Below are 86960 nucleotides of genomic sequence, written 5' to 3' on the forward strand. Positions count from 1 at the left end.
CGATCTTCGACCTCGTCGACTACGGCGTCGTCGGCGACCTCTTCCAGGTCGTCCCCCAGCTCACCGACGAGGTCAACAGCCGCAAGGGCTGACCCTCGGCGGAACCGCAAGACCAGTCCGACGGTCCGGGGCCGTGCGGTGCACACGCACCACACGGCCCCGCACCCTTTCCGACCACCATTGACGCAGGTCCGACGGCCTTATAACTTCACTATACGGATTGTTGATTCCGGGAAGCGGAAACGACGTGACTGTGGAGGGTGTGGAGATGGGTCAGCAGGAGAAGGTGGCAACGAGCCTCGCCGGTGCGGTCAGCGAGGAGATCAGCGCTTCCCTCACCGCGGTCGACGCCGAGCTCGCGCGCCGCTATCCGGGAGACCCGGGTACGCGCCAGCCGGTCCACACGGTCTACGTCCCCGGCGACACGTTCACCGCGGACACCATCCGCTCCTGGGGCGACCGGGCCATCGAGGCCCTCGACGAGCACGCCCCCGACGCGGCCTCGTTCGCCGCCGTCCTCGGCATCCCGGACGAACTCGCCGCGCCCGTCCACGACCGGGTGCGCGCCAAGCTGGAGCGCGAGCCGGTCGAGGACCTCCGTATCGACTTCGAGGACGGCTACGGCCCCCGCCCCGACGCCGAGGAGGACGAGGCTGCCGCCCGCGCCGCCCGGCTGGTCTCGGAGGCGTACGGGAACGGCACGGCGGCCCCGTACATGGGCATCCGGATGAAGTGCATGGAGGCCGCCGTACGCGACCGCGGCATCCGCACCACGGACATCTTCCTCACCGGTCTGATGCAGGCCGGCGGCCTGCCCGACGGACTGGTCCTCACGCTCCCCAAGGTGACGTACCCCGAGCAGGTCACCGCCTTCGTCCGGCTGCTCGAAGCGTTCGAGCAGGCCCACGGGCTGCCCGCCGGGCGGCTCGGCTTCGAGATCCAGATCGAGACCAGCCAGTCCATCCTCGCCGCCGACGGCACCGCCGCCGTCGCCCGGATGATCGACGCGGCGCGGGGCCGTGCCACCGGACTGCACTACGGCACCTTCGACTACAGCGCCTGCGTCGGTGTCAGCGCCGCCTACCAGGCCGGCGACCACCCGGCCGCCGACCACGCCAAGGCCGTCATGCAGGTCGCCGCCGCGGGCACCGGCGTACGGGTCTCGGACGGCTCCACGAACGTCCTCCCGGTCGGTCCCACGCCTCAGGTGCACGAGGCCTGGCGGCTCCACTACGGCCTCACCCGCCGTGCCCTGGCCCGCGCCTACTACCAGGGCTGGGACATGCACCCGGGCCATCTCCCGACCCGGTACGCGGCCGTGTACACCTTCTACCGCGAGGGCCTGGAACAGGCCGCCGCACGGCTCGCCGCGTACGTGGCCAAGGCCGGTGGCGACGTCATGGACGAACCCGCCACCGCCAAGGCGCTCAGCGGCTACCTCCTGCGCGGCATCGACTGCGGCGCCCTGGACACCGACGAGGTCGTCCGCCTGACCGGGCTGACGCGCGCGGAGCTGGACGGGTTCGCGTCGCCGCGACGGGCCGATCTCACGGTGACCGCGCCGTAGCCGACGACGACGTGCGAGCCGCCCGATCAGAGGTCACCCGACAGGCTCTCAGGCGGGCGGCAACTCGCCCGAGCCGCGCGGGATGAGCGTCGTGGGGAGCTCCACCCGGGCCGGGGCGTGGTCGGCGCCGTCCAGGCGGCGGAAGAGGTGCTCGGCGGCGGTGCGGCCGACGGCGGCGGCGTCCTGGGAGATGACGGTGATGCCGAGCAGGTCGGCCAGTTCGATGTCGTCGAAGCCGACCAGGGCGATGCGGCGTTCCTGCTCGGCGAGGACACGCACCACCGTCACCGTCACCCGGTTGTTGCCCGTGAAGATCGCGGTGACGGGCTCGGGGCCGGCGAGCATCCGCTCGGTGGCGGCCCGCACCCGGTCGGGTTCGGTCGAACCGAGGGACACCCAGGAGTCCGCGACCTCCGTCCCCGCGTCCGCCATCGCCGCGTGGTACCCGCGCAGCCGCTCGGTGGCGGTGTGGATGCGCGGCTGGTCGCCGATGAAGCCGATCCGGCGGTGGCCGTGCGCGATCAGGTGGGCGACGCCTTCGCGGGCGCCGCCGAAGCTGTCGGAGAGGACCATGTCGGCGTCGATGCGGCCCGCCGGCCGGTCCACGAAGACGGTGGCGACGCCCGCCTTGATCTCCGGTTCCAGATAGCGGTGGTCGTCACCGGCCGGAATCACGATGAGCCCGTCCACCCGGCGCGCACACAGCGCGAGCACGAGCTCCTGCTCGCGCTCCGGGTCCTCGGCGCTCGACCCGTTGATGAGCAGGGCGCCGTGTGCCCGCGCGACCTCCTCCACCGCACGGCTCAGCGGTCCGTAGAACGGGTCGGCGAGGTCCTCCAGGACCAGTCCGATCGAGGCGGTGCGGCCCTTGCGCAGGACGCGCGCGCTGTCGTTGCGCCGGAAGCCGAGCGCCTCGATGGCCTCCTGGACCCGGCGCTCGGTGTCGGGCGTGACCCCCGGCTCACTGTTGACCACGCGGGAGACCGTCTTGAGGCCCACTCCGGCGCGGGCCGCCACATCCTTCATGGTCGGCCGGTTGCCGTAACGGGTCTCGGAGTGACGGGCGGTCTCGGCCACGGTGCGCTGTCCTGTCCTCGGGTGCGGGCGGTCCGGCGGGTCCGCGGGCGGTGCCGCGGAGCCGGCCGGAGGCTGTGCCGTCGAGCATAGGCCCTGGACAACGTTGTCAGCTGAATGGAGACTGGGCAGACTGTTTCCTGAAGCCGCAGGTCCCCGCCCCCTACTCACGGAGCCACACCGATGCATACCGACCTCGTCGCCGCGCTGGACATCGGCGGTACCAAGATCGCCGCCGCGTTGGTGGACGGCGGCGGCGCCCTTCTCGTACGGGCGCAGCGGCCGACGCCCGCCCGCGAGAGCGCCGAGACGGTGATGGGCGCCGTGACGGAGGTCCTCGCCGAGCTGTCCGGCTCGCCGCTGTGGGAGCGGGCGGCGGCGGTCGGTATCGGCAGCGCGGGCCCGGTCGACGCCTCGGCCGGCACGGTCAGCCCGGTCAACGTCCCCGGCTGGCGCGACTTCCCACTGGTGGAACGGGTCGGCAAGGCGGTCGGCGGACTGCCCGTCGAACTGGTCGGCGACGGGGTCGCGATGACGGCCGCCGAGCACTGGCTGGGCGCCGCCCGCGGCTACGACAACGCGCTCTGCATGGTCGTGTCGACCGGTGTCGGCGGCGGGCTGGTCCTCGGCGGCAAGCTCCACCCCGGCCCCACGGGCAACGCCGGGCACATCGGTCATGTGAGCGTGGATCTGGACGGCGACCCGTGTCCGTGCGGTTCGCGCGGCTGTGTCGAGCGCATCGCCAGCGGTCCGAACATCGCCCGCCGGGCGCTGGAGGCCGGCTGGCGGCCCGGACCGGACGGCGATGCCTCGGCGGCTGCCGTGGCAGCCGCCGCGCGCGCGGGGGACCCGATCGCCCTCGCCTCGTTCGAGCGCGCCGCTCAGGCGCTGGCCGCCGGGATCGCCGCCACCGCCGCGCTCGTCGAGATCGACATCGCGGTGATCGGCGGGGGAGTGGCAGGTGCGGGCGACATCCTCTTCGAACCCTTGCGCCGGGCCCTGCGCCGGTACGCCACGCTCTCCTTCATCCGGCGGATCGAGGTGGCCCCGGCGGTGATGGGCACCGACGCGGGCCTGGTGGGCGCCGCCGCCGCGGCGGCGCGGGTGGGTCCGGGCGGTGTGGCGGCCGTCCAGGGCTGACCGGGGCCGGGCGGACCGGACGATGCCGTCGAGTGCGGGGCACGGAGAGCGCCGGGCGGGTTCCGGGGGGCGATGCCCCGAAACCCGCCTGGCGGCCGAACGCCTGGCGTCGCCGCCACCGCGGTCCCTGTCAGCAGGTGATCCGCAGGTCCGCCCAGTCCGCGTGGTCGGAATCGACGCCGTCCCGGCCGTCGGTGACCACCAGTCGTACCACCTGCGCACCGCTCACATCCGCGGTGACCGGTTGGGCGGGCATCGCGTTGGTCAGTACGCCGGTCGACGCGGCCTTCGTACCATCGGCCCAGACCTCGAAGGCGACCGTCCCCTTGGCGCCCTTCTCGTCGTCGACCCCCACCTGCGCCGTCACGGTGTTGCACGCCCCGCCGGTGTAGAACTCGACGGCGCTGTCGGCGTGCACGCCGAGGCCCTTGGTGAAGACCGTGCCGCCGATCGTCAGCGGATTCCCGTCGCCCGCACCGCTCTCTCCATTGCTGGTGTCCCTCTCGACCGGGCCCCAGCCGTTGGCCGCGGAGAGCTGCGGCAGTTCGCTCAGGTAGCCGCCGCCCGCCGGTGGCGCGACCACCACATGGGCCCGGACCGGGACCGTGGACCGCACCCGTGTCCCGGTCGGTGAGCGGTACTGGGCGTCGAGTGTCAGATCGTACGCACCGGTGGGGGTGCCCGCGGGAGCCGTCACCTGCCAGCGGGTGGTCAGCGAGCGGCCGGTCGGCAGGGCCGGTGAACCGGTCGGCGACACCGCCTTCACCCGCCAGCCCGAGGGACCGGTGAGCAGGGCCGAAACCTTCTTGGCGGGGGTGCGGCCCAGACCGGTGACCGTCGTGGTCAGCGTGACGGTACGTCCGGCCTCGATCAACGGGCTGGATTCCAGGCCGAGTTCCACCGCGGGCGGATGTGCGGCCCACTTGCCGTCGGCGGCGACCCGAAGCAGCACCGTGCCGTGCGCCGGGACGGTCGCCGCCACGGTGCCCGCCGTGTTGTACGTGCTGTGGTCCCACAGGTCGCGCATCGTGTACCCGTCGGCCTTCGGCAGTCCCACCTCGGCTGCCGTCGTCGCGATGCGCTGTGCGCTGCCGGTCTCGTTGAAGAGGGCGACGGCGCGGCTGCCGTCCCGCATCTCCTTGGTGACCACCCAGCGCCCGCCCGCGGAGGAGAGCACGGTGCCCTGCTTGCCGAGCGGGTCCTGGTCGACGGCGATGACCTCGTGGTTGGAGAGGATCTCGAAGGTCTCCGCGCTCGCCCTGCGCAGATCGGAGCCGATGAGCAGCGGCGCCGCCATCATGGACCACATGGAGAAGTGCGTGCGGTACTCGGTGTCCGTCATGCCGCCGTTGCCGACCTCCAGCATGTCGGGGTCGTTCCAGTGTCCGGGCCCGGCAGCGGCGGCGAGAGGCAGGTTCTGCTTCATGATCGACAGCATGCTGCCCCAGCTGTCGTTGATGTCGCCGGTCGTGCGCCAGAGGTTGCCGAGCTCACCGGCCCATTCCCAGGGCTTGTTCTCGCCCCATTCGCAGATGCTGTAGACGATGGGGCGGCCGGTCGCCGCCAGTGCATCCCGCATCGTCGTATAGCGCTTCTTCGCGTCGACGCCCTGGTTGTTGCAGTTGTCGTACTTCAGGTAGTCGATGCCCCAGTCCGCGAACTGCTGTGCATCGCTGTACTCGTGGCCCAGTGCGCCCGGGAGTCCCACGCTGTCACAGGTCTTGGTGCCGGCGCTGGTGTAGATGCCGATTTTGAGGCCCTTGGAGTGGACATAGTCCGCGACGGCCTTGATCCCGTTCGGGAAGCGCTGCGGATCGGCCTCCAGTTTGCCGTCCGCATTGCGTTGCGGCTTCGCCCAGCAGTCGTCGAGATTGACGTACTGATAGCCCGCGTCCTTGAGGCCCTTCTCGACAAAGATGTCGGCGATGCCCTTGACCATCGACTCGTCGAACTCGGCCCGGCAGTGCGTCGAGTTCCAATTGTTGAACCCCATCGGCGGGGTGAGCGCAAGGCCGTTTCCGGACTGTGGAGTCACGGCGTGAGCGGGAGCGGGCGAGTCCGCGGCGGCGGGAACGGTCGCGACCGCGGCGCACAGCAGCCCGGCCATCAGCGCTCCGATGACTCCACGATGGCTGGTTCGGGTTGTACGGGTTGGAAGATGACGCATCGTTACGTTCCTCCACACTCGTGCGTGATCGGATGACGGCATGTGCACGCCAAGGCGTGCGATTACGTTAGGGCGTGTTGGAGTCTGTTGGAAGAGGGTCGGCAGCGGTTGCCCGGCATCTCGTCAAAACCCTTGACGACACCATCACTTGGAGGTGAGATCCAATCGCACGTTCGGTTGTGTTGGGTTGCATCTCCGGAGGAGCTGGGCATGACGCAGTCTGATGACGACAGGTCAGGTGTGCCGGGCAGTGTCGCAGGACATCGGATGTCCCGGCGAAGTCTGCTGCGTGGTGCGGCTGTTGGCGCCGGAGCCGTGACGCTGCCCGCGCTGCTCACCGCCTGCGGGAGCGGCCCCGGTGGTGACGGAAGGACCATCACCTTGGGGTCGAATTCCTCCGACCCGGTCCCGAAGAAGGCGTTCGCCGACGCCTTCGCCGCGTACGAGGCGCAGTCGGGCGGTCGGAAGGTGAAGGTCAACACCGTCGACCACAACACCTTTCAGGAGAACATCAGCCGGTATCTCCAGGGCAAGCCGGACGATGTCTTCATGTGGTTCGCCGGCAACCGGATGCAATTCTTCGCCGAGAAAGGACTGCTGCACGACGTCAGCGACAACTGGCAGGACTACAAAGGCTTCTCGGCCGCGCTGAAAGCCCAGTCCACCGGAGCGGACGGCAAGCAGTACCTCACGCCGTACTACTACTATCCGTGGGCCGTCTTCCACCGTAAGAGTCTCTTCGCCGACCGCGGCTATCAGGCGCCGAAGACGCTCGACGAGTACGTGGCGCTCGCCAGGCAGATGAAGAAGGACAAGCTGGACCCGATCGCCTTCTGCGACAAGGACGGCTGGCCCGCCATGGGCACCTTCGACTACATCGACATGCGGACCAACGGCTACGAATTCCACAAGAGCCTGATGGCGGGCGAAGTCGCCTGGACCGACAAGCGGGTCAGGGAGGTCTTCGACACCTGGCGCCGGCTCCTGCCGTACTGCCAGCAGGGTGCCAACGGCCGTACCTGGCAGGAGGCCGCCAACAGCCTCCAGAAGAAGGAGGCCGGCATGGCCGTCTTCGGACTGCCGCACCCCGGCGCCCAGTTCCCCAAGGGCGAACAGGGCGACATCGACTTCTTCCCCTTCCCCGTCATCGACCCGGAGCACGGGCAGGACGCGGTCGAGGCGCCCATCGACGGATTCCTGCTGGCGAAGAAGTCGAAGAACCTCAAGAACAAGAAGGCGCTGGAAAGCGCCAAGGACCTGCTGAAGTGGCTGGCCACCGGGAAGGCCGAGGACATCTACCTGAAGAGCGACCCGAACAACATCGCGGTCAGCGACCAGGCGGACATCTCCGCGTACTCACCGCTCCAGAAGAAGGCCGTGGAGCTGGTCTCCGGAGCCAAGCAGATCTCCCAGTTCCTGGACCGGGACACCAGGCCGGACTTCTCCTCCACGGTCATGATCCCGGCGATCCAGAAGTTCATCAGCGACCCCGACGACGTGGACGGCCTGGTCAACGACATCGAACGGCAGAAGAAGACCATCTTCGCCGCCGACTGACCCCGGACGACCTCGATGGAATCCGACCGAACCTGGAGTACCGACCGTGTCGTTCATCCCGGCCAGGCGCACCGGACGGCGGGTCGCGCGGCGGTTCACCGGCCGCGACCTCGCCGTACTCGGTGTGCTGCTCGGCATACCCGTCCTGCTCGACGTCGCCATCGTCTGGGGACCGACCCTCGCCTCCGTGGTGCTCTCCTTCACCGGCTGGGACGGCATCGGTGACATCAAGTGGGTCGGCACGCAGAACTACCGGAACCTCTTCACCAACTACCCGCAGTTCTGGCCCGCGGCCCGGCACAATCTGCTCTGGCTCGCCTTCCTCGGCCTGGTCGCAGCCCCGTTCGGACTGCTGCTGGCCGTGCTCATCGACCGGGGGGTGCGCTTCAGCCGCTTCTACCAGTCGACGCTGTACATGCCCGTCGTACTGTCGCTCGCCGTGGTGGGATTCATCGCCCAGCTGGTCTTCTCCCGCGACCAGGGCGCCCTCAACGCGGTCATCGGGGACACGGGTTCGCCGACGGACTGGCTCGGCGACCCGGACCTCAACATCTGGATGGTCCTGCTCGCCGCCGCCTGGCGGCACACCGGCTATGTGATGATCCTCTATCTCGCCGGGCTGAAGGCCGTCGACCCCTCGCTGAAGGAGGCCGCGGCGATCGACGGGGCGGGCGAGGCCCAGACCTTCTTCCGCATCGTCCTCCCCACCCTGCGGCCGGTCAATGTGATCGTCGGCGTTATCACCGTCATCGAGTCCCTGCGCGCGTTCGACATCGTGTACGCCGTCAACCACGGCCGCAACGGACTCGAACTGCTCTCGGTGCTCGTCACCGACAACATCATCGGCGAGGCCAGCCGGATCGGCTTCGGCTCCGCCATCGCCGTGGTCCTGCTGGCCGTCTCCCTGGGATTCGTCGCGACGTATCTGGTCCAGGAGCTCCGAGGGGAGAAGAACCGTTGACCGTCCAAGCCGCCCCCGCCCGCCCTGCCGCACCACCGGCACCGCCGGTTCCCGCCGCCCGGCGTCGGATCCGCCCCGGCCGGATCGGCGTCCACGCCTTCCTGATGGCGGTCTCCCTCGCCTTCCTCGCCCCGCTCCTGCTCGCGGTGTACGCATCGCTGCGGCCGTACGACGAGACCTCGGAGCACGGCTACTTCTCGCTGCCGCGCCATCTCTCCCTGGACTACTACCGGCAGGCGTTCTCCGACTCCGGCATGACGAAGTACTTCGTCAACACCATGATCATCGCGGTGCCGGGGGTGCTCGTCACCCTCTTCCTCGCCTCGTTCGTGGCCTTCGCGCTGGCGCGCCTGAAGATGCGCGGCGGGATCGTCCTGCTCATGCTCTTCACCGCCGGCAACCTGCTGCCGCAGCAGGTGATCGTGACGCCCCTGTACGTGGTGTTCAACCGCATCCCGCTGCCCTACTGGATGTCCGACTCGATGACGATGTACGACTCGTACTGGGCCGTCGTCGTCGTCCAGATCGGTTTCCAGCTCGGCTTCTGCGTCTTCGTCCTGGCCAACTTCATGCGCACCCTGCCGCAGGAGATCCTGGAGGCCGCCATCGTCGACGGCGCGGGCGTGTGGACCCAGTACTGGCGGATCACCCTGCCCCTGTGCCGCCCGGCCCTGGCCGCGCTCGGCACGCTCCAGTTCACCTGGATGTACAACGACTTCCTGTGGGCGCTGGTCTTCATCTCCGACGGCGACAAACTCCCCATCACCTCGGCGCTGAACAACCTCAGGGGCCAGTTCTTCACCGACTACAACCTGCTCGCCGCCGGCTCGGTGATCGTCGCCCTGCCCACGCTCGTCGTCTTCCTCCTGCTCCAGCGCCACTTCATCGCGGGCCTCACCCTGGGCTCCAGCAAGGGGTAGGCCGCGACGGCCGCCGGTGGGCGGCTACTCGCAGGCGACCCCGTCCCCGTCCCGGTCGAGATGCCGCCCGTAGCCGGGCTCTCCCGCGTGGATGGGCGCGGCGTCGGCCGCGCGCACGGCGGAGCAGTTGGCGTAGTACGTACTGCTGCCGCCCCCGCCCGAGACGGATCCACCGGACGTGCCGCCGTCCTCGGTCGCGGGCGCGACCGTCACCCTGACGGTCTTGGTCCTCGTGACGGTCGGTACCGGCTCCGGGCTCGCCGTCACCGTCCTGGTGGCCGACGGTGCCGGAGTGGCCGTCACCGTGGCTGTCGCCGTCACCGTCGCGGACGGTGCGGCCTTCGCGTCGGCCGTCTTCTCGGTCCTGGCGGGATCGTCCGCGCCACCGATGCCCACGCCGAGGAAGAACAGGACGGCGGCGGCCGGGATCAGGATCCGTTTCCGTGTCCACTTCGGACGACGCTCCGGCGGCGCGGGCGTGCCGTACGGGTTGTTGCCGGGCGGCTGGGGGGCTGCCCCCATGGCGGCTGCCTCCATGGCGGCTGCTGATTCTGAGACATACGTCCCCCCTGGTGCGGTTCATGGAGGGATGACCGTAACGGCCCCGGATCAGCACCCGGGAGCCACATGCTCCGCTGGTGATGGAATTGTGATGACAGGGAGGAGAACGCGTGGCTCTTCCGGAGCTCTCCCCGGCCCGTCCGGTCGAGCGGGGCCCGGCCCCGGCCCCGGTCCCGGACTCAGTGCCCCCGGTCCGGTGACTGCTGCGGAACGACCACCAGGAACGCGTCCTGCTCCAGATCCATCACCACCTCGGCCGCCACGCCCTCGCAGCGGCGGGCGGCCGCGAACTCCTCCGCAGGCCAACTGCCTCGTGGCCCTCCCGCGGGAAATCGCTCAAGCACTGTGCGACGCACGCTGCCCCCCCCTGGTCGTCGGTCCGGCCTGTCCGCTCCAACGACCTTCCGGCGGCCCCGTTACGGCCGGACGCACGCGATCGGACGCCGTCCACGGGCATCGGACGGTTCTGTTCGGGAAACATGCATCGCCACAGCCGGGTTTTCGCGGCAGGGTGTTGCGGGCAAGCCACAGGGGGCTACGGAAGAGGGGGAACCGTGATCGTCTGGATCAACGGTGCGTTCGGCGCGGGCAAGACGAGCGCCGCGCGTGAACTGATCGATCTGATCCCGAACAGCACCTTCTACGACCCCGAACTCATCGGCGGGGAGCTGCGGCATCTGCTGCCCCAGAAGAGGCTCGCCGAGGTGACGGACTTCCAGGACCTGCCGATCTGGCGGCGACTGGTCGTGGACACCGCGGCGGCCCTGCTCGCCGAGGTGTCCGGTGTGCTGGTGGTGCCGATGACTCTGCTGCGACAGGAGTACCGCGACGAGATCTTCGGAGGGCTGGCCTCCCGGCGCATCGAGGTGCGTCATGTCCTGCTCTCACCTGAGGAAACGATCCTGCGTAAACGGATCGCCGACCGCGTCGAGTACCCCGGGGACCCGGAGCACAGCGAACGGGTACGGCAATGGGCCTACCAGCACATCGAGCCCTACCGGGCGGCGCTCGGCTGGCTCGCCCGCGACGCCCACATCATCGACTCCGGCGCGCTCACCCCGTACAGGACGGCCGAGCGCATCGCCGAGGCGGTCCGCAGCGGCGCCGCCACCCCGTGCGAGATCGTGCAGACACCCGAGCCGACCGCGGAGACCGTGGCGGCCGGCGTACTGCTCTTCGACGAGCGTGACCGGGTGCTGCTCGTCGACCCGACGTACAAGCCCGGCTGGGAATTTCCCGGCGGAGTGGTCGAGTCCGGCGAGGCACCGGCCCAGGCCGGGATCCGTGAAGTGGCCGAGGAGATAGGCATCCATCTCGACCGGGTACCGAAACTCCTCGTCGTCGACTGGGAGGCACCCCGGCCGCCCGGCTACGGGGGCCTGCGGCTGCTCTTCGACGGTGGCCTGCTGACCGGCGCGGACGCCCAGCGGCTGCTGCTGCCCGGATCCGAACTGCGCGGCTGGCGGTTCGTCACCGAGGCGGAAGCGGCCACCCTGCTGCCCCCGACCCGGTACGAACGGCTGCGCTGGGCGCTGCGCGCCCGCGAGCGGTCAGCCGTGCTCAACCTGGAGGCCGGAGTCCCGGTCGGCTGAGGCGCGCAGCGCCGCGGCGGCGTCGGTGGTGAGCGGTTCGCCGTGCCCGAAGCAGACCGTGGCCGGCTCCAGCGCGGCCAGCCGCCGGAAGGAGTCCACGGCCTGCGCCCGGTCGATGTTGAAGACGCCCAGCATCACCCGGTCGACCCTGGCCACGCAGTCCCCGGTGAACAGCACACCGTGGTGCGGCAGATGAATCCCGATGGAACCGGGGGTGTGGCCGGGGGAGTGGACCACCCGGGCACCCTGGCCGAACCCGATTTCGTCGCCGTCGGCCAGCTCGCGGTCGACCCGGGTCGGCGGGGCGGGGGGCACGGTCCGCGCGTGCTCCCACAGCGGGAGTTCCCAGTCGAGCAGGACGGGATCGGCGATCTCCTCCTCGCCCCGGATCACCGCGGCATCCAGCCGATGGGCCAGGATCTCGGCGCCGTGCCGGTCGGCGAGCTCCTGCGCGGCACCGTAGTGGTCGCAATGGCCGTGGGTGACGACGATCCGGGAGATGCGGCCAGGGTCCAGGCCCAGGCTGCGCACCCCGTCCTCGATCGCGGGCGCCGCGTCGATGGCGCCCGCGTCGATCAGAGTCAGATCGGCGCCGTCGCGCCACAGATACGCCTGGCCGATGGGGAAGCGGAACATGTGCAGCCGAGGGAGTACTTCGACGATATCCATGCCACGAACGTACGTGGACGGCCAGCCCGCAGGCGTCGATCTACGCTCTGGGCGAGCTTCGCTCAGCGCGTAGTGCGGCAATGCGGGACTCTGCGGGGCCGGGCGTGAACCGGAGTCAGCGCCAAGGGATGTTCCGTCACGGACTGCCCTCGCTCTCCGCCAAGAGGCGGTGAGCGGTGACGTTCTGCTCGTAGTACGTGCCGTACTGCTCGTCGTCGAAGCGCAGCACCCTGCCCAGCGCGTACGCGGCGGAGAAGCTCTCCCACGATTCGTAGGCCGACTTGCTCAGAGCCCCCGCGTGCACGATCGCCTGCTCTGCCTCGTGCGGGTAGCAGAATCGGGCCGACAATCCCCAGCGGGCCAGGTTCACGGCACGCCCGTAGTCGTAGGCGACCGTCGTGGTGACCACCCCGTCCGGCGGCAGCAGCCCGTCGGCACGGAACCGCGCCTCGTACCGCGCGATGCGCCGAAGCGACTCATCCGCCTCCGCCAGGTCGGTGGCGGACGCGCCGCGTCGGCTCAACGTGCTGGTGACGCTGTCGGACCACTCCTGACAGGAGGGCGTCCGCAGGGCAGGAGATCCGCAGGAACACGGCGGGATCGGTGACGCAGCGTCAGGCGCGCTTGGACTCCGCGTAGTTCCGCAGGAACAGGGCCTCGGCGAGCGACAGCCGCTCCAGCTCCTGGGGCGACACGCTCTCGTTCACCGCGTGGATCTGCGCCTCCGGCTCGCTCAGGCCGATCAGCAGGATCTCCGCCTCCGGATAGAGGGCGGCGAGGGTGTTGCAGAGCGGGATCGAGCCGCCCATGCCGGACGTCTGCATCTTCTCGCCCGGGTACGCGACCTCCATCGCCTGCGCCATCGACGTGTACGCCGGGCTGGAGGTGTCCGCGCGGAACGGCTGGCCCTGGCCGACCTGTTCCACCGTCACCCTCGCCCCCCACGGGGCGTGGGCCTTGAGGTGGGCGGTCAACAGCGCGGTCGCCGCGGCGGCGTCCTGGCCCGGCGGGACCCGCAGGCTGACCTGGGCCCGCGCGCTCGCCTGGAGCGACGGGGTCGCACCGATCACCGGCGGGCAGTCGATGCCGATGACGGTGACGGCGGGCCGGGCCCAGATGCGGTCGGCGACCGTGCCTGTGCCGATCAGCCCGACCCCGTCGAGGACCTTCGCGTCCTTGCGGAAATCGGCCTCCGGGTACTGGAGTCCGTCCCACTCGGTGTCCGTGGCGAGCCCGTCGACGGTCGTTGTGCCGTCCTCGGCGCGCAGCGAGGCCAGCAGCTGGATCATCGCGGCCAGCGCGTCCGGGGCGGCGCCGCCGAACTGCCCGGAGTGCAGGTTCCCTTCGAGGGTGTCGAGCGTGACCCGCAGCATCGTCATGCCGCGCAGGGTCGCGGTGACCGTCGGCAGACCGCCCCGGAAATTGCCGGTGTCGCCGATGACGATGGTGTCGGCGGCCAGCAGTTCGGGGTGCGCCTCCGCGTACCGCTCCAGGCCGCCGGTGCCCTGCTCCTCGGAGCCCTCGGCGATCACCTTGACGGAGACCGGGACGCCGCCGTCGGCCTTGAGGGCGCGCAGGGCGAGGAGGTGCATGATGAAGCCGCCCTTGCAGTCGGCCGAGCCGCGGCCGTACCAGCGGCCGTCGCGCTCCGTCAGCTCGAACGGAGGGGAGAGCCAGGCGGACTCGTCGAGCGGCGGCTGCACGTCGTAGTGCGCGTAGAGCAGTACGGTCGGGGCGCCGGCCGGACCGGGCAGGAAGCCGTAGACCGACCGGGTGCCGTCCGGGGTGTCGAGAAGGGCGACGTCCTGGAAGTCCTCGGCGCGCAGCGCGTCGGCGACCCAGTCGGCGGCCGCCTCGCACTCGCTCTTCGGGAACTGCGCGGGATCCGCCACCGACTGGAAGGCCACCAGCTCGGCCAGCTCCGTCTTGGCGCGGGGCATCAGCGAGGCAATGGTCTCGGAAATCGGACGGGCGGTCATGGGCACGCTCCTCGTGGGTGCGACGTTATGTGTACGAATCCGGCTACATGCGCACCGAGTGTGCGGCGTCGCATGCAGGACGAACGTACGGTCGATCCTCCCACAGCGGGGGCCGGGGGCAACGCGCCGTAGGATGCCGTGAGCAGCATGGGCCACTGGTGGGATCGGGAGCAGAAGCACATCGTGAGCAGCGAGAACGCAGACGCCGTACAGGAGCACGAAGAGTCGTCCGTGTGGGATGTCGTCGTAGTCGGGGGCGGACCGGCCGGAGCCTCCGCGGCATACGCGGCGGCAGTGGCCGGCCGACGGGTGCTGCTCCTCGAGAAGGCGGAGCTTCCCAGGTACAAGACATGTGGCGGCGGCATCATCGGGTTTTCGCGGGATTCGCTGCCGCCCGGGTTCGAACTGCCCTTGCGGGACCGGATCCACGCGGTCACCTTCTCGCTCAACGGCAGGCTGGCGCGGACCCGCCGGTCCAAGCGGATGCTCTTCGGGCTCATCAACCGCCCTGAGTTCGACGCGGGTCTGGTCGAGGAGGCGCAGAAGGCGGGCGCCGAACTCCGCACCGGCGCGACGGTGACGAGGGTCGAGCAGCACGGCGCCTCGGTGCCCGACCGGCGCACGGTCGCCGTGGTGCTGTCCGGCGGCGAGACGGTCCTGGCCCGCGCGGTCGTCGGTGCCGACGGAAGCGCGGGGCGGATAGGAGCCCATGTCGGGGTAAAGCTCGACCAGGTGGACCTCGGACTGGAGGCGGAGATCCCGGTTCCGGCCACGGTCGCGGAGGACTGGGCGGGGCGGGTGCTGATCGACTGGGGCCCCATGCCCGGCAGTTACGGCTGGGTGTTCCCCAAGGGCGATGTCCTGACCGTCGGTGTGATCTCGGCGCGGGGCGACGGGGCGGGGACCAAGCGGTATCTGGAGGACTTCATCGCCCGGCTCGGCCTCGCCGGTTTCGAGCCGAAGATCTCCTCCGGGCATCTGACGCGCTGCCGCAGCGACGACTCGCCGCTGTCACGCGGGCGGGTGCTGGTGTGCGGCGACGCGGCGGGGCTGCTGGAGCCGTGGACCCGCGAAGGGATTTCCTTCGCACTGCGGTCGGGGCGGCTCGCCGGTGAGTGGGCGGTCCGGATCGCGGAGTCGCACGACGCGGTGGACGCCCGGCGCCAGGCGTTGAACTACGCGTTCGCCATCAAGGCGGGCCTCGGTGTCGAGATGGGTGTCGGACGCCGCATGCTGAAACTGTTCGAGCGCCGCCCCGGGGTGCTGCACGCGGTGCTGACGGGATTCCGCCCGGCCTGGAACGCGTTCGCCGGAATCACTCGCGGAACGACCTCGCTCGGTGAACTGGTCCGTACGCATCCACTGGCACAGCGGGCCCTGTCCGCGATGGACCGCTAGGCCCTGTCCGGGTCGCCGGGCGACATTGCCCGGCGCCCGGTGCCGGGGAGTAGGGGGCCGGCCGCACGGTCAGCTCTCCTCGGTGATCCGGAAGACGGGGTGGTCCGGGCAGGCGGCCAGCAGTTCGGCGTCCGAGGACTTCGCGGTGATGCCCTTGAAGTACTCGTTGACCTCCCAGCCCCACCGCTCCAGGTAGGTGCGGATGATCAGTGCCTTCTGCTCGTCGTCCGTGATCTCCACGGCCGCGAAGGTACGGATCTTCCGGCCCACCCGCAGCTCGCCCCCGCCGGCGACGCGCATGTTGCGCACCCACTGGGAGTGGCCTCGGGCGGAGACGAGGTACTGCGCGCCCTCGTGGGTGTGGGGGTTCACGGGCACCCGTTGCATCTGCCCGCTCTTGCGGCCGCGCACCGACATCTCGGCCGAGCCGAAGAGGCTGACGCCATGGCGGGCGAGCCGGCCGACGATGCTGTTCATCCGGACGCTGAAGGCGTTGCCCTGAAGGTAGTACGGCTGAGACATGGTGACTCCCCAAGATTTTGAGAGCAGCGCTCTCGCTTGAGATCAGTGTGCACGGGATTGGTGCTCAAAATCAAGAGCGCTGCTCTCGTTCTTGGTCGGTGCTCTGTGTTCATGGCAGACTGATGACCATGAACACTGTCCGAGGAGCCAGGGAACGGGCCCGCATCGAGGTCACCGCCGCGATCAAGGACGAGGCGAAGAAGCAGCTCGCGGCCGAGGGCGCCGCGAAGCTGTCGCTGCGCGCCGTCGCACGAGAGCTCGGTATGGCGTCCTCCGCCCTCTACCGCTACTTCCCCAGCCGCGACGAGCTGCTCACCGCGCTGATCGTCGATGCGTACGACTCCGTGGGCGAGACCGCGGAGGCCGCCCACCGGACCGCCCGCGCCCAGGCAGCCACCCATCTCGCCCGCTGGATCGCGGTCACCCGCGCCGTGCGCGACTGGGCGCTGGCCCACCCTCATGAGTACGCCCTGATCTACGGCTCTCCCGTGCCCGGCTACACCGCGCCGCAGGCGACGATCGGCCCCGCCTCTCGCGTCGGCCTCGTGCTGATCGCCGTGGTCGCGGACGCCTACCGCACGGACGGCCTGGCGCTGTCACCGCTCGCCGACGATCTGCGCGGCGAGGCCGGACGGATGGTCGCGGAGTTGGCCCCCGGCCTTCCCCCGGAGGCCGCAGCTCCGTTGATCGCCGCCTGGTCACAGCTGTTCGGGCTGGTCTCCTTCGAGCTCTTCGGCCAGTTCAACCGGGTGGTGGAGGCCAGGGAGATCTTCTTCCGGGAAGCCGTCACCGAACTGGCCCGCACGGTCGGCCTGCTCGGTGGCGGGAATGGTGGCGGAAGTGGTGCGGCAGGGCGGGGCGTTGTCGACGCGTGAAGGTGTCCGTATTCGGTGAGCCGTGGCAATCGGACTGACTGTCACGCCTTGATTTCACGGAATGTCGGGACGCCGGCCAACAGGCGGGCGGCTTCCCAGAGGCGGATGGCGTCTGCCCGTGCGGGGACGGCGTCGAGGACGGGGTCGAAGAAGGACCGCTGATCGCCGTCAGGTTTGGTGATGGCCAGGACGGGGGTGCCGATCTCGGAGTCGATGCGGTCGACGCCGGCGTGGTGGGAGGCGCGAAGCTCATCGTCGTAGTCGGTGCAGGTGCCGACCTCGGCGAGCCCGGTGGGCAGGCCGCTGCGTTGCAGTGCTTCGCCGATGTCACCGATCCATTCCCGCTCGGTGCCGTCGAGCTCGGTCCACAGTGCGTCGCAGAACGCGCCGAGCGCGGCGTGCCCGTGCTCGGTCTGGACGGCTGCGGCGACGCGGGCGGGAATCCACAGGTAGCCGTGCGGGTCGCCCTCGGGGGCGTCGTCGCGGCGCTCGTTGAGTACCGACAGGCTCATCACGTGCCAACACACCCGAAGCGGTACCTCTTCGGCGATCTGCGCGACCCATCGCGCGGTGTGGCGGGTGAGTGGGCAGGCGGGGTCGAGCCAGACATCGATGCTCCAGCCCGTCGTCGTGCTCGTCCGGTCGGTCATGGCTGCGGTTCCGATCCTGCCGGTTCACCGGCTTGGGCGGTGATCCCCCGTTCCAGGGTCCGGGTCACGGTCGCGACGAGGTCGAACTTGGCGAGGGCGCCCTGCCTCATGGGGCCGCTCTCCGCCGGCCAGGACCGGCGTCACCGACGTCCGGCCCTCCGGCAGCCCCCTTCGCCCGTGGCCCGGCCCCGTACGACGTACTCCCCACGGAGTACGGGTGATCACCACGTCCGGCTGACGCCTTTGCCGGGGCCCGCGGTCTAGCGTGGCCGATATGGAAGAGCAGCGCTCACACGGAAGCGGCGGCGGTCCTCCCTGGGCACACGGCGAGCCGCCGCGGTGGCTGACCGGGGAGCCGGGACGCTCCGCCTCCCGGCTGCCCTGGCCGTCGACGATCCTGCTCGGCGCCGTCGTCATGATCGGTTCGACCATCGCGGCCCGGGGGCAGATGGACGAGCGGGCCCCGCTGGACCTTTTCGCGCGACTGCTGCTCTTCCTGGCCGTCGCCGTGCTCCTGCTGCGCCACCGCCACCCCGTGGTGGCCGCCTTCGGCAGCTCGGTCGCGGCGATGATCTATCTGGTGGCCGGCTATCCGTACGGGCCGGTCTTCCTGGCCGTCGCCGTCGGCTGCTTCAGCGCGGTCGTCTCCGGACACCGGCGGGCCGCCTGGTCCGCCGTGGGCATGGTGTGGCTGGGACACGTCCTGGTGGCGCACTGGCTCTACCGGTGGCTGCCGCCCTCCGACGACCACGCCGCCCCCTGGGGACAGGAGCTGGGCATCGCCGCCTGGGTGGTGGCCATCGTCGCCGCCGCCGAGTTCGTTCGCGTACGCCGTGAGCAGTGGGCGGACCGACGGGCGGAACGGGAGGCCGCGGAGCAGCGTCGGGCCGACGAGGAACGGCTGCGGATGGCGCGCGAACTCCATGACGTCCTGGCCCACAGCATCTCCGTCATCAACGTCCAGTCGAGCGTGGGTCTCGCGCTGCTGGACTCCGACCCCGAGCAGGCACGTGCGGCGCTCACCGCCATCAAGGCCGCCAGCAAGGAGGCGCTGGGCGAGGTCCGTCAGGTCCTCGACACCCTGCGCACCCCGGGAGACGCCCCCCGGGCCCCGGCCCCCGGACTCGACCGGCTCCCCGAACTCGTCGAGCAGGCGGCCGGCACCGGACTGACCGTCACCGTCGAGACCGACGGCGAACGGCCATCGGTTCCGCCCGGCGCGGATCTCGCCGCCTTCCGCATCGTGCAGGAAGCACTGACGAACGTGGTCCGGCACTCCGGATCGCGTACCGCGCAGGTCCGTATCGTCTACGGGCCCGGCCGCATCCGGCTCCGTATCGACGACGAAGGACCCGCCACCGGCGGCGACGCCGGAGGCAGCGGTAACGGGCTGGCGGGGATGCGGGAGCGGGCCGCCGGGCTGGGTGGCACGATCGAGGCGGGCCCCCGGGCCGACGGCGGCTTCCGGGTGCGGGCCGAACTTCCGCTGCCGTCCGGTTCGTCCGGCACGGCGGCGCACGAGGAGGAGACACCGTGATCCGCGTACTGCTCGCCGACGACCAGTCCCTGGTCCGGGCGGGCTTCCGGGCCCTGTTGGACGCCCAGCCCGACATCGAGGTGGCGGGAGAGGCCGCCGACGGCGCGGAAGCCGTGCGCATGGTGGGCGGACTGCGGCCCGACATCGTGCTGATGGACATCCGGATGCCACATCTCGACGGCCTCGCCGCGACCCGTGCCATCACCGGGGATGCCCGCCTGGACGACGTCAAGGTGGTCATGCTCACCACCTTCGAACTCGACGAGTACGTCTTCGAGGCGATCCGGTCCGGAGCCTCCGGCTTTCTCGTCAAGGACACCGAACCGGAGGAACTGCTGCGCGCCGTGCGCGCCGTGGTGGGCGGCGACGCCCTGCTCTCGCCGGGGGTCACCCGCCGCCTGATCGCCGAGTTCGCGGCCCGCTCCAAGGAACCCGCGACGGCGACGGGGCTGAGCGGACTCACCGAACGGGAAAGGGAGGTGATGGCGCTCGTCGGCATAGGGCTCTCCAACGAGGAGATCGCCCGACGGCTGGTCGTCAGCCCGCTCACCGCCAAGACCCATGTCAGCCGCACCATGGTGAAGCTGGGCGCCCGCGACCGGGCCCAACTCGTCGTGCTCGCCTACGAGTCGGGGCTGGTGCGGCCGGGCTGGCTCGGCTGATCCGGGCGCGGGGGGCAGGTGCGGTGTCCGGCCGAGATGCTTGCCCGCCGGCCCGCCACCGCGCCTCTCCCCTCGCCCGGATGTCAGTCCCGCACCGACACCTTCTGCGCGCCCGCCGTCGCCCTCGCCCCGGTCTCGGCCGCACGGTCCATCTCGGACGACGCGACCAGCACGGTGTGCTGAACCGGGCGGCGGCGCCGCAGGCCGGTGAGCGTGACCAGCAGTCCGGCGAACGCCACCGCGGTCACCACGACCAGGCCGGGCCGGTAGCTGTCCAGGACCGCCTGACGTGATCCGTCGCCGCTGCCGTGCGCCGTGATCACCGCGGTCACCACCGCCAGGAAGATCGCTCCGCCGACCTGGATCGAGGTGTTCAGCAGGCCCGAGACCATGCCCTGCTCGTCGTCGTCGACCCCGTTGGTCGCCTGGATGTTGAGCGAGGGGAAGGTCAGCGCGCAGGCCGCGCCGAGCAGCAGCATGGACGGCAGGATCACCACGGCGTACGACGGGGTGAGGGTGATCCGCAGGAAGAGCGCGTAGCCGATGACGAGGAACGTGAAGCCGGCCGCGATGACACGCGGTGTCCCGAACCGGTCCACCACATCACCGATCTTCGTCGAGGACAGGGCGACCAGCACGCCCGCGGGCAGGAAGGCCAGCGCGGTCTCCAGCGCGGACCAGCCCAGCAGCGACTGCATGTACTGGGTGACGAGGAACTGGAAGCCCACGTAACTGCCGAAGAAGGCCGTGGCGCCCAACTGTGCCCTGACCTGGCTCCCGGAGCGCAGCACCCCCAGGCGGATCAGCGGGTTCGCGGTGCGCCGCTCGATCGTGACGAAGACGGTGAGCAGTACGGCGGCGGCGAGGAACGACAGCAGAGTGCGGGCGGAGGTCCAGCCGGCCTCGGGTGCCTGTACGACCGTGAACACCAGCAGCAGCATGGCGGCCGTGCCGGTGACGGCGCCCGGCAGGTCGTAGCCGCGGTGGGTGTCCTCGCGCTCGCTGTGCGGGATCAGCTTGAGGCCCGCGATCAGGGCGATCAGGGCGATCGGGGCGGGCAGCAGCATCGTCCACCGCCAGGACAGCTGGGTGAGCAGGCCCGAGAGGACCAGGCCCATGGAGAAACCGGTGGCCGCGCAGGTGGTGTAGATGGAGAGGGCGCGATTGCGCTGCGGGCCCTCCTTGAACGTGGTGGTGATGATCGAGAGCCCGGCCGGCGCGGTGAAGGCGGCGCTCAGGCCCTTGATGAAACGACTGGCGATCAGCAGTGGTCCGGAGTCGACGAATCCGCCGAGCAACGAGGCGAGGGCGAAGACACCGAGCGCGACGAGGAAGACCTGGCGCCTGCCCAGCAGATCGGCCGCCCGGCCGCCGAGAAGCAGCAGTCCGCCGTAGCCGAGGATGTAGCCGCTGACGATCCACTGGAGGGTCGACGTGGTCAGTCCGAGATCGTCGGCGATGGACGGCAGCGCGACGCCGACCATGGAGACGTCGAGGGCGTCCAGGAACATCGCGGCGCAGAGCACGAGGAGAGTGCCCCACAGGCGCGGGCTCCAACGCTCGTGGGAATCGGGGACGTTGAGCGGAGTGGTCATGAGGAGCACGGTACATGCACATGCATTGAATGCAAGTGCATTTAATTCCGACGCAACAATCGGCCTCATCTCTGCTAACGTGCGGTTATGGCAGCGGACAAGTCCGAGCGGATGCTCGTCGACGAGTGGCGGGACATCCTCGCGCTGCACGCCAGGACGCTCTGTGAGCTCGACCGCGAGCTGCACCGACACGGCCTCGGCGCCAGCGATTTCGAGGTGCTCGACGTCCTGGCGGAGGGCGCGCCCGAGGACGGCGGCTCCGCCTATCGTGTGCAGGAGCTGGCTTCCCGGGTCCATCTCAGCCAGAGCGCGCTGTCCCGTCTGGTCGCGCGGCTGGAGAAGGACGACCTCGTGCGCCGGGGGATGTGCAGCGAGGACCGGCGGGGCGTCCGGGTGGAGCTGACGGCGAAGGGCCGGGCGCGCCATGCCGAGGTGAAGCCGTTGCAGAGGTCGGTGCTCGCCCGGATGCTGAACGGGCCGGGGGACTGACCGCGGCGTCGGAGCGGGCCGACGGACCGGGCGTCGGGCACCGGATCGCCCCGGCCGGTCGTCAGGACCAGGTGATCCCGGATTTCTCGCACCAGATCCGGGCGGGCTCCGGGTCGCCCGTCACAGTGACCGCCATGAGCGGCAGCCGATTCCAGAGCGTCAGGCAGAGCTTCTCGGCCGACCCGCTCAACTCGCAGTCGACGGACCCCTCTTCGGGCGCCCCGTCAGCCCGTACGGCCTGCGGCGGTTCCGGCGAGACCGTGGTCGCCCAGCGGTGCACCATCCCGGTGTGCCGCAGCAGATCGCGCACCCGCCAGTCCGGACACGTCGGCACCTGCGCCCCGGTCCCCGCCTCCTGCGCGGCGGTCGCCAGCAACTGTCCTTCGGTGGCCAGGGACTTGATGTGGTCCGTGATCTCCATGGCTTCGATTGTGCCAGTGGTACGGGCCTCCCGGCGCGGTGAGTTCGGCCGCTCACGCGTGGGTCGCGTTGCGTGCTCCGTACCCCAGTGCCGCAGCGGCGGTGGCAAGCAGCGCCACCGTGGTGAGGGCCACCGGGAGCGAGGACCAGTCGGTCAGGAAGCCGATCGCGGGCGGCCCGAGCAGCATGCCGCCGTAGCCGAGCGTCGACGCGGCGGCCACTCCGCCGGGTCCGGCCAGCTCACCGGCCCGGCTGACCGCGACCGGAAAGATATTGGCCAGGCCGAGGCCGGTGACCGCGAAGCCGAGGAGGACCGCCCACGTGGTGGGAGCGAGCGAGCCGATCAGCATTCCGGCTGCCGCCGTCGCACCGCCCATGACGAGGGTGCGGGTCTGGCCGAGCCGTTCGAGCAGTGCCGTGCCGCTGAGCCGGCCCGCCGTCATGGCCAGTGCGAACAAGGAGTAGCCGGCGGCGGCGACGCCCGGGTGGGCGTGCAGGTCCTGTTCCAGGTGAAGGGCGCCCCAGTCGGCCAGCGCGCCTTCGCCGTAGGCGGTGCAGAGCGCGATCAGGCCGAACAGGAGCACCAGCCGGCGGGCCCTGCCGCTCAGCCGCCGCGGCACCTCGGAGCCGTTGGCCCCGACCGCGGGCCGGGGTGCCGGGTGGCGCAGCAGCACCGGCCCCACCGCCGCGGTGACCAGGAGTCCGACCCCGGTGAGGACGAAGAGGTGGGTGGCGGGGGAGAGGCTGCCCGCGACCAGCCCGCCGAGTCCGGCGCCGACCATTCCGCCGAGGCTGAACGCGGCGTGGAAGCCGGGCATCACGGGACGCCTCAGGGCGGCGACCAGATCGACCGCGGCGCTGTTCATCGCCACGTTCATCCCGCCGTACGCGGCACCGAAGACCAGCAGCACCAGGCCGAGCGCGAGCGCCGAACGCGTCTGCGCGGGCAGGGCGATGGCGAGGGAGAGCAGGACGCCGCAGACCACGGTCACCAGGTGACTGCCGAAGCGCCGGCATAGCCGGCCGGTGAACATCATGGTCACCACGGCCCCGGCCGAGACTCCGAGCAGGGCCAGGCCCAGGGTGGCGGCCGAGGCACCGGTCTGGTGCTTGATGGCCGGGATACGGACCACCCAGCCGGCGAAGAGGAAACCGTCGAGGGCGAAGAACACGGTCAGGGCGGTACGGAGGCGGGCCGACGGAGGTACGGCGGTGTTTCCGCCAGGTCCCCCCGATAGGGCCGTCCCCAGTTTGTTTAGTTGCGGCACAAACTCAGCATAGGGGCGCCGCGACAGCGGGCGCAAGACGGTTGCCAGGGGCGCGACCGCGCCACCGGGGCGACGGACGCACCTCCGGACCGTGGGAGACTCGCCCCCATGAACGGCAAGGTGTCCACCACCCGGACAAAGTTGGAGAGGGGCCGCAGCGCGCTCGGACCCGCGCTGGAACTGGTCCACACCGGACGCGCGCCCACCCGCGCCGTCCTCACCTCCGAGCTCGGCGTCACCCGTGCGACGGCCGGTGCGGTCGCTGCGGAACTGGAGGCACTCGGCCTGATCCGGGTCGACTCCCGGCCCGGTTCCGCCGCCGGCTCGCAGGGCCGCCCCTCGCACCGGCTCTCCGTCCGGGAGTCCGGACCTGTCGCCATCGCCGCGCAGGTGCACGCCGACGGATTCCGGGCCGCGCTCGTCGGGCTGGGCGGGCGGCTCGTGGCCACCGCTCCCGGCTGTGTCACCGTCACGGCGGATCCGGCGCAGGTCATCGGTGAAGTGGTCGACGACTGCGCCCGGTTGCTGCGGGACAGCGGACTGCGCTGCGTCGGCGCGGGCCTCGCTGTGCCGTCGGCGGTCGCCGAACCGGAGGGCACCGCGCTCAACCCGCTGCACATCGCCTGGCCGGCCGGCGCCCCGGTGAGCGAGATCTTCGCCGACTGCGTACGCGAAGCGGGCATCCCCGGACCCGCGTTCACCGGGAACGACGTCAACCTCGCCGCGCTCGCCGAGCACCGGCACGGCGCGGGCCGCGGCGCCCAGCACCTGCTCTGTGTGGCCACCGGCCACCGGGGAGTGGGCGGCGCCCTGGTCCTCGACGGCCGCCTGCACACCGGGAGTTCGGGACTCGCGCTGGAGGTGGGTCATCTCACCGTGAACCCCGAGGGGCGCCCCTGCCACTGCGGCGGGCGCGGCTGCCTGGACGTCGAGACCGACCCGCTGGCCTTCCTCGTCGCCGCCCGACGCGAACCCGGCCCGGAGGAGTCGCTGCTCAAGCAGGCCGGCGTTCTGCTGCGCACGGAGTACGAGGACGCGGCGGTACGGGGCGCGGCCGAGGAGCTGATCGACCGGCTCGGCCTCGGGCTCGCCGGTCTGGTCAACATCCTCAACCCGGACCGCATCATCCTCGGCGGACTGCACCGCGCCCTGCTCGACGCGGACCCGGAGCGGCTGCGCGCGGTGGTCGCCGACCGCAGCCTGTGGGGGCGGAGCGGCAGTGTGCCGATCCTGCCGTGCACGCTCGACCACAACAGCCTGGTCGGCGCGGCGGAGTTGGCCTGGCAGCCGGTACTGGACGATCCGCTGGCCGCACTGGCCTGACGGGGACTCCGAGCGGTCGTACGTGCCTCGGCACTCGGCGTCGTACGGGTCCCAAGCCGTCCGTGTCGCCGCGCGCTGCACGCCGATGTCCGGGGTGCCGGGTTCCGGATGGACGGCGATCGGCGCACCGGTGCGGTGGTGTGCCGCCGCCGTCATCGTGAACGGGGCATGGGCGTCGATGTCGTGAAAGGCCCCGGCGACCTTGATCGGGCCTGCGATACGCCCGTCGAGCCGATGCCCTCGGTCAGCTCCTCGACGAAGAGGTCGGCGAGGCGGGCGCGGAGACGGCCGGTCAACTCCGCGGGGTAGTGCGCGGCTTGATGCAGCCCGGTCGCGGCTACCGCATACGCCCCCGTCGAGCGGGCCGGCGCCACCGGGGCCCCGAGCGCTACACACTCGACCTCCTGATACTCATCGGCGGCCTGGGCCGACGCACGGCCCGGTACTGGTCGAACGACAGCCTGCAGCGCCTGGCCTACCTGCTGATCGCCTTCGGCTGGGTGCTGACGACCTCTGTCATCGCGGGTGTCACCCGCGCCCTGCAGAAGAACCAGTCGGTGACAACCGAGGTCAGACGTCGTCGGCTGGTGAGTGCGCGCACCCGAGCAGGACGAAGGCTTCGTGGATGTCGTCGCGTACCTCCCAGCGGATCCGCCGACGACGGAACCGGTGCAGGTGGGCGATGCCACGCTCGCGGTCGATGGCTTGTGGACTTTCCGGGGCCCAGGCACAGGGACAGAAGCGTGGTAGGTGTCCGCTGTCTCCTCGCGGCGGGTTTTGCAGTCGCGGCGCCGAAGGATTGCGGTGATCCTGGCAGAGGAGCGTGGCCGGCTTCGCACGGGCAGTGTGCGCCGGTGACCGCGCTGTACAGGAAGGCGGCGGCCATGACAGCGATGCCGGACAGTACACGGCCGGGGCACGGGGGGCCCGACAGCGAAAAGGTCAACGGCGCGTCCCTGTTCGCCGGGGCTGCGCTGATGCTCAGCGGGCCACTCAGCATTCTGATGGGCGCCTCCGGCATCGCAGAGGACACCCTGTTCTCCGCCTCGTCCCATTACGCCTACCGGTTCGGCCTGACCACTTGGGGCGTGATTCACCTCGTGGTCGGAGTGGCGCTCGTCATTGCCGGCCTGGGAGTCTTGACAAACAAGAGCTGGGGTCGCGGGGCCGGCGCAGCAGCCGCAGGGATCAGTCTGATCACCCAGTTCATGTTCGTTCCGTACTACCCGGCGTGGGCCATCCCGATGATGGCACTCGACCTCATGATCGTGTTTGCGCTGACAAGGTTCCATATCGGAACCAGCGGCGGTCAGTGAACCCAGACAGGACCATTGTCGGTAGGAACCGTGTCTGAGTAGCACCGCGAGCCCTCGTCGCATCCGCGGCGGGGCTCTATCGTGTTCTACGCGCCCCTGATGGGCGCTCTGTCGGCGCAACCTTCGTAGAACATCCCGGTTCTCCTCGTGAGGTCGACAGGCGGCCCCTGTCCGTCCGTACACGAGCCCCCGGCCCTTCCTGGAGAGGCAGGTGTCAGGCGTCGGCGGGCGCGAGCAGGGAGAGCAGACCGCGGACTCCCGCGCCGAAGGCGTCCGGTGAACCGGAGGCGCGGGCCGGCACATGGCCGCCCTGCACCGTCGCGACGATCGTCCCCGCCACCTCCTCGGCGACGATCGGGCGGGTGAACTCGCCCTGGTCCGGGCCCTCCTGAACGATCTCGGGGAGCCGGCCGCGCGGCCGGTCGAGCGTCTCGTCGACCGGTGTACGCAGCCCGTCACTGGCGACGACGTCCGGGTCCATCGTGAGCCGGCCGACCGGGCAGCCACGCATCACGTCGCGCTCGTGCAGGAGGTACGCGGAGATCCGCGCGTACGCCGTTCCCGGGCCGCCGAGCAGTCGGTCGGCCGTCTCGCGCATCCGCAAGGCCGTACGGCGGATGGCCGCGAGCGCGAGATCGGGCTTGCCCACGACGTGGTGGTACACCCCGGGCGCCTGCGGGAGCAGCCGGGGGAGCGCCACGTACTCCCGAGGGGGTATGCGCACGGCCGCTGGCCGTACGACGACTCGGACCCCCTCTCCGGGCGAGGCTCGAGAGCGTCAGGAAAACCTGAACGCGAACCCCGAACCGAGGGAGCTGACCGAGATGAACACCCTGGCGTACAGCGGTGGCCCCGGGCCCTGGATCCTCCTCTTCCCGCTCTTCTGGGCTGCCGTCGTCATCGGCGGCGTCACCCTGCTGCGCCGTACCGTGTGGCGCGGCCGGCGAGGCCCCTGGCAGGCGCGTCCCACCCAGGAGGCACCCGCCGAACCCTCACCGATCACGCTGCTCGGCCGACGTTTCGCGGCCGGACAGATCGACGAGGACGAGTACTGGCGCCGGCTCTCCGTCCTGGACGAACAGTTCGGCCGCGGCAGCAAGGGAGGCGTGGCATGACCACCACCGTCCCCATCTCCGGACCCACCCCCACGCCCGCTCCCGCCTGCGCCGCCCGGGTCGTCGACGCCGTGAAGCTCTACGGTGCGGGCGACACCCGGGTCAGCGCCCTGGACGGGGTGAGCGTCGACTTCCCGACCGGACGCTTCACCGCAATCATGGGGCCCTCCGGCTCCGGCAAATCCACCCTGATGCACTGCGCCGCCGGACTCGACACGCTCACCTCGGGCTCCGCCTTCATCGGCGACACCGACATCAGCGGGCTCGACGACCGCAGGCTCACCCTGCTGCGCCGACGGCGGATCGGCTTCGTCTTCCAGGCCTTCAACCTCCTGCCGACGCTCACCGTCGCCGAGAACATCACCCTTCCCCTCGATCTCGCGGGGGAGCGGCCCGACCCGGAATGGCTCGACGCCCTCGTCGACACCGTCGGGCTCCGGGACCGGCTGCACCACCGGCCCGGCGAACTGTCCGGCGGACAGCAGCAGCGGGTGGCGGTGGCGCGGGCCTTCGCGGGCAGCCCCGATGTCGTGTTCGCCGACGAACCGACCGGAAACCTCGACTCCCGCTCCGGCCAGGAGGTGCTCCGGCTGCTCGGCCGCACCGTCCGGCAGACCGCCCGTACCGTCGTCATGGTCACCCATGACCCGGTCGCCGCCGCCCACGCGGACGAGGTCGTCTTCCTCGCCGACGGCCGGCTCGTCGACCGGATGCCCGACCCCACGGCGGAGCGCGTGCTCGACCGCTTCAAGTCCTTCGCCCCCCACCCCTCGCGCAGGCGGTGACGGAATGAACGGCACCCCGGCCTCCGTACGCCTGAGCATCGCCTCGCTCCGCGCCCACAAGCGCCGCTTCGCCGGTACGTTCGTCGCCGTGCTGCTCGGCGTCGCGTTCCTCACCGGGACGCTCGTCATGGGCGACACGCTCCGCGCGAGCTTCGACACCATGTTCGCCGACGCCAACGCCGGAACCGACGCCGTTGTGCGCGGCTCCGACGTGGTCACCGTCGCCGGTGAGACCCAGGACACCCGGCAGCCGGTGAGCACCGAACTCGTGAAGCGGATCGAGCGGACGCCCGGCGTCGCCGCCGCGGCCCCCGACATCCAGGGCGCTGGCCAGCTCATCGGCGCCGACGGCAGACCCATCGGCGGTCAGGGCCCGCCCACCCTCGCCAGCAACTGGATCGCCGACCCGGAACTCAACCCGTACCGGCTCGCCGTCGGCCGCGCCCCGGCCGCACCCGGTGAGGTCGTCGTCAACCGCGGCACCGCCGACCGGGGCGGGCTCAGGATCGGCGACACGACCGTGCTGCGCACCCCCGACCCCGTACACGTCACGATCGTCGGGCTGGCCACCTTCGGCGGCCAGGACGGCATGGGACAGGTCACCTACACGGCCATGACACAGGCCGACGCCGAGAAGTACCTCACGCCGAAGCCCGGCGAGGCATCGGCCATCCAGGTCCGCGCCGGACCCGGCACCAGCCAGCGGGAACTCGTCGACGTACTGCGGCCGGTACTGCCCAAGGGTGTCGAGGCCGTCACCGGACAGGCCGCGGCCGCCGAGAACCGGGACATGATCTCCGGTGCCTTCCTCAGCCTGTTCACCACCTTGCTGCTGGTGTTCTCCGGGATCGTGCTGCTCGTCGCCACCTTCTCCATCCACAACACCTTCGCGATCGTCGTCGCCCAGCGGACCCGCGAGAACGCCCTGCTCCGCGCCCTCGGCGCCGCACGCCGTCAGGTCGTCGCCTCGACCCTCGTCGAGGCGGCCGCGGTCGCCGTGATCGCCTCCGCCGCGGGTCTGGCCGGAGGCATCGGCATCGCTGCCGGACTCCAGGCGCTCTTCCCTGCTGTCGGATTTCCGTTCCCCGACGGCTCGCTGGTGATCGGCGCCGTCTCGCTGCTGCTGCCGCTCGCCGTGGGGGTCCTCGTCTGTCTCGGCTCCGCCGTCCTGCCCGCCGTCCGGGCCGGACGCACCGCTCCGCTCGCCGCCCTGCGCGAGAGCGACGTCGACGACTCGGGGGCGTCCCGGACGCGGGCCCTCGCCGGGCTCGTGCTGCTGGTGGCCTCCGTCGGCGTCATCCTGACCGGCGCCCTGGCCGCCCCGTCCGTCTGGCTCTCCGCCGGCGGCGCGGTACTGGCACTCGCCGCGTTCGTGGTCCTCGGGCCGGTCGCCGCCACGTACGCGGTACGGGCCCTCGGCGCCCCGCTCGACCGGCTGCGCGGTGTCAGCGGCCGACTGGCCGGGCGCAATGCCCTCCGCAGCCCCCGGCGGACCGCGTCCACTGCTACCGCGCTGATGATCGGCGTCGCCGTGGTCTCCCTCTTCACCGTCTTCGGCGCATCGCTGAAGGCGACCATGAACCAGACCGTCGACCGCTCCTTCGCGGGCGATGTCGCCATCAGCGCGCCCGCCTTCGGGGCGGGCGGCAGCGGCCTCAGCCCCCGGCTCGCCCCGGCCGTCGACCGGCTGCCGCAGGTGGCGACGGCCGTCGGCCTCGGCAAGGGGGTCGCGGAGGTCGACGGTGCGGGCCGCGCCCTGACCGTCACCGACCCGGCCGCGCTCGGCAGGGTCTTCGACCTCGGCCGGGTCGACGGCTCGCTGACTGGGCTGAGCACGAACGGGATCGCCGTCTCCGGCACCGAAGCCGCGAAGCGCGGTCTGCACCCCGGCTCCTCCGCCCGGCTCGCCTTCACCGACGGCACACGGCGCGCCTTCACCGTCCGCGCCGTCTACGAGCGGTCGGAACTGGCAGGCGACTACGTCATCACCCGCCAGGCCTGGGCCCCGCACCGCGCCCAGGACTCCGACTCGCTGATCGCCGTCTCCTTCAGGCCCGGCGTGTCCGTCGCCGACGGCAAGGCGGCGGTCGCGAAGACCGCGTCGGCGTACGGCAACCCCGACGTGCAGACCCGCGGCGAGTACGCGCGGTCCTCGGCTGGCGGCATCGACATGATGCTCACCCTGGTCTACGCCCTGCTGGCACTCGCCGTACTGATCGCCCTGCTGGGCATCGCCAACACGCTCACCCTCGCCCTCCACGAACGCACCAGGGAGATGGGCCTGTTGCGAGCGGTGGGACAGACCAGGAGCCAGTTGCGCTCGATGGTCCGCTGGGAATCCCTCCTGGTGGCCGCGTTCGGCACGGCGGGCGGCCTGCTGCTCGGCGGCTTCCTCGGCTGGGTACTGGTCGAGGCGTCCGCGGGCGACACCGCCGTCGCCTTCGACCTGCCGCCGCTGCGGCTCCTGGTGGTCGCCCTCGTGGGGATCGCCGCCGGAGCGCTGGCGGGCCGGCGCCCGGCCCGCCGGGCGGCGCGGCTGAACGTGCTCCGCGCGATCGCCGCCGAGTAGCGGACGGTGGAGGGGCGGGACGCCGTCCGGCGCCTCGCCCCTCCACCGTCCGCCGAGGTCACCGCCGGCACCGGCGCTTCAGCCGACCACCGCCGACCGCGCGACGGAAGGCGCGGCGCTCTCCAGATAGGTGAGGGCGGCCAGTTCGAACGGCCCGTCGGTGGTGGCCCCGTACACCGAATGCGGCGGGAGCGGGGCGCACCAGGGAGGCGCCGAAAGGGTGAACCAGACGACCTTCCCGGCCCCGCCCCTCGGCCGGACACCCCAGCTCTCGCTGACCGCGGCGATCAGTGCGAGCCCGCGTCCCGATGTACTGGACGTGCTGGGCTCGCGCACAGTCGGCAGCCGTGGGTCGTGGTCATGGACGGACACCGTCAGCCGTTCGAGCAGCAACTCGATCTCGACGGTGCATGATTTGTCCGGCTGGGCATGCCGGTGGACATTGGTCAGCAGTTCTGTGACGCCGAGCGCCGCCGGGTCGATCAAAGGATCGAGATGCCAGTAGCGCAACTGCGCCGAGATGATTCTGCGGACCTGTCCGATCCGCGACGGCAGGGCCTGGAGCTCCACCGTGCAGTGCCTGCTTGGCTCGCTGATCACGGCTGCGACTCCCCGAAATAGGTCCGGAAGAAGACGAAGGAACGGATCCAGCAGCTGGCCGGCTGCTGATTGGCACCCAGCGGTCTGGATCACAGTGTCACTGCCGGTGAACCATGAGTGACGTGTCCAATGTCACCCAGGGGTCACGGCTCCGCAACTCGCGGCCCTCCGTCGCCGCCGCCCGTCTCAGGTCATCCGTCCGCCCGCACTGCGCAGCGTCTCCAGGAACCGGCGGGCCGGTCCGGCCCGGTCCGGACCGCGGTTGCGCTGGCCCATCGTCAGCCGGTACCGCGTCCCGTTGAGGCGGGCCACGGCCGCACCGGCCCCGGCGAACCACGGTCTGCCCGCACTCACCGTCACCACCGGGGCGCTGTCGATCTCCCGCCCGTTGCTGGTCAGCAGGGCCAGCCTGCCGTCCTTGACGATCACCTGCCCGGCCCTGGTGAGCGAGCGGGCCCACCGCTCGATCCGTACCCCCGTGGCACTGAACTCCGTTTCCGGCATGACTGCTTCGCCCCCTTCGTGACACTTCTGATGGGAAGTCTGCACAAACCGGGAGCGGCGCGCCAGATCGCGTCCCGGACCGGTGCCGCGGTTGCCGGGCCGGCCGACGCCAAGGAAGAGCTATGGAGCACCAAAGTAAACGTTTGTGCAGGTAGGGGGAATAGGTTGTGGGCGGAGAGTGACGATGACACGAGGAGGAACGCGCTGATGGGCACCGAAAAGCACGGAGACGGCGGCCGGGCCGCGGCGACGATCGACATCGACCGTTCCGACGCCGGGTACCGGGCCTGGTTGAAGGAGGCGGTGCGCAAGGTCCAGGCCGACGCCAACCGCTCCGCCGACACCCATCTGCTGCGCTTCCCGCTGCCCGAGGCGTGGGGCATCGACCTCTACCTCAAGGACGAGTCGACGCACCCCACCGGCAGTCTCAAGCACCGGCTGGCCCGCTCGCTCTTCCTGTACGGGCTCTGCAACGGCTGGATCCGGCCGGACAAGCCGGTGATCGAGGCGTCCAGTGGTTCGACGGCCGTCTCGGAGGCGTACTTCGCCAAGCTGATCGGCGTGCCGTTCATCGCCGTGATGCCCCGTACCACCAGCCCCGAGAAGTGCCGGCTGATCGAATTCCACGGCGGCCGCTGCCACTTCGTCGACGACTCGCGGAAGATGTACGAGGAGTCCGCCACGCTCGCCGCGGAGACCGGCGGTCATTACATGGACCAGTTCACCTACGCCGAGCGGGCCACCGACTGGCGCGGCAACAACAACATCGCCGAGTCGATCTACCAGCAGTTGCGGCTGGAGCGCTATCCGGAACCGACGTGGATCGTCGCCACGGCCGGAACCGGCGGCACCTCGGCGACCATCGCCCGCTATGTGCACTACATGCAGTTCGACACCCGGATCTGCGTGCCCGACCCGGAGAACTCCTGTTTCTTCGACGGCTGGACCAACCACAATCCCCTGGCCACCAGCGACTGCGGCTCCCGGATCGAGGGCATCGGCAGGCCCCGGATGGAGCCGAGCTTCGTGCCCGGGGCCATCGACCGGATGATGAAGGTGCCGGACGCGGCCAGTGTCGCGGCCGTGCGCGCCCTGGAGAAGGCCATCGGCCGCAAGGCCGGCGGCTCCACCGGCACCGGGCTGTGGAGCGCGTTCAAACTGGTCGCCGAGATGGTCGAGCAGGGCAGTACGGGCAGCATCGTCACCCTGATCTGCGACCCGGGCGACCGCTACCTCGACAAGTACTACTCCGACAGCTGGCTCGCCGGACAGGGCCTGGACATCGCCCCGTACACCGCGACCATCGACTCCTTCCTGGCCGACGGCAACTGGCCCTGACCGCCGGGACGGAACCGGGTGCGTGCGGCGCGGCAGCCCTCAGGACGCGGACCCGGTCAGCCGCCGGTCGAGCTTGCGCACCGCGTCCCGGAAGGACCGGCCCATGCCCGACCGGGCCAGCCGCAGGGCGAACCGGAAGGGCGCGGAGCCGTCGGCGGCGAAGGTCCACCGCACCTGTGTCCCGGTCCCGGCCGGGGTGAGCCGCCACTCCTCCAACAGGGCCCGCATGCCCGGGGCGTTGGTCCGGTCGGCCCGGTAGGCGTACCGCTTGCCGGGCTCCGCCGCCATGATCGTCTCGTGGATCACGAAGCCGCCCCTGAGCCGGACCTCGCGGCCCGCGCCGTCCTCGGTGGGCCGGGCGGCCGTCACCGCCGTGAACCAGCCCGGCCAGCCCGGCACATCGTCGGCGAGCGCGCGGTAGACCACCTCGGGAGCCGCAGCCACCTCGGCGGCGAAGACCAGCTTCAGCGGAGCGGTATCGACGAACTCGAGTTCCACGGAACGGAGTCGGCGTGGCATGGAACGCACCTCCCGTGCGGTCGGCGGCGGACGGGTTCGCGCACACCATAGCTGACGCATCATCAGCTGTCGCTGTCGCCGACCGTGCGGACCTCACGGACACGCTCCGGGGCGGGCACCCGCTACGGACGGTGCCGCGCCGGACGGTCCAGCATGCTGTCGAGCACCCGGCCGAAGACCCGGCGGCCCGCTCCGGCGATCAGCGGGTCGCCCCACCGCGGCAGCAGCCGGACGCCCAGCTCCTCCACCCACACCACATGGGATCCGAAGTCCGTCGGATACACGTCGATCGAAGCCCGGCCCAGCACCAGCGAACCGCGCTTCTCCAGCCGGCACAGCCCCGCGCGCCCGGCGGCGGGAGGCGTCCACCGCACCACTTCCATCGGATCGTCGAACGCCAGCGGCCCCACGCCCGTACGCGCCACGAAGACGGTCCCGACCCCGGTCGGCAGACCCGCGGGGACGGTGATCCTGGTCAGCGGTACATGCGCGGCGTGCCGTTCCCAGTCCGTCACCCGGCGCCAGGACTCGGCGGCGGGGAGGGAGGTGAAGCGCTCGATCCGGAAGACGGCCACGCCTCGATCCTAAGGGCTCGCCGCAAGGTCCCGGCCCCGCGCACCGCCCGGCGCGAGCCGAGCGGAACCCGCGCATGGTCCGGCGGCTCAGAGCCTGTCGGGTGACCTCTGATCGGGCGGCCACGCCCTGGCACGCACGCTTCCGGCGTTGCCGAAATGCCCTAGTAGCTCCTTCCCCGAACTCTCAACTTCGTTCGAGCAGGGGAGGCCCCATCCGAGGCCATCCCGGCGCCTTGGAATCGCACGCACCATGCCGCGTCCGCTCTCCGATCGAAGGTCACCCGACAGGCTCTCAGGCGCCGCTGTCCGCGGTCCGGCCCGTCACCACCAGGCCCGGCAGATGCTCCTCGATCTCCTCACGGGCGGCGTCCGACAGCCCCGCGTCCGTCACGAACGTGTCCACCTGCTCCAGCGTCGCGAACGAACTCAGGCCCACCGTGCCCCACTTGGTGTGGTCGGCGACCACCACCACCCGCCGGGCCGACTGGACGAAACGACGGTTGGTCTCGGCCTCCGCCAGATTCGGCGTCGAGAGCCCGGCCTCCACCGAGATCCCGTGCACCCCGAGGAACAGCACATCGAAATGGAGCGAGGCGATCGCCTGATCGGCGACCGGACCGACCAGCGAGTCCGAAGGGGTCCGCACCCCGCCGGTGAGCACCACCGTGGCGGCCCCGGGCCGCGCTCCGGCCGCGCCCCCCGACCGCTGGGCGGAGTGGAAGACATCGGCGACCCGCACCGAGTTGGTCACCACCGTCAGATCCGGTACGTCCAGCAGCTGCTGGGCGAGCGCGTACGTCGTCGTGCCACCGGAGAGCGCGATGGCGCTGCCGGGCACCGCCATGGCCGCCGCCGCTCGCGCGATGTCCTCCTTGGCGGTCAGCTCCAGCGCCGACTTCGCCTCGAATCCGGGCTCGTGCGTACTGGCCTCGACCACCGGAACGGCCCCGCCGTGCACCTTCTCGATGACCCCCTGACGGGCCAACGCGTCCAGGTCCCGGCGCACCGTCATGTCGGAGACATTCAGCTTGCGGGTCAGCTCATTGACCCGGGCCCCGCCGCGCCTGCGCACTTCGTCGAGGATCAGGGCGCGCCGCTGCTCCGCGAGCAGGTTCTGATTCTCGCTCAACGCCGGGTCCGGTCCTTCCTTCTGGCCGTGCAGCAGTCTCTTCGAACGGGGTCATCCTGCCACGCGGTGTCGCCTGCCGCCGCACTGGGGAGATTCCGTGAGAGAGGCGCGGCCGCCGGCCCGCTGCCACGATTCTGATGACCACGCGTCAACACTCCCCCCACAACCGAGAGAGCGAGTCACTCCAGTGCCACCTGCCACCCAGGCCCCGCAGAGTCCGGGGCCCGCGCTGGAATTGCTGGTCCACGGCGTGGGCGGCGCCACCCCCCAGGAGATGCTCGACGATCCGCGTACGGTCCGCCTCACCGGCGACGCCACCGCCGCCATCTACCGGCGGGCCGAGGACACGGACGCCGAACAGCACCCGGAGCGGTACCGCGACCGGCCCATTCCCGAGGCCTACTGCTGGTCCAACCTGACCTCCGGCAACGGCTCCCGCGCCCTGTGGCTGCTGCTGCTCCCGTTCATGGTGGTCAACCTCGCCCACTGGATGCGCCCCACCGCCCGGTCCCGCACCCGCGCGGTGCGCCTGTACGGCGTCCTCGTCCGGCTCGTCGCGCTCAGCCTCACGGTCCTGCTGACCGCGGCGGCCTGCGAGGTCGCGCTCGATCTGACGGCCTGGCAGTGCGCGGGCGTGCCGGACTGCTCGAACCAGCGGTCCTGGCTCGGCTTCCTGTCCACGGCGCAGGGCGGCTGGTGGTCCCAGCCGGGCCGCAGGCTCGCCCTTGCCGCACTGGTGCCCACCGCCCTGGTGGTGCTCCTCTGGTTCCTGTCCAACCGGACCTGGAGCGCGTACGAATCACAGCGCCCGCTCACCGGAACCGAACCGGACGACGACGACCTCGACCCGGCGCCCGCCCCCGCACCGGACACCACCGGCACCGCGCCCGTCGGCCGCCCTGCCCTCGGCCGGCCCGGATTCTGGTACGGCCGCCGCCTGGTCGCCCGGCTGCGCGCCGCCCACACCGCCGCCGGATTCCTGACCGTCGCCGCGTCGGTCGCGGGCGCAGCCGCCCGCCACGACCGCGCCGTCACCGGTCCCGTGCCCGGTATCCTCGGCCGGCTGATCGAGGCGGCACTGGTCCTGGGCGGCATCGTCGTGCTCTGGGTGGTCTGCCGCCGCGGCCGCAGCGAACGACGTCTCGACAACCGCCTCGACCGTGCCCTCATCACCTATCTGCCCGGCGCGGCCCTGGCCCTGCTCGTCCTCGCCGCGGCGTACGCCGCCTGGTCCCGTCCCGACTGGGTCTCCGCCGGTGCCCTGCCCGGAGACCTCGCCTTCAGCGTCATCACGCTCGGCCAGGGGGTACTCGTCGTCGTACTCGCCGTGGTGTCGCTGAGCCTGTACCGCCGGACCCCCGAACCCCGCACCGTCATGTATGGACTCGGCGGGCCCGTGGTCGCGATGCTCGCCTGCGCCCTCGGCGGCGTCATGAGCGGCGGGGTCTCCCAGCGCGTCGCCGACTGGCTCGACGGCCCCGGCACCCCCGGCATGGGCAGGAGCTCCGTCATCGAGGGACCGCCGGTGCTGCTCAGCTGGCAGGCCTCCGTCATCCCCGTGCTCCTGGTGCTGCTGGCCGTCCCCGCCCTCCTGCTGCTCGTACGGACCTGGCTGGCCGCCCGCGCCCTGGAGCCCCGTATCGATCAGGAGTACGAGGAGGAACGGCCGGACCCCGCCCGGACCCGGCAGATCGCCCGGATCCAGGCCACGGCCGCCCTCACCGACTCCGCGCCCTGGATCCTCGGTCCGGTCTGCGGCGCCACCCTGCTGCTCGGCGCGGCGGCGGTCTGCGGGGCCTGGGTGAGCGGAGAGGTGCCCGGTCTCGCGATGAAGGGCAACGGCCCGTTCATCGAGTCCGCCGCCCAGGCCGCCCAGTCGACCGGCTCCTGGATGGTCGGACTCGGCTTCATACTCTTCGTCACCTGGGGCCGCCGCGCCTACCGCGACGCCTCGGCCCGGCGCACCATCGGCATCCTCTGGGACGTCGGTACGTTCTGGCCGCGCGCCGCCCACCCCTTCGCACCGCCCTGCTACGCCGAGCGCGCCGTTCCCGACCTGGCGTCACGGATGTCCGGCTGGACCGGGCTCACCCGCGGCAGGCTCGTCATCTCCGGGCATTCCCAGGGCAGCGTCCTCGCGGCGTCCGCGGTCTGGCAGCTGCCCGCCCACACCCGGAGCCGGGTCGCCCTGCTCACCTACGGCTCGCCGATCGAGCGACTGTACGGGCGCTGGTTCCCGGCCTACTTCGGCCCGGGACCGCTGCACGCGCTGCACCGGTCCGTGCACTGCTGGCGCAATCTGTGGCGGGCCACCGACCCCATCGGCGGCCGGGTCCGGCTCGACGAGGGACCCGGGCCCGAGGTGGACCGCGGCCCGCTGAAGGACCCCCTGGTCTACGGGCGGACCCCCGAACATCCGCTGCCCGAAGCCGTTCTGGGGCACTCGGACTACCAGGCCGACCCGGTCTTCGCCCAGGAACGGGCCGCGCTGCTGGAGCGGCTCGACCCGGTCCTGCCCCGCCAGGCCGGCGGGGAGGACGGCTCCGAGGCCCCGCGGAGTCAGGGCAGTTCCGGCAAGTCCTCGGGGTAGAGCAGGGTGAGGTCGTCCGTGCTCGGCTCGGCGAGCTGGGCGACCCGTCCCGCGTGCCGCTCCACCATCGACTCGAAGGTCTGGCGCGCGGTGCGGCCGTTGCCGAACGCCGGGCCCTTGGGCAGCTCGGTGAAGTACTTCAGCAGCGCCTCCCCGGTCCCGGAGGCCAGGCTGTACTCGTGCTCGTCGGCCTGCTGCCCGACGATCCGCAGCAGTTCGGCGGGCTCGTAGTCGCTGAAGGTGATGGTCCGGGAGAAACGGGACGCCACCCCGGGGTTGACGGTGAGGAACCGCTCCATCTCGTGGGTGTAACCGGCGACGATGACGACCACCGCGTCCCGGTGGTCCTCCATCAGCTTCACCAGCGTGTCGATCGCCTCCCGGCCGAAGTCCCGGCCGGAGTCCTCGGGCGACAGGGCGTACGCCTCGTCGACGAACAGCACCCCGCCGCGCGCCCGGTCGAAGGCCTCCTGCGTGCGGATGGCGGTCGAGCCGATGTGCTCACCGACCAGATCGACGCGGGACACCTCGATCAGATGGCCCCGTTCCAGTACCCCGAGCGAGGCGAGGATCTCGCCGTACAGCCGGGCCACGGTGGTCTTGCCGGTGCCGGGGGAGCCGGTGAAGACGAGGTGGCGCCGGACCGACGCGGCCTTGAGCCCGGCCTCCTGGCGCCGGCGGCCCACCTCGATCATGTCGGTGAGGGCGCGCACCTCCCGCTTGACGCTGTCCAGGCCCACCAGTGCGTCCAACTCCCCGAGCACCGCGTCCGACGCGCGCGCCGGCTCGGTGGCGGGCGCCTCGGCCGGGGCGGGCTCGACGGCACGCTGCCCGGGGACCCCGCCGAGCAGCCCGGGGGCCGACTGGGTCGCCGTCAGCACGGTGGGCGCCGGGGGAGCGGGGGAGCGCAGCGCGCTCTCGTCGCTCGTGCAGTCCTCCACGACGGGGCCGGTTCCCTGGCCGTCACCGTGCGCGGCGGGCGGCTCGGCAAACTCGTATCCACCGCGTGCGCACCGCTCGGTCCGGCAACGGGTCAGCGTCGTACGGCAACCGTCCATCACATGGAAGCCGTAGCCGTCGCTACCGGTGACCCGGCAACTGTCGAACGTGCCGCGGCCCTCGGCGGAGACGTAGAAACCGGCCTCGGCGGGCGAGGTGACCGTGCAGCGCTCGATCGTCGGGTCGGCGCCCTTGGTGACGATCACTCCGGTCTGTGCCGTGTCGATGGTGCAGTTGTTCAGCGTGCCTCCGCTGCCGTGGTCGCGGAACCAGGCGCCGGTGGACGCCTCACGGATGCGGCAGTCGTCCAGCTGTGCGGTCGCCCCGTCGCTCACCGACACCGCGGTGTTGCGGACCTGGGACAGATCGCTGTCGACGACATCGGCGCGCGAGCCCCGGTCGAGGACGAAGATGGCGTCCGGCACGTCGTGGACCCGGCAGGAGTCCAGTATCACGGTCGCCCCGTCGCTCACCCAGACCGCCGGATAGTCGCCCGTACTGTCATGGATCTCGCACTGGTTGGCGTCGACACGGGTGCCGGGATCCCAGACCGAGAGGCCGTTGCGGCCGAAGCGGCGCACCGTGGAGCGGGTCAGGGTGAGGACCGAACGGGAGCGCAGATCCACCGCGTTCTCCGGGATGTCGTGGATGTCGCAGTCGGCGAGCGTCAGCACGGCGTCGGTGTCGAGCGTGACGCCGTCCGCCGAAGTGCGGTGCACCGTGCAGTCGGTGAGGTGGGCGGCCGCGCGGGCGGTCACCTGTATCCCGCTGCCCTTGATCTCGTACACCTCGCAGCCGACGCCCTCCAGGGCACTGCCCTCTCCGGTGACGCTCAGACCCGCGCCCGACGCGTGATGGATCCGGCAGCGCTCCAGCCGCGGATGCGCGCCGTTGCGCACCGAGACGCCGGACTGCCCGGCGGAGACAACCTCGCACTCCTCGAACACGCCGCCCGCGCCGTCGAGTACGGCGATGCCGACCCCGGCGGGGTTGTCGACCGTGCAGCGGCGCACGGTCGGCCGGGCCGTGCCGCGCACCTCGATCCCGGCGGCGGAACGTGTGACGATCCGCAGGTCCGCGATCTCCGCTGCGCCGTCCTCGACCAGCAGCGCGGGGGCCGTCGAGTCCTGGCCCTCCACATGGAGGTCCGAGACGACGGCGGAGGCGCGGATGGTCAGCGGCACGCCGTCGGCCGGCGCGATCCGCACGGAACCGACGGAGCCCTCGGGTCCGCGCAGGGTCACCGCGCGGTGCAGGATCAGATTCTCCCGGTAGGTGCCCGGTGCGATGGTGAGGACATCGCCGTCGGCCGCGGCCTCCAGGGCTGCGGTGAGGGAGGCGTATTCGCCTGTGCGGCGCCGCCACCGCGATGTGCCGGTGTGCGTCACCTGGACCGTGCCCTGTGCCATGGCGCTGTTGTGCCCCCACCTCGTGCGTGCGTGATGCCCGTGTCACCGGCCTTGCGGCAGCGGCGAATCCCGGGACCGCCCACCGGGAAAGCGGGCGGGCCGGTCCACCGTAGCGCGCGCGGCGGGCGGGAGTTGCCCCGATCAGCAGCTGATCAGCTGCCGGTCCCGGTCCTGCCCCAGTCCGGACCGGTCTCGGCCCAGTCCCGGTCGATCCGGGTGTACCGCCCCCGCACCATGTGCCGGACGATCAGTTGTCGGACGCCCTCGATCAGTCCGAGGGTGAGCAGCATCGCCCCGAACCCGGCCAGCACGGCGTGGGCGCGGGCGGTCGGAGCGTCCATGGGGCGCGATACGGGGCGGCCGTCGAGGTCCGTCCAGATCTCCACTTCGGCACCGGGGCCGGTCTTCCGGGAGGAGGTCGTCACGGTGCCGCGCCGGTTCGTGCCGTCCGGGGCCTTCCAGCGCGCCACCACCGAGGTCTGCGAGCCGCGCTCCGAGGAAATCTCGGGATCGGCGACGACGCGCGCCGCTCGCGGTGACCGCCGCACCACGACCGCGGTGGTGGCATGACGTCCGGCCCGCTGGGCCCGTACCGATTTCTGCAGGGCGTCGTCGGTGTGCGCCCCGCACACCCAGCCCAGTGCCGGTGCCGCCAGCACCATGAGGAGCAACGCGACAAGAGCCACCCATGCCTCGCGCCGGTCAGTGGCGCGGCGCAGGGGATTGTGCCGCCAGCGCCACACACCCGTAACCGCTCGCACAGTCCTGCACCCCCTTCCGTATCCGTCTTAGCCTGATACGGCACGCTTCGCGCGCGGAAGGAGCGAAGAGAGAGCAACCTCACCCCGGTCAATGCACGGACCAGCCTCGTGAGTTCCCGTCCACCGGGCCGGACTGACGGCCCGTCCGGTGCGGGAACGCCGAAGTCGCCGTCGAGTCCCCATGGCTCGACGACGACTTCGCGCGACCGTGTGTGATCGTCGGCTCAGTACCCCCGGCCCTGGTAAGGGCGGTTGTACGGGTCCTCGTAGGGCGAGGGCGAGGGCGCCGGGGCCGGGCGCGGTGACGCCGGACGCATCGCCTCGTAACCCGTGCCCGGCGCGGGCCGCTGCTGTTGCTGCGGATGGGGCGCCTGATACCCGCCACGGGCCGCGGTCGGCTGCTGCGGGATGTACGGCGCCGGGGCGTGTTGCAACTGCGCGGGCTGCATCGGCGCGGGCTGCATCGGCGCGTAACCCTGCTGGGCCGGCGGCTGCTGGTAGCCGTACGACGGACCGGGTTGGGAAGGTGCCGCGGGAAGAGCCGGCAGCGCCGCCGGGAGCGCCGGCAGATAGCTGTTGCCGGTGTCATAGGCGGCAGGCACTCGGATCGGAGCGATCTGAGGGGTGCCCCGCTCCGCGACCAGGGAGTCGTAGATCGGAGTGTCGGGGAACGACGGTGCGGCGTAGTAGCCGCCGCCGTAGGTGGAGCGGGGGGAGGTCATGACACCTAAGTTAAGCCCACGATGTGCTGGTTGGGGAGTCCCAATCTTGGGGTCATCCGTTTTACGCTGGTTCTGTCCGCCTGACCTGCTAAGACATCGATAAAGCTTTCGTTGGTTGAGGGGGCTTTTTCGTTGGAGGGCCCTATCAGCACGCCTATGGAGAATTTCTTCGCCCCGCAAGATCTGGAACGGCGGTGGCCCCTTGCCTTACGTCCTCGTTCTGTTCAGCGAGTACACCCGCGCCCGCCACGAGCTACTCGCCGAGTACGGCGAAGCTCGGTGTGATCTCCGAGGAGTGGCCGTACTTCATGGTCCAGGGCTCTACCACGCGATCGACAGCATGCTCACGGGAGTCGACACGGTCGAGACGGCTCCGGTCATCCGTACCCTCAAACGCGCCGGATCCGTGGTGGGCAACCGGGGCGGACCGGGTGCCGGGCCGGCTGCGTGAGGCGGTGCGGACAGCGAGCGGCCACCACTCGTGGACCGTGTCGGCCTGTGTGTTCATCACCGATTCCGGACGACACGTAGCTGCACGCCCAAGTCCCCCCGTGCCGCCCCAGGTACCCGTGCCGCCCACGACAGCGGTGGCGGCAGACGGCTGCAGGCGGCTGCTCCTGTCCACGGCATACTGGGCTGTTGCGGGAACAGAAAGGCTCAGAGGTGACCCGACAGCACACGGAGTACGACGTCCTGGTTGTCGGAGGCGGTGGGGTGCACACCATCGTGCGGGTCGATGCCCTGCCCGTCCCGCTCGCCGACTCGGTCCATGTCGGGCCGATCGAGGAATGGCCGGGCCACACCGGAGGGAACGTGGCCCTCGGCGCCCGGGCGCCCGGGCGCTCGGACTTGAGGTCGCACTCCTGGACTGGATCGGCGACGACTGGATCGGTGCTCAGGTGCGCGAGCGACTGGCCGCGGGGGATGTGGAGTTTGCCCCGCTGATTTCCTCAGCGGGCAACCGCCGGGCAGTGAACCTGGTGGATGCGACCGGACGCCGGATGTCGTTCTACGATGCCCGCGACCCGGCCGATCTGAGTATGCCCCGGGATTTCTATCTGCCGAGGCTGCGGCGTACCCGTCACGTTCATCTGTCCATCATGAATTTCGCCCGTTTCCTCTACGACGACATCGAGGAGCTCGGCGTTCCCGTCTCCACGGACCTGCACGACTGGGACGGACTGGCAGACCATCACCGGGAGTTCGCACTCCGCTCCGATCTCGTCTTCCGCAGCGCGGCGGGCACGGGCGAAGGCACCTTCGCCCTGATGCGGGAGATCCTCCGTGAGGGCCGTGCTGACACCGTGGTCGACACGACGGGCTCGGGCGGCTCCCACGTACTCACCCGGGACGGCGGCTTCACCCCGCACCACATCCCGGCGACCACCCCACCCGCACCGGTGGTGGACTCCAACGGCGCCGGGGAGGCGCATGTCTGCGGCTTCCTGTACGGGAGACTTGCCGGCCGGGATCCACTGGAATGCGCCCGCCTGGGAGCCGTGGCGGGGGCGTATGCCTGCACCGCGCCGGGTTCCACCGCGCTTGTCCCTCAGGAAGTCCTGCTGGCGTCGGACCACGCCCGGAACGGGAGTTCGTAGTCCGTGCCGACCCGGAGCGCAGTCTTTTCGTCCACTACGCATCACGGCACCGCCTTCAGTTCCCCAGACTCCGAGCGGTGAGCCCTGCACGGCCGGCGAGTGCCGTCAACTCCTCGGCCTGCGCCGCGCGCAGACACACCACCGGGTAGCAGTCCGATTCGATGTCGAGGACGGCGAGCGCCGCGCCGACATCGCGATAGTGCCGGCCGCAGGCCGCCAGGAACTCGGCGGTCGGCAGGGACATCTCGTCGGCGTCGAACAGTCCGACGAGACCCGCAGCGGCGCCGTGGAGACCCGCCTGGACGACCTCGGTGAATGGATCCGGCAGATCCGCGCCCCGCCCCCAGGAAAGCCAGGTCACTTCCGGGGACTTCAACACCGACGGCAAGGAGGACGTAGCTGCCTTCTACGACGCGGGAAGTCGGCCGACGGCAAGTTCATCACGTCGCTCTTCACCCTCACCAGCAATGGCACCGACCTCGCCGCCCCTCGTGAAGTCTGGACCAGCACCGGCTCATTCAACTGGAACACGAGCGGACTGACGTCCGGCGACTACAACAAGGACGGCAAGCACGACATCGGCGTCCTCTACCGCACCGGAACCACTGCCGACGGCCGCCAGATCGACTCCCTGTTCACCTTCACCAGTACCGGCACCGACATCAAGGCACCGGTCAAGCACTGGACCGGCAGCGTCGTCTAACCGACAGGTTCTGTCGTCAAATGTCACGCCCACGCCCGTGCCGGCGGACAGCGCGGCGACCTGACACTTCACCTACCGCCCCGGCAGGCTGGCGGCTTGCTCATGCGATCATACGGGCGGCTCTCGATGGACCGGTGCACAGTCAACTGATCAGACGGCCGAGCCATCGAGCCATCGAGCCATCGAGCGGGAACGGGAGTGCGGTGTGAGCGGGGCTGGGGGGCAGGACGGGTCGTCCGTGTCCGAAGAGGAGTGGGAGCGCTTCCTCCGTGAATCGGTGACGGGTGCGGCCGGGGCCCCCGTGGAGCCGTCGGCGCGCGCCCGTGAGGTGGAGCGGCGGCTGCGGGAGCGCTCCGGGCAGCCGGAAGGCTGGCGTACGTACTCACCGGCCCGGCCCCGGCGCAGGACAGGCTGGTACGTGACCGGGCTGGTGGCGGTCGTGGCCCTCCTGGTCGTGGGGCTCTTCCCGCAGCAGGTCGTCGGCTGGTTCGGTGGCAACGACGGTGGGCAGGACGGGGCGCCGCTGGCCGCCGAGTCGGAAAGCCCGCGGGAGGCTACCGGCGCCGAGCGGGATCTGCCCCCTACGCTCGCCGAACCCTTCCGGGGTTCGCCTGCCGCCCGCTGGGCCGACGGAGCGGCAGGGATCACGGTGCCACCGGCCAAGGCGACGGGCTGGATGGACGCCGCCCAGGTCGAGCGGGCACTGTGGCAGAGCCGGGACTTCCTGGTGGCCGCAGGGCTCGACTCCCGCGTGCTGCGCGGCGAGCGGCCCACGAAGGCGATCGCGCTGCTGAACCCGCATCAGAAGGACATCCAGGAGTATCTCCGCACCGCCCTGTCGTCGACGGCGCCCACGGACAACACCGACCCGCTGCTGTTGTTCAGCCGCTTCCAACCGGAGCAGTCCCGGCTGGTCGGTGACGTGGTCAAGACACGCGGTCGGCTCACATACCAGGAGGGGAAACAGGGGCGGTCGAGGTGACGGCGGACGTCACCTTCGTATACCCGGTCACCCCGGCAGGCGACGGCGGGCGGGACGCCGAGGTCGTCCGTACGATCGTGCGGCGCCAGGTGGTGATGAGCTGGGACGACCCGGCCAAAGTCATCACCGAACCGGGCACGATGTCCCTCGTCTCGTACGCACTCGACATGACCAACGGCGGCTGCTCCGCCCCGACCGGCTACTTCGTGCCACCCTTCGGCACGGCCGACGAGCAGCCCGCCGGCGAGGCCCACCAGGTCGATCCGTACGACCGCAGCAAGCCGATCGACACGAGCAACGGCAGGGCGGCCACGGGCAACAGCTGCGCGACCGCCACCCGCTCCTAGACGAATGAATCCGATGTGTTCAGTGATCGAACGCAACCAGCGACCGCGTGATCGGGGCGCCGGTCTCGTGGTTACGCCAGATCGCGGCGGCCAAGGCGAGGATGCGCTGGGCGACCCGGACAGCGACGCCCTCGAAGGTCCGCCCGCCTGACCGTAGGTCGCGAACGCCCGCACTCCACAGGTGTCGAGTCTGCGATCCAGTGGTTGTCGAACCAGAAGTCCGCGTCCACCGCGAGCATCCGTATCGCCTTCTTGACCAGCGGCAGCGCGGCCTTGAGACGCTTGTTGTACCCGGACTGCTGCGTGGTACGGGAACATCACGGCGAGATTCTTGCGCGCGTACCGCAGCCACCGTGCTTCGGAGCGGAAGCTGAGTAGTGCCTGGGCCACGGCGAGCGTGACCAGTTCGGCATCGCTCAACTGCGGCGGGCGGCCCGTCCATCGCTCCGCCTCCAGCTCGTCATCGACCTTCACGTACAGTGCCGTCAGTAGGGTGTCCAGTTCATTCGTCACAGAACGAGTTTGGACACCCTCTTCGCGTGCCCCGAGGCACCGTCAGGCGGCGCCGCTACTCGGGCCCCCCGCTACTCGGGCCCCCCGCTTTTCCGGACCCCCGTGCGGCCAAACCGAAGACGAGACCACCGACCCGGAATCCCTGGCGTACAGGCGAGGGATTCGGTCTCGAAGGGGCGATTGAGGCGACCACGAAGGGCCCCGATACGTACCTTCCGCCGGGTCCTGACGCTGCGTTGGCTGCTCGCGCTCGACGCGTCCGCGCTGAGCGGCAGCTCGGGGTGCTGACCTGGGCGTCGAACGAGGCCGGTGATGACTTCCTGTGGCGGTGCTCAGGCGAGCCGGAGCAGTGGGGGGCGATCTTCCGGCCCGGGAGCCGTCGCCAGGACCACACACGACATGGGAATGGTCGAGTTCCTGCTGCGCCTGGTGCGGGGAGAGATCCGTCCGCCGGCCGGGGCCGAGCTCGACATGCCAGCCACGTTCGAATCATGGCGTGAAGAAGAACAGCGTCTGCTCGACGAGGACGGCGACCTTGAAGGCTTCTGATCGCCCTGCGCTCTCGCCGCTCCTCGGAGCGCATGCGGGCCGGGTGAACCGCACACCACCGTCGGGCCGGGCGTGGCCGGTTCCCGGCCCGTGTCGGAACGCGCTGCCCGGTTGTCACCAGGTGGTGAGGTCGACTGCGTGGAGGCAGTGAGGGTCGGTGTCGGGTGTCCAGCGCTCTTCCTCGCGCACGAGTGCCGGGAGTGCGGCAAGCAGGGCGGTCAGTGCGCCAGTGAGGCGTACGTCGGCGGCGATGAGACCGTCGGCTTCCTCGACCGCGACGTAGAGCCGCATGCTGTCCTGCCCGGTGACGAGGAAGCCGCACAGCGCCGGGCGCGGGGGTGTCTCGACGGCCGGCCAGGCCAGTGTCCGCAGGACGCGCAGTACCTGGTCCGTGCGTGCCGGTGGTGCTGGATCGACGACTGAGGTGTCCACCCGTACCAGTGCCATGCCCATCACGGACGCGTCCGGGGACGGTGGGCCGCCGGATGCGAGCGTGCGTGCCCAGCCCAGTGCCAGCGGAGCGGTGACCGGCTCGTCTTCGTCGTCCACGAGCGGTACCTCGTAGGCGACCAGCGCGTTCGGCGTCACGGCGTCGGTGGCGCCGGTCACGATCCGGACAGCGTCCCGCGTGGGTAGAACACCGCGCAGAAAGGTCCGGCCCGCGAGCGGTACAACGGTGTAGTCGAGGAGGAAGCGCGTGATGTACGCCTGCTGTTCGGCCCTCTCTGCGCACAGTCCGCTCACTCGTTGATCCAGTTCGGGCACTTGGTGACGCCCTTGCAGTAGGCCGTGATGACACCGATCTTCTTGCCCTTGCCCGCGTCGTACTCGCCGTCTGCGGTGCGGCGGGCATACTGCACGATGACCACGACATTGACCAGGTGGGTGTTGTTGCGGGCGACCCCGTAGTACTCCAGGCGCCCCCCGCTCCTCTTGTCCACTTTTCCGGCCAGAGCCGCGTCGACGACCCGGCACTTCCGGATGTTGTGCTTCCCCGAGAAGTGGTTCCAGCCGAGATCGCCGTTCCCGTACCGAGTGGGAATCACCCGCCCGTCGGGATCGGTCTCCTCGCACTTCGCCTTCTTGTTCCAGTACCGCTCCGCCGACGCATCGGACACAGGCCCACCAACGAGTGCGGCACCTGCGACTGTCGCGGCAATGACGCTGATCAGCTTCATGACCGGACCGTGCCACACCCCGGCCGGGCATGTGCCTTCTTCGCTACCAGAGTCCCCGGACGGATGACTCGGATCCGCACACGGAAGCCCGATCCGGCGGGCGGGCAACGTATCGGCGGGGCCGAGCCGAGCGCGGCAAGAAGGCGTCCAGGCGATGGGGTGAAGAAGCGGATCCGGCTGTTGCAGGAGAACGAGGTCCTGCGCCGCGCGGCGGCCTACCTGTCGCAGGCGAACCTGCCGGGAAAAGGCTCTACCCGCTCGTGAGAGAGCTCGCCGCCGACAAGATCCCTGTCGCGGTTGCGTGCCGGGTCCTGGGGCTTGCCCGTCAGCACTACTACCGGTGGATTCGTCGGCCGCCAGGGCCACCACCGCCGCGGTCCGCACCCACCTGGTCCACGTTCCGGCCCGGATCGCCCGCTCTGCCCGCCGCATCACCCTGCACCTGCCGCACAACTGGCCCTGGCAGCACGCCTGGACACACCTGTTCTCCACCGCCCACGGACCGGCCGGCTGAGAGGCTGTCGGGTGACCTCCAATCGGGCAGCCACGGTCTGGCACGCACGCTTCCCGCGTTGCCGAAATGCCCTAGTAGCTCCTTCCCCGAACTCTCAACTTCGTTCGAGCAGGGGAGACCCCATCCGAGGACATCCCGGCGCCTTGGAATCGCACGCACCAGACCGCGTCCGCTTTCCGATCGGAGGTCACCCGACAGCCTCTGATACGAACAGCCCCTGCCCGCCCCGCCCGCAAGGGCCCGACCGGAACCGAACCGTGGAAATGCTGGGCAGACCAACGGACACAACCTGCCCTCACCCGGCCATCCCACCCGAAGCCGATCAAAAGACCACTCTCAAACCACCTCGGTGGATCAAGGCTTAGATCGCGTAAAGGGCAAGTCCGCAGGAGGTTACCGGGGGATCGCGGGACCGGGACCGGACGTCCCCGACCCGTGTGACGGTCCGGGGGATTAGGTTGGCGGAGAAAAGTTTTCGGGCAGCCGGACTCGCGATGGGGGCGAGCATGACCATGCTAAAAGGAGCCAATGTTCCGGTGGCGGCTCAGGCCGTGCGGGTCGAATTGGGGTGGCGCGCCTCCCCGGGGACACCGGATGTCGATGGCTCGGCGCTCCTTCTCGTGTCGGGAAAGGTGCGCAGCGACGCCGACTTCGTCTTTTACAACCAGCCCTCCCACGCATCCGGTGCGGTGCGCCACGAGGGCAAGCGGACCGCCGGTGGCGGGATGACGGACAACCTCGCGGTCGACCTGGCCCGCGTCGAGCCGGCCATCGACCGCGTGGTCCTGGCGGCCTCCGCGGACGGCGGCACCTTCGGCCGGGTGGCCGGGCTGTACGTACGGATCACGGACGCGGCGAGCGGCCGGGAGATCGCGCGCTTCGACAGCGCGGACGCGACGGTCGAGACCGCGTTCATTCTCGGGGAGCTCTACCGGCGCCAGGGCGCCTGGAAATTCCGCGCCGTCGGCCAGGGATACGACACCGGCCTCGAAGGCCTCGCGACCGACTTCGGCATTTCCGTCGATGAACCACAGCAGGCCCAGCGGACTCAGCCGTATCACCAGCCCCAGACGCCCCAACAGCCTGTGAGCGCAACGCGGGTCGACCGCCTGCCACCGGTCCCGCCCGCACCGCCGACGGCACCGCCGGCACCGTCCGGACCCCCTGCCACCGCGCCCGTCCGCCTGTCCAAGGTGACACTCACCAAGGACGCGCCGTCGGTCTCCCTCGCCAAACAGGGCGGCACTTCGGGAGCGCTTCGCGTCAATCTCAACTGGGAAGTGCGCAAACAGTTCAAGGGCTGGGGAAGCAAACTCGGCAGAGCGGTCGCCAACCACTCGGACCTCGATCTCGATCTCTGCGCTCTCTACGAACTGACCGACGGCCGCAAGGGAGTCGTGCAGGCGCTGGGAAACGCGTTCGGCGCACTCCAGCACCCTCCTTATATCCATCTCGACGGGGACGACCGCACCGGCGCCGTCGCCACCGGCGAGAACCTCACCGTCAACCTCGACCACAAGAACAAGCTCCGACGCGTCCTGATCTTCGTCACCATCTATGAAGGCGCCCGGAGTTTCGCCGATCTCCACGCGACCGTCACTCTCCAGCCCCAGCACGGCGCACCGATCGACTTCTCGCTCGACGAATGCACCGTCCCGTCCACCGTCTGCGCACTGGCGCTCCTGACCAACAACGGGGGAGACCTCACGGTGCAGCGCGAGGCCCGCTATCTCGTCCCCGAGCGCGGAGTGAGTCCGCAGCGCACCATCGACTACGCCTACGGGTGGGGCATGGACTGGACGCCCGGCCGTAAATGACCCCCCGGCGGTCCGGCCGGCCCTGCGGCCGCCGGCCCACCGCCGGCTCCGCTCACCGGTCCGGCGCGGCCTCGGGACGGGCGTAGGTACGCCCCTTCCAGGCCGCGCCACGGCCCCGGTGGTGCTGCACCGCCGAATCGACCGTCATCAGCAGATAGAGCACCGCGGTGAACGGCAGCAGCGGCGCCTGCCACAGCGACTGCCGGTAGTAGCCCAGCATCGGCAGATACGTCCCGGTCATCACCGCCCACGCCGCGCCACCCGCCCAGCCGGCCACCGGATCACCGGTCAGCAGCCCGGTGACGAGCGCGACCGGCGGCACGAGATAGACCAGCGCGAGCCCCAGCACCGTCCCCAGCAGCAGCGGCGGACTGTGCCGCAACTGGGCGTACGCGCTCCGCGACACCATCCGCCACAGATCTGCCAGCCGCGGATACGGCCGCACGCTGTCCACCCGCTCGGCGAGCCCCAGCCAGATCCGCCCGCCGCTGCGCTGCACCGCCCGCGCCAGCGACACGTCGTCGATCACTGCCTGCCGGATCGACTCCGGCACCCGCGCCCGCTCCGCCGCCCCGGTCCGCAGCAGCACGCAGCCACCGGCCGCCGCGGCCGTCCGCGCACCCGCCCGGTTCACCCACCGGAACGGATAGAGCTGCGAGAAGAAGTACACGAAGGCCGGTACGACCAGCCGCTCCCAGACACTCGACACCCGCAGCCGGGCCATCTGCGAGACCAGGTCGAAGTCGCCCGACACGGCGGCGGCGACCAGCTCCCGCAGACTGTCCGGCTCGTGCGCGATGTCGGCGTCCGTCAGCAGCAGATAGTCCGGCTTCCGGGTCCGGGCCAGCGCGATCCCGTGCCGCACGGCCCAGAGCTTGCCCGTCCAGCCGGGCTCGGGCTCACCCGGCGACACCACCGTCACCGGCAGCCCTCCATGCCGTACGGACAGTGCACGGGCGACGTCCCCGGTCCCGTCCTTGCTGCAGTCGTCGACGAGGAAGATCTCCGCCCTCCCGGGATAGTCCTGAGCCAGCAGCGACGGCAGACTCACCGGCAGCATGTCGGCCTCGTCACGTGCGGGCACCACGATCGCGACGGACGGCCATCGGTCAGGGGCCTCCCGGCGCGGCAGCCGCTGGCCGGTCCGCCAGAAGAACCCTTGTCCCAGCAGCAGCCACACCCATGCGGCCAGCGAACCCACGGCGATCCAGGCAACGGCGCTCATTCGCCGCAGTCTGCCCCACCCGGACGGAACCGCAAGGGCGGTCGACTATGGTGACCGGGTGAAGATCGCGCTCATGGACTCAGGAATCGGCCTGCTCGCGGCAGCCGCCGCAGTACGCCGGCTGAGGCCCGACGCCGATCTGGTGCTCTCCTCCGACCCCGACGGCATGCCCTGGGGACCGCGTACGCCCGAGTACGTGACCGCCCACGCGCTCGACGTGGCCCGCGCGGCCGCCGCACACCGGCCGGACGCACTGATCGTCGCCTGCAACACGGCCTCCGTGCACGCCCTGCCGGCGCTCCGCGCCGCGCTCGAACCCACGCTGCCGGTCATCGGCACCGTCCCCGCCATCAAGCCGTCCGTCGCCGGTGGCGGCCCCGTCGCGATCTGGGCCACGCCCGCCACCACGGGCAGCCCGTACCAGCGCGGACTCATCGGCGAATTCGCCCGCTCCGTCGACGTCACCGAGGTCCCCTGCCCCGGCCTGGCCGACGCCGTGCAGAACGCCGACGAGAGCGCGATCGACCTGGCCATCGCCGCAGCCGCCGCCCTGACCCCGCGCGATGTCCGGGCCGTGGTCCTGGGCTGCACCCACTACGAACTGGTCGGCGAGCGCATCCGTGCCGCCGTGCGGCAGCCCGGTCTGCCGCCCGTCGCACTGCACGGATCCGCCGGTGCCGTCGCGGCCCAGGCACTACGCCGGATCGGGGCCGAACCCGCTCCGTCGGCCGAACCCTCCGCGGGTCTCGCCGTGCTCCTCAGCGGACGCCCCGCCGACCTGCCGAAAGCCGCTCTGGCCTACGCCGAGGGGGAGCTGCTGGGGGCCGTCAGCCCGGTCCGCTGACCCGTCGAGGGCCGTTGGACCCATCCCCGGCGTGCGGAAACTTAAGTACGCTGCTTGGCATGAGGGACCATCCCCGAGAACCCCGACACACCGGAGCCGAACCCCACTCCGCCGTCTGGATCGGCCGGGCCACCAACCGGGCCCAGTGGGTACTCGCGGCTGCGGGCGCGGCCTGTCTGGCGCTCGGCGTCCAGCTGGCCGTCAGCTCCAACTGGACCTCGGGGATCATCCCGCTGCTGATGTCCGTGATCGGCTGTGGCGCCGCCGGACTGCTCATGCTGTTCGGCACCCTCGCGTTCGTGAACGTGGTTGTCAGGATCGACGGGGACGCCCTGGAGGTGCGCTGCGGCCACATGGGTCTGCCGCGCCGCCGGATTCTGCTCACCCACGTGGTGGGTGCGGAGTTCGCACCCGAGGTCACCCCGCGCCAGTGGGGCGGCTGGGGCTACCGCTGGCGCCCCGAGCAGGGCACGGCCGTGGTGGTCCGCAGGGGCGAGGGCCTGGTGCTGCGGCTCGGCGACGGCAGGACGTTCACCATCACGGTCGACGACGCGGAGGCGGGCGTACGGTTCATCCGCGAGCGCCTGCACCTGCCCGCGACCGGCGCGACGGCCGGAGCCTGACGCCGGGACGACAGCGGGCCGGATCTGTGCGGGAAAGCGACGGAACGATCCGGTACGAAGGGTTCCACCACACGGGCGGGCTGCCGGACCCACAGCCGGCCACCGTAGACTCCGCCGGGTGAGCGCCACCATCACCCCAGTCGAAGCCGCGCAGCCGGCCTCATCCCCCGTGTCCCGGAAGCGACGCCTGGTACGGCCCGTCGCCGCCGTGATCGCGGGTGCACTGCTGTATCTGAGCTTCCCGCCGCGCCCCCTGTGGTGGCTGGTCCTGCCCGGTTTCGCCCTGCTCGGCTGGGTGCTGCACCGGCAACGGCTCCGCGCCGGGTTCGGACTCGGCCTCCTCGCCGGACTGGGCTTCATGCTGCCGCTGCTGCACTGGACCGGCGAGGAGGTCGGCCCGGTGCCGTGGCTGGCCCTCGCCGCCGCCGAGGCCGTGTTCATCGCGGTCGGCTGCATCGGGATCGCCGCCGTCAGCCGCCTCGCCTGGTGGCCGGTGTGGGCGGCCGCGGTCTGGACACTCGACGAGGCGGTCCGGGCCAGGGTCCCGTTCGGTGGCTTCCCCTGGGGGAAGATCGCATTCGGACAGGCGGACAGCGTGTTCCTGCCGCTCGCGGCCGTGGGAGGCACACCGCTGCTCTCCTTCGCGGTGGTGCTGTGCGGCTTCGGTCTCTGCGAAGCGGTACGCCAGTTCCGTGCCCACCGCCGTACGGGCAGGCTGCCGCGGGCGGCCGTCGCCGCCGCGGCGGCGACCGTCCTGGTACCCGTCGCAGGCGCCTTCGCCGCGCTGCCCCTCGTCGACGACTCGGCCGAGGACGGCACCGCGACCGTCGCCGCGATCCAGGGCAACGTGCCGCGGCTCGGACTCGACTTCAACTCCCAGCGCCGTGCCGTCCTGGACAACCATGTGCGTCGCACGGAGCAGCTCGCCCAGGAGGTGAAGGGGGGCAAGGTCCCGCAGCCCGATTTCGTCCTGTGGCCCGAGAACTCCTCCGACCTCGACCCGTACCGGAACGCCGACGCCCGGATCGTGATCGACGACGCGGTGAAGGCGATCGGCGTGCCCACCGTGATCGGGGCGGTGGTCGAGCCCGACACCGGGAATCTGCGCAACACCCTCATCCAGTGGGACCCGAAGAAGGGCCCGGTCGACACGTACGACAAGCGCCACATCCAGCCGTTCGGCGAGTACATGCCGATGCGTTCCATCGCGCGGATCTTCAGCTCGGACGTGGACCGCGTGCAGCGTGACTTCGGCCCGGGGAAGAAGGTCGGCGTCTTCGACCTGGCGGGGACGAACGTGGGGCTCGTGACCTGTTACGAGGCCGCGTTCGACGACGCCGTACGGGACACCGTCATGCACGGCGGCCAGCTGATCGCCGTACCCAGCAACAACGCCACCTTCGGGCGCAGCGAGATGACCTATCAGCAGCTGGCCATGTCCAGGGTGCGGGCGGTCGAGCACAGCAGGTCCGTCGTCGTCCCCGTCACCAGCGGGGTCAGCGCGGTCATCCGCCCGGACGGGACGGTCGTCCGGAAGACGAAGCTGTTCACTCCGGACGCGCTCGTCGACGAGGTGCCGCTGAGGTCCTCGCTGACGCCCGCGACCCGGATGGGCACGCTCCCCGAAGGTGTGCTCGCGCTGATCGCCGTGGCCGGGCTCGGCCTGGTCACCGTCCGTTCGGTACGCAGCCGGCGCAGCCGGTGACCCACCGGCTGCGCAACGTAGGGTCGCTCCATGGCTACTCCTGATTTCATCCGAGAGATCCGCGCCACCGCGGGCCAACAGCTGCTCCTGCTGCCCGGGGTCACCGCCATCGTCTTCGACGACGAGGGCAGAGTGCTGCTCGGCCGCCGTTCCGACACCGGAAAATGGTCGGTCATCGGCGGCATCTGCGAGCCGGGCGAGCAGCCGGCGGCGACGGCGGAGCGCGAGGTGTACGAAGAGACCGCCGTGCGCTGCGTGGCGGAGCGGGTGGTGCTCACACAGGCCCTGGAGCCCGTGCAGTACGCGAACGGCGACCGCTGCCAGTACCTCGACGTCACCTTCCGCTGCCGGGCGACCGGCGGCGAGGCACGCGTCAACGACGACGAGTCGCTGGACGTGGGCTGGTTCCCGGTGGACGCGCTGCCGCCGCTGGACGAGTTCGCGCTCTTCAGGATCAAGCAGTCCATGACCGATGAACCCACCTGGTTCGAACCCTCCGCCGAGCAGTAAGAACCCGTTGTCCGCCGACAGCGCCTCGGACGCGTCCGGGGCGGCCGCGGTTCCGTCGATGTCCGTGAGGTCCCGGTGCCTGGTCTCCCTGGCGCAGCCGACCGCCAGCAGGGTGATGAGCGCCGCGGCGATGACGTACAGCGAGATGGGCGTCGAGCTGTGGAAGTCCGCGAGCAGCGCGGTGGCGATGAGCGGCGCCGGAGCACCGGCCGCGACCGAGGAGAACTGCGCCCCGATCGACGCGCCCGAGTACCGCATCCGGGTCGCGAACATCTCCGAGAAGAAGGCCGCCTGCGGTGCGTACATCGCCCCGTGGAAGATGAGCCCGACGGTGACGGCGAGCAGCACGCTTCCGAAGTTCCGTGTGTCGATCAGCGCGAAGAACGGGAACGTCCACAGCCCGACACCGATCGCGCCGACCAGATAGACCGGCTTGCGCCCGACCCGGTCCGACAGCGCGCCCCACATCGGGATGACAGCGAAGTGGACGGCCGAGGCGATGAGCACCGCGTTGAGCGCCGTCTGCTTGCTCAGATCCGCCGCCGTGGTCGCGTAAACGAGCACGAACGCCGTGATGACGTAGTAGCTGATGTTCTCCGCCATCCTGGCGCCCATGGCGATCAGCACATCGCGCCAGTGATGTCGCAGCACGGCGACGATCGGCATCTTCTCCGTCGTCCCGGCAGCGGACCTGCGCTCCTCGGCCTGCGCCAGCGCGGCCTTGAAGACCGGTGACTCGTCGACGGAGAGACGAATCCACAGACCGATGACCACCAGGACACCGGAGAGCAGGAAGGGGATGCGCCAGCCCCACGCCCCGAAGGCGGACTCCGACATCAGCGCGGTGAGCGCGGACAGCACCCCGGTGGCGAGCAACTGCCCGGCCGGCGCACCCGTTTGAGGCCAGGAGGCCCAGAAACCGCGCCGCTCGGCGTCCCCGTGCTCCGACACCAGCAGCACGGCCCCGCCCCACTCACCCCCGAGCGCGAAGCCCTGCACCAGCCGCAGGACGGTGAGCAGCACGGGGGCGGCGGCCCCGACCGTGGCATGCGTCGGCAGCAGTCCGATGGCGAACGTCGCTCCGCCCATCATCAGCAGACTGAGCACCAGCAGCTTCTTGCGGCCGAGCCGGTCGCCGTAGTGCCCGAACACCAGGGCACCGAGCGGCCGGGCGGCGAAGCCGACCGCGTACGTGAGGAAGGACAGCAGCGTGCCGACGAGCGGGTCGGACTCGGGGAAGAACAGCTTGTTGAAGACCAGCGCGGCGGCCGACCCGTACAGGAAGAAGTCGTACCACTCGATGGTGGTGCCGATGAGGCTTGCGGCGACGATGCGCTTGAGTGAGCGGGTGGTCGGTGGGGCGGATGCCGAGGCAGCCATGAACACCACTTCCGGACGTTGGCGGGGACGGTTTCGTGTCGCCACACCGTAGGAATGGGCAGGTCAGAGGCACATGTGGCGGGACACCATAGTTCTCGGGTCGGGTGTGCGCGGGGCCACCATGACAGGCACGTCGAGACTGCTTCGAGGACCGTATTGAAGGCCGGCAGGCGCCTGTCAGGATTGCGCTATTAGGCATGGTTTATTGCCCTGGTGTTGACTCCCGTGCTGGTTTGGTGCTGACCTGAAACCGCATGTCAGCACCCCTGATCACCTGTCCCGTGCTGACTTGGTGCTGACTACGCAGCGTTGAACTTCGGCATTCGGGGCGGATCGGGCGGGTAGTGTTCTCCCCTTCCGCGCGCCTGCGGTCAGGCCTGGCGGGTTTCCGCGGAGCCGGCCATGGTTGGTGGCACGTGGTCCCGCACCGGCAGGCCCTCGCACCGTGAAACCCATACATGGGCGGCCGGATGAACCCACGCGACCACACGCATGCCTCGCCAACCGCCGCTTCACCACCATCGACCCGGAACCCTCCACGGCCGGAACGCCCAACTCCTCGCCGTACGCCTATGTCAACAACGCCCCCCAACCAGTCCGCCCCCTCCAGCCGCCGCCTCCTGTGCTTCTCCGCAGTAATCGGCGAACCGTCGCCACGCGGTGTGAGACCAACGCGGCTGGTTACCGGAGCCACCAAGCAGCCGGGCAGCGGCAGCGCATCGGACAGGCCATCGACTACGCCGACGTCCCCCGCGACGACATCGCCCCCGTCCTTGCGGAACTCGTGCGCCAGCCCGGCATCCGCCGCCGCATTCTCGAACTCACCGCAGGACCCACCCCCATCTCGGACGCCGTTGCCTGCGCAGTTGCAGTTGCAGTTGCAGTTGCAGTTGCAGTTGCAGTTGCAGTTGCAGCTCCAGGTCGCAGGTTCCGTGGTGGCCGATGCCCGTCATGTCCCCCGTGAAGCCGGGGATGAGGTCGACCTCTTTCGGGGCGGCTTTGAGGTAGACGAGTGTGCGAAGCCGCGGCAGTGGCTGGCGGAGCGCAGGGATGGCTTCCATGTGCTGAGGCACACGTACACCTCGATCGTCCTTGAGGGTGGGGAGTCCGTGGTGACACTGGCCAGGTGGCTGGGGCACTCGTCTGCAACCATCACGCTGGACCACTATGCCCACTTCGTGCCGGAGGCGCGTTGCCCGATCGACAGTCTGCTCGATGGTCAGGCCAATGGAGACATGGTTCCAAACTCCGCAGATTTTCCCCCGGCTCGTCCGTGAGCGCGCTATCTGCGCGTCTGCACGTGTTCAAGTGACAAGGATTCAGGGCATGCTCACTGCTTGTCCCAGTCTTCAGGGCACCTTTGTCATGGAGGCCCCTAGCGCAGGGCGCTGACCTGCTGATTCGTCGCCAAGGGTGGTGCTGACCTGCGGTGATTCATCTTTCGTCGCCTTTCAGTGTCGTATGGGTTTGTGCAGCTCAAACTCCCCACGAGCTCCCCGCCTCGCCCGGGGACTCCCCAGCCGCTCCCCAGGGGGAGCGGCTGGGGAGTCCCCGGGCGAGGCGCTCAAGCTCAGGACCGGTGTTGGACGCATCAATAGCTCGCACATATCCTCCTTGGCAACAATATTATAATGGGCCTGAGTGCAACGACGTTCAGGCTCAGCCGGGTTGGGCGTGGCTGTATACAACGTCGGCCGGGCGCGTTCTCCGAGTACCGGGTGCGAGCCGTCAGCAGGTTACGGCGAGAGCCCGGTACGGTGCGACATCCCGCGAAGTCCGTGGCCTGCCGGCGCCCTCACCGTCGGTGCCGAATTCGGGACTTGCGGTAATTGTTTCGCGGCGATGGAACCTTCAACGGATCGGCACCGTCCGGGCCCACCGCCGGTGCTGCCTGCCACCGCGCCGTATTCCCGCGTCCAGGGCCGCCGCCGGTCCGGCTGCCGCGGTGGCAGGACTTTCGTCATCGCGGCGGCACCGAACTGTTCAAGAATTAGTCAACTACGGGCGGATTGCCCGGCTGCCCGGGGCCGGCGGAAGTGGCGGGGGCATGGTGCGGGCTGCGGGATCACGGGGCGGTCAACGGGGACGCGGCCCGGCCGGCCTTTCGACTTTTACTATTCCTATGTTATTCGCTGACGCGGAGCAAGTAATACGTGATCAGGGGCAGTCTTAGCGGCGGGTTGACGACGACGGTTCCCCAGAAATCCCCCTGTTTTGTTCGACATTTCCTGGCCTTCGTTCATAGGGGGTTGTGTGGATTGGCGCGCAAGTATTTTGCTATGTGCCGCTCTTCCGGCGCGGTTCACTGCGCCGTAGCCGAGCCGGCGCTGCCGGCTCTTTCATCAGGTGGCACGAGGGACCCGCATGACCGAACCGGCAACAAGCGACTTCTCCCGCCCTGTCTTCCTGAGCGAATGGCACATGCCCGCTCAGCCGAGCGACTCCATGATGGTCATTCAGCTCTTCGTCCAGGGCTGGGGTGCGATCGACCCGGATGCGTTGCGCGGCGCCGTGGCCCGAGCGGACGACGCCTGCCCGGGTTCCCGGCAACGGCGGGACGGCCGCCGCTGGGTGGACAGCGGGCTCGCACCCGAAGTCCGGGTCATCGACTCACGCTGACGCCCGACCTTCCGGAGTTCATCACCGAGCACAGCTACCCCCGACTGCTGGACCGCGAGCGCACGGAGGTGTCGGCGGTTCACTGGGCCACTGGGCCTCTGCTTTCTTAGGAAGATCTTGGTCGATCCCCTGGATAGCAGAGGCCTCTCCCATATCTCGCCCCCCTTGACACCGCCGCTGAGCTCCTAACTTCGTGGCATTGGTCCAGCAACTGCCGGTGACAGTAGCCATCGGGCCGCCCGCCCCGGCCCTGAAGCCAGGCCGGCACCGGCAACAACGGCCGGACCTCCGCCCAATCCGCGTCCGTCATGTCCGACGGATACCGGCGAACCCGATCGGGATGATCGGCCGCGTCGCCGTACACGTGCGCGAGGCAATCGCACGACACGGCGGGCGAGTTGAAGGCAACGGGCTCGGGCGCGTACAACAACGACAACAGGGCCCGGGACAACTCAGCCTCCTGCGACAGCATGCCCGTGAGGGTTCCCCGGCCTCGAGTCTCGCCGCGACCTCGGCCAACTCCGCCCGCAGCCGCTCAACTCGCTCGCGGCAGGCCAGCTCCGTGGCCTCCAGACGCTCCACCCGGCCACCCTCGGCAACACCGCGACCGTAGAGGCCAGCCACCCCCACCGCAGGCAGATCCCTCTACGCAACTACGCAGAGTGCTCCCTCAAGACGGACCGCACCGAATGGGGTTCGCCTATCCAGCCAGGGCGAGGACGAGCGGGAGTACCTGGTCGGTCAGCGAGGTGCCGTCGCGACAGCGGTGACGACCAGTCCGTTTCCGACCAGCCAACGGCCGTTCATCAGGTCCGGGGCCGACTGCCGACCGAGACTCCGGACCGGGGGCTTCGTCAGTAGCCGAGCAGTGAAGGTACCGGCCATTGGGTCGAAGCGCAGTTCTGCGTCAGAGAACCCCAGCCGTTGCCCGGTGTATGGGTACCACGCCTTGTATACGGACTCCTTCGCGCTGAACAGCATCCTGTCCCAGTGCCTGCCGGGTGGTGCGGATCGTATCCAAGCCTGCTCGGCAGGGCGGGCGATGGCCTCCAGGACTCCGTCTGGAAGTGGCGCATGCGGTTCGGCATCGATGCCAAGCATCGTCAGCTCCGTTCGGTATGCGATCGCCGCAGCCCGGTATCCGTCGCAATGGGTGAGGCTACCGACAACTGCGGCGGGCCAGCGCGGGGCACCGTGCAGGTCGGGCAGCACCGGCCCCGGCGGCAGCCCCAACCGGCTGAGGGCCCGTCGGGCGCAGTACCGGACCGTCGTGAACTCCTGGCGTCGCTTCTCCACCGAGTTACGAACAAGAGCCGCCTCCTCCGGATAGAGCTTCGCCTCCGGCGGATCACAGAAGGACTCAACGACTTCAACGCCGTCGGGCAGCAGTCGCCTCAGCATCTGGACCTCCCTCACGCCAGCGGGGCAGTCGGTAGGATACGGCGGGGTGGCGCGGTGCGCGGGTGGCCTAGCCTGCGCCACTCACGCGGATAGCCGACCGACACCTCCTCGAAGCGGACCCCGTCGTACACAGTAGTTCGGGGGATGCGCAGATGTCTGTAGGCCATCGCCGCGACCGTGAACCGCCGATGCCAGTCAGCCGTCCTTTCCGTGCCGCACCAGAGAGCGCACTCGGGATGGTGCAACACACGCGTCGGATCACGCACCAACGGATAGTGGTTGACCATCATGATGGGGGTCGCCGGATCCAGTGCAGCCAGCCGCACCTCGGGTTCCTTCACCCTGGCCTCGCACCACGCCTGCCGGCTCTCGTACGGATCGGCGTGCAGCAGGAACTCATCGCTGCACACCACCTCCCTCTCGTAGGTGGCCGCGAGCGCCCCCTCCCGGCTGAGCCCGGGCGCAGTGCGGAACGTGTAGTCGTACAGCAGGAAGAGCGGGGCCACAGTCACCGGCCTCTGCGGGCCCTGCCAGGCCGGATACGGGCCCTCGGGCGTCACGACACCCCCAGACTGCGGCAGAGCTCCGCGATCCCGCTCACCGCTTCGAAAGCTGTCTCGATGACCAGCCGCGCTTCCTCGGCATCGGTCAAGGTCTTCCCGTATCCAGCCAGAAATGCCTGGTAGAGATCGGGGCGATGGGCCCAGGCGTCGGACAGGCGGACCAGGTCCCGGACTGCGGGACCTGGCTCGCTTCTCTCGAGGTCGACCACCGCCAGGGAGCCCTTGCCGTCGTCGGGGCGCAGGATGTTGCGGAGCTGGAAATCGCCGTGGGTCTCCACCTGCTCCAGCACCGGCAGGAACTGGGCCTGGCGGACGAGTTCGCGGACGAACTCCTCATCCCCCGTGCCGTTCGGCCTTCCCGATGGCCGGGCCGCTGTCCTCGGGAGCGGGCCGCGGGGCAGAGGCCCGGTGGATACGAGGGCCAGCTCACCGATCCGGCGGAAGACAACGCGCTCCTGCCCAGGGGCAGTACAGCGCGCGGTCATAGAGCCCCCGGACCGGGGCCGGGGGACGCGTCCCGGAATGGGCTCGGTGTCATGCTGATCGACACGCTGTCCCCGCTGTGGAGCAAGCGCGCGAGCTCTGATCCGTCGGCAGGCACCGACCAGCCCAGCAGATCCCAACGCGGCGGAGTTTCGCCGGTATCAGCTGCTCAGGGACGCGATGTTCTCCCGTACCGCCTCAGTCACGGCCGCCGCATGGGAGTTGAGGTAGAAGTGCCCGCCGGAGAAGGTCCGCAGTTCGAACGGCGCGGTCGTGCGCTCGGCCCAGCCACGGGTCTCGTCGAGCGTCGCCATGGGGTCGTTGTCCCCGAGCAGCGCGAGAACCGGGCACGGCAGGGACGGACCCGGCTGGTAGCGGTACGTCTCCACGGCCTCGTAGTCCGCACGGATCACCGGCAGGAACAGGGCCCGCAGCTCGGGGTCCTGGAACATCCGCACGTCGCTGCCGCCCAGCCGCTCCATCTCGGCCACGATCCCCTGGTCGTCCCGCTTGTGCACGTCTTCGTGCCGCACGCTGGTCGGCGAACGGCGGCCGGAAACGACGACGGAGAGCGGGGCGGCGCCGTCACCCGCGAGCCGCCGCGCCACCTCGAAGGCGACCAGTGCGCCCATGCTGTGGCCGAGCAGCGTCAACGGCCGGTCCGCCCAGGGGCGCAGCGCCGTCGTGGCGTGCCGCGCCAACTCGTCGACGGAGCGCAGCAGAGGCTCGGTCCTGCGGTTCTGCCGGCCCGGGTACTGGACTGCCAGCACGTCGATTCCTGGCGACAGCGCGGCCGAGACAGGGTGAAAATAACTTGCCGCGCCGCCCGCGTACGGAAAGCAGACGAGCCGGTTCTTGGCGTCCGGAGCCGGGTGGAAGCGCTGGATCCAATCGCTCTTTTCCTGCACGCTGCTCGTCAACTCACTTGCCCCTCATACGTGTGTCGTCCACCGGTGAAGGTTCTCACCGGGCACGTGTCCGGCCAACCCCTAACCACCCCCACCTAGGGGTGGGAAGAAGGTGAGGCCCCACCGCCTGCAAGGCGGTGGGGCCCGGCCGGAGAGTCTTACGGGGGATGGACTTCCGGCCCTTCACTTTGGTTTTCAGGGGCTTCCCTACGCGGCGGTCGCCGCTTCCACCGGTCGGATCCTGGTGGCCCGCCAGGTGGGCAGCAGGGTCGCCGTGAAGGTGATCACCACCGCGCCGGTCACGACCGCGAGGTAGATCCACACCGGTACGGACGGGACCACCCGGTCCAGCTTGGCGACGCTGTAGGGGAAGAGCGTGACCGCGGCGGCGACCGTGCCGAGCAGCACACCGACGACGGCGGTCAGCACGCTCTCCACACTCATCATCGTCATGATCTGCCGCCGCGTGAAGCCGGTCAGCTGCTGGAGGCCGAACTCCCGGCGACGCCGGCCGGTGGCCGCGATCAGCGTGTTCACCACCGAGATCGCGGTGTATCCGACGATCATGCCGACCACCAGGTAGTTGATGGTGGCCAGTTGCTGCTGGCCCTCGGTGCGCCCGGCGACCAGCGCGGCGCTGTCGGTCACCTTGACCCCCGGCTGGTCCTTGACCAGCGCGGACAGTGCCGCGGTCACCTCGGTGGAGTCGCTTCCGGCGGCGTGGCGCACCAGGATCTGGCGCGCCGCCCCGTCGGTGGTGTGGGCGGCCAGCAGTTGGGCGGGCAGCAGCAGTGCTGCCGCGTCGCCCTCGGCCCGGTAGGTGGCAGCCACCTTCACCTTGACCGGAGTGCCGTCCCCGAGCCGCAGGGTGAGGGAATCACCGACACCGCGCCCGAGGGAAGCGGCGTGCTCGACGGGCAGCGCGACGCTGTTCCCGCGCAGGCCGCCGAACGAACCGGCCGCGGCTTGCACCGAGAGGTTCTTGGCGTCGCTGACACCCTGGAGCGGCCAGCCGTCGCTGGTCTGCTCGGCGTCCTCGGGGCTCTGCACGAACCCGGTACTGGTCACGTAGTCGGAGGCGGCGCCGACTCCCTGTACCTGCCGCACCCGGTCCAGGGTGCCGGGGGCCAGACCACCGGTCTCGGACGTCAGCACGTCGTCCGCCCGCAGGATCCCGGTGTGCGCGGAGCGGTTGGAGGCGTCCTCGATCTGCTGCATGTACAGCGTGCCCGTGGCGATGCCGGTCAGCAGGATGATCGGCGTGATGGTGGCGGCCATCCGGATCGTATGGGCCCGGGAGTTGAGCACCGCGAGCTGTCCCGGCAGTCCCGTGAGGGCACGCAGCGGGCCCTGGAGCAGCGCCACGATGGCCTTCGTGAAGCCGGGGGCGAGCAGCGCCAGGCCGATCGCCCACATGATGCAGGCCGGTCCCGCGGTACTGGCTGTCAGGTCGCCCTTCATCATGGTCATGGTCATCACGGCCATGCCGGCGCCGCCGACGAGGAAGAGCACGGACAGGACGACCCGGGTACGGGTCAGCCAGCGCCCCTCGATCGAGCTCTCCGCCAGCGCCTCGGTGGCCCGGGTCTTGGCGATCTTCCGGGCGGTGATGTACGCGGCACCGACGCCGGCCAGCAGCGAGGCGCCCACAGCCACCAGGGCCGGCACCACGCCGAGGTGGAACTCGACGGCCCCGGAGACCATTCCGGCGGAGACCAGCTTGTCGAAGATGAGCTCGCTGAGCAGCGCGCCGGGCAGGCAGCCCAGCACCGAGGCGACGGTCGCGACGACCAGCGTCTCGCCCAGGATCATGCGGCGCAGCTGCCGCGGGGTGGTGCCGATCGCCTTCATCAGGGCCATCTCGCGGTGCCGCTGCTGAATGGTCAGCCCCAGCGTGGAGGACGCCCCGAACATGGCGACCAGGATCGCCCAGCCGCCGAAGATCGCGGACAGCGTGACGAGGCTCTTCTGGCTGCTCGCGGCCTGCGGGAACTCGGCGAGCCCCCGGTTCTCGCCGGTCAGCATGACGGCCGCCTTGCCGTTCAGGGCGTGCTCGATCCTGCTGCCGAGCTCGGCGGTGTCGGTGCCCGCCTTGGGCAGCACACCGATCGCGTCCGCCGTGCCGGCCCGGCCGCTCAGCGCGCCGGCCTGCTCGTCGGTGAAGAACACCGCGGGCTGCGAAGCCGTACGGCCGCCTGCCTGCTTGACGATTCCGGCCAGCCGGAACTCCTGCGGCCGTCCGTCGGCCACGATCCGGACCCGGTCGCCGACGGAGGCGCCCGCCTGCCCGGCCAGCCCGGCGTCCAGCACCACATCACCGGCCGCACCGGGCCGGGCTCCCGAAATGAGGGTGTAAGGGGCCAGCTGAGCCGAGTCCCAGCCGTGGCCGAGCGGGCGGTGCTCAGTGCCGGTGGCAGTGTCGGACAGGTCGGTCACCGGGCGGCCGTCACGTACGACCGCCACCGGGAAGGACACGTCGGCGACGGCCTTGCCGACACCGGGCACCGCGGCGACGGCGTGTACCTGCGCCGCGTCGAGCCGGACCCGCTCGGACAGCTGGGCACCGTCGTACTTCTGGTCGCCGGCCACCACGAGGGGAGCCGCGGCCAGCCGCTGGGGCGGCACCGCGTCGCGGACGCCGCTCTCCATGAGGCCGCCGCAGGCCGTGATGAGGGCCGCGCCGAAGAACATGGCGATGAAGGTGGCCACGAATCCGCCCTTGCGGAACCGCAGCGTGCGCAGAGCCAGGGACAACATCAGTACGTGCCTCCGGCCGCGTTCGGCACATGCTGGCCGTAGGCCACGGGCTCTTCTTCGGCCCAGGCGCCCAGGCGAGTCATCCGCTCGGCGACCGCCTCGGCCGTCGGGTTGTAGATGTCGCCCACGAACCGGCCGTCGGCGAGGAACACCACCCGGTCCGCGTACGAGGCGGCCACGGGGTCGTGGGTGACCATCACGATGGTCTGCCCCAGCGACCGTACGGACTCCTGCATCAGCCGCAGCACCTCACGGGCGGTGCGGGTGTCCAGCGCACCGGTCGGCTCGTCGGCGAAGACCACCGCGGGCCCGGTGACCAGCGCGCGGGCGATCGCCACGCGCTGCTGCTGGCCGCCGGACAGTTCGGCGGGACGGCTTCCGGTACGATCGCCGAGCCCCACACGATTGATCACCTTGGTCACTTGGGCCCGGTCGGGGCGCCGGCCGGCGAGTTTCAGCGGAAGCGTGACGTTCTGCAGCACCGAAAGGGCGGGCAGCAGATTGAAGGCCTGGAAAATGAAGCCGATGCGCTCGCGCCGCATCTTGGTCAGCGTCGTCTCGTCGTAGCCACTGAGATCTTCGCCGTCCAGCAGGACGGTGCCGGAAGTCGGCCGGTCCAGCCCCGCCGCGCAGTGCAGGAAGGTGCTCTTGCCCGAACCCGACGGGCCCATCACGGCGGTGAAGCTGCCGCGCTGGAAACTCAGGCTGACGCCGTCGAGCGCGGTCACGGCATTGGCGCCCTCGCCATAGACCTTGCGAACGGCGTCGAGCCGTACTGTGTCGTCGACTGCGGTGGTGTCCATTCAAAGCTCCCAGTGCCTGTCGCGAGGGGGACGCGATCACGACAACCACGCTACGGACGGGAAGAGCGACGACCGATGGGTCTGTGTCCACAAGGGGGGTAGAGGAAAGTCCACCCCTGACCTGGGCCTTTCCCCACTACTCCACCAGGGTTCACGCGCGATCCTTGAAACGCCGTGACACTGGGCACGGTCGAGTGAGACCGCCCGGTCACCGCCCGCACGTGTTGCATCATGGGCCCGTGGGGAACTCGATCGCCCGGACAGGACCTGAACGCTTCCGGGGCACAGGAGGTTGGAGCAGTTGAACAAGATTTGGGCCGCACGATTACCGGCATCGTCCCGCGGCCTGGCGCAACGGCTGCACTGGTGCGCACGGGGCCTGACGGTCGCCGTGCTCTCCCAGATCGGCAGCCTCGTCCTGTTCACCGTCATGGTTGTCACTCTCGCCTCACTGGTCGTCGGAGTGGGCTTCCTCGTCCTCCCGGTCGTCATGATCGCGGTACGCGGTCTGGCCAACTTCCACCGGCGGACGGCCGAAGAATGGTCCGGCGTGCCCATCGAAACGCCCTACCGCCCCACCGACTCGAACGATCCCTACGACACCGCCGGGTCGGTCACGCACTGCCGCCAGTTGCTGTCCGACCCCGCCACCTGGCGGGACTTCCTGTGGACGCTGCTCGACACACCCGTCGGGCTGATCCTGGGACTGCTGCCCGCCTCGTTCGTCGCCTACGGCCTCAACGGCATGTTCGTCACCCCCCTCCTCTGGGAGAGCATGGGACCGCACTGGGGCTTCGGAGCGATCTGGTTCATCACCGACCAGACCGAGGCCAACCTCGCCATCCCGCAGGGCATGCTGTTCGTGGTCCTCGGCCTGCTGATCTCACCATCACTGGCACGGCTGCACATCCGCTTCAACCGACTGCTGCTGTCCCCCACCCGCAACGCCAGGCTCACCCTGCGGGTGGAGCGGTTGACCGAGACGCGCTCGGAGACCATGGAGTCCCAGGCGGCCGAACTCCGCAGGATCGAGAGGGACCTGCACGACGGCGCGCAGGCCCGCCTGGTGTCCCTCGGCATGAGCCTGGGACTCGCCGACACCCTGCTGGAGAGCAACCCCGCCATGGTGCGCAAACTCTTGGCCGACGCCGTGGAATCCAGCAGCCAGGCACTGACCGAACTGCGGGACCTGGTACGCGGCATCCACCCGCCCGTACTGGCCGAGCGCGGACTCGACGGCGCCGTGAGGGCGTTGGCGGTGAGCCTGGCCGTACCCGTCGAAGTGCAGATCGACCTCCCCTCCCGGCCCCAGTTGCCGGTCGAGTCGGCCGTGTACTTCGTGATCGCCGAGGCACTCACCAACATCACCAAGCACAGCGGCGCGGGCCGCGCGAGCGTGCGCCTCTGGTACGCCGGCGGGAAACTCCGGGCCCAGGTCGGCGACGACGGACGCGGCGGAGCGGACGCCGAGGGCGGCAGCGGCCTGCGCGGCCTGCAACGCCGACTCGCGGCCTTCGACGGAGAACTCGCCATCAGCAGCCCGACCGGTGGACCGACCCTAGTGACGATGGAGCTTCCGTGCGCGTTGTGATCGCCGAGGACCTGGCCCTGCTGAGGGAGGGACTGGTACAACTGCTCACAGTCCACGACTTCGAAGTGGTCGAAGCGGTGGACAACGGCCCCGCCGTGCTGCGGGCCCTGCTCCAGCACCGGCCCGACGTGGCCATCGTCGACGTACGACTGCCACCGACCTTCACCGACGAAGGACTGCACGCCGCCGTGCAGGCCCGCACGCAGGTGCCGGGGCTGCCCATCCTGGTGCTCTCCCAGCACGTCGAGCAGATGTACGCGCGCGAGCTGCTGTCCGACCAGAACGGGGGCGTGGGCTATCTGCTCAAGGACCGCGTCTTCGACGTGCGCCGCTTCGTCGACATGGTCCGTCAGGTGGCCGCGGGCGGAACCGTCATGGATCCCAAAGTGGTCTCCGAGCTGTTGATCAAGCACGACACCGAGACCAGCCCGGTGCACGCCCTGACCGAGCGGGAACGCGAAGTGCTCGGGCTGATGGCCGAAGGACGGTCCAACGCGGCGGTCGCCGCCAAGATGTTCGTCTCCGAGAAAGCGGTCAGTAAACACACCAACAGCATCTTCACGAAGCTGGGCCTCACCGCGTCGGGAGACGACAACCGGCGTGTATTGGCAGTACTCGCCTACCTCAACGCGTAGGCGCAGAACCGGGCAGCGAAGCAGGAGCGGAACACGCCATGAGCAACGCAGACACAGCGGCGATACAGCCGACCAGGAGGGCCGGGCGGAAGCAGTGGACAGGACTCGCCGTCCTCATCCTCCCCGTCCTGCTGGTCTCCCTCGACATGCAAGTGCTGTCCTATGCACTGCCGTTCATCAGCGCCGAGCTGGGCCCGAGCAGCGCGGAACTCCTCTGGATCGTCAACATCTACCCGTTCGTCCTCGCCGGGCTGCTCCTGACGATGGGCTCGTTCGGCGACCGGATCGGCCGCAGACGGCTCCTGATGATCGGCGCGGTCGTCTTCGGACTGGCCTCGGTGGTGGCCTGCCTCGCGAGTGGACCGGCCATGCTCATCGCGACCCGCGCCCTGATGGGGCTCGGCGGCGCCACCCTGATGCCGTCCACCCTGTCCCTCATCCGCAACATGTTCAGCGACGACGGGCAGCGTCGCATCGCCATCGCCGTGTGGACCGGCGCGTTCGCCGCCGGTGCCATCCTCGGCCCGCTCCTGGGCGGCGTACTCCTCGAACACTTCTGGTGGGGATCGGTCTTCCTGGTCAACCTGCCCGTCATGGCGCTGCTGCTCATCCTCGCGCCGCCGCTGCTCCCGGAGTCCAAAGCAGAGAAGCCCGGCAGATTCGATCTGTTCAGCGCCGCGCTGTCACTGGCCGCGGTACTGCCCGCCGTCTACGGTATCCAGAAGATGGCCGAGGACGGAGTGAGCGCGGTACCCGTCGTCGTCTTCCTCGTGGGTCTCGGCATCGGCTGGTACTTCCTGAGGCGCCAGCGAGTCCTGGCCGAACCCCTGCTGGATGTACGGCTGTTCCGCGACCGGGCGTTCAGCGCGTCCGTCGCGACCAGCGTGCTCGCGATCTTCTCCCTCGTCGGGTCCGGCCTCTTCACCTCCCAGTACCTGCAAATGGTGCTCGGGTTCGGGCCGTTGCAGGCGGGGCTCTGGGCGCTGCCCGCCGCGGGCGCCGCCCTGGTCAGCTCCGCGACGGCCCCGCTGCTGGTGCGGTTCGTACGACCCGGAGTGGTCGTGACCGGCGGCCTGGTGGTCGCCGCCGCCGGGTACGGCGTGCTCTCCCAGCTCCACGCGAGCTCCGGTGTCGGAGTGCTCGCCCTCGGCACGGTGATCATGGCGGCCGGCATCACGCTGGTCATGACGACCACGTCCGACCTGGTCATCGCCACGGCGCCGGCCGACCGCGCCGGATCGGTCTCCGGACTGTCCCAGACCGCCACCGAGTTCGGTGGCGCCTTCGGCGTCGCCATCCTGGGCAGCATCGGGACCGCCGTGTACCGGCACGACGTGGCCCGGGAGGCTCCGGCCGGTCTGCCGCGCGACGCGGTCGGTTCCGCGAAGGACACCCTGGGCGGCGCGGTGGAGACTGCGCAGCACCTGCCGTCCCGTACCGGTGAGGAGCTGCTCGACGTCGCACGGGAGGCCTTCGCGCACGGGCTGCGCGTCGCCTCCTGGACCGCGGTCGGCCTGCTCCTCGCGATGGCTGTGACCTCACTGATCCTGCTGCGACACACGCGGGCGGGGGCTCCCGAGACGGGGGCGGAGGTCCCCGGGGCGGCGGGGGCTCCCGAGACGGGGGAGGTTCCCGAAGCGAGGGTGGGCGAGGACGGTGCGCGTGAAGGTGGCGCGTCTTCGAGGGTGCCCGGCCGCGGCTGAACAACAGTGAGGGCCGGCCCCCCAGCCGACGACCGGGGGCCGGCCCTCACCATGTGCCTGACGCGTGGTCAGTCGGTTTCCAGCTCACTGTCGAGCATGTCGAACAGCTCATCGGCGGAGACCGACTCCAACGCCGCCCGGTCATCGGCCGGCGTCTGCCGGCTTTCCGGCTCGGAGACCTCGCCCCACTGCGCCGTCAGCGCCCGCAGCCGCGCCGCGACCCTGGCGTGCTCGGCCTCGTCCGGTGCGGCGCCGCTCATGGCGGCTTCCAGGCCGGCGAGTTCCGCCTCCAGCGACGAACCCTGGGCGGCACCGTCGTCGACCAGTTCGGCCCGCAAATGCCGGGCCGCGGCCAGCGGAGTCGGGTGGTCGTAGATCAGCGTGGACGGCAGCCGGAGCCCACTGGCACTGCCGAGCCGGTTGCGCAGCTCCAGAGCCGTCAGCGAGTCGAAGCCCAGCTCCACGAACCCTCGCAGCGGATCAACTGCCTGGCCCCGTGCGTGACCGAGCACCTCGGCCGTGTGACTGCGCACCAGGTGCAGCAGCGTCCGCTCCTGCTCCTCGGCCGACAGCGACGCCAACTGGCTCACCAGCAGGGTGCCTTGTGACTCGGCCGCCGCTCCGCCGCCGTTGTCCACGGCCCGGCGGGACGGGGCCCGTACCAGTGCGCGCAGCATCGCCGGTACGCCGTCGGTGCCGCTGCCGGTACGGGCGCGGGTGATGTCCAGAGCCATCGGCAGCAGTACCGGCCGCCCGGACGTGCCCCGAGCGAGCGCGGCGTCGAAGTGGGCCAGGCCCTCGTCCGCCGCGAGCGCCCGCATGCCGGAGCGCGCCATCCGGCGCAGATCGGCGTCGGCGAGCTGGTCGCCCATCCCCGTCTCCGCGTTCCACAGACCCCAGGCCAGCGAGAGCCCGGTGAGCCCCTGCGCCCGCCGATGCTGGACCAGCGCGTCCAGGAAGGCGTTCGCGGCGGCGTAGTTGACCTGCCCGGCCGCGCCGAGCGTGCCCGCCGCGGAGGAGAAGAGCACGAACGCCGCCAGCTCCGCGTCCGCCGTCAGCCGGTGAAGATTGAGCGCCGCGTCCACCTTGGGGCGCAGTACCGTCTCGAACTGCTCGGGTGTCACCGAGGCCAGCGTCGCGTCGTCCAGTACACCGGCGGCATGCACGACGCCGGTCAGCGGACGTGTGGCCGGAATGCGCGCGAGGACCGCGGAGAGTTCGTCCTCGTCCGCCGCGTCACAGGCCACGATGTCGACGCTCGCGCCGAGGTCGGCCAGTTGGGCGGCGAGCTTGTCGGCCCCTTCGGCCGCCGGACCGCGGCGGCTGAGCAGCAACAGGTGGCGTACGCCGTGTGCCGTCACGAGATGACGGGCGAGGGCACTGCCCAGGCCGCCCGTTCCTCCGGTGACCAATACGGTTCCGTCGGCGTCGAGTTGGCTGCTCGCGCGGTCGGTACGGTCCGCACCGGTGGCGACCCGTACGAGCCGGGGGACGAGCGCGGCAGCGCCACGCAGGGCGACCTCCGGCTCCCCGATCGACACGGCTGCCGACAGCGCCTTCCGTGACTCCGGCGTACCGTCCACATCCACCAGCGCCACCCGGCCCGGGTGCTCCTCGCGCACCGCGCGCACCAGGCCCCAGACCGCCGAGCCTGCCAGGTCGAGCACGTCCTCGGCCTCCTCGCCGGGACGGGACGCGGCGACGGCGCGCCGGGTGACGACGACGATCCGGGACGAGGCGAACCGTTCGTCCGTAAGCCACCGCTGGAGCAGAATCAGCGCCCGGCCGGTGGCGGTGCGTACCGCTGCGGACGACGCGGCGCCGGCATCGGGCTCGTCGTCGCAGTGGACCAGTACGTCGGCCGGTATTTCGGCCGGCAGGAGCGCCTCGGCACCCGCCAGCCACTCGGCCGCTCCGGGGTACGCGCCGACCGGACGGATCGTGAGGACGTCCGCGCTCCCGACGGCCGGTGCGGGCAGCGGAGCCGGCAGCCAGTCCACGCCGTACAGCGGCTGATGGCCACCGTGCGGGCCGCTGCTGGAGATGAGCAGCTGTTCCGTGCTGAGGGCACGCAGCACAAGGGACTGTACGGAGGCGACCGGCTCGCCCTGTGGGTCGGCTGCGACGACGGACAGCGCGTTGGCGGCGGTACGGCTGATCCGCACCCGCAGCCGCGTCGCGCCGGACGCGTGGAGAGTCACGCCCTGCCAGGCGAAGGGGAGCAGCATGCCCGACTGCTCGGGTTCGTCGTCGTGGACGTCGGCGCTGCCCAGGTCGGCGGCGTGGAGTGCGGCGTCGAGGAGGGCGGGGTGCAGCCCGAACGCGCCCACATCGCCGTGGGCCTCTTCGGGGAGGGCGACTTCGGCGTAGACGGCGTTGTCATGGTGCCAGGCGGCCTTGAGGCCCTGGAAGGCGGGGCCGTAGTGGTAGCCCTGGGTGGCGAGGTCTTCGTAGGTGTGGTGCAGGGGGATGGGCAGGGCGCCGACCGGCGGCCACGTGGTGAGGGCGGAGTCGGCGTCGGGCGTGGGGGACTGGGCGGTAAGAGTGCCTTCCGCGTGCTGGGTCCAGGCCGCGTCCGCGGACTGGGGGCGTGAGTGGATGGTGAGGGTGCGGCGGTCGGACGTGTCAGGGGGCCCGACCGTGATCTGGAGCTGGAGAGCCTGCTCCGGGGCGAGAACGAACGGCGCCTGGAGGGTGAGCTCTTCGAGGTGGGGGGTGCCGGTGTGGTCACCGGCGTGGATGGCGAGTTCGACGAGAGCGGTGCCGGGGAGGAGCACAGTGTCCCCGATGGCGTGGTCGGCGAGCCAGGGGTGGGTCTGGAGTGAGACGCGGCCGGTGAGGATGGATTCGTCGGTGCCGGCGCGGTGGAGTACGGCGCCGAGCAGGGAGTGCTGGGCGGAGTCCTGGCCGAGGGTGGTGACGTCGCCGGTGTCGGGGGTGGACTCCAGCCAGTAGCGCCGGTGTTGGAAGGGGTAGGTGGGGAGATCGACCGGGCGGGCGGGGCGGCCGGTGTGCAGGGCGGGCCAGTTGACGGTGTGCCCACTGGTCCAGAGGCGGGCCAGGGCGGTGAGGGTCTCGGCCTCCTCGGGGCGGTTGCGGCGCAGGAGGGAGATGAATGTGGCTGTGGTGTCGTCGGGGAGGGCGTCGGGGGCCATGGCGGTGAGGACCGTGTCGGGGCCGATTTCGAGGTAGGTGGTGATGCCTTCGGTGGCCAGGGCGCGTATGGCGTCGTTGAAGCGGACGGCTTCGCGGACGTGGGTCACCCAGTAGTCGGGGGACGTGAGCTCACCCGGCGTGGCGGTGCGTCCGGTGACGTTCGAGATGACCGGGGTACGGGGCTCGCTGTAGGCGAGGCCCGACACCACCGTGCGGAACTCGTCCAGCATCGGGTCCATCAGCGGGGAGTGGAAGGCGTGCGAGACCTTCAGGTACGAGGTCTTGCCGCCCTGGGCGCGTACCGCTTCCACGACCTTGTCGACGGAGGCCGCCGTGCCGGAGACCACCACTGCGCGAGGGCCGTTTACCGCTGCGATCGCCGCGTTGCCGACGCCGTTGAGGTGGGTGCGGACATCGTCTTCGGTGGCCTGGAGGGCGGCCATGGTGCCGCCGTCGGGCAGGGCCTGCATGAGGCGGCCGCGCGCGGCGACCAGGGTGCAGGCGTCGGCGAGGGAGAACACGCCGGCGGCGTGCGCCGCGCTGATCTCGCCGATGGAGTGCCCGGCCAGCAGATCGGGGCGTACACCCAGCGACTCCACCAGGCGGAACAGGGCCGTCTCGACAGCGAACAGGGCGGGCTGGGCGTACTCCGTCCGGTCCAGCAGCACCGCCAGGTCCGAACCCTCCTGAGCGAAGAGCACGTCTTTCAGGGGGTGGTCCAGCAGGGGGTCCAGGTGCCCGCACACCTCGTCCAGGGCTGCCGCGAACACCGGAAAGGCTGCGGCGAGTTCGCGTCCCATACCGGGGCGTTGGGCGCCTTGTCCGGTGAACAGGAAGGCGGTCCTGCCGCTGGTGCGGGCGACTGCGCGGACGAGTTCGGTGGCGGGGGTGTCCTGGCTCAGGGCGCGCAGTCCGGTGCTGAGTTCTGCCGGGTCGGTGCCGGTGATGACGGCGCGGTGTTCCAGGTGTGCGCGGGTGGCGGCCAGGGCGTACCCGATGTCGGCCGGGGCGGGGGCGTCGGTGCGTTCCAGGAGGTTGAGCAGGCCGGCTGCCTGGGCGCGCAGCGCGTCCGGGCTGGCGCCGGACACCGGCCAGAGCACCGGCCCGGTGGTGTCACCGCGCTTCGGCCCGGCCGTCTCGGCCGGTGCCGGTGCCGGTGCCTGTTCCAGGATCACGTGCGCGTTCGTACCACTGATCCCGAACGACGACACCGCCGCACGGCGGGGCTCTTCACCGGTCCAGGCCATCGCCTCGGTGAGTAGTTCCACCTGTCCGGACGTCCAGTCCACCTTCGATGACGGCTCGTCCACGTGCAGGGTCTTGGGCAGTATGCCGTGGCGCATCGCCATGACCATCTTGATGATTCCGGCCACGCCCGCGGCGGCTTGGGTGTGTCCCAGGTTCGACTTGATGGAGCCGAGCCGCAGGGGGCTTTCGGCGGGGCGGTTCTGGCCGTAGGTGGCGAGGAGTGCTTGTGCCTCGATGGGGTCGCCGAGGACGGTGCCGGTGCCGTGTGCTTCGACGGCGTGGATGTCGGTGGGGTTGAGGCGGGCGTTGTGGAGGGCTTGGTGGATGACGCGTTGTTGTGAGGGGCCGTTGGGTGCGGTGAGGCCGTTGCTTGCGCCGTCCTGGTTGACGGCGCTGCCTCGTACGACTGCCAGTACGTGGTGTCCGTTGCGCTGGGCGTCGGAGAGCCGCTCCACCAGCAGCATGCCGACACCCTCGGAGAGGCTCGTGCCGTCCGCCGCTCCGGCGAACGCCTTCGTCCTGCCGTCCGGTGCCAGATTTCGCGCCCTGCTGAAGTCGATGAACGTTTCCGGCGTGAACATCACCGAGACCCCGCCGGCGAGGGCCAGCGAGCATTCGCCGTTGCGCAGCGCCTGCACCGCGAGGTGCAGTGCGACCAGCGACGACGAGCACGCCGTGTCGACGCTCATCGCGGGGCCTTCGAGGCCGAGGGTGTAGGAGATGCGGCCGGAGGCGACGCTGCCGAGGCTGCCGTTGCCGAGGTAGGTGTCGACGCCTTCGGGGAGTGGGGAGTTGCCGAGGCGGGAGGCGTAGTCGTGGTACATGATGCCGGCGAAGACGCCGGTGCGGCTGCCGCGCAGGGTGTGGGGGTCGAGTCCGGCGCGTTCGAGTGCTTCCCAGGATGCTTCCAGGAGCAGGCGTTGCTGGGGGTCGGTGGCCAGTGCTTCGCGGGGGGAGATGCCGAAGAACTCGGCGTCGAAGTCCGCCGCGTCGTAGAGGAAACCGCCTTCGCGTGAGTGACTGGTGTTCGCCCGCAGCCCGCTGGTGTCGCAGATCTCCTCGATGTTCCAGCCTCGGTCTTCGGGGAAGGGTGAGATGCCGTCGCGTCCCTCGGCGAGCAACGCCCAAAGGTCTTCGGGAGAGTTGACGTCGCCGGGGAAGCGGCAGCTCATGCCGACGATGGCGATGGGCTCGTCGGGGGCCGCGCCCGGGGTGACGACCGGGCCGGTGTTCTGGGGCTCGTCGGTGCCGATCAGTTCGGTGCGGAGGTACTCCGCCAGGGCGACCGGTGTGGGGTGGTCGAAGACAAGGGTGACCGGCAGCCGGATTCCGGCCGCCGTGCCGAGACGGTTGCGCAGTGCCACAGCGGCGAGCGAGTCGAATCCCAGGTCCTTGAACGCGCGGTCCGGGTCGACGGCGTCGCCGCTCTCATGACCGAGAATGCCGGCGACCTGAGTACGTACCAGATCCAGCAGCAGGCGGTCGCGTTCGGGCACGGACATCCGCAGGAGCTGGTGGGCCAGCGTGTCGCCGCCGTCCGCAGCCGCGGACGCTACGGAGCGCCGGGTCACGGGGCGTACCAGAGAGCTCAGCAGCGGTGGCAGGTCGCCGGGGCGTTCGCGCAGCGCCTTGAGGTCCAGCCGGATCGGCAGCAGGACAGGCGTCCCGCTGGACACGGCGGTGTCGAAGAGAGCGAGGCCTTCGTCTCCGGACAGGCCGCGCACGCCGGACTTTGCCATCTGCTCGACGTCTGCCGTCGTCAGATGGGTGGTCATGTTGGTGTTCTGGGTCCAGAGTCCCCAGGCGAGGGAGTGTGCGGGTTGGTTCTGGGTGTGGCGGTGGGTGGCGAGGGCGTCGAGGAAGGCGTTGGCGGCGGCGTAGTTGGCTTGTCCTGCGCCATCGAGGGTGGCGGCTGCGCTGGAGTAGAGGATGAAGTGGGTGAGGTTGAGGTGTTGGGTGGTGTGGTGGAGGTGCCAGGCGGCGTCTGCTTTGGGGGTGAGGGTGGTGTTGAGGTGGTGGGGGGTTTGGTTGGTGAAGGTGGCGTCGTTGAGGGTTCCTGCGGTGTGGATGATGCCTTTGAGGTGGGGGGTGTTGTTGATGAGTTGGGTGAGTTGGGTGGGGTTGCTGACGTCGCAGGTGGTGAGGGTGATGTGGGCGCCGAGTTGGGTGAGGTGTTGGGTGAGTTGGGTGGCGTTTGGTGCGTGGGGTCCTTGTCGGCTGGCGAGGGTGAGGTTTTTGATGTGGTGGTGGGTGATGAGGTGTGCGGCGATGAGGGTGGCGAGTCCGCCGGTGCCGCCGGTGATGAGGAGGGTGTCTTCGGGGCCCCAGTCCTCGAAACCGGTGAGGGCGGGGGTGGTTGAGGTGTCGGGGTGGGGTGTGGTGGCTCGTACGAGGCGGGGTACGTAGGTTTCGCCGTTGCGCAGGGCCAGTTCCGGCTCACCACCCGACACCACCGCGGCGGCGAGCTGCCGCGCGGACTCCGGCGTGCCGTCCGAATCGACCAGGACGAAGCAGTCCGGCGTCTCGGCCTGTGCGGCGCGCACCAGACCCCACACCGACGCACCGACGACGTCCACCGGCAGCCCCTCGGGGCCTGCGGCGCCCTGCGTGACCACGGCCAGCCGGGAAGAGACCGGCCGGTCCTCGGCCGACCACTGCTGCAGTGCGGCCAGCACGGTGCCGAGCACTTCGCGCAGTCGCTGCGGCACCTGCTCCGCGTCCGTGATGTCGACCGGCGGGCAGGGGAGAACCAGCACCTCCGGTGCCGGCCCGTCCGGCCCGTCGGTGCGCGTTGCGTCGCCGGCCGGCAGCAGCGCGGCGGACACGGCAGAGTCTGCGGTTTCGTCCTCGGACAGGAGAGCCCAGGGCACCGCGCGTGCCGATGCCGCTTCGCCCGCCTTCGCCGCCGCCTGCCACTCCACCTGGAACAGGGAGTCGCGGTGCGGTGCCGGGGTGGCCGACAGTCCGCCGAGCGCGACCGGACGCAGCATCAGCGCGTCGACGGATGCGACCGGCGCTCCCGTCGCGTCCGCCAGACGCAGACTCACCGCGTCGTCGCCGGCCGGGGAGACCCGTACCCGCAGTGCGGCCGCGCCCACGGCTCGCAGGCTCACGCCGCTCCAGCTGAAGGGCAGCCGGATCTGTCCGTCGGAGGTGTCGGAAGAAGTGTCGAACGGGCCGAGGCCCGCGGCGTGCAGGGCCGCGTCCAGCAGCGCCGGGTGCAGTCCGAACCTGGCGGCCTCGGCGCGGGCGTCCTCGGGCAGGGCGATTTCCGCGAACACCTCGTCGCCGCGCTGCCAGGCGGCGCGCAGCCCCTGGAAGGCAGGACCGTAGCCGTAGCCCTGGTCAGCGAGCCGCTCGTACAGGTCCGTCACGTCCAGCGCGGTGGCGCCTTCGGGCGGCCAGACGGCCGACGTGTCGGCAGCCGCGCCCGCATCCGGCGCCGTCTCGGACACGAGGAAGCCGCTGGCGTGCCCCGTCCATGCCGTCTCGGCGCCGTCGGTGTTCTCCGCTCCGGGGGCGGTCAGCGGGCGCGAGTGCACGGCGACCGGTCGCCGTCCGGTCGCGTCCGGTACGCCCACGAACACCTGGAGCTGGACGCCGCCCTTCTCGGACAGCAACAGCGGTGCGGTCAGGGTGAGTTCGTCGACCCGGCCGCAGCCGACCTGGTCACCGGCGCGTACGGCGAGCTCCACCAGCGCGGTGCCGGGCAGCAGTACCGTGCCGCCGGCCGCGTGGTCGGCCAGCCACGGGTGGGAGTCGAGGCCGATCCGGCCGGTCAGGAGCGCCCCGTCCGCGTCGGCCAGCCCCACCACCGCGCCCAGCAGCGGATGGTCGGCGGCGTCGAGCCCGGCCGAGGTCACATCCGCACCGCCCGCGTCCGGTCGCGGCCAGTACGGCCGGCGCTGAAACGGGTAGGTGGGCAGGTCGACCCACGCCGGGGCGTACGGCGTGAACAACGACTCCCAGTCCACGGCCACGCCCTGCACCCAGGCCTCGCCGAGCGAGAGCAGGAAACGGTCCATGCCGCCCTCATGCCTGCGCAGCGAACCGATGGCAGCGGTGGGCCGCCCGGCCGCCTCGCCGGTCTCCTGGATGCCCATGGACAGCACCGGGTGCGGGCTGGCCTCGACGAAGACGCCGTGGCCGTCGGCGAGCAGGGCCCGGGTGGTCTCCTCGAAGCGCACCGTCTGCCGCAGATTGCGGTACCAGTACGAGGCGTCGAGCTCGCCGGTGTCGATCAGCGACGCGGTCACCGTCGAGTAGAACGGGATGCGCGAGGGGCGGGGCGTGATGTCCGCCAGTACTTCCAGCAACTCCTGCTCGATGGACTCCACATGGGCGGAGTGCGAGGCGTAGTCGACCGGGATCCTGCGCGCCCAGATGTCCTCGGCCTGGAGCTCGGCGAGGAGCTCGTCCAATGCGTCGGAGTCACCGGAGACGGCGACCGAACCGGCGCCGTTGATCGCGGCGACGGACAGCCGGCCGTCCCAGCGGCGCAGCCGCTCGGCGACCTGCTCGGCGGGGGAGGACACCGACATCATGCCGCCGGGGCCGGTCAGCCGGCGGGCGATGGCCTGGCTGCGCAGCGTCACCACGCGGGCGGCGTCTTCGAGGGAGAGGGCGCCCGCGACGCAGGCCGCGGCGATCTCGCCCTGCGAATGGCCCACCACCGCGGCGGGCTTCACACCGTTGGCGTGCCACAGTTCAGCCAGCGAGACCATCACGGAGAACAGCACCGGCTGGACCACGTCGACGCGTTCGAGGATGGGCGCGTCAGGTTCGCCCCGCAGTACGGCGAGCAGGTCCCAGTCGACGTAGGGGCTGAAGGCGTCCGCGCAGGCACGTATCCGCTCGGCGAACACCGGTGCCCGGTCCAGCAGTTCCAGGGCCATGCCGGCCCACTGCGAACCCTGCCCGGGGAAGACGAACGCGACCTTGGCCCGGCCGGCGGCGATGCCGCTCGCCAGGTTGTCCGGGGTGTCGCCGTCGGCGGTGCACCGCAGCCCCGCCAGCAGGCTGTCCCGGCCGTCGGCGACCAGCACGGCCCGGTGCTCCAGCGCGGCACGGGTGGTCGCCAGGGAGTACCCGAGGTCCGCGGGGCGCAGCCCGAGGTCGGCCGCGACCCGCTCGGCGAGCCGGTCGGCCTGGGCGCGCAGCGCCGCTGCGCTCTTCGCGGTGATGAGGTAGGGCAGCGCGGCCGAGGTGTCCGGCGCGGCCACCGCGGGCGCTTCGGCTTCGGGCGCCTGCTCAATGATGACGTGCGCGTTGGTGCCGCTGAGGCCGAAGGAGGAAACCCCCGCGCGGCGGGGGCGGTCGCGCTGCCACGGCACCGGCTCGGTGAGCAGCTTCACCGCGCCGTCCTCCCAGTCCACCTTGGTGGACGGAGCATCCACATGCAGGGTCCTGGGCAGTATGCCGTGCCGCAGCGCCATCACCGACTTGATCACCCCGGCCACGCCTGCGGCGGCCTGGGTGTGCCCGATGTTCGACTTGACCGAGCCCAGCCACAGCGGGTTGTCGGCCGGACGCCCCTTGCCGTACGTCGCCATCAGGGCCTGTGCCTCGATGGGATCGCCGAGCACGGTGCCGGTGCCATGCGCCTCCACGACGTCGATGTCCCCGGTGGACAGGCCGGCGTCGGCCAGGGCCTGGCGGATCACCCGCTGCTGCGAGGGGCCGTTCGGGGCGGTGAGGCCGTTGCTGGCACCGTCCTGGTTCAGCGCGGAGCCGCGTACCACCGCGAGGATGCGGCGGCCGTTGCGGCGCGCGTCGGACAGCTTCTCCAGTACGAGCATGCCGGCGCCCTCGCCCCAGCCCGTACCGGCGGCGGCGTCGGCGAAGGACCGGCAGCGGCCGTCGAGGGCCAGCCCGCGCTGCCGGCTGAACTCCACGAACGTACGGGCCGTGGACATCACGGTGACGCCGCCGGCCAGGGCCAGCGAGCAGGTGCCCTGGCGCAGCGCCTGCACGGCCAGGTGGAGCGCCACCAGCGAGGACGAGCACGCCGTGTCGATCGATACGGCGGGCCCCTCCAGACCGAGGGTGTAGGAGATCCGTCCTGACACGATGCTGCCGTCGGTGCCGGTGACCATGAATCCTTCGGCACCCTCGGGCACCGTGCCCACCCGCACCGGGTAGTCGGTGGCCATGACGCCTGCGTACACCCCGGTCCGGCTGCCCGTCAGGCTGTGTGGATCGACTCCGGCCCGCTCGAACGCCTCCCAGGCGACTTCTAGCAGCAGTCGTTGCTGGGGGTCTGTGGCGGTCGCCTCGTGCGGGCTCATCCCGAAGAACGCCGGGTCGAACTCCGGCGCCCGGTGCAGGAATCCGCCCTGCCCGGTGTAGCTGGTGTGCGGCCGTACGCCGTCCGGGTCGTACACCCCGTCGAGGTCCCAGCCCCGGTTGTCCGGGAACCCGGTGATCGCGTCGGTGCCCGAGTCGACGAGCGACCACAGGTCCTCCGGAGACTCCACCCCTCCCGGGAAGCGGCAGCTCATGCCCACGATCGCCACCGGCTCCGCAGCGGCGGCCGTGGCCTCGTCATAGCGCCGGCGCAGCCGCTCGTTCTCCAGCAGCGATTTGCGCAGCGCCTCTGCGATCTTCTGGACAGGTGTATCCACGGTCGTCACTCGCACTCCTCGGTCGCTCGTGTCACTTGAGTCGCTTCGCCCGGACGGTGCTCCGTCCCCTCGTCCGGACAGTGCCCCGTCCCCGTCGACCCCGGTGGAACCGGAGACGACGGGGACGGCAGGGACGGCGGAACTGGCGGGGCCGGAGCCCGCGCGGTCACTCAGGCTGTTCGGAGTCGCTGCGCTCGAACGCCTCGCGTACGAGGTCCTCGATGTCCATCGCCAGGATCGCGTCGCTCTGGTCGCCTTCGGCCTCGGCATTCCGGTGCGCCGCTTCCGCGCTCTGTGCCGGGAGCCCGGACGGGGCCAGCGCCAGCAGTGCGTCCAGCAGGCCGGCTTCCCTGATACGGGCCAGCGGCACCGAGCCGAGCACCCGGCGCAGCGTGTCCTCGTCCTCGTTGTCCTCGTTCCCGTCCGCCGCCGGCACCTGCTGCTGCGCCCGGATCTCCTCGATCTCCGGCAGCAGTTCCTCCAGCAGGTAGCTCGCCAGGGTCTGGGGCGTCGGGTAGTCGAAGACCAGCGTGGCGGACAGGCGCTGACCGGTGGTCTTCTTGAGCCTGTTGCGCAGCTCCACCGCGGTGAGCGAGTCGAATCCGGACTCCTGGAACGACCGCGCCGGGTCGAGCGACGAGGCGTCGGCGTACCCGAGCACCGCGGCCACCTCGACGCAGATCATGTCCTCCAGCAGGAGGCGGCGCTCGTCGTCGGCGAGCGGTGCCAGCCGCTGCTCCAGCGAGGAGGGATCAACGGTGGTGGTGTGGGTGGTGGTGTGTGCGGTGGGGCGGGTGGGTGTTGTGGGGTGGAGGGTGTGGAGGAGGTGTTGGGTGGGGTGGTGGGGGTTGAGTTTGATGGGGAGGAGGGTGGGGTGGTTGGTGGTGGTGAGGGCGGTGTCGAAGTGGGTGAGGTTTTGGGTGGTGGTGAGGGGGAGGAGGGGGCCGTTGTTCATGCGGTTGAGGTTGGTCTGGGTGAGGTGTGTGGCCATGCCGTGGTTGGTGTTCCAGAGTCCCCAGGCGAGGGAGTGTGCGGGTTGGTTCTGGGTGTGGCGGTGGGTGGCGAGGGCGTCGAGGAAGGCGTTGGCGGCGGCGTAGTTGGCTTGTCCTGCGCCGTCGAGGGTGGCGGCTGCGCTGGAGTAGAGGATGAAGTGGGTGAGGTTGAGGTGTTGGGTGGTGTGGTGGAGGTGCCAGGCGGCGTCTGCTTTGGGGGTGAGGGTGGTGTTGAGGTGGTGGGGGGTTTGGTTGGTGAGGGTGGCGTCGTCGAGGGTTCCTGCGGTGTGGATGATGCCTTTGAGGTGGGGGGTGTTGTTGATGAGTTGGGTGAGTTGGGTGGGGTTGCTGACGTCGCAGGTGGTGAGGGTGATGTGGGCGCCGAGTTGGGTGAGGTGTTGGGTGAGTTGGGTGGCGTTTGGTGCGTGGGGTCCTTGTCGGCTGGCGAGGGTGAGGTTTTTGATGTGGTGGTGGGTGATGAGGTGTGCGGCGATGAGGGTGGCGAGTCCGCCGGTGCCGCCGGTGATGAGGAGGGTGTCTTCGGGGCCCCAGTCCTCGAAACCGGTGAGGGCGGGTGAGCCGACGGCCGTCACATCGGGTGCGACGCGTCCCAGCCGGGCCGCGTACACACCGTCCGACTGGACCGAAACCTGCGGCTCACCACTGGCGACCGCGGCCGGGAAGTGACGGGCCGAGGCCTCGTAGCCGTCCCAGCGGGCCAGTACGAAGCAGCCCGGATTCTCCTCCTGGGCCGACCTGACCAGCCCCCCCACCGCCGCATTGATCATGCTTCCCGGGCCATCCGTGTCCTGAGTCACGACGACCAGCCGCGAGGACGACAGCCGCTCCTCCGCCAGCCACTGCTGCAGAGTGCCCAGTACATCGCCGAGGACCTCACGAAGCCGCTCCGGCATCGTCGTCCTGCCGTCCGGGTCCGTGGCGTCGAACTCGACGACCGGGCACGGCAGCAGCACCACCGGTGGCACCGCATCGCCGAGCGAAGCCAGGTCCGGGTACGAAGCCAGGCCTGCCCAGGCCCACTTGTCAGCATCCGGACCGAGCACCGCCCAACTGGTGCCGGTACCCTCGCTCGCGCCTTCCGTCGGGATCGGGGTCCACTCCACGTGGTACAGCGGCAGCGAACCGCCACGCGCCGTCGCGATCTGCTCGGCAGACACCGGCCGGGCGACCATCGAGCGGACGGTTGCCACCGGTGCTCCGGCCGCGTCGGCCAGGTCCAGCGACGTCGTGTCCGCACTGCCGTCGACCGCCGCGACCCGGATCCGCAGCGCGGTCGCCCCCGAGGCGTGCAGCGACACGTCGCTCCACGCGAACGGCAGGGCCGCGCCGCGTCCGAGCTGCCGGCTGTCGCCGCCCACCAGCTCGGTGGCGTGGAGTGCGGCGTCGAGGAGGGCCGGGTGGAGACCGAACGCACCGGCGTCGCCGTGCGCCTCTTCGGGCAGGGCAACTTCGGCGAAGACGTCACCGTCGCGGCGCCAGGCGGCGCGCAGGCCCCGGAACACCGGGCCGTACTCCAGGCCGTCGGCGGCCAGCGTCGAGTAGAGCTCACTCACATCGACGGGGGCGGCGCCCTCGGGCGGCCATACGCTCAGATCGGCCCCGGAGCGGGACGCGCTCGCGCCGACGGCGAGCAGACCGCTGGCGTGCCGGGTCCAGGCGTCGGCAGAGGCCGCGTCCTGGACTCGCGAGTACACGTTGACCGGCCGCCGTGCGGACTCGTCGGGCTCACCCACGGACACCCGGAGGTCGCAGGCGCCCTGCGGCGGAAGGACGAGCGGCACTTCGAGGGTGAGCTCTTCCAGCAGGCCGCAACCCACCTGGTCGCCCGCCCGCAGGGCGAGTTCGACGCAAGCGGTGCCGGGCAGGAGGGTGGTGCCCATGACGGCGTGGTCGGCGAGCCACGGGTGGGTCTGGAGACCGATGCGTCCTGTCAGGACCACCGCGCTCGACTCCGGCAGCGTGATGGCGGCGCCGAGCAGCGGGTGCTGCGCGGGAGCGAGGCCGGAGGCGGACACGTCGGCCTGCTCGGCCACCGCGTTGATCCAGTAGTGCCGGCGCTGGAAGGGGTAGGTGGGGAGGTCGACGTGCCGGGCGGTTCCTGTGGTGTGCAGGGCCGGCCAGTGGACGGTGTGGCCGACGGTCCAGAGGCGGGCCAGCGCTGTGAGGGTCTCGGCCTCCTCGGGGCGGTTGCGACGCAGGAGCGGGATGAATGCGGCCGTGGTGTCGTCGGGCAGGGCGTCGGGGGCCATGGTGGTCAGGACCGTGTCCGGGCCGACCTCCAGGAACGTCGTGACGCCTTCGCCGGCCAGAGTCTGCACGCCGTCGGCGAAGCGGACCGCCTCGCGGACATGGGACACCCAGTAGTCGGGTGAGGTGAGTTCCCCTGCCATGGCGGTGCGTCCGGTGACGGTCGAGATGACCGGGGTACGGGGCTCGCTGTAGCTGAGGCCCGACACCACAGTGCGGAACTTGTCCAGCATCGGGTCCATCAGCGGGGAGTGGAAGGCGTGCGAGACCTTCAGACGCGACGTCTTGCCGCCCTGCGCCCGTACTGCCTCCACCACCTTCTCCACGGAGGCCGCAGCGCCGGAGACCACGATCGCGCGGGGTCCGTTGACGGCGGCGATGGCCGCGTCCTCGACTCCGTCGAGAATGGTGAGGATCTCGTCCTCGGTGGCCTGGACGGCCGCCATCACACCGCCGTCGGGCAGCGCCTGCATCAGGCGGCCGCGCGCCGCGACCAGAGCAGACGCGTCGGCCAGCGAGAACACTCCGGCCGCGTGCGCGGCGCTGATCTCGCCGATGGAGTGCCCGGCCAGCAGGTCGGGGCGTACCCCCAGCGACTCGGCCAGCCGGAACAGCGCCGTCTCGATGGCGAACAGGGCCGGCTGGGCGTACTCCGTACGGTCCAGCAGTGCAGCCTCCGCCGAGCCCTCCGCCGCGAACAGCACGTCCTTCAGCGGCCGTTCCAGCAGCGGGTCGAGGTGTGCGCACACCTCGTCGAGTGCGGCCGCGAACACCGGGAAGACCTCGGCGAGTTCACGGCCCATCCCGGTGCGCTGCGCGCCCTGTCCGGTGAACAGGAACGCCAGCCGCCCCTCAACCTGCGTGCCCAGTACGGTCCCTGCCGCTTCCTCGCCGGCCGCGAGTGTCCGCAGTCCGGCGAGCAGCTCATCGCGCCCTGCACCGGTGATGACCGCGCGGCGTTCCAGCTGCGCGCGGGTCGTGGCCAGTGCGAGCCCGACATCCACTGGCTCGGGGGCGTCCGTCCCCTCCAGCAGGTCCAGCAGGCCGGCTGCCTGCGCCCGCAGTGCGCCATCGGTCCGGGCACTGAACACCAGCGGCAGCACCGGCACCTCAGCATCCCGAGGTTCCGCCGCCGTCTCCTCCTGCGGTGCCTCTTCGATGATCACGTGGGTGTTGGTGCCGCTGATCCCGAACGACGAGACGCCCGCCCTTCGCGGCCCCTCGCTCTCCCAGGCCATCGCCTCGGTGAGTAGTTCCACCTGTCCGGACGTCCAGTCCACCTTCGATGACGGCTCGTCCACGTGCAGGGTCTTGGGCAGTATGCCGTGGCGCATCGCCATGACCATCTTGATGATTCCGGCCACGCCCGCGGCGGCTTGGGTGTGTCCCAGGTTCGACTTGATGGAGCCGAGCCGCAGGGGGCTTTCGGCGGGGCGGTTCTGGCCGTAGGTGGCGAGGAGTGCTTGTGCCTCGATGGGGTCGCCGAGGACGGTGCCGGTGCCGTGTGCTTCGACGGCGTGGATGTCGGTGGGGTTGAGGCGGGCGTTGTGGAGGGCTTGGTGGATGACGCGTTGTTGTGAGGGGCCGTTGGGTGCGGTGAGGCCGTTGCTTGCGCCGTCCTGGTTGACGGCGCTGCCTCGTACGACTGCCAGTACGTGGTGTCCGTTGCGCTGGGCGTCGGAGAGCCGCTCCACCAGCAGCATGCCGACACCCTCGCCCCAGCCGGTGCCGTCGGCCGAGTCGGAGAAAGAACGGATGCGGCCGTCGTGCGCCAGACCGCGCTGCCTGCTGAAGTCGATGAAGGTGTCAGGCGTGGACATCACGGTCGCGCCGCCGGCCAGGGCCAGCGAGCATTCGCCGTTGCGCAGCGCCTGGATTGCCCAGTGCAGTGCCACCAGCGACGACGAGCACGCGGTGTCCACCGTCACCGCGGGGCCTTCGAGGCCGAGGGTGTAGGAGATGCGGCCGGAGGCGACGCTGCCGAGGCTGCCGTTGCCGAGGTAGGTGTCGACGCCTTCGGGGAGTGGGGAGTTGCCGAGGCGGGAGGCGTAGTCGTGGTACATGATGCCGGCGAAGACGCCGGTGCGGCTGCCGCGCAGGGTGTGGGGGTCGAGTCCGGCGCGTTCGAGTGCTTCCCAGGATGCTTCCAGGAGCAGGCGTTGCTGGGGGTCGGTGGCCAGTGCTTCGCGGGGGGAGATGCCGAAGAACTCGGCGTCGAAGTCCGCCGCGTCGTGCAGGAAACCGCCCTCACGTGAGTAGGTCTTGCCGGACTTGCCGGGCTCCGGGTCATAGATGTCGTCGACGTTCCAGCCGCGGTCTTCGGGGAAGGGTGAGATGCCGTCGCGTCCTTCAGCGAGCAACTGCCAGAGATCTTCAGGGGAGTTGACGCCACCGGGGAAGCGGCAGCTCATGCCGACGATGGCGATGGGCTCGTCGGGGGCCGCACCGGACGGGACGACCGGGGTCGCGGTCGAGGCCGGGGCCGCGCCGAAGAGCTTGTCGCCCAGGTACTCGGCGAGTGCCTGCGGTGTCGGGTAGTCGAAGACGAGAGTCGCGGGCAGCCGCAGGGCGGTCGCCTTGTTCAGCCTGTTGCGCAGTTCCACGGCGGAGAGCGAGTCGAAACCGATCTCGGTGAACGCGCGCCGGGCGTCGACGGCGCTCGCGCTGTCGTGGTGCAGCACTCCGGCGACGTGCGTGCGTACGAGGTCCAGCAGGGCGCGCTCGCGCTCCGTCGCGTCCAGGCGGTGCAGCCGGGTGGCGAGTTCGGAGCCGGTGGTGGTGTGGGTGGTGGTGTGTGCGGTGGGGCGGGTGGGTGTTGTGGGGTGGAGGGTGTGGAGGAGGTGTTGGGTGGGGTGGTGGGGGTTG

60 protein-coding genes and 9 pseudogenes are annotated in these 86960 nt (G+C 70.6%); 33 read left to right on the top strand and 36 right to left on the bottom strand.

What is annotated here, in order from left to right; all coding sequences use genetic code 11:
• Positions 1-268 precede the first annotated feature (268 nt).
• A complete protein-coding gene (locus ACFVX4_RS29730; protein ID WP_389983040.1) occupies positions 269-1567 on the top strand; it encodes a DUF6986 family protein in 1299 nt (432 codons plus the stop codon).
• A gap of 48 nt (positions 1568-1615) precedes the next feature.
• Here the strand turns inward: ACFVX4_RS29730 and ACFVX4_RS29735 are convergent, their stop codons facing one another.
• The gene (locus tag ACFVX4_RS29735) at positions 1616-2644 is read right to left on the bottom strand and encodes a LacI family DNA-binding transcriptional regulator (protein ID WP_389982887.1); all 1029 of its coding nucleotides are present in this window, start codon (positions 2642-2644) and stop codon (positions 1616-1618) included.
• A gap of 180 nt (positions 2645-2824) precedes the next feature.
• Between ACFVX4_RS29735 and ACFVX4_RS29740 the strand changes: the two genes are divergently transcribed.
• Positions 2825-3781: an ROK family protein gene (locus ACFVX4_RS29740; protein WP_389982891.1), complete on the top strand. Its 957-nt coding sequence runs from the start codon at positions 2825-2827 to the stop codon at positions 3779-3781.
• Positions 3782-3911: 130 nt separating this feature from the next.
• Here ACFVX4_RS29740 and ACFVX4_RS29745 read toward each other — a convergent pair whose 3' ends face one another.
• Complete coding sequence (locus ACFVX4_RS29745; protein WP_389982893.1) at positions 3912-5948, bottom strand: NPCBM/NEW2 domain-containing protein; 2037 nt, start codon at positions 5946-5948, stop codon at positions 3912-3914.
• 267 nt (positions 5949-6215) lie between these two features.
• Between ACFVX4_RS29745 and ACFVX4_RS29750 the strand changes: the two genes are divergently transcribed.
• Genes ACFVX4_RS29750 through ACFVX4_RS29760 form a run of 3 tightly spaced genes read left to right on the top strand, consistent with a single transcriptional unit; the run spans position 6216 to position 9386 of the window.
• Positions 6216-7505, top strand: a complete 1290-nt coding sequence (locus tag ACFVX4_RS29750; protein ID WP_389982896.1) for an ABC transporter substrate-binding protein — start codon at positions 6216-6218, stop codon at positions 7503-7505.
• Positions 7506-7551: 46 nt separating this feature from the next.
• The gene (locus ACFVX4_RS29755; protein ID WP_389982898.1) at positions 7552-8466 is read left to right on the top strand and encodes a carbohydrate ABC transporter permease; all 915 of its coding nucleotides are present in this window, start codon (positions 7552-7554) and stop codon (positions 8464-8466) included.
• Positions 8463-9386: a carbohydrate ABC transporter permease gene (locus ACFVX4_RS29760; RefSeq protein ID WP_389982901.1), complete on the top strand. Its 924-nt coding sequence runs from the start codon at positions 8463-8465 to the stop codon at positions 9384-9386. The genes ACFVX4_RS29755 and ACFVX4_RS29760 overlap by 4 nt, the downstream gene beginning before the upstream one ends.
• A 24-nt stretch (positions 9387-9410) precedes the next feature.
• On the opposite strand, the gene ACFVX4_RS29765 is transcribed toward ACFVX4_RS29760, so the two are convergent.
• Positions 9411-9908 carry an excalibur calcium-binding domain-containing protein gene (locus tag ACFVX4_RS29765; RefSeq protein ID WP_389982904.1) on the bottom strand — a complete coding sequence of 166 codons (498 nt, stop codon included), beginning with the start codon at positions 9906-9908 and terminating at the stop codon, positions 9411-9413.
• 218 nt (positions 9909-10126) lie between these two features.
• Positions 10127-10303, bottom strand: a complete 177-nt coding sequence (locus ACFVX4_RS29770; RefSeq protein ID WP_189546495.1) for a hypothetical protein — start codon at positions 10301-10303, stop codon at positions 10127-10129.
• 198 nt (positions 10304-10501) lie between these two features.
• Here ACFVX4_RS29770 and ACFVX4_RS29775 point away from each other — a divergent pair, with 198 nt between their 5' ends.
• Positions 10502-11539 carry an NUDIX domain-containing protein gene (locus tag ACFVX4_RS29775; protein WP_389982907.1) on the top strand — a complete coding sequence of 346 codons (1038 nt, stop codon included), beginning with the start codon at positions 10502-10504 and terminating at the stop codon, positions 11537-11539.
• On the opposite strand, the gene ACFVX4_RS29780 is transcribed toward ACFVX4_RS29775, so the two are convergent.
• The 3 genes from ACFVX4_RS29780 to ACFVX4_RS29790 form a co-directional block, all read right to left on the bottom strand.
• Positions 11498-12208 (bottom strand): MBL fold metallo-hydrolase, encoded by a 711-nt coding sequence (locus ACFVX4_RS29780; RefSeq protein ID WP_389982910.1) that lies wholly within the window; start codon positions 12206-12208, stop codon positions 11498-11500. The genes ACFVX4_RS29775 and ACFVX4_RS29780 overlap by 42 nt on opposite strands.
• Before the next feature lie 136 nt (positions 12209-12344).
• On the bottom strand, positions 12345-12809 hold the full coding sequence (locus ACFVX4_RS29785) for a DUF1266 domain-containing protein (protein WP_389983043.1): 465 nt from the start codon (positions 12807-12809) through the stop codon (positions 12345-12347).
• Between the two features lie 13 nt (positions 12810-12822).
• Entirely contained in the window at positions 12823-14187 is a 1365-nt protein-coding gene (locus ACFVX4_RS29790) for a dipeptidase (RefSeq protein WP_389982914.1), read from the bottom strand.
• 183 nt (positions 14188-14370) lie between these two features.
• Between ACFVX4_RS29790 and ACFVX4_RS29795 the strand changes: the two genes are divergently transcribed.
• Positions 14371-15585, top strand: a complete 1215-nt coding sequence (locus ACFVX4_RS29795) for a geranylgeranyl reductase family protein (RefSeq protein ID WP_323180267.1) — start codon at positions 14371-14373, stop codon at positions 15583-15585.
• A 69-nt stretch (positions 15586-15654) separates the two neighbouring features.
• Here the strand turns inward: ACFVX4_RS29795 and ACFVX4_RS29800 are convergent, their stop codons facing one another.
• Positions 15655-16107, bottom strand: a complete 453-nt coding sequence (locus ACFVX4_RS29800; RefSeq protein WP_389982917.1) for a nitroreductase/quinone reductase family protein — start codon at positions 16105-16107, stop codon at positions 15655-15657.
• A gap of 128 nt (positions 16108-16235) precedes the next feature.
• Between ACFVX4_RS29800 and ACFVX4_RS29805 the strand changes: the two genes are divergently transcribed.
• Positions 16236-16982: a TetR/AcrR family transcriptional regulator gene (locus ACFVX4_RS29805; protein ID WP_389982920.1), complete on the top strand. Its 747-nt coding sequence runs from the start codon at positions 16236-16238 to the stop codon at positions 16980-16982.
• Positions 16983-17023: 41 nt separating this feature from the next.
• Here the strand turns inward: ACFVX4_RS29805 and ACFVX4_RS29810 are convergent, their stop codons facing one another.
• A complete protein-coding gene (locus ACFVX4_RS29810; protein WP_389982923.1) occupies positions 17024-17632 on the bottom strand; it encodes a disulfide bond formation protein DsbA in 609 nt (202 codons plus the stop codon).
• A 274-nt stretch (positions 17633-17906) separates the two neighbouring features.
• On the opposite strand from ACFVX4_RS29810, the gene ACFVX4_RS29815 reads away from it, so the two are divergent.
• Entirely contained in the window at positions 17907-19169 is a 1263-nt protein-coding gene (locus tag ACFVX4_RS29815; protein WP_389982926.1) for a sensor histidine kinase, read from the top strand.
• Positions 19166-19831: a response regulator gene (locus ACFVX4_RS29820; RefSeq protein WP_389982929.1), complete on the top strand. Its 666-nt coding sequence runs from the start codon at positions 19166-19168 to the stop codon at positions 19829-19831. The genes ACFVX4_RS29815 and ACFVX4_RS29820 overlap by 4 nt, the downstream gene beginning before the upstream one ends.
• An 83-nt stretch (positions 19832-19914) precedes the next feature.
• On the opposite strand, the gene ACFVX4_RS29825 is transcribed toward ACFVX4_RS29820, so the two are convergent.
• Positions 19915-21426 (bottom strand): MFS transporter, encoded by a 1512-nt coding sequence (locus ACFVX4_RS29825; RefSeq protein WP_389982932.1) that lies wholly within the window; start codon positions 21424-21426, stop codon positions 19915-19917.
• 87 nt (positions 21427-21513) lie between these two features.
• On the opposite strand from ACFVX4_RS29825, the gene ACFVX4_RS29830 reads away from it, so the two are divergent.
• Complete coding sequence (locus ACFVX4_RS29830; protein ID WP_389982934.1) at positions 21514-21915, top strand: MarR family winged helix-turn-helix transcriptional regulator; 402 nt, start codon at positions 21514-21516, stop codon at positions 21913-21915.
• Between the two features lie 61 nt (positions 21916-21976).
• On the opposite strand, the gene ACFVX4_RS29835 is transcribed toward ACFVX4_RS29830, so the two are convergent.
• Positions 21977-22336 (bottom strand): maleylpyruvate isomerase N-terminal domain-containing protein, encoded by a 360-nt coding sequence (locus ACFVX4_RS29835; RefSeq protein WP_389982937.1) that lies wholly within the window; start codon positions 22334-22336, stop codon positions 21977-21979.
• Positions 22337-22388: 52 nt separating this feature from the next.
• On the bottom strand, positions 22389-23603 hold the full coding sequence (locus ACFVX4_RS29840; protein WP_389983046.1) for an MFS transporter: 1215 nt from the start codon (positions 23601-23603) through the stop codon (positions 22389-22391).
• Between the two features lie 108 nt (positions 23604-23711).
• On the opposite strand from ACFVX4_RS29840, the gene ACFVX4_RS29845 reads away from it, so the two are divergent.
• Complete coding sequence (locus ACFVX4_RS29845) at positions 23712-24926, top strand: ROK family protein (RefSeq protein WP_389983049.1); 1215 nt, start codon at positions 23712-23714, stop codon at positions 24924-24926.
• Between the two features lie 78 nt (positions 24927-25004).
• Here ACFVX4_RS29845 and ACFVX4_RS29850 read toward each other — a convergent pair.
• A pseudogene (locus ACFVX4_RS29850) lies at positions 25005-25291 on the bottom strand (phosphotriesterase); the annotation flags it as partial.
• Positions 25292-25780: 489 nt separating this feature from the next.
• Between ACFVX4_RS29850 and ACFVX4_RS29855 the strand changes: the two are divergent.
• Entirely contained in the window at positions 25781-26242 is a 462-nt protein-coding gene (locus tag ACFVX4_RS29855; RefSeq protein ID WP_389982940.1) for a hypothetical protein, read from the top strand.
• A gap of 214 nt (positions 26243-26456) precedes the next feature.
• Here ACFVX4_RS29855 and ACFVX4_RS29860 read toward each other — a convergent pair whose 3' ends face one another.
• Entirely contained in the window at positions 26457-26966 is a 510-nt protein-coding gene (locus ACFVX4_RS29860) for a TetR family transcriptional regulator C-terminal domain-containing protein (protein WP_389982942.1), read from the bottom strand.
• A gap of 100 nt (positions 26967-27066) precedes the next feature.
• On the opposite strand from ACFVX4_RS29860, the gene ACFVX4_RS29865 reads away from it, so the two are divergent.
• The 3 genes from ACFVX4_RS29865 to ACFVX4_RS29875 are packed head-to-tail and all read left to right on the top strand — an operon-like array spanning position 27067 to position 30711.
• A complete protein-coding gene (locus tag ACFVX4_RS29865) occupies positions 27067-27357 on the top strand; it encodes an SHOCT domain-containing protein (RefSeq protein WP_389982945.1) in 291 nt (96 codons plus the stop codon).
• A complete protein-coding gene (locus ACFVX4_RS29870) occupies positions 27354-28142 on the top strand; it encodes an ABC transporter ATP-binding protein (protein ID WP_389982948.1) in 789 nt (262 codons plus the stop codon). The genes ACFVX4_RS29865 and ACFVX4_RS29870 overlap by 4 nt, the downstream gene beginning before the upstream one ends.
• Positions 28143-28146: 4 nt before the next feature.
• Complete coding sequence (locus tag ACFVX4_RS29875; protein ID WP_389982951.1) at positions 28147-30711, top strand: ABC transporter permease; 2565 nt, start codon at positions 28147-28149, stop codon at positions 30709-30711.
• 78 nt (positions 30712-30789) lie between these two features.
• Here ACFVX4_RS29875 and ACFVX4_RS29880 read toward each other — a convergent pair whose 3' ends face one another.
• Both ACFVX4_RS29880 and ACFVX4_RS29885 read right to left on the bottom strand, forming a co-directional pair.
• The gene (locus ACFVX4_RS29880) at positions 30790-31311 is read right to left on the bottom strand and encodes an ATP-binding protein (RefSeq protein WP_389982954.1); all 522 of its coding nucleotides are present in this window, start codon (positions 31309-31311) and stop codon (positions 30790-30792) included.
• Between the two features lie 186 nt (positions 31312-31497).
• Complete coding sequence (locus ACFVX4_RS29885) at positions 31498-31815, bottom strand: hypothetical protein (RefSeq protein ID WP_072485217.1); 318 nt, start codon at positions 31813-31815, stop codon at positions 31498-31500.
• Between the two features lie 207 nt (positions 31816-32022).
• Here ACFVX4_RS29885 and ACFVX4_RS29890 point away from each other — a divergent pair, with 207 nt between their 5' ends.
• Positions 32023-33153 carry a PLP-dependent cysteine synthase family protein gene (locus ACFVX4_RS29890; protein WP_389982957.1) on the top strand — a complete coding sequence of 377 codons (1131 nt, stop codon included), beginning with the start codon at positions 32023-32025 and terminating at the stop codon, positions 33151-33153.
• Between the two features lie 39 nt (positions 33154-33192).
• On the opposite strand, the gene ACFVX4_RS29895 is transcribed toward ACFVX4_RS29890, so the two are convergent.
• The 3 genes from ACFVX4_RS29895 to ACFVX4_RS29905 all read right to left on the bottom strand — a co-directional run bounded on the left by ACFVX4_RS29895 (position 33193) and on the right by ACFVX4_RS29905 (position 35376).
• Entirely contained in the window at positions 33193-33672 is a 480-nt protein-coding gene (locus ACFVX4_RS29895) for an SRPBCC family protein (protein WP_389982960.1), read from the bottom strand.
• A 122-nt stretch (positions 33673-33794) separates the two neighbouring features.
• Positions 33795-34247, bottom strand: coding sequence for an SRPBCC family protein (locus tag ACFVX4_RS29900; protein WP_389982963.1), 453 nt, complete (start codon positions 34245-34247; stop codon positions 33795-33797).
• A gap of 292 nt (positions 34248-34539) precedes the next feature.
• Positions 34540-35376: a DeoR/GlpR family DNA-binding transcription regulator gene (locus ACFVX4_RS29905; RefSeq protein ID WP_389982966.1), complete on the bottom strand. Its 837-nt coding sequence runs from the start codon at positions 35374-35376 to the stop codon at positions 34540-34542.
• A gap of 187 nt (positions 35377-35563) precedes the next feature.
• Here ACFVX4_RS29905 and ACFVX4_RS29910 point away from each other — a divergent pair, with 187 nt between their 5' ends.
• Positions 35564-37966: a hypothetical protein gene (locus ACFVX4_RS29910; RefSeq protein ID WP_389982969.1), complete on the top strand. Its 2403-nt coding sequence runs from the start codon at positions 35564-35566 to the stop codon at positions 37964-37966.
• On the opposite strand, the gene ACFVX4_RS29915 is transcribed toward ACFVX4_RS29910, so the two are convergent.
• From ACFVX4_RS29915 to ACFVX4_RS29925, 3 genes are all read right to left on the bottom strand, one after another.
• Positions 37936-40374 carry a right-handed parallel beta-helix repeat-containing protein gene (locus ACFVX4_RS29915; RefSeq protein ID WP_389982972.1) on the bottom strand — a complete coding sequence of 813 codons (2439 nt, stop codon included), beginning with the start codon at positions 40372-40374 and terminating at the stop codon, positions 37936-37938. The two genes, ACFVX4_RS29910 and ACFVX4_RS29915, sit on opposite strands and share 31 nt — an antisense overlap.
• A 152-nt stretch (positions 40375-40526) precedes the next feature.
• Entirely contained in the window at positions 40527-41135 is a 609-nt protein-coding gene (locus tag ACFVX4_RS29920) for a hypothetical protein (protein ID WP_389982975.1), read from the bottom strand.
• A gap of 224 nt (positions 41136-41359) precedes the next feature.
• Positions 41360-41857, bottom strand: a complete 498-nt coding sequence (locus ACFVX4_RS29925) for a DUF6643 family protein (protein WP_389982978.1) — start codon at positions 41855-41857, stop codon at positions 41360-41362.
• A gap of 723 nt (positions 41858-42580) precedes the next feature.
• Between ACFVX4_RS29925 and ACFVX4_RS29930 the strand changes: the two are divergent.
• Positions 42581-43455: pseudogene (locus ACFVX4_RS29930) on the top strand (carbohydrate kinase family protein).
• Positions 43456-43510: 55 nt separating this feature from the next.
• Here ACFVX4_RS29930 and ACFVX4_RS29935 read toward each other — a convergent pair.
• On the bottom strand, positions 43511-43699 hold the full coding sequence (locus tag ACFVX4_RS29935; protein WP_389982981.1) for a hypothetical protein: 189 nt from the start codon (positions 43697-43699) through the stop codon (positions 43511-43513).
• 42 nt (positions 43700-43741) lie between these two features.
• Between ACFVX4_RS29935 and ACFVX4_RS29940 the strand changes: the two genes are divergently transcribed.
• A complete protein-coding gene (locus ACFVX4_RS29940) occupies positions 43742-44158 on the top strand; it encodes a hypothetical protein (RefSeq protein WP_389982984.1) in 417 nt (138 codons plus the stop codon).
• 238 nt (positions 44159-44396) lie between these two features.
• Positions 44397-45487: pseudogene (locus ACFVX4_RS29945) on the top strand (hypothetical protein).
• 128 nt (positions 45488-45615) lie between these two features.
• Here ACFVX4_RS29945 and ACFVX4_RS29950 read toward each other — a convergent pair.
• Positions 45616-46000: pseudogene (locus ACFVX4_RS29950) on the bottom strand (IS982 family transposase); the annotation flags it as partial.
• A 399-nt stretch (positions 46001-46399) separates the two neighbouring features.
• On the opposite strand from ACFVX4_RS29950, the gene ACFVX4_RS29955 reads away from it, so the two are divergent.
• Positions 46400-46549 carry a hypothetical protein gene (locus ACFVX4_RS29955; RefSeq protein ID WP_389982987.1) on the top strand — a complete coding sequence of 50 codons (150 nt, stop codon included), beginning with the start codon at positions 46400-46402 and terminating at the stop codon, positions 46547-46549.
• Between the two features lie 114 nt (positions 46550-46663).
• Here ACFVX4_RS29955 and ACFVX4_RS29960 read toward each other — a convergent pair whose 3' ends face one another.
• Both ACFVX4_RS29960 and ACFVX4_RS29965 read right to left on the bottom strand, forming a co-directional pair.
• Positions 46664-47293, bottom strand: a complete 630-nt coding sequence (locus tag ACFVX4_RS29960) for a hypothetical protein (protein WP_389982990.1) — start codon at positions 47291-47293, stop codon at positions 46664-46666.
• Positions 47290-47727 carry a hypothetical protein gene (locus ACFVX4_RS29965; RefSeq protein WP_389982993.1) on the bottom strand — a complete coding sequence of 146 codons (438 nt, stop codon included), beginning with the start codon at positions 47725-47727 and terminating at the stop codon, positions 47290-47292. The genes ACFVX4_RS29960 and ACFVX4_RS29965 overlap by 4 nt, the downstream gene beginning before the upstream one ends.
• 340 nt (positions 47728-48067) lie before the next feature.
• On the opposite strand from ACFVX4_RS29965, the gene ACFVX4_RS29970 reads away from it, so the two are divergent.
• Positions 48068-48241 carry a hypothetical protein gene (locus ACFVX4_RS29970; RefSeq protein ID WP_389982996.1) on the top strand — a complete coding sequence of 58 codons (174 nt, stop codon included), beginning with the start codon at positions 48068-48070 and terminating at the stop codon, positions 48239-48241.
• Positions 48242-48735: 494 nt separating this feature from the next.
• A complete protein-coding gene (locus ACFVX4_RS29975; RefSeq protein WP_389982999.1) occupies positions 48736-50058 on the top strand; it encodes a TerD family protein in 1323 nt (440 codons plus the stop codon).
• Between the two features lie 52 nt (positions 50059-50110).
• On the opposite strand, the gene ACFVX4_RS29980 is transcribed toward ACFVX4_RS29975, so the two are convergent.
• Positions 50111-51283 (bottom strand): glycosyltransferase, encoded by a 1173-nt coding sequence (locus ACFVX4_RS29980; protein ID WP_389983002.1) that lies wholly within the window; start codon positions 51281-51283, stop codon positions 50111-50113.
• Positions 51284-51341: 58 nt separating this feature from the next.
• On the opposite strand from ACFVX4_RS29980, the gene ACFVX4_RS29985 reads away from it, so the two are divergent.
• The 4 genes from ACFVX4_RS29985 (at position 51342) to ACFVX4_RS30000 (ending at position 54965) form a co-directional block, all read left to right on the top strand.
• Entirely contained in the window at positions 51342-52127 is a 786-nt protein-coding gene (locus ACFVX4_RS29985; protein WP_389983005.1) for a glutamate racemase, read from the top strand.
• A 59-nt stretch (positions 52128-52186) separates the two neighbouring features.
• Complete coding sequence (locus ACFVX4_RS29990) at positions 52187-52750, top strand: hypothetical protein (protein ID WP_389983008.1); 564 nt, start codon at positions 52187-52189, stop codon at positions 52748-52750.
• Between the two features lie 118 nt (positions 52751-52868).
• Positions 52869-54455 carry an apolipoprotein N-acyltransferase gene (lnt, locus tag ACFVX4_RS29995; protein ID WP_389983011.1) on the top strand — a complete coding sequence of 529 codons (1587 nt, stop codon included), beginning with the start codon at positions 52869-52871 and terminating at the stop codon, positions 54453-54455.
• A 30-nt stretch (positions 54456-54485) separates the two neighbouring features.
• Positions 54486-54965, top strand: a complete 480-nt coding sequence (locus ACFVX4_RS30000; RefSeq protein ID WP_389983014.1) for an NUDIX domain-containing protein — start codon at positions 54486-54488, stop codon at positions 54963-54965.
• 15 nt (positions 54966-54980) lie between these two features.
• Here ACFVX4_RS30000 and ACFVX4_RS30005 read toward each other — a convergent pair.
• Positions 54981-56345, bottom strand: a pseudogene (locus tag ACFVX4_RS30005) (MFS transporter); the annotation flags it as partial.
• A 1019-nt stretch (positions 56346-57364) separates the two neighbouring features.
• Between ACFVX4_RS30005 and ACFVX4_RS30010 the strand changes: the two are divergent.
• Together ACFVX4_RS30010 and ACFVX4_RS30015 are read left to right on the top strand one after the other, a co-directional pair.
• Positions 57365-57622, top strand: a pseudogene (locus ACFVX4_RS30010) (site-specific integrase); the annotation flags it as partial.
• Positions 57623-58709: 1087 nt separating this feature from the next.
• Complete coding sequence (locus ACFVX4_RS30015; RefSeq protein WP_389983018.1) at positions 58710-58964, top strand: hypothetical protein; 255 nt, start codon at positions 58710-58712, stop codon at positions 58962-58964.
• A gap of 741 nt (positions 58965-59705) precedes the next feature.
• Here the strand turns inward: ACFVX4_RS30015 and ACFVX4_RS30020 are convergent.
• From ACFVX4_RS30020 to ACFVX4_RS30045, 6 genes and pseudogenes are all read right to left on the bottom strand, one after another.
• Positions 59706-60365 carry a 4'-phosphopantetheinyl transferase gene (locus ACFVX4_RS30020; protein ID WP_389983021.1) on the bottom strand — a complete coding sequence of 220 codons (660 nt, stop codon included), beginning with the start codon at positions 60363-60365 and terminating at the stop codon, positions 59706-59708.
• An 11-nt stretch (positions 60366-60376) separates the two neighbouring features.
• Positions 60377-60957 (bottom strand): annotated as a pseudogene (locus ACFVX4_RS30025) (metallophosphoesterase); the annotation flags it as partial.
• Between the two features lie 54 nt (positions 60958-61011).
• Positions 61012-61413, bottom strand: a pseudogene (locus tag ACFVX4_RS30030) (phosphotransferase family protein); the annotation flags it as partial.
• Between the two features lie 159 nt (positions 61414-61572).
• The gene (locus ACFVX4_RS30035) at positions 61573-62319 is read right to left on the bottom strand and encodes an alpha/beta fold hydrolase (protein WP_323180338.1); all 747 of its coding nucleotides are present in this window, start codon (positions 62317-62319) and stop codon (positions 61573-61575) included.
• A 207-nt stretch (positions 62320-62526) separates the two neighbouring features.
• Positions 62527-65076 (bottom strand): FtsX-like permease family protein, encoded by a 2550-nt coding sequence (locus ACFVX4_RS30040; protein WP_389983024.1) that lies wholly within the window; start codon positions 65074-65076, stop codon positions 62527-62529.
• Entirely contained in the window at positions 65076-65879 is an 804-nt protein-coding gene (locus ACFVX4_RS30045) for an ABC transporter ATP-binding protein (RefSeq protein WP_389983028.1), read from the bottom strand. The genes ACFVX4_RS30040 and ACFVX4_RS30045 overlap by 1 nt, the downstream gene beginning before the upstream one ends.
• A gap of 301 nt (positions 65880-66180) precedes the next feature.
• On the opposite strand from ACFVX4_RS30045, the gene ACFVX4_RS30050 reads away from it, so the two are divergent.
• The 3 genes from ACFVX4_RS30050 to ACFVX4_RS30060 are packed head-to-tail and all read left to right on the top strand — an operon-like array spanning position 66181 to position 69808.
• Positions 66181-67470, top strand: coding sequence for a sensor histidine kinase (locus tag ACFVX4_RS30050; protein WP_389983031.1), 1290 nt, complete (start codon positions 66181-66183; stop codon positions 67468-67470).
• Positions 67458-68105: a response regulator transcription factor gene (locus tag ACFVX4_RS30055; RefSeq protein WP_266430959.1), complete on the top strand. Its 648-nt coding sequence runs from the start codon at positions 67458-67460 to the stop codon at positions 68103-68105. Before ACFVX4_RS30050 ends, ACFVX4_RS30055 begins: the two co-directional genes overlap by 13 nt.
• A gap of 38 nt (positions 68106-68143) precedes the next feature.
• Positions 68144-69808 (top strand): MFS transporter, encoded by a 1665-nt coding sequence (locus ACFVX4_RS30060; RefSeq protein WP_389983035.1) that lies wholly within the window; start codon positions 68144-68146, stop codon positions 69806-69808.
• Positions 69809-69876: 68 nt separating this feature from the next.
• Here ACFVX4_RS30060 and ACFVX4_RS30065 read toward each other — a convergent pair.
• Positions 69877-80814 (bottom strand): annotated as a pseudogene (locus tag ACFVX4_RS30065) (SDR family NAD(P)-dependent oxidoreductase); the annotation flags it as partial.
• A gap of 187 nt (positions 80815-81001) precedes the next feature.
• On the bottom strand, positions 81002-86960 hold a 5959-nt coding region (locus ACFVX4_RS30070), incomplete at its 5' end, for a type I polyketide synthase (RefSeq protein WP_389983038.1).

The sequence above is a fragment of the Streptomyces sp. NPDC058240 genome, assembly GCF_042882135.1.
Lineage (GTDB): Bacteria > Actinomycetota > Actinomycetes > Streptomycetales > Streptomycetaceae > Streptomyces.

What these genes read in the sequence shown, in the direction of transcription:
- ACFVX4_RS29730 (WP_389983040.1), top strand. Translation starts at nt 269, where the DNA reads ATGGGTCAGCAGGAGAAGGTGGCAACGAGCCTCGCCGGTGCGGTCAGC.
- ACFVX4_RS29740 (WP_389982891.1), top strand. Translation starts at nt 2,825, where the DNA reads ATGCATACCGACCTCGTCGCCGCGCTGGACATCGGCGGTACCAAGATC.
- ACFVX4_RS29745 (WP_389982893.1), bottom strand. Translation starts at nt 5,948, where the DNA reads ATGCGTCATCTTCCAACCCGTACAACCCGAACCAGCCATCGTGGAGTC.
- ACFVX4_RS29750 (WP_389982896.1), top strand. Translation starts at nt 6,216, where the DNA reads ATGTCCCGGCGAAGTCTGCTGCGTGGTGCGGCTGTTGGCGCCGGAGCC.
- ACFVX4_RS29765 (WP_389982904.1), bottom strand. Translation starts at nt 9,908, where the DNA reads ATGGGGGCAGCCCCCCAGCCGCCCGGCAACAACCCGTACGGCACGCCC.
- ACFVX4_RS29780 (WP_389982910.1), bottom strand. Translation starts at nt 12,208, where the DNA reads ATGGATATCGTCGAAGTACTCCCTCGGCTGCACATGTTCCGCTTCCCC.
- ACFVX4_RS29790 (WP_389982914.1), bottom strand. Translation starts at nt 14,187, where the DNA reads ATGACCGCCCGTCCGATTTCCGAGACCATTGCCTCGCTGATGCCCCGC.
- ACFVX4_RS29800 (WP_389982917.1), bottom strand. Translation starts at nt 16,107, where the DNA reads ATGTCTCAGCCGTACTACCTTCAGGGCAACGCCTTCAGCGTCCGGATG.
- ACFVX4_RS29805 (WP_389982920.1), top strand. Translation starts at nt 16,236, where the DNA reads ATGAACACTGTCCGAGGAGCCAGGGAACGGGCCCGCATCGAGGTCACC.
- ACFVX4_RS29810 (WP_389982923.1), bottom strand. Translation starts at nt 17,632, where the DNA reads ATGACCGACCGGACGAGCACGACGACGGGCTGGAGCATCGATGTCTGG.
- ACFVX4_RS29815 (WP_389982926.1), top strand. Translation starts at nt 17,907, where the DNA reads ATGGAAGAGCAGCGCTCACACGGAAGCGGCGGCGGTCCTCCCTGGGCA.
- ACFVX4_RS29825 (WP_389982932.1), bottom strand. Translation starts at nt 21,426, where the DNA reads ATGACCACTCCGCTCAACGTCCCCGATTCCCACGAGCGTTGGAGCCCG.
- ACFVX4_RS29830 (WP_389982934.1), top strand. Translation starts at nt 21,514, where the DNA reads ATGGCAGCGGACAAGTCCGAGCGGATGCTCGTCGACGAGTGGCGGGAC.
- ACFVX4_RS29835 (WP_389982937.1), bottom strand. Translation starts at nt 22,336, where the DNA reads ATGGAGATCACGGACCACATCAAGTCCCTGGCCACCGAAGGACAGTTG.
- ACFVX4_RS29845 (WP_389983049.1), top strand. Translation starts at nt 23,712, where the DNA reads ATGAACGGCAAGGTGTCCACCACCCGGACAAAGTTGGAGAGGGGCCGC.
- ACFVX4_RS29865 (WP_389982945.1), top strand. Translation starts at nt 27,067, where the DNA reads ATGAACACCCTGGCGTACAGCGGTGGCCCCGGGCCCTGGATCCTCCTC.
- ACFVX4_RS29870 (WP_389982948.1), top strand. Translation starts at nt 27,354, where the DNA reads ATGACCACCACCGTCCCCATCTCCGGACCCACCCCCACGCCCGCTCCC.
- ACFVX4_RS29875 (WP_389982951.1), top strand. Translation starts at nt 28,147, where the DNA reads ATGAACGGCACCCCGGCCTCCGTACGCCTGAGCATCGCCTCGCTCCGC.
- ACFVX4_RS29885 (WP_072485217.1), bottom strand. Translation starts at nt 31,815, where the DNA reads ATGCCGGAAACGGAGTTCAGTGCCACGGGGGTACGGATCGAGCGGTGG.
- ACFVX4_RS29890 (WP_389982957.1), top strand. Translation starts at nt 32,023, where the DNA reads ATGGGCACCGAAAAGCACGGAGACGGCGGCCGGGCCGCGGCGACGATC.
- ACFVX4_RS29895 (WP_389982960.1), bottom strand. Translation starts at nt 33,672, where the DNA reads ATGCCACGCCGACTCCGTTCCGTGGAACTCGAGTTCGTCGATACCGCT.
- ACFVX4_RS29915 (WP_389982972.1), bottom strand. Translation starts at nt 40,374, where the DNA reads ATGGCACAGGGCACGGTCCAGGTGACGCACACCGGCACATCGCGGTGG.
- ACFVX4_RS29925 (WP_389982978.1), bottom strand. Translation starts at nt 41,857, where the DNA reads ATGACCTCCCCCCGCTCCACCTACGGCGGCGGCTACTACGCCGCACCG.
- ACFVX4_RS29935 (WP_389982981.1), bottom strand. Translation starts at nt 43,699, where the DNA reads ATGTCCCTGCCGACCGCCGAGTTCCTGGCGGCCTGCGGCCGGCACTAT.
- ACFVX4_RS29955 (WP_389982987.1), top strand. Translation starts at nt 46,400, where the DNA reads ATGGGAATGGTCGAGTTCCTGCTGCGCCTGGTGCGGGGAGAGATCCGT.
- ACFVX4_RS29965 (WP_389982993.1), bottom strand. Translation starts at nt 47,727, where the DNA reads ATGAAGCTGATCAGCGTCATTGCCGCGACAGTCGCAGGTGCCGCACTC.
- ACFVX4_RS29975 (WP_389982999.1), top strand. Translation starts at nt 48,736, where the DNA reads ATGGGGGCGAGCATGACCATGCTAAAAGGAGCCAATGTTCCGGTGGCG.
- ACFVX4_RS29980 (WP_389983002.1), bottom strand. Translation starts at nt 51,283, where the DNA reads ATGAGCGCCGTTGCCTGGATCGCCGTGGGTTCGCTGGCCGCATGGGTG.
- ACFVX4_RS29990 (WP_389983008.1), top strand. Translation starts at nt 52,187, where the DNA reads ATGAGGGACCATCCCCGAGAACCCCGACACACCGGAGCCGAACCCCAC.
- ACFVX4_RS30000 (WP_389983014.1), top strand. Translation starts at nt 54,486, where the DNA reads ATGGCTACTCCTGATTTCATCCGAGAGATCCGCGCCACCGCGGGCCAA.
- ACFVX4_RS30015 (WP_389983018.1), top strand. Translation starts at nt 58,710, where the DNA reads ATGACCGAACCGGCAACAAGCGACTTCTCCCGCCCTGTCTTCCTGAGC.
- ACFVX4_RS30020 (WP_389983021.1), bottom strand. Translation starts at nt 60,365, where the DNA reads ATGCTGAGGCGACTGCTGCCCGACGGCGTTGAAGTCGTTGAGTCCTTC.
- ACFVX4_RS30040 (WP_389983024.1), bottom strand. Translation starts at nt 65,076, where the DNA reads ATGTTGTCCCTGGCTCTGCGCACGCTGCGGTTCCGCAAGGGCGGATTC.
- ACFVX4_RS30045 (WP_389983028.1), bottom strand. Translation starts at nt 65,879, where the DNA reads ATGGACACCACCGCAGTCGACGACACAGTACGGCTCGACGCCGTTCGC.
- ACFVX4_RS30060 (WP_389983035.1), top strand. Translation starts at nt 68,144, where the DNA reads ATGAGCAACGCAGACACAGCGGCGATACAGCCGACCAGGAGGGCCGGG.